The organism is Agrobacterium sp. ST15.13.013 (assembly GCF_027956525.1).
In the GTDB taxonomy this organism is placed as follows: domain Bacteria; phylum Pseudomonadota; class Alphaproteobacteria; order Rhizobiales; family Rhizobiaceae; genus Agrobacterium; species Agrobacterium salinitolerans.
The window spans coordinates 1-115,343 of sequence record NZ_JAQKGP010000014.1 but is presented as its reverse complement, the minus strand read 5'-3'; the positions used below and the strand labels follow the sequence as shown (position 1 = coordinate 115,343).

Below are 115,343 nucleotides of genomic sequence, written 5' to 3'. Positions count from 1 at the left end.
CGCGCTGGCAGGAACTGGGCAACCAGTGGGGCATCATGCTCGAAGAGCTGATCACTGGCAGCCGCACCGACATCAAGGCAACGCTGAACGAACTCGAAGCCTTCGCCGCCAAACTCTAACGCCTCCCAGGCCGTCTGACGGGCGCGTCCAGTGACGCGCCCCCTTTTCCCCACCCGAGGATCTGCTATGCGCCGAGGCCGCTCGCTGCCTTACGTCTTTCTTGGACCCACTCTGGCCATCCTGATCGTTCTGGCGCTCGTGCCGACGGTCTACGCAATCAATATCTCCTTGCAAAACCGCACCCTTTCGGCGCCCGACGCGGACTATGTCTGGTTTGCCAATTATCTCGCGCTGTTTTCAGATGCACGTTTTGTGAACGCGCTCTGGGTGTCCTTCAAGTGGGAGGTCATCAGCGTCTCGATGACCATGGTGACAGGTCTTGCTCTCGGGATCGCGATGTTCGAAGCCGCTAGCCCTCGCCTGCGAAACGTGCTCTGCGTGCTTTTCATCATTCCGGTTCTTTTGCCTCGCGTTTGCGCCGCTTTCGTCTGGAAGTTCGCCTTTCATCCGCTCTACGGCGCCTTGACCTGGCCGGTCAGGGAACTCACGGGCATCACGCCCGATATTCTGTCGACGCCCCTCGGAGCCCTTCTTGCCGTTGCCTTCGTTGATGTCTGGCAATGGGGCCTGTTCTTTGCAGTAATCATCCTGAAGCTTCTTGAATCTTTGCCGCCGCAGCCGCTGGAAGCCGCACGTATCGATCGCGCGAGCCGCTTCGAAATCCATCGTTTCGTGACCTTGCCGATGCTGAAGGCACCGTTGATCAGCCTGCTGCTCGTCAAGGCGATCGAGAGCCTGCGCTCCTTCGACCTCGTCTACGTCATGACGCGCGGTGGTCCCGGCATCTCCACCGAGACGCTGGACATGTACGCCTATTCCCAGGGTTTCATCGAAGCCGGCAAGATTTCCTACGCCTCCTCCATGGCCGTCATCATGATGGTCCTGACCATCGTCACCTTTACCTTCACCTGGAAGAGGCTCAACCGATGAAAGTCTCTACCTTTCTGCTCAGGCTGTTGCTGGTTCTGGCCGCCGCGCTCGTGGTGCTGCCGCTGCTATGGACCCTGCTAAACGCCTTCAAAACCAATGCCGACCTGCTGGTCTCGACGCCGAAGCTAGTCTTCCAGCCTGTCCTCGACAATATGAGCTATGTGCTTAACCGCCGTTCGGTCGCGCGTGCGCTTACCAACTCTTTGATCATCTGCTCGAGTGCGGTCGTCCTCGGATCGGTGCTTGGTGTGCCGGCGGCCTATGTGATTGCCCGGTTTAAGAACAGGATCACAGCGGAGGCGCAGTTCTTTGTCTTGTCGCTTCGCTTCCTGCCGCCCGTCGCTATCGCCATTCCGATGCTTGTCATCTGGCTCGGCCTTGATCTGTACGACACAAGACTGTCCCTGATCGTGACCTATCTCATTGTGACGGCGTCGATCACCATATGGCTTTCCGTCCCGGCTTTCGAGCGCGTCAGCCTGCACGTAGAAGAAGCTGCGAGGGTGGACGGACTTGGCCCTTATGCGACCTTTTTCCGCATCGCCCTGCCGATTGCCCGTTTCCAGGTATTTGGCGCGATCGCCTTCTCCTTCGTCCTTGTCTGGAACGAGTTCCTGCTTGCGATGATGCTGACGACCTCTAAGGCGAAGACCCTACCCATCATCGCGTCCGAAATGTCGCAGCTCGGTATGAACGTGCCCTGGGGCATCCTCAACGCCGCCGTCGTGCTTTTGTCGCTGCCACCACTGATCCTGCTCGGCGTGCTTGCCGGTGGCCTCAATGCTGCATTTTCCAAAAAAATTGATCAAGGTTGACTGAACCATGAAAGCACTTGTCCTCGAACGTGTCGGCGAACTTTCCCTGCGCGACATCGAAATTTCTCAGGAAATGGGGCCGGATGACGTTCGTATTCGTCTCCATACCGTCGGCGTCTGCGGTAGCGACGTGCATTATTACACTCATGGCCGCATCGGTGATTTCGTTGTCAACGCGCCCATGGTTCTCGGCCACGAGGCAGCCGGAACCGTTATCGAAACCGGCGCCAATGTCACCCATTTGAAGGTCGGCGACCGTGTCTGCATGGAGCCTGGCATTCCCGATCCGAAATCACGCGCATCCCGGCTCGGCCTCTACAACGTCGATCCCGCCGTCACCTTCTGGGCGACGCCGCCGGTGCACGGCGTGTTGTGCCCCGAAACGGTTCATCCGGCGAGTTTCACCTACAGGCTGCCGGACAACGTCTCATTCGCTGAAGGTGCGATGGTCGAACCATTTGCCGTCGGCATGCAGGCTGCCGCCCGGGCCAACATCACTCCCGGCGATACCGCGGTTGTGACCGGCTGCGGCACGATCGGCATCATGGTGGCATTGGCCGCTCTTGCCGGCGGCTGCTCGCGAGTTCTGATTTCGGACATTTCCGCCACGAAGCTGAAGCTTGCCGAAAGCTATGGCGGCATCACGGGTGTCAATCTGAAAGAGGTGGATCTCGTTCAGACCGTTAATGAGGCAACGCAAGGATGGGGAGCGGACATCGTTTTTGAATGCTCCGGTGCGCCGTCCGCCGTCCGCGATCTCTTCAAGATTGTGCGTCCGGGCGGAACGGTTGTCATCGTCGGCCTTCCACCGGAACCGGTGGTCGTGGACCTTTCAGCGGCCTGCTTTCGCGAATGCCGTATCGAAACGGTCTTCCGATACGCCAACGTGTTCGATCGCGCACTGGCGCTGATTGCCGCCGGCAAGGTTGATCTGAAGCCGTTGGTTTCTAGCACTTATGCCTTCGATCAATCGATAGCTGCCTTTGAAAGGGCCGCCGAAGGCCGGCCAGAGGATGTGAAGCTGCAGATTGTCGTGAACGGGGAGACGCATTGATGGCTACCGTCGAGTGCCGGGGAATCCGGAAAGTCTATGGTTCGCTCGAGGTCATGCGGGATTTTGACCTCAAGATCGACGACCACGAATTCGTCGTTTTTCTCGGTCCGTCAGGTTGCGGAAAATCCACCATGCTGCGCATGATTGCCGGGCTAGAGGAAATTTCCGGCGGAGATCTTTTCATCGGCGGCGAGCGGATGAACGAACGCGATCCAGGCGACCGGGGCATCGCCATGGTGTTTCAGAACTACGCGCTCTATCCCCATATGAGTGTCCGGGACAACATCACCTTCGGTCTTGAGAGGGCCGGTATTGCCAAGGCTGTAATCGAGCAGCGTTTGGCGCCTGTGGTCGATGCGTTGGGACTCGGCGTCTATCTCGCGCGCAAGCCCACCGAGCTCTCCGGTGGACAGCAGCAGCGTGTGGCGATTGCCCGCGCCATGATCAAGACGCCGGAAGTCTTCCTTTTCGATGAACCGCTTTCGAACCTTGATGCCAAGCTGCGCGGCAGCCTTAGGGTTGAGATCGCTCGGCTTCACAAAGACCTCAGAACGACAAGCATCTACGTGACCCATGACCAGCTCGAAGCCATGACGCTTGCAGACCGAATTGTGCTCATGAAAGACGGCCGAATCGAGCAGATGGGCACGCCCGAGGAGATTTATCAGGCGCCCGGGACGGTGTTTGCCGCCGGCTTCATCGGCACGCCGAACATGAACTTCCTGCAGTTGCAGATGACGCGGGATTGGCTCGGCGACGACCTCGTCCGATTTATGGCTCCAGCAGGCCTGCGCTCCGGTGAAGTCACAGTCGGAATCCGGCCGGGATCCTTCCGACTGAGCCAAGATGCCCAGTCATTCCGAGGCAGAGTGGAGCGCAATGAGTTCCACGGTGAGACCCGTCTTATCTGCCTCAAGAATGATCGACACGAAATCAACATTTCCGTGCCTGCCGAAGTAAGGCCGGCGATTGGTGAGATGGTTGGTGTCGAAGTCGCCCCATCGGATATCCACGTTTTTGATCCTGGATCAGGCCTCAGGTTGAATTGACCGTGGTGAGATTGGACATTGATGGCGTCGTACAATGCGACGGAACGCTTGGACCCGATCGGGGCGCCCTCGCCCCCTCTTGCGTCTGCCATCCACCGTCTCCATCGGCCCCAAACACGTTTTGATATCAAAACGGTTACGCGGGTAGGTAAAGATGCGGAAACGTCATCGGAATCCCCTCAGTGAAAAACGGCGCGTAGAACCCTTGCGCCGTGCAGATACTGGAAGCCGGAACGCCTTGCGGTTTTCTCTGCCCACGTTATCAAATATCGACGAGCCTCCCGGACATGGTGGAAAGTCAACGGCATACTTGCCAACTTAAGGCGAAGGATGTGCCGATGGGGTTGGAGGATTTTTGATGGACGGCAGCAATCCACGTCGCTGGGGACGTTCAGTGTAAAATCGGAGTTTGGCCGGCTTGCCAGGCGCCAGAATCGCATTTGCTCAAGTTGGAATTGGTTTTTACGGTTTTAACTTTCCTATCACGTTGGAAAAATGTCTTCGGGCGACGTCACAGGCGATCTTTGACCTGTTCGCCGACTATGGTACTCGGCTGATCGGTTCGATGAGATGTTACTGCCCAAGCTGTGAGACTAGCGCATTCATGGTGACGCGCACTCCATCAGTGTCGTAATGGATTTCAACACCGCCATTTCCCATCAGGCCGAGGCGGATAAGCTTGGACCCAAACCCTTTTCCGGAAGGAGGCGCTACCGCAGGACCGCCCTTTTCACTCCACTTGAGAATGAGTGTGCTTTCATCACCGACAAGTTTGATTTTCCAGGAAACATCGACGCGACCTGCATCAGTGGACCACGCCCCGTATTTCAGCGCATTTGTGCCCAGTTCATGCATTAGGAGCGCAAGGCTCAAGGCGGTCTTGGGGCCAATTTCCAGATCCACCCCTGACAAGTGGTAGCGATCAGGGAGGGATAGCTGTCGCAGCACGGGATCGATTACAGTTACCATGCGTGTAAAGGACAAATCCTGATTGAGCAGGACTTCATGTGCCTTGGAAAGGGCATGCAACCTATTGGTAAAGGCTTCAACAGGCGCTCTGTCCGTAACCGGCCGAAGGGTCTGGGTGGCGATCACCTGAACCATCGCTAGTGTGTTTTTGAGACGGTGGCTAATTTCGTGATTGAGAACCTGCTGCTCCTGCTCTGCGCGGATCCTGGCAATCGCCTCGCGTGTCCGGTCCGCAATCGTACGCACGAAGTCACGTTCTTCAGGCGAAAATTCATGCGGCTTGTCGTAATGTACAAACATGACGCCGACGAAAGCGCCCCGCTCAAGAATCGGAACGTTGACCAGCACGGAAATACCCAGCGAGTTCAGAAGTTCCGCAGAATCCATGGTCCTCGGATCGGCAGCGACATCCGTTATGATGATCAGCTCGCCGCGTTTCAGGTCCTCAATATATGATCCGTAGTCGCGAAATTGATGACTGCCAGCCACGGTGAACATTCCGGCCGCACACCAGTCAGGCAGCATCTCGACGATCTCGGCGATGGGGTCAACGATACCGTAGCCCGCCCTCGTTGCTCCTTGCAGGTTTCGAGCCATGATTTCCGCAGCTGCGAAGGCGACATCGGCAACGGAGTCGAGTTCGCGGATTTTTTCTCCGAGTTCCAGGAAGGCGAGTTGCCTGTCTTCGGACAGTTTCTGTACTGTTGCGTTTCTTGCAACCTTGATGAAACCCGAGAGATGGGATGAGGAATGGTTGGGCAGTGGTCGTATCGTCCCGTCGAGAAAGATCCTCGTACCATCGGCTGCAACGTGCCATCGACGGGCGGGCGCAACACCGTCGCGAGCGGCTGTTTCAATCTCAAGTTGTGGAGCATATTCCGCCCGATCGTCCGCCGAAAATATCGCCTCAAATGGTTGGCCGAGCATCTGCGCTTCCGACCAGCCGAATGTTTCCTCGGCGCCGCCAAACCAACTGGTGATACGCTGTTTGTCATCAAGCGTCAGGATAATGTAATCCTTGGCGCCTTCAACAATCAGTCGTAACTTCGTTTCGCTGTTGCGCAATGCCTCGACCGCCTGCATGCGATCGGTGACATCTACGAAGATTATCACGAATGTGTCTTATCCGGTCGCCTGCACATACCCGTCAAACCAACGCTCCAGCGAGCGGACCTTGCGCGTGAAACGTTTGCTTTGTCTGGTCTCCATGACTTCGGCGACATCAGAAACCCATTCTTCTTCGAAGTCGGGGAAGACATCGCGCATTGTTTGACCTGGAACATTGTTCCCGGGCATGCCAAGCAGAACACTCCATGCCGGATTGATCGTCTCAAACCGCCAATCGATAATCGAACCGTCCAGATCTCGGAGCACAGAGCCGACAACGATGCCTTCCTCCAGTTGCTGAAAAAGTGCACCCCAGCGACGCTCAGAGATGAAGGTGGCAATCTGATTGGATGCGACCCGCCCGATCCGGCTAAGCAGTTCCAGTTCGCTTTCGGTCCAGCTTCGCGGCTCTCCGTCAATCGCTGCAATCGCTCCTATTACCATGCCATCTGGCATCGTCACCGGGACGCCCATATAAGAAATCACGCCCAGGTCGATGATGGCCAGATTGTCTCTGACAAGGTGGTGAAGTGTAGCGTCCCCAATGATCAGGGGTATTTTGTCGCGAACCACGTGCTGGCAAAAAGAATGGGTGAGCGGCGTTTCTGCGGCTTCGGCCCATTTTTCCGGAAGCCCCAGATGAGCGATAAACACTTGCCGATGCTCGTCGAGAATGGAAATCAGAGCCACGGGGCATTTCAGGCCAGCTTTGACAACCTCGATAATATCCTGGAATTCGGATTGGCCCTGAACGTCAAGCAATCCAGAATTGCGAACGGCTTCAATGCGTCCAGATGGTGAGTTCAAGGTCAACCCCTAATCACGGAGGTATCTCACGTCGACAATGCGGCGAGCAAATCGGGTGACAAAACTAGGCTTGGCGGCACGGCGACGGACCGGTGATCACCACTGACGACGGTTTCGATGAACTCAAGCGCGTTTTGCAGTCCGTTCATCGTGTATGGTTTTTCAATCGCCCCAAGCGCGCCCGCAAAATCCTCCGGTATTCGCTTCAGGTTTCCGGAAACGAAAACATATGGAATTGAGCGGGACGCGAGATGTCGGCCGACGTCTATACCCGTGGATCCATCCAGCAACTGAATGTCCACAAAGGCAAACTGTGGCGACGCCTTTTCTATTAGCGAAAATGCATGCTTGCTGTCGGCTGCCACGCCCACAATCTCGTGCCCGGCCTCCTCAACTTCACTCTCAAGCTCCATAGCCAGCAAAGCCTCATCTTCGACAATCAAAATTTTCACAAGATTTCCTCTTAGTCTTTTATAGAAAGTGTGACCCGGACATCAGTCCGGCGATCATCGACGGTTCTCACGATCGTTGCACGCAGCTGCCTCAATGACGCCTCCAACATCTTCTTGCTGAAGGCGGCCTGTTCGCTATCCACCTCCACGGGCGCGACTGTGTCCATGACACGTACGAGGAAGTGGCCATTGAGCCGTTTCACCTCGAGATGTAAATCGCCGCCGCCTTCTCTCAGGCCCCGGCCGATGGCATCTCCAATGAGTTCGTTGATGATCAAGGCTAAAGGTGATGCCTTGGTGGCGGGAACCACAACCTCATGAAGGTCTGACGTGAGATTGATATCTTTCCTTTTGAGGGCGCCGACCTTGTCCAGCATCAAGGTATTGGCGAAATCCGCAACGTCGAAATGGCCCACATCCTCATCGTTCAAAAGCTTGCGCTGAACGGTGCTAAGCGCTTCAACACGGTTCAGTACGGACATCAATGTCCGCTCAACAACCTCGTTATCGGTCATTCGCGCCTGCAGCTTGACGATGGACGCGATCGTCAGGAGGTTGTTTTTCACGCGGTGATCGACTTCATGGACCAGCGCCGTTTTAGTGCGCAGAGCCTCGGTCAGATCGGCCGTTCTTAGCGCCACTTCCTCCTCGGCAATATGTCGGGCGCGGGCGAGCTCAGCTTCCTTACTCTTGATATTGGTGAAGTCGAGTTGCGAGGCGAAGAAGTAGATCACGGTTCCGGAAGCGTTGCGCACGGGACTGACAAAAAGCGCGTTCCAAAACTTCGAGCCATCCTTTCTGTAATTCAGAATATCGATAGATATGTCTCTTTCCGATGTAACGGCGTCACGCAGTTTGCTGATTGCGGCCTGATCGGTCTCTGGGCCCTGCAGGAGACGGCAGTTCCGTCCGACCAATTCCTCTACGGCGTAGCCCGTGAGGGTGCAGAAGGCACTATTACAGAAAATGATGGGATTGTCGGGCTGTCGAGGATCTGTAATCAGCATTGGCATGCGGGTGGCCTTGAATGCCGCCGCAAATGGATCTTCCGATGCATGTCCTGAGACGAGACGCTCTCCGGCGTCTTTAGCGTCCTGCCGAGAGTGGGAGTCGTCTTCCATTCAGCGTCCTGAAAATTGCACGCCCATGAAATGTTTCATTTCGAATTTTGTTCCACTGTCTGCAAAAAAATGGCGGGTGATGGCAGGGATGGAAAGCGACCTCTTCATGGCCGTCGTTATCAGCCGCTGGGGACGTTGGTCAAAGATGACGATGCGCTTCTCGCTCATGGCGGGAAGCGACCACCCTCCCCTCCCCTACATTGATATTCGCGCCTCGCGTCTCCCATATGCCTCGTTAAGATTGGGCTGGTTGTCACGCTTCAGTGCGTAATAACATTTGCATCTGTTCTGTTTCGTGCTTGGCCACGCTCCGTGCCCCAACGAATGCGCGGAATTCAGCTGGTTTCCACGACATTGGAATCACTTCATCGACACTCCCGAGGATAGTCCGTCGGCGTTGTGCTACATGCCCCTCACCTGGTCGAGCCCTCCCCCTTGACGGTAAGCAAACGGCTTTATGTTGAATAAGTCACCCAGATGCATTTGTTTCATGGATCACCTGACGGGACACATTTTCTGAAAACCTTGTCAGCTGACAAGGTTTTGACGCTGGGTTTCGTAGTCTCAGTGCGCGGATAACTCTCCGCGCGACCACACTGGCGCCGGGCGCCGGTACGGATTGGCGCAAAAGTTTTTCAACCTTGTCAGCTGACAAGGTTTGCAAATGTAAGTGTGGAGATACGAATGGGCCGCAGGGTGATGCGTATAGATTTTCGGCCGTGCTGCGCACCGATGGCCGCTGTTCCGGATCCCATAGATGATGGTCAACGAATTGCGCAATAGTATTTAAAGTGCTGGTTAGGCGCGCACTGTCCGCTCACAGCCGGCGGCCCGCAACTCGTCGATCTGCGCGTTGCGCGCTCGGGCTCGCGGAACGGCGCGCACGGCCAGACGAATGGCGGATTTACCGCGAGCCATAATATGGCGGCGTTATTCTCCTATCCTTCGACTGATCAGCCAGTTAGGGGTGCTGTGCTTTTGATATCGAGAGTAATTACCATCGCGACGAGGAATGCGGCGACCGTAGCAAGGAGAAATGCGCCGACGAATATGGTGAGCGCTCTTGCCGCGCCGATGCGCAGATCATGCATGAACCAGCGCACCTGCGCTTGTGCATACCATGTCAGGGCCATTCCCGTTGCGACTATACCTGCGAGCGTACCTTGGCCTTGAGGTATGCTGAGAAAATCCAGACCTAGAACGAGCACGAAGGCAAAGGGCGCTGCGACGTAACACTGGCTGAAAAAAGGCGGGCGGAGCGAATTGCGCGTGATGCTGAGCGTCTTCGATCGCAGAAGAGTTACGGCCATGCAAAGGGGAAAAATACCAAAGATTACACCTCGTGCGATCAGAAGGTTCGATACGGACCCTAGTTCCCGGACGGCTTCGTTCGGATCGTAAACCGACGGCAATAAAGCGGACAGTCCCTGCGAAAGAAGCAACGTGATCAGCAGGAACAGCGGCGGGCTGAGAGTATCCTGATACTGGTCTTCCGGCTTGTCAGTGAGTTCGATGTCAGCGTAGCGCATCATGCCGAGCGGCCGCACGACCGAGCGCCACATCGTGACAGGATAGAAGACCAGCCATGAGACGAGTTCGTAGAGCAGCTCTTCGAGCGACTTGAGCAGCTTCATGAAGTCCAAATGCCGATCCTTCTCACCTAATTCCTGTATACGCAGCCTCTCTCATACCAGCGAGAATGTCCTACGTCACTGCTGCATTGGCAAGTCCGTGGTTGCAGACATCTAACTCCCTGGCCGCCTGGACCGGCGACTGAAACTTTAGGAGAGGAGAGGGCCGGCGAAAGCCCTGAAGCTTTCGTCAAGTTTACGCGGACACGGTCGCGACGCCGTTGATACCGCCTTGCCATCTCAGCAGTGACGTGCGCAAATGTTTCTGGACACAACATTCATCGGCTTCGGTGGACGAAGCTAGACCAGCGCGAAGGGTATGACCGGAGAATCTGTAGGCGCGCTCGATCTTGCTGCGATCGCCGCGAACGCCTGCGTCTATTGCGGCCCTTTTCGTAAGCCGAGCGACCTCCTTGTCGTTCAGCCGCTCTGAGCCGACAACTTTCCCTTGCCCGGTCACCCGGCAAAACAGGGGGCCATGAGGCAGCTTGGCGAACTTGATCCAGGTCTTGACTGCGGCGACCGGGAATGGCCGTTGCGGATGCCGGCTGTGGCTTTTACTTCCCGATTTAAATTGAAGCGCTAAGCGGAAAATTCTTTGAGATTTTGAGGTGCGGCTTCAACATCCAGCGGGGGGAGGGGCCTATCCTGTTGAGATCTTTCTCTGGGTGGATGCGATCTACCACCGAGGATCCGGCCATTCGGCATTATCCCATGCCGCGAACTCTGCCGGAGAGATCAGGTTCCGTTCGCCGTTCTTCAATCGCATAGCGTAGAAGCGGTCATACATCGGATCGAAACTCGAAAGCAGCTGCGCAAACCCGGACTTCCGTTGCGCCTTCGTCCATGAACAAAAGATACCTCCACGACTATTCATCATATTGAACACTTGAGATTGTGCCGGGTTGAGGCGCTGCCAAAGTGCGATGATATTCTCTGCCTGTGCACCAAAATCCTCGCGCAGTGCATCTTCGATGACTGCTTCCAGGGCGTAGGTAATGGCTTGGGTCTTGGCTGTATGATTGAGGAATGCGAGAGATTGCCTGAGCAGCCTCTGCTGCAGCATAAGAACAGGCCAGAGGATCTGGACGCCGTATCGAACGCCGATTTCTTCAAAATGCTTTGGCGGCTGAATAACTTCACGTTGGCGCTCAAACGCTTTGCGCACATCGTAGGCCAAGCCCAAAAACGAGCCTTCCTTGTCGACGACAAGCGGCGAGCGGTCATTCACATCATGGACGACCTCATGAAGCCAAGTCAGCGACATGTAGTCTCCGACGAGCAAAATGCCAGCGTGGTTTTTGAGCAAAGTGTAGGAGAGCATCCAGACTAATCCTTTCCATCGACGAAGAGGGGGCTGATCAAGCAGTCCAGGGGGCGATGATATTTATTCCGAAGCCTTCGAAATCCTTGGTGTTGCGCGTCGCAAGCGTCAACTGGTGAGCAACGGCAGTGGCTGCAATCAGCCCGTCCATCGAGGCGAGCCCACGACCGCTTCGCTTGGCAAGCGCCATGTGGTCGCCCCAGGCCAAGGCGACAGGCCCTTCCACCGGAATAATCCTGTTTTCGAAGCGTTGAGGCAGATCATATGAGAGCCATGTGTCCAGGGCGTCGCGCTTTCGCCCAGCATCCATCAGCGACACCGCGGCGAATTTCAGCGATCGACACGATGCTGATGAACGTACGGTCTTCGTCCAGGCCGTGAACCCACTTGAGAACAGCTTCATCCGGGCGAGGTTTCGTAACTTCCGACAGAACGTTCGTGACGAGGAGCAGCCTCATAACGACAAGTCACCTGGCTCGTCGTGCTGCCGTTCAAGATCCAGATCCGCGCCGCGCAGAGGCGATGCCAACAGAAATTCCGCGAGCGATCCCCTCCGCCCAGTTTTCCGGTGCCACTCTTCTGTGGAAACGACGACCACGCTCGGCTTTCCGTTGCGGGTAATTGTCTGAGGCGCCAATTGCGCACGTTCCAGCGCTGGGGTCTTCTCGACGTGAATTTTGCTGTTATGCTCGATGATTTGGGCCATTTCTCTACAATGACAAGAACGTCCGATAAGTCAACGTTATCGAACGTTTAGGGAAAAATGCGTCGAGGAGTTACGCTGGCCCGCAGGCTATCCCCATCAATGAGGATTTGGCTATCGGTCAAGCAATAGGCGACCGGCCGCAGAAAGGGACACTACCGTCACACCGTTTGGAAGAGGGAAGGCCTCTTGGCCGGGGTAGACAACGACCCGTTTTTGCGGCTGCAAATCCTCGCAGGCAAGGTAGAACCCTTTTTCGAGTTTAGGCGTAAGGCTTCGCTTGATCTCTATCGCCCAAGGCTTTTCGCCTGGAGGAGTCAGCAGGAGATCGATTTCGGCTCCCGCCGCTGTGCGGTAGAAGTTGGCTGCAGTGCCGTCAGGCGAGGACGCGATCAGTGTTTCGATCACGAAGCCTTCCCAACTGGAGCCGGCAATTGGATGACCAAGTAATTGTTCAGCGCTTCCAAGCCCAAGCAGCGCATGGGCAATGCCGCTGTCCCTGACATAGACTTTTGGTGATTTGACCAACCGCTTGCCGACATTGGCATGCCAGGGTTCGAGACGACGCACCAGTAGCAGGTCGACAAGAAGATCGAGGTAAGACGCGACGGTTTTGCCATCTACCCCCAGCGAACGGGCGAGTTCGGCTGCGTTGAGAAGACCAGACTGGTGGTGTGCCAGCATGGTCCAGAACCGCCTCAGCGTCTCGGCAGGAATGCGTGGCCCCAAAAGCGGAATATCGCGTTCGAGATAGGTGCGAATGAAATCCTGTCGCCAGCGCATGCTTCCACGGTCGCTGGAAGCAAGGAAACTGTCGGGAAAACCACCCCGTAGCCAAAGTCTCTCGAGTGCATCTACCGGCACTTCCAATCCGTCGACAGGCTGCATTTCAAGATACGCTATGCGGCCAGCCAGCGTTTCTCCGGATTGTTTGAGGAGATCGATAGAAGCTGAGCCAAGTAGCAGGAACTGGCCGGTGCGCCGTCCGGCGCGGCGGTTGCGATCGATCAAGCCCCGCAGGATCTGGAATACGTTTGGCAGGCGATGAACTTCGTCAAGGATAACCAACTTGTCGTCATGGCTTGCAAGATAAAGCTCCGGTTCCGACAGTTTGGCTCGATCTGCTTCCGATTCGAGGTCGAGATAGATGGATGGTCGGGTTTCGCCAATATTGAGTGCTAATGTCGTTTTACCGACCTGACGAGGGCCCAATAGCGCTACCGCAGGGCTTTCGTTCACCAGATGCAGGAGTTCGGCTTCAATTCTTCGCTCAATCATCCTTGCATTTATGGAGTACTGTTCCGGAATTGCAAGGAGAGTTTTATCTATGCAATGAGGCGCGCGGCCCGACCGCTACGCCGCGTCGTATTATTGTAGTAGCTCGAAGCCTGCTGAACAGACCGATGCTTTGACTGCTCCATAGCTTCGGGCAGTGGGATACCACGATTGGCGGCCTCGGTCAGATATCCTGCCCGCAGACCGTGCGCAGAAAATTCCCCACTGTCCAATCCCGCCATCTCGGCGCGCTGCTTGAGGATGGCATTGACAGACTGCGGATCGAGTGCCCGCTTCGAAACCGTACCCCAGCGCCCGATCCCGCGAAACACACTACCCTTGTCGATCTTTGCCGCCGCCATCCATGCATAGAGAGCCTCGACCGGCCGGCCTGTGAGATAGACGGTATCGTCCTGATCACCGGACGTCGTCTTGGTGCGGCCGAGATGAATGGCAAGAGAGGGGAGGGGAGGGCCGTCTTCCACCTCGATCGGCTGCTCAATTGTCAATTGCTCGACACGAAGGCCTGCGATCTCGCTGCGCCGCCGGCCACCCGACGCAAAGGCGACCATCAGGATCGCCCTGTCACGCAGATCGCGCAAGCTCTCCGTTGCGCAGGTCGCCAGCATTTTTGCCAGCACGTCTGATGTCACCGCCTTGGCGCTCTTTCGACGGCGCTGCCTCGGGACGGCCCGCACGGCCAGACGAATGGCGGATTTAAGGGAAGGAGAGGCGAAGGCGCCTGGAAGCCCACGCCATTTCGTGAGGGTCGACCAGCTGGCCAACCGGCGGCGCACAGTATCCGGTGCATGCGGGCCGGTGGATTTCAAAAAGCCCTGGCGCCGGAGGTTGTCGTCGACGTCTACAGGCATGCCGTGATCCGGATCGGCCGCACGTTTCTCCGGATCCCACAGATGGTGCGCGACAAATTTCAGCAGCAGCGCCTCGGGCGCCGGCCAGGGCAGGGATTGTCCGGTCGCGGCCAGTGCCCAGGCTTCGAGATAGGCGAGGTCTGATGTCAGGGCGCGAAGCGTGTTGGCCCCCATGCCGGCATTGACCAGATGGCGCAGTGTCTCGACGTCGTGGTCGGTGAGCAATTCCGCAAGCTCGTCGCGGCGCTCCATCGGCAGAACGGACGCGATCGTGTCGAGTTCTTCGGCGCGGCGCTCGACAGCACTCAGGGATGTTTTGGTTTTGGCCACGATCGCTCCAAAATCATTGGATTCAGAGGCCTTCGTGGCCGTGATTTGCACCGATTCTGCGTGATTTGCGCCCTGAAATCAACTACCATCGATAAGGGGTACTTATCGATGGTTAGGCGTGGCCTAGGGCATCATAGGGAGTGAGGAATAATAATATTACGCTAGAGTTCGTTTAGCAAATCATTTACCATGATTTCAATGGCTTACGATCTCGCGAAAATCAGCATGACAGCCCTGATGCGGCCGGCTTTCGACGCCGGCATCGCCCTCGCGCGTCTCGACGAGCGCATCGCCCGCTCTCCCGTCGGCGCGGGCTTCCTCGAGCGCATGCAATTCGCCGATGCCTGTGCATCGCTGTGGATCGACGGCGAGCTCGTTCATCTCGAAGACCTCGTCCTCCACGACGCCCTTCGCGATACCCGCACCCCTACCCATGAACTCACCATCGCCCGCGACGTGTTGCGCACCCGCCGGCGGATTGCTGGCCAGTCACCGAACTGGGCCTTGTCCGCAGAGGGTATCCGAACCTTGCGACAGACCCAAGCATGGCCTGGACCATCAGACGGTTCTGAAAACACCGCGGACCGCAGCAGCGTCGAACCTGCGAAAATGATCGAGCGGGAAGGGGAGGGGGACGATAGTGAAGAGGCGGAAAATCTTCCCGGCGTCGATTATGCCGCCATCGATGCGGTGCTGGCACGGTCGGACGCGGCAATCGAGAGCGTCAGACGGCCCGGCCGTGTCGGCGCTAGCGCCGCGGCCGAAAAAGACCCGCTCGTTTACGATCTCGACTGGGACGAGGATGCCCGGCTCGACGAATGGCGCGGCGTGTTGCGCCAGGCCGAAGATCTGCCGGCAGCGCTACAGGCGATCGTTGTCCTCGATGCCTGGAACGAACTCTCTGTTCTGCAGCATGCGCCCTGGCTCGGCCGGCTGTTTTGCGCGTCCATCGTGCGCCAGGCGGGCATCACGTCAGGTGCGCATCTGGTCGCCATCAACCTCGGCCTCAAAACCATTCCCGTCGATCGGCGCCGGCATCCTGACCGGGAAACCCGGCTGCTCGCCATCGCCCAGGGTCTTCTGTTGGCCGCTGAGATCGGCATGAAAGAACATGACCGGCTGATGCTGGCGAAAACGATGATGGATCGGAAGCTGGAGGGGCGGCGAGCGTCGTCGAAATTGCCAGAGCTGGTCGAACTGGTGATAGAAAAACCGTTGGTGTCGGCCGGCATGGTGGCGAAAACGCTCGACGTCACCCCGCAGGCGGCGCGGCGGATCGTTTTGGAACTCGGCTTGAGGGAGATGACGGGGAGGGGGAGGTTTCGGGCGTGGGGAGTCTTGTAGTTTGGCATTTGAGGTTCGTTGCGGACCGCCCAATCGTCATATTGCGGGAGGTCGTTCGCCGGCTATGGGAGCTTGGCTTTCATCGAAAAGAATCCTGTCTAAACGTTCGAAATATAAGCTATGAGAATCACCAAAGCTTCTTTAGGTTGCAAGAAATGACTCTGTCGGCCGTTGTCTAATCTTGGAAAGCCTGACGGGCGATCGACGTGTACGAGGGCAGAGTGGAATCTAAGCTTGTGGCGCATCTGGCGCGTTGCGATTCAACCGCGCTGATGGCGCTGCTCGGTGACGCGACGATGGCGTTGTTGACGCGGGTTGGCAGCGAAGCCATCGTTCCTTCGGGCCTGGCGGAGCTCGTTGTTCATATACTTGGCGAGAGTGGGGCCCTCGATGACTCGGTCGTTAGGAGCCTTCTTTTTGAGAAGTTGACTCCTGAGGAAGGGCAGCATCTCTGCGAGCTTTTGATGGTGGCCACCTACGCGCCTGCGACGACGCTCGCCGGGGTCGACTTCGACAATGATCGGGTCAACGCTGACCTGTTACGGCGCTATTTCAATGTTGCGGCGGAAGGTGGTGACGCTTTTGCCGAGCCTACTCAAAATGCGACGGCAGACCACCAGCTCCGCGCACACCAGGTCAATGCCTATCGCAAGCTACGCCGTTTAATCAATGATCCGACGGCTTCCGCACTCGTCCACATGCCCTTCGGGGCTGGTAAACTTCGTACGGTGGCGACGGCAGTGCTGGATCTTTACAGAGGCGAGGCGGATGGGCGTCTGATAGTTTGGATGTCGGCAGGAGGGGCCTTGTGCGACGAAGTGTTCGACGAATTGCATGCCGTGTGGCAGCAACTTGGCTCGCGCAATGTTACGGCGTTTCGGGTCTATGGTCGTCACCCAACGCCGGATCTCGATAAGATCGACAACGGGATCGTGGTGGCGGATGTCGAGAAGCTGTTCGATAGCGAGGCCGGCTTAATGAGCCTCGGACAGCGAACACGCGCTCTTGTGCTTGGCGATGCTGAGCTACTCAGCAATCCTAGGGCAGCTGGCATTGTCGATTCGATGTCGCGGGAAGGCGAGTTTTCAGTCATTGGCATCTCGGCGTCTCCGGCGAGTGTGATTAAAGCGCGGCCAACGCTCCAGGCGTTGGCGGGCAAATTCTCCGGTGCTTGTGTTTCGATAGAAGCCGATGATCCGGTGGCGTTGTTGCGCGCGGCGGGCGACGCGGACCCGATAGTTGTTGAAGTAATGAAAATTCCGTCGGCAGGTCCAGACCCGCTGACGGCGACGGGCGTCGACCTCAGCACCGAAGAGATGAACGAGATAAGTCGGGATGTAGAACGCAATCATGCTCTCCTGGAAGTCGTGCTGGCTGAAGCCAGGTCATCGGCAACGCGGATTGTTTTCTACGCTACGACAGCAGAGCATGCCCGGTTGTTCGCCGGGTTGCTTCGCCTTCGCGGTGCGCGCGCAGCGGCTATTACCGGTGAGATGTCCCCGCAGCAAAGGTCACTCGCATTGCAGAAGTTTGTCGCGCGTTCAGACAAGGTCTTGTGTCTGCATGAATGTTTTGTCTCAGGTGCCGAGATTCCCGACGTCTCGACAGCGATTCTTGCGCGCCCTACCACGTCGAGCGCCTTGATCAACGAAATGGTCGGGCGGCTCGCGAGTGGTAGGGGCCACCCCGAAAATCCCTTAAGGATTGTCGTGGTCGGTGATCCTCTTCCCGATTATCTGGTTCTGGCGCAAGGACTAGGCACCTGGGACGCCCTCAACATCTAGGAGCAACTATGCCGTTTCCTATCATTCCACAAAATCTGTCAATCACGGCGATGCGAAGCTCCGGTTATCGGGATAGCGCGCACGCCTTGGCCGAGTTGATCGACAACGCCATCCAGGCCGGGCAGGAATCGGGAGGCCAGACGCAGGTGGAACTGATCTGCGTCGATGAGGCACCGTCGGATGGTATGCGCAAGCGCATTTCTCGCATCGCGGTCTACGACAACGCTGCGGGCATGGATACCGAAACGCTGAGAAAGGCGCTCCAGTTTGGCAATGGCTCCAGACTCGACCCGAAGAACCAGAAAGGTATCGGTAAATTCGGAATGGGCCTGCCGAACTCTTCAATTTCCCAGTGCAAGCGCGTTGATGTGTGGAGCTGGCAGCACGGAAAGGTCTTCCATTCGTTTCTCGACATCGACATGATCCAGAAGGGACGGATGATCGAGGTTCCAGATCCTACGGCATCTGCCATTCCTTCTGAATGGTTGACACTGATTGCCGGGGAGATCGCGCCGCACGGCACTTTGGTGGTCTGGAGTGACTTAGATCGGATTACCTGGAAGCAGAGCTCGACGCTGCTCCGCAATACCGAATTTATTGCCGGTCGGGTCTATCGACGTTTCATCACAAGGAAGTCCGTGAGAATTCGGTTGGCGGCCTATGAACTTTCCGCTGGCAAATATCAGCCCAGTTACGAGAGCTTCGTGCGGCCAAACGATCCTCTATATCTGACCACAGGCACCAATACGCCGGCGCCGTTTGATCAGCTGGCTGCGTTCGAACTCTTTGGTGAGCCGGTGCCTTTGACAGTAGGATATAATGGCCAAGAGCATCTGGTTACCATTCGCGCTTCCATTTCTAAGAAAGAGGCGCGGAAGGAGGGCGGGAACCGTCCGATCGGACGCCATACAAAGAAGAACCAAGGCATTTCGGTCGTCCGTGCTGACCGCGAACTTGAACTCAATCGAAGCTTCGAGAATTCGTATGATCCGCGTGAACGTTGGTGGGGCATTGAAGTTGAGTTCGAGCCTGCGCTCGACGATGTATTCGGTGTGACGAACAATAAGCAGGCCGCGACCGGCTTCTATAAAATGGATCTGGGCGACGATGCCTTGGCCGAGGGTATGGACGAAAGCGAATATCGTGACATGCTGAGAGCCGACCGCGATCCTAGACTTCCTATGTACCGGATTAGCCGCGAAATTGATAAGCTTCTGGACGCAATGCGCGCCCGCATCGCCAAGATGAAGGAAGGTGAACGGACAGCCAAGCGGCGTGAATCCGATGAAACAAAGGCCGAAAAAGCAGCCACCGAAGCTGTCAATCGCCGGCGCGAGCGCATCGGTGACTCTGGCCGAAGCGACCGCGGTGAAAAAGAGTCACCGGAGGCCCGCACTCAGGCTCTAATGCTGGAAATCGTCAACGACGGTGTCGAGGAAACCGTCGCACAGCAGATCGCGGTTGACTATGTCGGCAAGAAAATCAAATTCCGCTTCCGTCATGCCGAAGTTTCCGGTCAGACAATATTCGACATCTCGACAACCGGAGGGATCATTCTCGTAACGCTCAATACGCGCCATCCGGTTCATGAAAAGCTCTTTGAAGCTCTAAGAGACGAGGAAGCTCCGAGCAACGCATATGCTAAAGAGGTTTTATCGCTGATCGCTGCGTGGGCACGACTTGAAGATGAAGCGCCAACGGAAAAGGCCCGAATTGCGATTGAAGACATACGGCTGCAATGGGGCCGTATGGCCATGGATTTTTTCGAACTCGAGGAAGATTGACGGTTTCTAAGCCGAGGGAGCGTGCCAATGAGCGGTCAAGACGCTGTCCGAGGGTTTGCAGTGCAGACGCTTATTTGCTTGCTGAATGCGCTTGAGACGGGCGCAACGCAATGGCGGTTTGTCACCATCGAGCCTGATATTGCCGGAGATAAGGTAGACATTCTGTGGGCCTTTGAGAACGACAGCCTTGCCCAACAGGTGAAGTCTTCGAAGAACCAAATCGGTCGTGCGGCCGTCGAAGCGTGGTGTCTCGAACTAAGCCAATCCAAATCCGCCAACCGATATCAGTTGATGCTTGCAGGGCCAATAGCCGCCGCGGTCCTCGACGACGCTCCCTTCCATGGGGTCGAGGTTCCTACACCGACATCGATGGACACTCTGGCGCTGATAGATCAAGCCGTTACCAAGCTCGATCGCTATCTTCTAGCGAAAGCGTTCCCTCCAATACCTCTTCCAATGCGCGAGGCAATGGTCAGCTTGGTGTCGGCGCGGCTTATCGACGGGTCAATAAGGGCGGAAAAAGTCTCCAGGGAGGTTTTTGACGGTTGGCTGCAAGAGTGGATATTGATGGCCTATCCTTCCGCCGTCGAACAGAAACTGTCGGCCAATTGCGATATCTTATGGAGCAGCCTGCAACTTGCGGGTCCTATGAGTCTCGGGAACCAGGCCTATGAGATCGTCCTGCCGCTGCAAGTTATCAATGGCGGGCTTACCGTTGCTGTTGTCGAATGGTTCTTGTTGCGGGTGCACCACAAGGATCGCCAGATGCTTTACCGGCCAGAAATGAGACTGCCCGCTGACGGTGGCTCAGTCGATGATCTGCGCCTTGGGGCGGTCCCATTTGCTGAGTTCGCGGTGAACCCCGGGACGGGCGAGGCAGTCCGCGTTTTGTTTACATCGATCGAGAGGACTGGGTTTGATACCGGCCTTTGGCCCGACGGTACGCATGAACTGGAACTTTGGGTCAAATACGCAGCCGTTCCAGATCCGCGGAAGGTTAAGACGGTGTCCGCTCATATTTCGGTCGACCATCGAGTAGTGCTCGGATCGAGACAAACGCGGACAATTCGCCTCTCGTCGCTCGATAGCTTCCTTGAAACACTCTGATTTGTTTCAATTCGACTAGCCGCTTGCATTTTAGTGGTGCCGAAATCGAGGGCGGCGTTATGTAAGAGGAGAATGCGGGAGAGCTGTTTGCGGGGGTAACGCTTTATGCATGCAGTTTAAAGAGTTGTGCTGTGACGGCATTTTGGACATTGATCGAATCAATACCTCGTCTACAACTTTACAGAGTCACGGGGGGCGGAGCGTGTCAGAAACAGCATCTAGACATACCTGGGTCAGGTTTCTTAGGAATTACGGGCCGATCCCCACCAATGACAACATGTACGACGAGACGATCCAGCGCGCGCTCCGGCGCCATAAGATCCGACCGATAGCGCTTCCCGCGCCACTTCGCGACGAGCTTGTTGAAAACTTTCGCGGCCGTTCCCCCGTATCATACATCATCACCGGCACAGCCGGGGATGGAAAAACATATCACTGTCGAGAGGTCTGGATCCAGCTTGGCGGCGACGGGAACCTCTGGAACCAGGGCGACAAGGTTCAGCGAATGGCTCTGGGTGACGGCCGCTCACTGGTCGTCGTCAAAGATTTGAGCGAGTTGCGCGACGATGAAAGTGCATCCCTTATAGCCGATTTCTCGGCCGACACAGCGAACCCGGCCGCCGCGACATCATATCTCCTTGCCGCCAATCACGGGCAGCTCCTCGAGAAATTCAAATCTGCGCCGAAAACACCTGAGATCGAACGGGCCAGGCAGGTTGTCGAAGATCTCTTGGTGACGGGCGGGACGAACGACGCGGGAATTTGTCTCCATCTGAGAGACCTCAGTCGATCTCCGGCGGCTCAGATGATAACGGCGATCATCGAGGCGATAACCGAACACGAAGGTTGGCGGGGGTGCGATGGATGCTCCGCGCGCAGCGACGGCGCTATTTGTCCCATCTTCGAAAATCGCCGACGGCTCATGGGTGCCGGCGAAGAGGATCCGTTCAAGAAGCGGCTCGCGGCGGTCATTGAACTCAGCGAGCGGAACGGAAACCATTTTCCGGTGCGTCAGCTCTTGGCATTGATCGCCAACAGTCTGCTCGGTCATCCCGACGCCCGGGATGGATTGATGACATGCGCCGACGTGCCTGGTTTGCAGGACGCCGGACATCTCGATCTGGCGAGCATCTATCGCAACATTTTTGGCGAGAACTTGAAACCGAGCAGGGCCGAGAAGACGGAGCTTTTCCGTAAGCTCAACGCATTCGGCATCGGCGCGGAGACAAGCAACCGGGTTGATAATTTGCTCGTCTATGGCGCTGACGATCCGGCCTACAAGGCCGACTACGATGAACTTGTCGTTTCGGATCCTGTCTATGGAGCGACAGCCGCGTTTACCAGTGCTCAACGCACCTACCTTGAGGGCGCTGATACTAACGAGCGCGCCGTATTTCTTGGAGCGCTTCGCGCCCAACGGCAGCGCCTGTTCTTTACGATGCCGGAGTCCAAGATCGATGAATACGATCTCTGGGACCTCAGTGTATTCCGTTACGCGGGCCTGTACCTTGAAACGGCACAGAAAATCTCAGCCGGACAAACGGCGCCTCGGCAGGCGGTCAGCATGATCGTTCGTGGGCTCAATCGTATCTTCACGGGGATGTTGGTTCAGAACCAGGATGAGCTTGTGCTCGCGACGTCCGGCAGCTTTTCGCAGTCGAAGCGCAGTCCGCTGCTCGATGAAATCATCTCCGTGCCTCGCGCGAGCGGCGAAGAGGTCAGCCTCGTCCCGGACAAAGCTGGCCGAAACTTCGGAGTTTCGGTCAAGCTGGTGCGCGGTGGCGAAATTCCTCCTGTGTTCCTGGCATTGTCACCGACTAGGTTCGAGTTCCTAGGGCGCGTCGCAGAAGGTGCCCTGCCCAGCAGTTTTTCGCTCGAGTGCCACGAAGATCTCCTGGCCTTCAAAGCACGGCTGCTGCGGGAGACCGAAAACCGCCGAAAGCTCGATGGCGACGACGTGACGGCAGATGGAGAACTCGTTCTCCGGTTTATCGATATCAATTCCGACGGCCGCGCTCAGCCGCGACGCGTGATCGTGCGAGTATGACAATGGAATTTCTCAATCGCCCTACACAATTCGAAGAACGCACCGGGCCTGCCTATTGGATCGACGAAGCGATCTGGGGGCACCGCCTTCATGATGAGCAGTCACCATGGCTGACATTTCTCGAATTTCTGACGGTGCTCCTGTCGGAGCACCGCGAAGGCCGAGCACTGAGCGAAGAAACCTATAACAGCCTCTCATATAGGCCGCAGCTCCAGCTACGCCTGCGAAACTTGGTGTTCAACAATCCGCACCTGATGACAGTTCGTGCCGACGCAGGTTCAGATGACGCGGCTTGGACGCTTTGGCTTGGTAAGATGGCAGAAACGGCGGGCGGGATCGACAAGCCCGATTTCAGTTATCTCCGCGATCGCTTCGAAACGTTCGAGGACTTCGCGGCTGTTTTGGGCTTCCTACAAGGCTCAGCCATTGAAGGGTCGAGCAACAAGCGGTGGAGCTCCAAATTCGTCTTCCCGTTTGGGCCATATTCTTTGTTTGAAGATGTCAACGTCAAGCCCAATGGAAGCGTGTCGAACGATCGACGGTTCTTCGCCCGTACAGGCGAGATCCTCTACCTCATGTTAAGCAGGAGCAAGCACGCTAACGAGCTTCGCGACTTGCTGACGTCTCGTTTTCTGGATCAACCAGCACCCTATGATGCAATGGCGCGAGCGCTCCAAGGGGATACTCAGCTCGCCAAGGCGGAACGTGGGGGCGCCTATCTGCCGTGTTCGCGGCATGCTGTTTTCGATCGGATGGCGGAAGATTGGCTTTCGATCCTGAAATTACCCATACCCGGCCACGACGCAATTCCGCACCTTGTGACCACTGCTGGTCTCAATCTGCTTCTCTATCAACTTGATCGGGCAAGAGAGCTGCTCGATCGTTCTCCTGTCGAATTGGTTTGCGAAATCGTCTCGCCTAGAAAGTCCGTTGTGCGGGATCTGTCGGCCGACTCTTATCAGCACAACAACATGCTGCCGCAGCTGGCCATCGAACGATTTATCATGCGCATTGCCGAGACGCCGGCCTGGACGGCCGCCGTTGCATCTGACGAGCCCGTGTTGAGAGCCAGTGACCTGATGCAGCGCGAGTTTGGATGGCCGGACGGCGAAGAGGACGAGACTGTCGGTGATCCAAAGCAACTGCTTGACGAGCTGCTAGGGAAGGCCACCACGCGTCACAAACAGCACGTGGGCAAAATTCACGCGACATGGTCGAGGGCGATCGGATTGTCGTCGCGTCGGTCGAGCCGGCGTGTCCGCTATGCGCCAACGGACCGGTTGTTGAAGACCCTAGTCGTCGCGTGTGTGGATAACAGGCTTGAGTTCAAAGATTTCCTCGCGCGATTACATCAGCGCTACGGGATCGTCATCGGGGATGCTCAGGCCCGGTCATTTGTCGATGCCGGAACCGCGGATCAGGAAGACTTTTCGGACAATGCGCATCGCCTCGAAGAGCGATTGGCAAGCCTCGGTCTTCTTAGACGCCTGTCCGACAGCTGCGCGTATGTCGAAAACCCATTCCAGAGAGCGAGAGCCGAGTGAACCCCTCTGATCTCATTGGCGCCGCTGGCGCGACATCGATCCGTTTGCGTCTGGACGCGCTCTCGCCCGAAGATGGCATGGCGCGCTACCTTCTCGATCGTCTGACCGGCGAGCAGGTTGCCGCGATCACCCAGGCCTTGCTCACCGATGCGAAAGCCACCGAGCTTTTGAACATCGCGCTGCCGCGCAGTCTCGTTTCGCCCTTCGGACTTCCGGATAGCGTGATGACGGACGAGCGGATGGTGGCAATCCGGCACGCCGACTACGACCGTCCCGCACTTCTTTTCGCCAATACAGATGAAGACCAAGGTGCCTCGCTTGGGGATGTGACCATGATCGGCGCGAAGCAGCTGACGGAAGAGGCGGGCCCGTGGGTCGAGGCCGCCGCCATCGGGCTCGGTCTAAGCGAGAGCCAGATCGCAACCTGGATGGCTGCGTTGAAGGGGCTGACCTCGGCCGATGACTGGACGCTCCACCAGATTGCGTCCTACGTCGCCATGACGCGTAGCCGGATCGAAACTGACGCGGTACCGGTCACGGATGCGCTAGGATGGGCATTGCCGGCGTTGCGCCTGCCGCGCGACAGCGGTTACTTCCTGGGGCTTGGCGAACGTGATCGCGAAGTCCCGCGCCGATGGAAGAAGCTGTTCGAGAAGCTCGTCGGCGAGCGCAAACCCTTGATGGTCAAGCAGCGCCCCAATCGCCAGATCATCGAAAATGAAGAATTGAAAGAGCAGTTCGCGGAGGTGCGGGAGGATATCCCGGCCGAGGTGCATCCTGCCATCGAGGCCTTCATCGAGGCCGCGCCAGGTTGGGGCCCAGAAGCAGAGGCGCTCAGCCTCTTCGAATGGGAGGCTGAGAGCGTTCTTCAGCTGTTTTCCGGAATCAAGCTGAAGAAAACCTCGTTCGCCCAGGAGACGATCAATTTCTTCGAGTTCACGTTTCCCGACCGACTGAGTCCAGCCGACAACCAATATCTCCGCGTTCTCAAGGGCCGATCGCTGAAGGAAACACGTGAGGACGATCGCGAATTTTTCGAGTCGCACAGAGATGATCTCGCGCAGGACAAAGCTTTACGGGTCAAGTGGGAGCGCTTCGTCTTCGGTCGCCCGATCGAATGCACCGATTTCCTTGAAGGCCTGCTGCGCGTCATCGAACGTCTCTTTGGCCAGGTGAACCTCGGAGGTGGCTCCAGGAAACTGAGCATCAAGTCGGCCAGGCGATCGCGGAACCAGTGGCTCGACCTTAATGCCGACGTTGGCCTATATTTTGGCCTGCGCTACAGAGGCTTGCCCGCGCTTCTCGGCGCAGCCGTAGAATGGGACGTGCCCCATCTCTTTGGCTACGAAGAACTGCTCGATCGCGCAAAAGCGCGGCAAAAAAAATACCGGCGAAACGAGTCGACGGCACGAAGTGCCTTGCAGATCAAATTCGATGTGGCGCTGACAGCCGGACGGGAGCGGGCAACCGTTCAGCTCGTGTGGACCGGCCAGCCATCCGCCATCGGTCTGGAACTGCCGAAAGACCTCGGCCGCCTCATCAAGCGCCCGTTTGGACGCAGCAGCGTCGCGCGCCTCTCCGTCAGTCGAAAGGGCGCCCTCCAATCGGTATCTCTCAGTGACACAGGAACGCTGCAACCGGCCTTCGGACAGGATGCTGGAACGCTTATTCCGCGCACGAGCACCGGCATCGACCTTGCCAAGCTCTTCCCAAAACTCTTGAAGGAGGCGAAGGACGCGGGCCGGATCACACAGGCGGGCGCTGACGATATTGCGGCCGCGTGGAAGCACTTCGCCGCCTTGTACGCGGACGCCCTTACATCCCTGCAGTCGTCTGGATACGCCTCGGCCACCCTCGTCGCGCAGGCTGATGCCTACGGCGCCCTGCTGAACAGCTTGGCCAAGACTGCTATCGGCGATCTCAACCGCCGCGATATCTGGGAGCCGGTGCTAAGGATCGGGACGATCGAGGTACTTGGCAGCGCGCCGTCCGCGATTGTCGCGCCGTGGCATCCCCTGCGTTTGGCTGGCGTCGCGGCCAAAATGCGATCGGTGGCAGGCTTGGCCGACTATCTATTGTCGGATGTCGATGTGAACTTCGGCGACTCGCGTCTGTTTTTCAGTGATCTCCGCGACGAACTCAGCCATCCGCTCTATCCCGAGGTGGCCGTCGGCTATGACGGCAGTGAGCCTGTGCTGCTCACGGAAACAAGCACCGTCAACGACTACAGTCTGGTCGAGCGGCCGGTCCGTGCTCCGTCTGAGGTAACCACGGACGTCGATCCCTCCGAGGCCGCAAGAGAGATCCGCGCTCTGCTTGAACGCTATCTCGACCTGCAGCCGCATGAGCGGTCGAATCTCAGCATCATGCTCTACAATTGCGATGCGGCCGGCTTGCCGCTCGCAACTGTGAGCGCGCTGAGTTCCGTGCAGGACCAGGAAGAAGTTCATTGCAATGTGCTCGTCCGCCATCGCGACCGGGCACGCTTGTCCGGAGTCTACACTGAACTGCTTGAACGATCGGAAAACGATCCCGATGCGGTTGTGGTCAGCGAGACATCGCGGAATTTTATGTCGAAGCTGCGTATCGGCGTCATGCTCGACGTCGCGGGCGGATCAAAGCCGGGCGGAGCACGCGAGATAGACGTGGCGTTCCTGCACGACGTTGTGTCCCGTCAAGCACGTGAACAGTGGTTTCCGGTTCCGGCTCTGCCGGACAATCCATCCTTGCTGGAGCACGTGCCGGCCCGCTGGTCGTACCGGCGCGTCACCGCCGAAGACGAACTCAAGGCGACGAGCTACCTAACGTGCCCGCGTCAGCCAGATGCTGGCTGGGCCTATATCGACGCCGTTGCAAACGTCGTGCGGCGCCAGTCGCACGGTCCGGACGAACACTATCTGCCGGCCCGCCAGATCTCGTTCCAGGATGGCGGCCTGAAAGGGATGTTCGACGAGGTGCATAAATTGGCGGAGTGGGTCGCGACCTACGACGATCTTCTCGACAAGCGGCAGCTTGCTGCTCAAGGGATCAACGTCATCCGGTATCGTCGCCAGCGGACGCATGGCCGCAACATGGTCGTGTCGTCAACGTCGGAGCTGCGAATACTTCACGTGCTGGTCAAGCGGCGGCTTGCGGAACTCTCCTTGGGTCTCGACGATGACCGCCTTGCAGGTCTCGCGCGGAGAATGATCGAAGACGCCAATGCCATATCGGGCGACATCGTTCTGCGCGCGGCCAAACGGGGCGTCTCGGCCGGCGAACTGATCGGTTTGGTACTGAGCCGGGCGCTGGTCGAAGAGGAGCTTGGTGAGCGCGCAGCCGTTGCTTGGTTCCTCCTTGATGACTACGCGGAATGGCTCGGGCAAAAGGAAGAGGGGATCGCCGATATCCTCGGCATCAGCCTCTCGACTGGCGAGGATGGTCTTCCGAAGCTCAGGGCGATCGTGACCGAAGCGAAATACGTCGACCAGTCCGGTTTGGCCGAGGCGAGCCGCAAGTCACGCAGCCAGCTGCGACAGACCGTTGCCCGTATCGATGACGCTTTGTTTGGCGATCCCGGACGCCTCGATCGCGACCTCTGGCTATCCCGGATTTCCGATCTTCTGCTGGACGGCACGGCGGCACTGGGCCATGCAAGTCTTCTCGAACGGGTTCGTGACGGCATTCGTCGGGGTGCGGTTCCGATTGATTTGCGCGGTTACTCGCACATTTTCGTTTCCGGCCCAGCGACTGACGGCAGTTCGCCGGGAGAGCAGGACGAGTTGCCGGAAATCCAGATGGGCCTTCAGGAAACCTTTACGCGCGAGGGGCTTCGCAAACTGATCAAGGCTTACGAGGCCAAACAAAGCCTAACCGAACTTCGGACCCAGCTTGGCGAAAAGCACACATGGAAATCGGTCAGTTATCGCCATCCGGCCCCGCGGGTTGACTGGACGAAGACCATCAAAGATGAACATTCGATTGCGGGAATGGAAAAACCGATCAGCCATGACTATGATCAGGATGACGACGAGGGCGATCCCGAAGGTGGAATCGTTATTGAGGCCGTAGAACCCGGCACAAACGGAAATGGTTCGGTCGCCACGAGCGGCGATAGCGGCGGCCTGTCGAGCGGGGAAACCACCCCGGTCCCAGTCTCGACCCAAGGCAACGGCGAAGCTGAAGCGACGATTTCAGTATCGTCTTCGACAAATACGCAACCGGGTGCCCAAACGTCGCCTAGCGACGATGCGATTGCTTCGACTCCGGACAAGTTTTCCAGCACCCGCGTTGACATTGGCATTGCCGCCCTCATCGAGGCTCGAGCACAGAAGGCGCGCGAAAACTCGGCCGACGAGCGGGAATGGTTGGACCACACGGCACAAAAGCTGCGCTCAGCACTGCTCGGTTACAATCTCCAGGCCAAGATCGTGGGGACTCGCCTGACCCCAAACGCCGCACTCATCCGATTCATGGGGTCGGATCGTCTGCGCGTGGAAGACATCGAAGCGAAACAATCGTCTCTTCTGACGACGCACGGGCTCAGGCTGATCTCGATTTCGCCATTGCCGGGCGAGATCGTCGTCGGCGTCGCGCGGCCGCAGCGACAGGTTGTGTCGCTTTGGGATGTTTGGGGCCGACGAGAAATCAATCGCAATGCCGCAGGCGTGAACACGTCCTTCGTGCTCGGCCTGAAGGAACTCGATGGCGATATCCTCTATCTCAACCTTGGTGGCCCATTCGCTGGCGGCCAACAGCATGAGCCGCACACGCTCGTCGCCGGCGCGACCGGGTCGGGGAAATCCGTGCTGATCCAAGCGCTCCTCCTCGATATCGCCGCGACGAACTCAAGCGATCTAGCGCACATTCACCTCATAGACCCGAAGATGGGTGTCGACTACGCGGCAATCGAAAGACTGCCGCATCTGCAGGGCGGGGTGATTGTCGACCAGACGCGGGCGGTTGAGGTTATGGAGAGCCTCGTCACAGAAATGGAGCGCCGCTATGAGCTGTTCCGCTCCAAAGGGGCTCGAGACATCCGAGCATTCAATTCAAAAGTCGAGCTTTCCGAGCGGCTGCCCTACGTCTTCCTAGTTCATGACGAGTTTGCGGAATGGATGCTCACCGAAGACTACAAATCTGCCGTGACAGCCAACGTTTCGCGCTTGGGCGTTAAGGCGCGCGCGGCGGGCATGCATCTGATCTTCGCGGCGCAGCGACCCGATGCTAATGTCATGCCAATGCAGCTGCGCGACAATCTCGGCAACAGATTAATTTTGAAGGTTGCGAGCGTTGGAACATCCGAAATAGCCCTTGGCGTGAAGGGAGCGGAACAGCTCTTGGGGCTCGGTCACCTTGCGGCAAGGCTGAGCGGTGAGCCAGCAATCATATATGCCCAAGCGCCCTTCCTGTCCGATGACGATATCGACGCCGCGGTGGATGCAATCCGGGCCAGTGACACCGGTTGTGGTCCGGCTCACTAAGCCGGCCGGGGGATTACTTATGGCAGACGATGCAGCTAGCGGCTGCTTCATCAAGCCCGTAGACGTCGTCGATCGTCTCAGAGGTTTTACCGGATAGCGGATTGATCCGCCGGCCGCGCCGCAGTCGTTCCCGGCGTTTCTCGTAGTCTGACTTGATCTGTTCGACCCGTTCGGGCGAGATCAGATCTGTCAGGCTCTCGCCTTGGCTCCACGTGAACGGCGAGCCGTCTCGTAACGCGGTCTTTTCGTAATCGACGGCCTCGGCAAAGCGATCTGGATGATGTTCGGCGAGCCGAACCCACTCGATCTTTTGCTGGTAGAAGCAGAATGTGCAGCCGGACCGCGACCGCCATTGATAGTAGGCCGGCTCACCAACGTCTGACTGCTCGAGTATCTCGATCACGCCGGTACGGTCGACGCCTGCTTCACGAAGCGGAAGATGGACTAGCATATTGGGGTGTGTGGCTTGATAGCCCTCGCGGCTTGGCTCATCGGCTCGGATGGCAACGTAGGAGTGGACAATTGTGCCGCTTTCCAGATCCTTTTGCAGCCAATGCTCCAAGGGCCGGAGCTTCAGCTGTCGGGTGCACCAGCGGGTGCGGGGCGAGGGCAGAAAATTGCCGTACTCGTCCAACCAGAAATCAAAATCGCGATCGGGGTTAAGCCGCCGGATCGGCCGGCCAAGAAAGCCTTCGAGCTTATCCAGGAAGGTATAAACCTCAGGCAGCTCCTTACCGGTGTCTGTGAAGAAATACTCGATCGGCAGCTCTGGATGATGCTGCCGCATGTAAACAGCGAGCGCGGCGCTATCGCGCCCGCCCGAGAGACCGAGGATATGACGTTCCCCACTCATTGCCTACCAACCTCATCTTCGCCATCGGCTGCCATCATCGCGACAGCACGCGCCAGTGCAGCAAGCTGCAGTCGTCCACTATTGTTTTCTGACCTGAGCGAAGCCACCAAGCGATCAGCGATCCCCGCGGCGGCCACCTTTTCGCTTTCGCTGAGTTCGAAGCTGCGCATCAACGGCGGCGTTTTGGGGTCGAGGCCGACGACGAGTGCAAGGGCCTCGGTCTGGGAGCGTCGGTCTCGCACGATCGCCAGAGCCTCAAGCTCCCGAAAACGGCGCCCGTATCGCGCAATTTCCGTCAGCGCTTCCTGCCGGTCTCGGTCCGACCAATTCCGAGCGGGGCGGTGCAACAAAACGCTAACTGTGCTCTCGATGTCGCCTTTCCCAAGCTCCATCGCTGCGACGCGATCTGCAAAGGCGTCGAAATTGTAATCGTTCGTCAGGCCTTTAAGCACCGATGCGCGCTCCGCAATTCCAGCGAAACTCGTGGCATCGATACCAAGCGCCTTTGCAAGTGCCAGACGCAACTCCTCGAGAAGCGCCGGATAGCTCGCTTCAGCCGCTTGAAGGGCATGGTAGACGGTCTCCGGAGCAAGCTTTTCACCGAGAGCAGCCGGAAAATCGTCAAACAAGAGACGCTCGGGATCGTCTGCTTTCATCACGATCCCGCGGATTTTCACGGCCAAAGGATCAAGGTTGGTTGTGCGCTTTGCAAACTGTGACAGCTCTTCAAAACGCTGGAAGAGAGCGGCGGCGACGGGCAATGACGCCCCGTGATGGTCGACGCCTAGCAGCTGCGCGAGCCCACTGAGGAACGCAGTTTCGCGCACGGACCGGTCGATCCGCCGCAAACGGAAGAGGCCAGGCTTCTGCAAAAGCTTGTCGACGACGACGTCATCGATTGCTGTTTGATAGACTCCGTCGATATAGACGGCGACGCTCTCGCGCTTGGCAAGCATGTAGGCAAGCGCCAACACCGGCATGACACCGGCTTTGATGCCATAGGGCGGCCGCGCCCACTCCGCATAGACAGCATCGAGAGGCTTTTCGCCCGCAAGGTCGATTACCTCCCACGCAGGCCGAAGCGATGCTCCCTCTTGGCTATCGTCCGGCTCTGAAAAACCGAACACGCCGGCCCTGATCTCTTTGTGCAGTCCGAAGGGTCGAAGCAGGGTAAGATAGAGGCCGAGTTCCGCGGGATACTGGGTCATTCCCAGCTGCTCATCTGCATAGGAGTTAACCATCGCATGAGCCAGCTCGCGCAAAGCCGCCATCGAATTCGATGATGGTTTGTCTCGCTGGAGCAACTCGCTCTTGATAATCGGCGCCTTGGAGAAACCAGCGTCGGCCAGCGCACTGGCAACGACGGTTAGCGGTGCGCGAATGGCTTGGTTCGGCTGTGGCGCCAGATACCAACTTGCGTTCTCAAACGCCGTCTCGAGCGCTCGATGAAGCTGATCAATGCAGTGGGATTGTCTCGCGGCAATTTCCCGCCTCGCTATCCGGTCGCCCTCCAACTGCGGGTGCTCTCGGAAAACGCGTTCGACCGCCAACAACTCAGCGGCCGTTGACCGAAGGGCAAAGCTGTCATTTGCCCCGCCTACGGCGGTCACTCGCTCCCCAGTCGCTAGCGCTTTGGCGGCTTTCTGCGCCAGTTGGTTCACTGATTTCGTCGTCAACGAACCGTCGCCGAGCAGCAATAGCAAAAGGCCGCTGCCATGAACCGGACGGGCTAAAATACCGCCCGTCAAAGATTCGATCGTATCGTTCGGGCCAACGACCTGCAGCGCTATCTCAAAAGTCCTGAGCGCTCCTTTCTGGAAGTAATGCCGCTTGGCCGTGGCGAAGCCCAAGCCGGCCCGGCGCGGAATGTCCGCGAGCTCAACTAAATCCGCCGGTTGAATGGCGCGGCCAATGGCTTCCTCAAGATCGAAGTCACTGCCGGCAAACAGCGCATATCCACCAAGGCGTGGTTGCCGGATCAGAATAGCCCAATCGACGAGATCCTTGATCGCTCCGCTGATCGCCTTTGTCGCGAAACCGGGTGCCGACGCGTGCAAAAAGTCATCTGCGAGCACGACGCCAGACCCGTTGCGGAAAAACTCTATGATCGCGGCCGCTTTCGTCAGGGCGACGTGCAGACCAGTTCCTTTGACACCGGCCCGCTCGATCGCTTCGAATGCGAGGCTGAAGCGGTTTCCGTCCACCCCCGCAGTAAGGGCCATTCCGAAGTTGGCGGCGAGATAATCCCAAAGCATCGCGGGGTCGTAGGTCCCGCCTTCAAGATCGGTTGTCTCCAGAAATTGCTTGAAGCCGGCAGGTTCAGCCGAACTCAAAAAGCCGAATACGCTTCGCTCGTTTTGGGCAAACCGCGCTCTCGAAATCGGCCCAAGCAGAAGCGCGCTCACCGGGTTAAGAGGCCATGTCTCGGCAAGCGCTTGCGCCAAAATGCCAACGTCCGTCGGACGGCGTTTGGCGACCGCCTCAGCAACAGTGCGGGCGCTGGACGCATCGTGATCGGGGCGCTCAGCGGCGATGGCCCGGCCGAGCAGTGCAACCGTTTCATCTGCGCCCGAAAGAAACGCGATGTCCTGATAGCGGCCTTGAACCTTACGCCATTCCTGGCGTGCGTCGCGCGCGGCACGCGCCGTGTACTGGTCGAACGACTGGTGGAGAATGCCAATGACGACCAAACGGCCGTTGCTGCGCGATGCGTGCTCGGCGAGATCCTGAAGCAGATGCACATCACCGCCCTCGAGTGCCTCATGCTCAAGAAGCTTCCCGAGTTCGTCGAGAATGAGGAGGGTTCCGCTAGATGCGCTTTCGCTGCCAGCGATCAGAGCCTTGATGAGGTGATCATCGCTTGCTGCCAACTGGGACGCGATATCCTCAGGCCAACCGAGGGTATTGCGTGCGGCTTCAACGATAGCGTCGCGAAGGCGTGTTCGGCTTCCGGTTACGGCGACGACTTTCCAGGCGCCGCTGGTTTCCGGGAACGCCTGGTTGAACAGGGTCGAAAGTGGATCCCCCGCGATATCGCGAGCAATTTTGCGATTCTTCTTCGTCCCGGCCACGAGGTTTGCAAGCAGCAAGGCAGCACTCGACTTGCCGCCGCCATAAGGACCGGTCCAAGTGTACGCGCCTTGATGATGGTCCCGCTGGCTCTCACCAAGAGTACGCAGGGCTTTCGCTACGCTTGCCTGCAAAACGTATCCAACCAATGGCGGCGTGCCGTTCAGGTCCGCATCGAGCCTGGCCGATCGCGCAAAACGGCGATCAATGGAAACTATACTGGAAAGCTTGCTCATGCTGCGATCTGACGGTCGGGTGATCGTGGGTAGGCGAGAGAAAGAACTGTCGTCGGATCGAACTCGGACGTGCGCTGGACCTGGCGAAGACCGGCTGTATCGACCCATTGCCAAGCACCTGCGGTCAAATCATCGAGCCGCATCAGCCGGGAAACCACGCTATCTTCATCGAGTTTGAAAACGCGGCCTGGCGCGCCTGCTCCATAACAAATCTGTTCGACCGTCAATGTAGTCGAACCGCCGGAGCGTTCCCAGAACTGACCAAGGGCGTAAGCGAATACGGCGTCATGGAGGCCTGGCTTGGGGCCGCGAACGAACTCGTACCAGCCGCCAAGCCGAGCTTCCCGGATCAATGCAAGCTCGGCTAACAAAGGCTCAGCTGCATCTTCATTGAGAGTATCCGCGCGTCGCACATAGCTGCGCAGGAGAACCTCAATATCGCGTTTGAGTGTTCCGCGCGTTGCCCGCCATCCGTTGCTCTCGACCAAAGCCATGAGCTGGTCGAGCAACATGGCCGGATCGAACTCGATCGCGTTGAGCAAATTGAACGCGTAGTAGGCAGTCGTCGTCATCGCCGGGGTGCTGGCAATATTCCAATGTGCGAGCCAAATCGTCGATGATTGCTCAAGGTAGGGATCGAGACCGTCGTCGGCGAGAATGGCGTGGCCAAGCGCGGTTGGTGCAATCATGCGATCAGCCTCGGCGAAAAAGCCCGAAGCGAGCGCCCAATAGCGCATCGACACAGCCATATTGCGCCCCACGCCAAAACGGGTTATTGCATCTTGTTCCTGAAATGTTCTCGAATCGGCTCCGCCCCCGATTGCATCGAATGCTTTCTTCAACCATAGCAGTCGGAGCGGGAACGTTTCGTGCCCTGCAAACTGCCCTCTCGAATCGATCTTTATCGTAGCGCGTCCCATAAGGGCACTCTACTGGTGAACCTCTCCAGTTGCAAGGCGAGACATCGCGGCAGCATCAACAATGTGGCCGGCAGCGGTTATTATCTCATCAAAATTCTGGTAGCGATTACAGAAAATGCGAATGACTCCCCGAGCCTCCTTGTCCGAAAGACCAATAGATTCAAGGACATGAGAAGTCTTGATCTGTCCCGAGGTGCATGCGGACCCGGTTGAAATTGAGACGTGCCGCGCGATACGGGCGCAGAGTTCGTCCGCATCTATCCCGTAGAGCTGGAGGGACGCCGTGCCGGGCACTGTTGGTGCATCGCCGCTAACCCGCCGGAAGCGAAGTTGCCGTTGTTCGAGAGTCTCAATTAACTGATCGATCAGCCCCGAGCAGTGCTTTTGATCAGATGAAAGTCTCTGTTTCGCGACCTGAGCTGCCGCACCAAAAGCAGCAATCAATGCGACCGGTTCGGTTCCCGGCCTCAGTCCGCTCTGCTGGCCCCCTCCAAAGGTCAGGGGGAGGGGTTTCGGGGCCGACGCAGCAATATACAAGGCGCCTATGCCCATCGGACCGTAAGATTTGTGAGCCGAAAGGGTGAGGTAGTCAACGTCAAGGTCAACGACGTCGACATCGATCTTGCCTACCGCCTGCGCAGCATCGCTATGGAAGAGCGCTCCGCTCGCACGTGCCAAGGCAGCAGCTTCTTTGACCGGTTGGATAACTCCCGTCTCATTGTTGACCATCATCACGGATGCAAGGAGGAGGTCTTTGTCGACGAGTTGAGCAAATGCTGTGAGATCAAGCTGACCTCGATGATCGACGGGAGCAATGCTGATTTCAAATCCTTCGGATTTTAGGGCCTGTGCAGGTTCCAAGACAGCCTTGTGTTCGATCGCTGAAACAATGATGCGTTTCCGGTTAGGCTCGAGTCCGCGAGCTGCGCGTGCTACGCCCACGATCGCGAGGTTGTTGGCTTCGGTCGCACCCGACGTGAAGGTGATCTCGTTCGCCGCCGCGCCGATCAGATCAGCAACCGATGCGCGGCCGTCGGCGATCGTGCGTGCTGCAATCTCGCCTGAAACATTGGGCGATCCGGCATTGCCCGGTTGCGCCCAAACGGCAAGCATTGCATCGCGAGCTTCAGGCGCAAGCGGTAGAGTGGCAAAACCATCGAGATAGATTGGGTGCCCCATTTCCGTACCCGCACAGTCACAATAACGCTAAGGAATCAAATAGCCAATACGCTTTTCCTTGATATAGCCCCGAGCCACTTCAATGTACACTTGCGGAATTGGTGGACTTGCACCAACTTCTGCCCATCAGCCATTCAAAGGATGCGCCATGCGAGAAAATGAGGATGATCAACCCGTTACCGGACGTGTTCTCCTGTCTGACATCTATCGGGAGCAATATGCGCATTTCCGTTCTATGAACGACATATTGTACAAAATCCCTCCGCTTTTTACTGTTGCTTTGGGCGGTTTATGGTATTTCGCGGCAACTCAGTTCCGGACTGATCGAGTTATTGCCGCCGGCATCTTCCTATTCTGCGTAATTCTCAGTATATCATTTGTTCACATTATGGAGCGTTTCGGGAATGCGCTCAACGGTTACTTGGATAACCTAAATAAACTCGACGGCGAGTATAAAGTGACGTTAAAGCCATCGAGATTGCCCTCAACTGTCAAAACGATTCAGCTTCTCTTGTATGTTTCCGCGCTCATTTCATTTATTGGCGCAGCGTACGTCGTCGCAGCCAAGCCAACCCCAACGAACGCTATCGAAACGCCGAAGCAAGTCACTGTGCCGGCGGCGCCCTGACGTCGAGCAGATTCCGGGAAACTTGTAAAGTTTTCAATACATTCAATGCCGGCAACCGACCGGCACGAAGGTTCACATCCGTTCAAGAGCGGGTATCGAGTCTTAGATATTTGCCCACGATAATTGAGGTTGCCAAGATCCCAATCCGCGCCATAGTCCCGAGAAAAGGCAGAACTCGCCAAGACTATCACCGACACACTTGAAAGGATGAGGAATCAAGCCGGAGGCGAGAGCCGTGTGGTTCGGTGATCGTGCGCTGGGTCGTTGCTGATGCGCCATCGGCGGGCAGTGGATTTGTTTCAAATAGCTGATGCTGGCAAATCCTTTCCGTCCCGATAGGATTTTACATTCTCTGGTTGGCAGACTCAGAGTCCACTCACCACGCCTGCCATTACGCGGGCGGTTGCGAAGGGAACAGGCTTCACTGTCTCGCAAAAAAGACCGTTTCAGCCAATGTCGCAATCTCTTACGATAGTGAAGTCATTTGGATCACCGGAGAACTTTATTCGCGCTAGCCAAGAACGGAAATATAATGCATCATATATCATGCATTATTATGCGCTCGATATTTGGCGGACGTCAAGCCGCGAAGCTACCACAGGAATACTGGAGATCAGTCCAATGGAACTAAAAGACCTGACATTGTTTCGGCAGGCGGCATATGTGGCCGGCGAATGGATCGAGGCGAATGCGACGGCCATCGCCGTGACGAACCCCGCGACGGGTGAGGTGATCGGCAACGTGCCGAAGCTTGGCGCAGCCGAGACGAAGACGGCGATTTCTGCGGCGGAGGATGCCCAAAGGGAATGGGCTGCCCGCACCGCAAAGGAACGCGCCGGTATCCTGCGGAAGTGGTTTGAACTGATGATGGCGAACCAGGACGATCTGGGCCGGATACTCACTGCGGAGCAGGGCAAGCCGCTTGCGGAAGCCAAGGGAGAAATAGCATACGGCGCGAGTTTCATCGAATGGTTCGCCGAAGAAGCCCGCCGCATCTATGGCGACCTCGTTCCGGGGCACCAGAAAGACAAGCGCATCCTGGTCCTGAAGCAGCCGATTGGAGTCGTTGCGGCGGTCACGCCGTGGAACTTCCCGAATGCGATGATTACCCGCAAGGCAGGCCCAGCGTTTGCGGCCGGTTGCGCCATGGTGCTGAAGCCGGCAAGCCAGACCCCTTTCTCGGCGATTGCGCTGGCGGTTCTCGGCGAACGCGCCGGTCTGCCCCCGGGTCTCTTTTCGGTCGTGACCGGCTCGGCACGCGAGATCGGGGCGGAGATGACGGCTAACCCGATCGTGCGGAAGCTGACTTTTACCGGTTCGACCGAGGTGGGTGCGGAGCTTTACCGGCAGTCGGCCCCGACCATCAAGAAGCTCGGTCTGGAACTCGGCGGCAATGCGCCCTTCATCGTCTTTGATGATGCCGATCTTGATGAGGCGGTGGAGGGCGCGTTGATTGCCAAATTCCGGAACAATGGCCAGACCTGCGTCTGCGCAAACCGGCTTTACGTCCAGGATGGCGTTTACGATGCCTTTGCGGAAAAGCTCGCAAAAGCGGTTGGCGGCCTCAAGACCGGTAATGGTTTCGACGAGGGCGTTGTGCTCGGGCCGCTCATCGACGACGCGGCGCTGAAGAAGGTCGAGGAGCATGTCAGCGATGCGCTCTCTAAGGGGGCCAGAGTCCTTCAGGGCGGCAAGCAGCATCGGCTGGGCGGAACGTTCTATGAAGCGACCGTGCTTGCCGACGTCACGAAGGACATGGCGGTGGCCACCGAGGAGACTTTCGGCCCGGTTGCGCCGCTTTTCCGTTTCGCGCACGAAGCCGATGTTATCGCCCAGGCGAACGACACGGAGTTTGGTCTCGCATCCTATTTCTATGCGAAGGATCTCGCTCGTGTGTTCCGGGTAGCAGAGGCGCTGGAATATGGGATGGTGGGTGTCAATACGGGACTCATCTCGACGGCGGAAGCACCCTTCGGAGGCGTAAAATCGTCGGGTCTGGGCCGCGAAGGTTCGAAATACGGTATCGATGACTTCGTCGAGATCAAATATGTCTGCCTCGGTGGCGTCGCCTGAGCGACGCCAGAGTGGGCCTTTCCCGATGCCGGGAGTTCGCTCTTCCGGTTCTGCATGGCTGCCTGATCTCACGGTCAGGTGGCCATTTTCCTATCGGGGCAAGAGGTTGCCGATTGCCGTGCAACTGGGCGTGAAACGCTCGAAGCGGCGATTGTCGTACGCCGCTTCGATAATGTCGTGGGTGCAGGCGCCCTCCGCTAGAGGACGACCACCCGGTTGCCCGGGTTCGGCCCCGCTTTCAGGCGTGAAAGTGCAGCGGGCAATTCCTCAAAACTCGCTGTTTCGATAAGCTGAGGATCGAAGGTTCCTTCGCAGATTTGACTTGCCATTGAGGCACCGGCTGCGATCAGTCGTCCCCATTGATGATCGCATGCATGGGCGTGCATCGCGTTGAGGCCGACTTCATGCAATGAGATCGTCGTGGAGAAAGCGGGAAGCGGCGCTGCTTCCTGCCGGTCTTGAATGCAGACGAGATGACCATTCGCCGTCAAAAGAGGCGCAAGGCTGGTGGCGTGAGCGCCGCTCACCATATCGAATACCGCATGGATTGGCTGATGCAGCACCCGCTCCCTGAAGTCGCTCTTCCAATGTTCGTTGTGATAGTTTGTGACGGTCGCCGCGCCGAGCTTCAGTAGGCGGTTTGCCTGTGCAGCAGAGGCGACCGCATGGACGACCCAGCCTTTGTCGCGCGCGAGCTGGAGCAAAGTGCCACCCACAGCTCCGGAAGCGCCGGTGACGAGCACATGGGCTCCGGGCCAGAGCGGCACCTTGTCGATGGCCTGCTGCGCGGTGAGACCAGGGCAGGGAATCGCGGCGGCTGCGGCGAAGGGCAGACTTGCCGGCAGAGGAATGGCCGCACGCGCGGGGATAACCGTGTATTCAGCAAACGAACCGGGACGTATCAGGTCGTTGTGATAAGCGACGCGTGCGCCGGCCGCGATATGACTGACATCTTGCCCGACTTCTTCTACTTCGCCGGCCCCGTCGACACCGGGAATGTGCGGCCACGTCCAAGCGTCATGGCCCCAGAGTATGAATTTCCAGTCGACGGGGTTGAGACCGATCGCCCGGTTACGGACGAGCAGTTCACCGCGCCCGGGTCGCGGTTTTGGCATTTCGCGCAATTGCAGGACGTTCAGGTCGCCGGTTATGTCGTGAACCCAAGCTTTCATTTTTTATCCCTCAGCAGATTGAATAGCCGCCGTCGATCGGAATCATCGCGCCGGTCACATAACCCGCGTCGGGCGACAGAAGAAAACGGACGACAGATGCGACTTCGGCCGGTTTTGCCCAGCGCCCCATCGGAATGCGGGCGCCGATACGTTCGGCGCGTGCCGCGTCGGTCCGCGCATTTTCCGAGATACGGGTCTCCACCCATCCCGGCGCGATTGAATTCACCCGAATGCCGCGTCCGGCCCAGGCGACCGCCTGTGACCGGGTCATCGCGGCGACGGCGCCCTTGCTGGCCGTGTAGGCCGGGGCGCCCGGGGAGCCGAATATCGCCCACATCGAGGCAACATTGACGACGGCGCCACCGGCGGCCTGCAACCTGTCGAGCAGGGCGGCGGAAAATGCAAAGCCGGCGGTGACATTGACGCGCATGACCTGTTCGAAGGCGTCGGTCTCCCATTCCTGCTGGTGGCGCAGCATGCCAGCGCAGTTTACGAGGCCAGCGACGGGCTGTCCCTGCGGCAGTGCCGCGATACTTGCCTTGGTGTCGGTCAGGTCCACCTTGTGAAAGGCGATTGCGGCGATCAGATCCGCATCTCGATCCAGCCCCAGCGCAATGACCTGATAGCCGCTATCGGCAAGAAGTTCCGCCACGGCCCGGCCAATGCCGGTTCCGCCGCCGGTCACCACTGCAAGGGGTTTTGCCTGGTCTTCATTGGGCATTATGTGCTCCTGCCTGTTCTGTTTGATATAACGTCATGCGTCCTCGACCGAGTGCATTGCCTCCACGAGGTCCTCGACCGTGAGCGGGCGGGGGAAATTCAGAATGTGAGGTACGGTGATGGATGCCTGAGCGATGGCGAGAAACTGGTCCCGGGTGATCGGTTGTCCGGCAAGCGCACGCAGGCTGAGAGGAAGTCCCGTATGCCGGTAAAGGGCGGCAATAGCCGGTGGCAATGCCTCACCCAGAAGCTGATGGTGAACCAGAAGCCCATAGGCGACCTGAAATCCATGCGGTTTCGCATTGACGCCTGGGACATGCGGCAGGCCGCGGGTGAGCGCGTGGGGAACGGAGAGACCACCGCTTTCAAAACCGAGTCCCGCCATCAGTATCATCGCCTCGACGGCCGCGTCGAAAGCCTCTGTCGGCACACCAGAACCCGCCGCATCGAAGGCGGCGATGCCTTGCGTTACGAGTGTGTCGTAACAATGGGTGGCGATCACGCCCGAAAGACGGGTCGGCCGGGCGCGGAACATGGTGGTGCCGCAACCGCCAGCGCAGGCGAGCGCCTCGGCCTTCTTCGACAGGGCGTCGCCCAATCCGGCCGCGAACATGGGCTTCGGCGCTCCCGCTAGCAACGCGGTATCGACAATGACAAAATCCGGATTACGTTTCAGGTGCCTCACTTCAAGGAGGAGGTCTTTCGTGTCATAGAGCACGTAGTTCTTGCTTGTCGGTGCATCATTGGAGGCAACGGTCGGAACGGTGATCAGCTTGATGTCGCGCACGCCCGCCAGTGCCTTGCCAGCATCGATGGCGCGGCCGCCACCCGCGGCGATAACGATTTCAGGTGCGTTTTTCCCGAGTGCTGCGGAAAGCCGTTGCGCGGTCTCTATACCGATCTGACCTTCGAACGGCAGGATTACCAAGGAAACGGCGGCTTTTTCCAGAGATTGACGAAAGGTGTCTTCAATGAGAGGCAGCACGTGAACGTCTGCCACAAGGACGGCGCTTTTTCCGATCTGCGCGGCAAAGCTGCCGATCCGGTCGAGGATCTTTCGGCCCTGGACATAACGCGACGGCGCGCCGAAGACTTTGAGTTGGTTGTCGAAAATAGTTAAAGGATCAGGCATTCTTGCTCTCGAACGGTTTTCATATATGATATATGATTGTTTTGAAGGCGCAAGCGTCTTGTCGCCGTTTTAGGAAGAACCGCATGATTTCCGGAAAAACCCGTTTCGTCCCGTTGCTCGCCCACCCTGCCCAACATGTACGCACGCCCTCACGTTTTAATGCTGAATGCGAGCGGCAGGGGCTGGATATGATCATGGTGCCGCTTGATGTGCGGCCCGACATGCTGGACCAGACGGTCGCCAGCTTCCGGGCAATTGCGAATATTGCCGGTATGGTGATCACCATTCCACACAAGGCTTCCGCCGCGAGGCTCTGCGACCGGAGGGTTGGAGCTGCCACACTTGTCGACGCCTGCAACATCATCCGCCGCGAAGTGGACGGCAGCCTTACGGGCGGTATGTTCGATGGTGAGGGTTTCGTCGCCGGGCTTCGCCATCAGGGGCATGATCCGGCTGGTTTTCGAACGCTGCTCATCGGTGCCGGCGGAGCGGCGAGCGGTGTGGGACATGCTCTTCTCGGGGCTGGCGTAAGGGACCTTACAATCGCAAACCGCTCGCTTCACAAGGCCGAACACCTGGCAAGACAGCTTGCCGGCGCCTTCCCGGATGCCAGCGTGGTGGCGGCTGCGGCGAATCCGGCGGGGTATGATCTTGTAGTCAACGGCACGGCGCTGGGCATGCATGAGAACGACGCCCTGCCCATCGATGTCGACAAGCTCGATAAAGGCACTGTCGTCGCTGAAGTGGTAATGCAGCCCGACATGACGCCTCTGTTGATCGCGGCTGAAAAGCTGGGATGCCATATACATAAGGGTATCCACATGATCGAGCAGCAGGTGCGCCTGCTTGTTGATTTCCTCAAGTGACGCAAAAAAGGTCCGCATCGATTCGCGATGCGGACCAGATGCGGCGCCTAGGAGGTCAAACACGTCTTTTTGCGTGGGCGCCAATGCCTTGCATAAGAACCGCCAGAATGATGATGACACCCTTGATGATCTGCTGCGGATAGGCTGGAACGCTCATCAGGTTCATGATGTTGCCGATCAGTCCCAGAATGAGGACGCCAATCATCGTGTTGATCACCGTACCCCTGCCGCCGGACAGAAGGGCTCCGCCAATAACGCAGGCGGCAATGGCGTCGAGTTCGAGGCCGATACCGGTCACCGGTGTTCCGACGGCGGTGCGGGCTGCCACGAATATGCCGGCAAGGGCGCAAAGCGCGCCGCAAAGCATGAAGGCGAGGAACTTGTAACGCCAGACGGGAAGGCCAGCGAGGCGCACCGCACTCTCATTGCTGCCGGTTGCGACGGTGAGGCGGCCCCAGTTGGTCCGGCGCAACAGGAAAATGAACAGGGCAATGAAGAGGAGGACGGCCAGGACCGGCCAGGGAAGGCCGAGACCGGGGACGCCCTTGCTGCCGAATGCCGTCAGAATCTGAGCCGTAGACAAGTCACGGGGAAAGCGTACGGGCTGGCCATTGGAGAGCATATAGGCAAGGCCGCGGGCCATGGTCATCATGGCGAGCGTCGCGACGAAGGAGGCCATGCCGAAGCCGGCGACAAGAACGCCATTGATCGCGCCGAGCAAAGCGCCGAACAGCACGCCACCCAAGATGCACAGGACAAGCGCGGTGCCGCCATCGAAGGGCAGCGCAGGCATGACCATCGCCACGCTCATGCCACCGATCGCCGCGACTGAACCGACCGAGAGATCGATTCCTCCCGTCAGGATCACCAGCAGCATGCCAATGGCAACCAGGGCAAGCGGTGCAAGTTGACGCAGGAGATTATATATGTTTTGAAGTGTCAGGAAGTGTTCTGACAACAGCGCGGAAACGACGAGTAGCGTCATCAGCATGATATAGACGTTATAGGTGACCAGGTTGGAAACAAGGCCGGAAGCCTTTGAATTAGTGGACATTCTCGCGCCCCATTGCCAGTTCGATAATACCTTCCTCGGAAATGTCTGTGCCGGTCAGTTCACCGGCGACCCGGCCGGCGCGCATGACAAGCACGCGATCGCACATGCCGATCAGTTCCAGCATTTCGGAGGAGACCATGATTATGGCGGTGCCATTGGCCGCCAGTTCGTTGATGACGCGGTAAATCTCGACCTTCGCGCCGACGTCGACGCCGCGGGTGGGTTCGTCGAGCAGCAACACCTCGCAACCGGAGACAAGCCATTTCATCAACGCGACTTTCTGCTGGTTGCCGCCAGAAAGCGTTCCAGCCTCAGCGTCTATGCTTTCGGCCTTGAGGTTGAGCTGTCTGCCCAGGCTTTCGGTCGCACCGCGTTCCCGGCGATCGCGCAACAGGCCCAAAGGCCCCAGATGCGGATTGACCGGCGTCATCATTGCATTGGCAAGAATGGGCATGTCGAGAAGACATCCCTGATGTTTGCGATCTTCGGGCACCAGGCCGATGCCGGCGCGCACGGCTTCCCCGGGTCTGCTGATGCTCAGCACTTTGCCATCGAGGCGCACTTCACCCCGCGTAAGGGAATCGGCGCCGAAAATTGCACGCAATACCTCGGTTCGTCCCGCACCGATGAGACCACCGATGCCGAGTACTTCACCCCGTCTAACTTCGAAGGTGACGCCGGAGACGAGCGGTCCCGTCGCCAGGTTTTCCACGGCAAGAGCAACCTGGCCGGGTTTAACGTCCCGTTCGGGAAAGAAGTCCTTCAGTTCACGACCGATCATCAGGTTGACGAGGCGCTTGTGGTCAAGTGTGGCGATTTCCCACGTACCCACGATTGCACCGTCCTTTAGAACGGTGGCGCGGTCACACAGGCTGAATATCTCGTCCAGCCGATGGGAGATGTAGATGATGCAGACACCGTTCTCCCGCAACTGCCGTATGAGCTTGAACAGTTTTTCCGTCTCGTGGTTGGTGAGGACGGCGGTGGGTTCGTCAAGGACGAGGATCGAACACTCCCGGGACAGCGCCTTGCATATTTCGATGACCTGTTGGTGCGCGACCGTAAGGTTGCCGGCAAGCTCATCGGGATCGATATCGTCAAAGCCCATGCCGGCCAGCAGTTCAGCGGCGCGCGCCCGCATTGCTCGCTTGTTCAGAAGGAAGCCGTGGCCGAGCTTTTCGATGAGAATGTTTTCGGCGACCGTGAGGTGGTGGGCGAGCGAGAATTCCTGGTAAATGATCGAGATTCCCCTGCGCATCGCGTCCTGGGGACTAGTGATGGTCACGGGCGTACCGTCGATGTGTATCTCGCCTTTGTCATGGGTATAGGCACCCGCAAGGATTTTCATCAGCGTCGATTTGCCAGCGCCGTTCTCGCCCATCAGAGCGTGAACTTCTCCGGCACGCGCGGAAAACCGTGCGCCGCTGAGCGCTGTGACACCTCCGAATTCCTTTGAGATGTTGAGCATTTCTAGACGGTCCATCTTATCTTCCTCTCAAATGGGCGGGCCTTGAAAAGGCCCGCCATGTTTGCCGGCCGTCGGTCAGCCCTTGAGTTCGCTGATCGTCTTGAAAGGCGGAACGGTGTAGCGGAAGAAGGGGTTTGCCGTGTCCGGATCGATGAACTCATCGACGTTCTTTTCCGTCACGATCTGCGAGGGGTAATATGAGCCGAGCGGCAGATTGCTGGCATCGAGGCCCTTGTCGAATATCTGGTTGATGAGTGCCAGGACGCCTTCGCCGGTATGCGAGCCGGAGCAAAGGCCGGTGACCAGCATGTCGCCGGATTTCACGAGATCGAGGGCGGTACGGAAGCCATCCGCCGCATTGGCAACGGCTATCTTGCCCTTAAGGCCCTGATTCTCGAGAGCGCGCAGGGCGCCCATGCCCATGAAGTCGTTTTCGGCAAGGATGATGTCGAGCTTGGAGGAGTAAGCGGTGAGGATGTCTTCAGCCGCATCGAGGCCGCCTTCTTCTGTCCAGAGACCGACGCCCATCGAAACCACACCGAATTTGGCTTCCGGATAATCGAACGAACCGCTCGTCTTCAATTGCTGGAACTTCTTGAAGCCGGCAAGCATGGCATCTTCCCTGGAGAGATCGAGGCCAAGCTGTTGTGAACGCTCATAAATGATGCCGGTGATCATGCCGTTGACGCGGCTTTCAGACGTGGAATTGCCAACGGTGCCGAGGATAGCCGCTGCGGTGATCGGTTTGTTGGCACCATAGTGCTGCGCGACGTAACGGCCGGCTTCAAAACCGTTGCCATAAGGGTTGAACAAAACGGTTGTGACGATCGGGCTTTCATCCGGCACGGTGCCAAGGGCAATGACGGGAATGCCGGCATCGACGGCACGCTGCGCGTCGGCAGCCGCTGCGGCGAGATCGGTCGGGTCCATGACGATGACGTCGACTTTCTTGGCGATGAAGGCATCGATATGGGCCGAGGTCTTGGCCGGATCGCCATCCGCGACCTGGACATCCAGTTCGTAGCCATATTCCTTCGCCTTGGCCTTGGCGGTGTCGATGACACTGACGAACCAGGGATTGCCGAGCGTGATTTCCGTCCAGCCGATCACCAGGCTTTTGCCGGGCTCGCGGGCGGTTTTAGGCAGCGCCTTCTCCACATCGGTACGATCCGCCATGTCGGGGTCGATAACGCCTGAAAGCGCCGAGTTCGGCAGGAGCGTGTAGATCTCGTGTTTTTCGGCAGCGTTTGTCGTTGTGGCGGCAAGGGTCAACGCTGCGGTGCATAGCATGGGCAATGCGGATTTCAGGAACCTCATGGTCTCACTCCCTCTGTTGAAGTTCTATGCATTTGTCGCTCCTGCGACCGGAAGTCGTGCGCCTCCCTGCGCACGACGGGGCCTGTCAGCGAATGATTTCGCGGACAACTGTTTCGATACCGGCCTGGTCAAGCCGATAGTGGGCGTAGAGATGCGTCGGCGGTGCAATCAGCGCGTATTCATCGCGGATCCCGTGACGCACAAGCCTTGCGGGGCTGCCGTCTTCGGCAAGAACCTCGGCAACGGCGGCACCGAGGCCGCCGAGGATGTTGTGCTCCTCGATCGTCAGAATGACCTTCGAACGGGCAGCAGCGGCAAGGATTGCATCGCGATCGATCGGCTTGACCGTCGCCATGTCGATGACGCCGATACTACGGCCTTCGGCCTTGAGTTTCCGGGCGACTTGCACCGATGGATGGACGGGAAGGCCGCAGGCAATGATCGTTAGTTCTTCCCCGGCAGCATGTTCAATCGCCTTGCCGAAAATGAAATGGCTCTTCGGATCGTAGAGATCGGGCTCGCGTCCACGTCCCGTGCGGAAGTAGATCGGGCGATCATGGTCGGCCGAAGCGCGAATTGCCGCTTCAAACTGCGGGCCGTCGGCCGGCGAAACGATCGTCAGATCGGCGATCGAACGCATGGTGCCAATATCCTCCGTCGCGTGATGTGACGTGCCGTAGAAACCCATGGAGATGCCGGTATGGTGTCCGATCAGCCGAACGGGCAGGGCGCAATAGGCGACATCCATGCGGATCTGCTCGCAGGTTAGCAGGCCGAGGAAGGAAGCAAACGTTGCCACATAGGGCATCGTGCCCGTTGTCGCGATGCCAGCGGCCGCCGATACCATGTTTTGTTCGGAAATACCGAAGCTGAAGTAACGGTCCGGGAAGCGGGCGGCGAAGCGGTTGAGCCCGTTGGAGTATTGAAGGTCCGCGGAGCCCGCGACGATGTCGTGGCCTGTCTCGACAAGCGAGATCAGCCCGTTGGACAGGTGGTCCAGGCCGGGGTTCTTCATGTTCAGCTCGCGGTAGTGCCACGAATTCGGCGAATTTGGCCGCAGATTGACAGTGCTCATCTCAAATTACCTTGGAAAGAATTTCTTGACGTGCGGCTTCGGCGTCGGATGGATCGAGGTAGCCGAGGTGCCAGCCGGGTTCGGTCTCCATGTAGGAGACGCCCTTGCCCTTGAGCGTGCGCGCGATGATGCAGCATGGCTTTTCGCGGGTGTTGTCGGCTTTGACGCGACGCAGGAGCGCGGTCAGCTCCGCAACGTCATGGCCGTCGACGATATGCACTTCCCAGCCGAAGGCGCGCCATTTCTCATCCAGCGGCTCGATACCCATGACGTCATCGACGGCGCCATCGAGCTGGTAGCCGTTGCGGTCAACGATTGCGACCAGCCGCGACAGCTTGTGATGGGCCGCGCCGATGGCTGCTTCCCAAACCTGGCCTTCCTGCATCTCGCCATCGCCGAGCATGACAAACGTGGTGAAGTCACGGCCCTGGCGGCGTCCGTTCAGCGCCATGCCGAGACCGTTGGACAGTGCGTGTCCGATGGATCCGGAGGAAAAATCGACGCCCGGCACCTTGCGCATATCGGGATGGTCACCGAGCGGATTGCCGAGGCGGGTGTAGCCGTTCAGCACCTCCGTCGGAATGTAGCCAAGCTCGGCAAGAATGGGAAACAGCCCCACCGCCGCATGGCCTTTGCCCATGAGGAAGCGGTCGCGATCGGGCCATTTGGGATCGGACGACAGCCGCATCACGTCATAGTAGAGCGCTGCGAAAATCTCGGCTGCGGAAAATACCGAGGTGTAGTGGCCCACCTTGGCAATTTCGATGAGCCGTATGGTCTCCAGCCGCACGAACTGCGCGCGGTCTCTCAGACGCGCTAACTCGGTTTCGGTAGGACGAAAATCGTTTCTGATGGGCTGCGCCACGCGCTCCTCCTCCAATTTGCCAACGGGTCGGCAACAACTGCTTGCGATGATGCGAGATAACATGATATATGATATATGTCACGGACAAAATGGAGGATAACGTGAATCTTGCACTGACGCAGTCGGACGTGGCTGCCATCCGCAACCGGATCACCATCAGGGGGCAGGCCTTCATAGATGGTCGTTTTACCGACGCCGCCTCTGGAGAAACGTTCAACGATATCTCGCCGCGCGACGGCACGGTCATCGCGCGCGTTGCAGCCTGCGATAGGGAAGATGTCGACCGCGCAGTTGCTGCTGCGCGCCGGGCTTTCGAGGCAGGCGTCTGGCGCGACCGGTCACCAAAGGAGCGCAAGAAAGTGCTTCAGCTCTTTGCGGCGCTGTTGGAAAAGCACATGGATGAGCTTGCGGTCCTTGAAACGCTCGACATGGGAAAGCCGATTTCCGAGAGCCGCAATATCGATGTCAACGTCGTGCTTGATACGTTGCAATGGTATGCGGAGTGCCCGGACAAGCTCTATGACGAGATAGCGCCCACCGGTCCCGGCCAGCTTGCCATGATCACACGCGAACCGATCGGCGTCGTCGGGGCGGTCGTGCCCTGGAACTTCCCCATGCTGATGGCGACATGGAAATTCGCGCCGGCGCTCGCCATGGGCAACTCTGTCGTCCTGAAGCCTGCGGAACAATCTCCGTTGACAGCGCTACGGCTGGCGGAACTTGCGGCGGAAGCCGGTATTCCGGATGGCGTCTTTAATGTCGTGCCTGGTTTCGGCCCGACAGCTGGCAAGGCGCTCGGCCTGCATTTGGATGTTGACTGCCTTGCCTTCACCGGCTCCGGCGAAGTGGGAAAACTGTTCCTGCAATATGCCGGTCAGTCCAACATGAAGCGTGTTTTCCTCGAATGCGGCGGAAAGTCGCCCAACATCATTCTCGACGATGTGCCCGAATTGCGTGTTGCGGCCGAGCGGGCGGCGACGGCGATCTGCTTCAACCAGGGCGAAGTCTGCGTTGCGCCGTCACGGCTGATCCTTTCCAGACGTATCCAGGAGCAATTTCTCGACATCGTCGTCAATACCGCGCGGTCCATCCGGCCGGGCGATCCGCTCGATCCGGCGACCAAGCTTGGCGCCCTTGTCGAAAGCAGTCATCGCGACCGTGTTGAAAGCTACATCGAAAAGGGCAAGGCGGAAGGCGCGCGGCTGGTGCTCGGAGGTGACCGTCCGACGGACAAGCCGGAGGGCTATTACGTCAATCCGACGATCTTTGCGGATGTTCGCAATGACATGACAATCGCGCGGGAAGAGATTTTCGGGCCCGTATTGTCGACCATTACGGTTGAGGATGACGAGGAGGCCGTACGCGTCGCCAATGACAGTCCCTATGGGCTAGCCGCAGCCGTCTGGACGCGCGATCTTTCCCGCGCTCATCGCATGGCCCGCAAGCTTCGGGCAGGCACCGTCTGGGTCAATTGCTATGATCACGGTGATACGACGGTGCCGTTTGGTGGGTTCAAGCAATCGGGCAATGGCCGCGACAAGTCGCTGCACGCAATCGACAAATATACTGAGCTGAAGACGACGTGGATAGAGCTTTGAAAGGTCAGTGGGCGGCTTCGGCCGCCCCCTTTGCTTCCAGCCATTCGACCATTACGACGCCAACGCCGATATCGGCCTGGATCGCTTTTCGGCATCCTTCGGGGTCGCGGAGGGTAAGGGCACGCAGTACATCATAGTGGCCGTGGTCGCCACTCGACAGGATACGGGTTGGCGTGTTGAGATGGTATAGGTGGATGAGCGGTCCCATCTGCGCCCACATGCCCTCGATCGTTGCATAAAGCATCGGCATTTGTGCTGCTTCAGCAAGCTTGAAATGGAATTCGCGGTTGACGCGGGAGGCTTCCAGCGGGTCGCTGGCTGCAGCCCTGGTAAAGTCCCCCTGCAGAGCTTCGAGAGCCGCCAGTTCTTTTTTTGAAATCTTGACGGCCGCCTGGGCGGCCGCCTCACCTTCAAGATGATGGCGTATGAGTTGTATCTCACGCAATTCCGAGGGCGTCAGACTTCTCACCTGGATCGAGGTGGCCGCCCTCATTTCCAGCGCGCGCTCCGTCACGAGCCGGAAGATCGCCTCGCGGACCGGCGTTATCGATACACCGAGCTGCTCGGCCAGGCTTGCGATTGTCAGCCGTTCACCCGGCTCATAGCGCCCATCCATCAGAGAGGAACGGATCATGCCGTAAACCTGCTCGGAAAGATTGCCTTTGTTGATTTTTTGCAGCTGGTTCATCTAAGGGCCCGTGGCGTTTCTTTGATCGTGAGATTCGACAAGTCAACGCATAATGCGCATTACGCGTTTGAGGGTGCAAGTGGTGTGAGACCGCGTATCATATCTGACGCTTTCTCGCCGATCATTATGGCCGTTGCGTTGGTATTGCCCGAAATGAGTGTCGGCATGACGGAATTGTCCACAATGCGCAGGTTGCGAAAGCCGTGAACGCGTAACTGCGGATCGACCACAGCCATCTCGTCATTGCCCATGCGGCAGGTGCCGACGGGGTGGTAAACCGTCTTGCCTTTCGAGCGGATATAGGTTTCAAGGGCCGCTTCGTCCGCGACAACCTCGCCGGGATAGGCCTCTGTTTTCTCGACATAACCTGCAAAGGAAGGCTGCGCCAGGATTTCCCGAGCGAGCTTCAGCGCTCTGAGGGAGAGACGCATATCCTCCGGGGCTGTCAGGTAACGCGGGTCGACGATGGGATGGTCCGTCGGGCGGGTGGATTTAAGGCGGATTTCACCGCGGCTTTCAGGACGCAGCACGCAGGGGTTCACGGTTGCACCGGCGCGCTTGATCGGTTGCTGGTCGCTGTCCATAAAGACGATCGGTACGAAATGCATCTGGACATTCGGCTCGGCCTCCATGTCGTCCACATTAACGAAGGCGCAGGCCTCCGTAACGTTCGACATGACCGGGCCGGACTTGAAGAGTAAATATTGCAAACCGTTGCGAATGGAGCGCAGGAAGCTATCCTCCCCGTAGTAGCCATAGCGGCCGGTACAAAAGCGGATGGCGGGGAATTCGAGATGATCCTGAAGGTTCTGACCGACCCCTTCTAGCCGGTGCCGGACGGTGATGCCGTGCTGGCGAAGCTCCGCCTCGGGGCCGATCCCTGACAACATCAGAAGCTTTGGCGTCTGCACTGCGCCACCCGACAGGATGATTTCCTTGTCGGCGTGGATAGTTTCCAACTTGCCGTTGCGAACATATTCGACGCCCGTTGCGCGGTCGCCCTCAAAGAGAATGCGCGTCACAAGGCAACCGGTGCGGATCTCCAGATTACCGGATTTCATGGCGGGACGAAGATAGCCGACAGCCGCGCTGCAGCGTCGTCCGTTGCGCGTCGTGGTCTGGTTGAAACCGACACCACGCTGCCGCACGCCGTTGAAATCCGGTGTGAAGGGAATGCCGGCCTCTTGTGCGCTGCGCACGAAGGCACGCGTTAAGTCATTCACCTGCCTGAGATCGGAGACGCCAAGCGGGCCGCCGGTTCCGTGATAGGCATCAGAGAGCCTGTCATTGTCTTCGGCGCGGCGGAAATAGGGAAGCACGTCACTATAGCTCCAGCCATCAGCACCAAGCCGTGCCCAGTCGTCATAGTCCCGGCGTTGGCCGCGGACATAGATGGCAGCGTTTACCGATCCGCCGCCACCGAGGACAGCACCCTGCGGCATGACCGGCGCCCGGCCGTTTAATGCTGCCTGCTGCACTGTTCTGTAGTGGTAGAGGAGATCGCTATCCAGGAGCTTCACAAAGCCCGCGGGGATGTGAATGAGCGGATTGACGTCGCGCGGACCGGCCTCGATTACAAGTACCTTTCCGGCATCGGCCATAGCCAGTCGGCCTGCCAGTGCACTACCTGCGGACCCACCTCCGACAACAATATAATCGACCATTCGCTTCCTCCTCCAAAATAATATATCATATATCTTATTTTGGACGTGCGCATGCGTCAATCGGTAGAATCGGTGATCGGATAAGGAAAATTATTGTTAACCGGGTAGCGTGCCGGGGGATAGTCGCCTCTATCAGTTGCATCATTTCAAGGTGCTCGATCATTGTTCCCGACAACCGCATGTCGCCAAGCAGCCATCCTCTTCTCGCCTCGCGCCGATGTCGAAAATATGCTGTCGCGTGTAGCGTTCCGTTGGCTTCGGGTGAGGTTCTTTGCTGGACGGCGCGGAGATCGACCAATGGGCATAAACTTCCTAGGACAGCTTCTTGGGCACCATCCTCTTTATATCCAGACAATGCTCCGTAATTGCCTGCGGCAAACAAATTAAGTGGTCGCCAAAAATCCAAAGGATGTTCAGGAGGCCAAGTGCGGCTCGTAAACCCCATCGCGCGCTCTTTTTGATCATTGCGGGTGCCGCGTCCTGAGGAAGGCATAACGCTCATGAGTTTCACCCGGAGGCCGGCGCGGATCGCTGACTGCGGTTGGGGGCTAAATTTATAGCGTGCATCATTGCATCGGAAATTGATATGCGGGTCGATCATTTACAGTAACTACAACGACTATTGTTGTGAAAATAGATTGAAGTTCTCAAAGATGTAATCTTCAAAGCGAAAGACAACGCCGTGGACGCCAACCTTTTTTCTCCCATAAACATAGCGAGCTTAACCTTACGCAATCGTATTGCGATGGCACCCTTGACCCGTTCTCGCGCCGGGCAACCAGGTAACGTGCCGACCACGCTGAATGTGGAATATTATCGGCAGCGCGCGGGCGCCGGTCTGATCATTACGGAGGCGACGCAGATCTCGCAGCAAGCACAGGGTTACGCCTGGACTCCCGGTATCTATACGCCCGAGCAAATCGCGGGCTGGCTTGAGGTCAGCAAAGCCGTTCACGAAGAGGGGGGTGTGATATTCCAACAGCTCTGGCACGTCGGACGTGTCTCCCATCCTAGCTTCCAACCGAATGGCGGGCTGCCGGTGGCTCCGACCGCAATGCCGGTGCCCGGAAAGACGTTCATTGTTGATGAAACCGGCAAAGGCGTATGGGGCGAAATCCCGGAGCCGCAGGAACTAACCACGCATGGCATCGAGGCGATCATCGCTGACTATGTCACAGCTTCCCGCAATGCAATTGCTGCCGGTATGGACGGTGTGGAGATCCACGCTGGAAACGGTTATCTCCTCGATCAGTTCATCAACAGCAACAGCAATCATCGCACGGATAAATATGGCGGCTCGACAGAAAACCGCGCGCGGCTGCTTCTGGAAGTCACCGACGCGATTTCCAAAGAGATTGGCGCAAAACGCGTGGGTGTTCGCCTGACGCCGATGGGCCGTTTCATGGGGATGGGAGACGATACCCCGGAAGAAACATTCGGCTACATCGCCGAGGAGCTCAGCAAACGCAGCCTTGCATATCTTCATCTGGTAGAGCCGGAAATTATTGGAACCGTTCTCGATGAGCAACACGACCCCCGGTGGGACAACATCATGAAGCTTCTTCGCAAGCGGTTCAAAGGCCCATTGATTTTGGCGGGCGGCTTCACCTACGAGAAAGCGCAGGCGGCGATTGCCGAAGGACGCGGCGATGTTGTCGCATTCGGACGACTGTTCATCGCAAATCCTGACCTTCCGGATCGTTTCCGCACGGGAGCTGCCTTGAACGAGCCTGACACTTCAACGTTTTTCGGCGGAGACAGTCGCGGATATGTGGACTATCCAGCACTCTTCAAGGCTGCAGAAACGCGTGCAGGAAACGGCTGACTGAATAAGCGCGTCGGCCCTACACTGAGGTATAGGTCGATAAAAACCAAAGTGTGATTTCGACGTCAGCCCACGCTGTTAAACCCTAACAACCGATTTCTGGATGACGGCATGGGTGCTGAGGCAACGGTGCACTCAGCTCTCGTTCCCTAGCACCAGCCATAGCGGTGCTGTCGGACAGATCGTCGTCTGCATTCGTAATACAGAGGCACATCCAAATGCATTACAGTAAACGCACACTGCAAATGGGGGCCTCAATCCTCGGTCTTACGATCACAGCGGGTCTTGGTGTCTTCGCGTGGATCGCCTATGAACCGGAACTGCCGAGGGTCCCGCCGCCTGATCGAGCTTTGCTTTCGCCGGCTCTGATCCGCAAGGGTGAGCAATTGGCGACCGTTGGTGACTGTATCGTCTGCCACACCGCCGATAACGGACCGGCGCTTGCCGGTTCTCGGCCGTTGGCTACGCCATTTGGAACTCTTTATTCCAACAACATTACGCCGGATCCTGAAACCGGGATAGGCAACTGGTCGGCGGATGCGTTTCGCCGCGCGATGAAGGATGGTGTTGCCCGCGATGGCAGCCACCTTTATCCGGCGCTTCCCTATGAACATTTCACGCGCGTCACAGACCAAGATCTCGATGCCATCTACGCGTTTCTGATGAGCCGGGAGCCCATAAAGGAGGTTGCGCCCCCAAACGACCTCCTCCCTGGTCTGGGCTTTCGTCCACTTCTCGCCGGCTGGAAACTGCTGTTTCTGCGACACGAAGCAACGGTCTCCGAGCCGATGGAAAGCAGCGAATGGAACCGCGGTAAATACCTGGTTGACGGGCTCGCCCACTGCGGGGGGTGCCACACGCCCCGAAACATTCTGGGCGGGGAAAAGTGGGCGGAAGAGTTTGCCGGTGGTATTGCGGAAGGTTGGAACGCGCCACCTCTGGACGCTTCTAACCCGTCAGCTGACCGCTGGAACGTCGATACGCTTCAGGCCTATCTGAAAACCGGGACTGCAAACGGCCACAGCACGGCAGCTGGCCCGATGGGGCCGGTGACAGAGGGCCTGTCGAGGCTTAACGACGCTGACGTACGGGCGATTGCCGTTTACATCAACACTTCAATCCATTCCGGTACCACCCATTCGTCGCCGGTACCGCCGCTCGCCGTCGCTCACGGGCCGGACGCACGCACAAATCTGTTCGATGGTGCCTGTGGCGGATGTCACGAGCCATCCGCGCCGATGGGCAGACAAGGGCGTCCGCTACTTTCAGATACGTCGGACATGAATGCGAAAGACCCTCGCAATGCGATTCAGGCGGTTCTGCAGGGCATAAGGGACCCGTCAAGCGACGCTCCTTTCATGCCCTCTTTTGCCGACAATCTCACCGATAAACAAATCGCGGACCTCCTCGCATACAGTCGATCGCGGTTCACAACGCAACCGCCCTGGCCGGGCCTTGAAGACACCGTTCGTGATATTCGCAAGGAGAACGCACAATGACGACGTCGATCATGGTCAATGGAAAAAGACATCAGGTCGATAGCGACACTGATACACCGCTTCTTTATGTGCTGCGGAACGATCTGGAACTCAACGGCGCCAAATACGGTTGCGGGCTTGGGCAATGCGGCGCCTGCACCGTACATATCGACGACAAGGCAGTCTTTTCCTGTCTCACTCCGCTGGGAGCGATTGGCGAAAGGTCGGTTCGAACGATTGAAGGCCTTGGCTCTATCGACGCTCCTGGCGTTTTGCAAAAGGCGTTTCAGGATGAGCAGGCCGCGCAGTGTGGTTACTGCATCGCTGGCATGATCATGCGTGCGCAAACCCTTTTTGGACAAGATCCCCAATCCGAGCGATGGCGAAATCCGCGACCATCTGCAGCCCAATCTCTGCCGTTGCGGCACTCATGCGAGAATCCTCCGCGCCGTCCGGCGCGCAAGCGACGTTATGACAGGAGTGGTCAGATGAACCTGATGTCCAGGCGCTCTTTTCTGGCGGCCAGCGGTATCGCGGTGGCATTCGCTCTCACACGACCTGCACGAGCGCAGTTAGCCGGAGGTGGGGAAGGGGGCGCCGGCCCGGCTATTTTGAACCCCGACCTACCAGGCAGCCTGAAATCATGGCCCTATCTCGATGCCTGGATACAGCTCGATCAAAACGGAAAAGCCACAGTGTTCACGGGTAAGGCCGAGCTCGGACAGGGGATACGCACGGCGTTGACACAGGTAGCTGCGGAAGAACTCGATCTTCCGCCTGCCGACGTCACCCTCGTTACGGTCGATACACTGCGCACACCGGATGAAGGGCTGACTGCAGGCAGCCATTCCATGCAGGACAGTGGCACCGCGATCCGCAATGCGGCAGCAAACGTGCGCATGCTCCTGCTCGTGAAAGCCGCTGCAACGCTCGGGGTCGCAGAGGCCGACGTTGCTACCAGGGGAAATGGAACCATTGTCGCAACCGATGGCCGCAGCCTCGGGTATGGCGAGATTGCCGCGGCAGTATCGCTGCATGTGGAGGCTTTGCCCAATGCACCTCTTCGCCAGAAGAGCCAGTTTCGGACGATGGGTTTCAACTTGCCGCGCTTGGATATCCCGGCAAAGACGACCGGGGGCAAAGCGTTCATACAGGACATGCGCCTGCCGGGAATGCTGCATGCCCGGGTCATTCGCGGTCCAAGCATAGGCACACAGCTGAAGCTTCCGCCAGATACCGAAATCGAAGCCATGGAAGGCGTCATCAAGTTCGTCCGCAACGGCGATTTTGCGGCAGTCGTCTCCCGGCGCGAGTGGGATGCTGTCAAGCTGATGCGCAGACTGCAAGCCTCACCGTACACGGCTGCCCAACAGCCTTTCCCCTCGGGCGAGGTCGCGGAAACATTGAAGGCGCTGCCAGCGCGCGACATCGTCATACAGGATACGAGTAGACCGACTGCGGACCCCAAGCATTCTGTCAGCCAGAGTTTTACGAGGAACTGGATCAGCCACGGTTCGATCGGACCCTCCTGCGCGTTGGCATGGCTGCAAGACGATCTGCTGACTATCTGGACACATAGTCAGGGGACTTTCGACGTCAGGCGTGTGGCGGCGGAGCTCCTCGATCGCCCTATAGAAACCATCCGCGCCATCCACGTCGAAGGCGCCGGTTGTTATGGACAGAACGGCGCGGACGATGTGGCTGCGGAAGCCGCCCTGATTGCCGCATCGATGCCGGGCAAGCCTATCCGGTTACAATGGATGCGCGAGCAAGAGTTCGGCTGGGAACCTCTTGGTCCGGGAATGGTGACGGAAGTCGAGGCCGCCGTCGATGCCGGCAACCGGATTGTCAAATGGAACTACGATGTTTGGAGTAATCCTCACAACAACCGTCCGGTCGGGGCGGGCGGAGTGCTTGTTGGAAACGAGGTGTCGCAATCATTCCCTATTCCGGAGGGCAAGCCGATCCCCATGCCGGAAGGCGACGGCAGCCGCAACTCCAACCCTCTCTACGATTTGCCAAACACGAATGTCATCTATCACTTCATCAAGGACATGCCGATAAGGGTTTCCGCGCTGAGGTCGCTCGGGGCGCACCTGAACGTGTTTTCTATCGAGAGCATGTTTGATGAACTTGCCTTGAAGGCCGGAGTGGACCCGCTGGATATACGGTTGGCTCACATGGCCGACGACCGCGCACGAAACGTCATGCTGACCGCCTCGGAAGCCTTCGGCTGGAAAATTCGCAAGAAGACTTCGCCACTGCAAGGGTTCGGTATGGCCTTCGCGCGTTACAAGAACCTGGGTGCCTATTGCGCGGTCTTCATGGAAATCAAGGTCGAGCGCGACACGGGGCGTCTGAAAGTCCGAAGGGTTCAGGCCGATGTAGACTGCGGCGAGGTCGTTTCTCCGGACGGTATCCAAAATCAGGTTGAGGGGGCGATTATTCAATCCTTGAGCTGGTGCACCCGTGAAGCATCGGGAAATGACGGCACTCTGCGCACAGCCTTCGATTGGAGCACCTATCCAATTCTACGCTTCCGCGACGTCCCTGAAGAAATAACTGTCACCGTCCAACAGCAGCCGGGAAAGCCTTTCCTCGGCGTGGCCGAGTGTGGGCAAGGCCCGGCATCCGCAGCACTCGCAAATGCACTGGCGGATGCCACCGGTGTCAGGTTCACTCACATGCCGATCACCGCCGAGAAAATCAGAGCCGCGATTGTAACCCTTTAGGGATGGAGATCGGTTGGTACTTCACGGCCTTGACCAGCGTAGGCGGCGAAGGCTTCCTGAAGTGCCAGGACGAATACGCGGACTTTGGGCAAGACCAGCCGTGTAGTGGGGTACACTGCCCAGATCGGCATGTTCTCGGGCGCGCCGTCGGCGAGAGTGACAGCTACAAGCCGGCCCGCCCGCAGGTCATCGCGGACGGCCCAGTGCGACAACAACGCAATGCCGCCGCCCGCCAGGCAGGCTGCATGGCAGATGGCAATACTGCTCGACGAAAAACGCGAATGAACGCGGATATGTTTCTCCCGCTCACTTTCAGGCGCCGTCTCGTTCCGCATCGTCCAATGACTGACGCCGTTAAGCGGAAGGCAATCGTGCAAAGCCAGATCACCCACGAAGGCCGGCTGGCCACGCCGCTGAAGATAATCGGGCGCTGCTACCAGAAGCCGCGGATTGTCGGCCAGTTTTTGAGCGATCAAGCTGTTGTCGCGCAGATGAGCAATGCGGATGGCGAGGTCGATACCAGTCGCGACGAGATCAGGAAGTGTGTCGGTAACCTCGAGCGAGATGCGCAGTTCAGGATTAGCCATCAGCAGACGGGGCACAAGTGGGGCCACAAATGTAAGGCCGAAGGCAGCGGAGACCGAAACGCGCAGCAATCCCGCCGCGCCCCGGCCATCGGATCTCAACCTCGATGTGGCCTCCTGCTCGTTGTCGATGATCGAACGGGCATAGGGCAGAAACGTCTCGCCTTCTGGTGTCAGCGACAACGCGCGGGTGGTGCGGTGCATCAGCCGAATGCCGAGCGATGTTTCGAGCGCAGCCAGCCGACGGCTTGCAGCCATGGCCGGTATGCCCAGGCGACGGGCTGCTTCTGCAAGGCTGCCACCATCGACGGCAGAGGTGAAAACGCGCAGATCATCTGTGTTCATTATAACGATTCTCGATATTCGGCCCAAACATTGAGACGCACTAAAACTGATTGAGATTAAATTATAGAAAAGTGGCTGACGAAAATACACTGGAGCGACATGAAAATGGAAATTTCGCAAAACTCGAAAGCATCGGCATTACCCGGTGACGTAACTGCCAAACGGACCCATAAGCTCGGTTTGCTGGCCATGGCCGCAGCCAGCGGCATCGCTGTAGCCAATATCTACTACAACCAGCCGATGCTGGGTATAATCGAGGCGGAGTTTCCCGGGCAGTCGGCGGCGACGTTGATCCCGACCGCAACCCAGCTCGGTTATGCGCTTGGTCTTTTTCTGTTGCTACCGCTGGGCGATATCCTTCATCGAAAGCCGCTGATCGTCGGTCAGTTTGTGGTGCTGGCTGTCGCCTTGGCTCTGGCTGCTATCGCACCCACGGCCTGGACGCTGGTCATGGCCTCTCTTGTGGTTGGCGCCAGCGCGACGGTGGCGCAGCAGATCGTGCCGTTTGCGGCATCACTCGCAACACCGGAAAAGCGCGGTGCTACGATTGGCACTGTCATGGCAGGGGTGCTGTCAGGTATCCTTTTCAGCCGCACGTTGTCCGGCTTTGTCGGAGAGCACGGCGGCTGGCGTGAAATGTTCTGGCTTGGTGTACCGATGGCTCTGGTCGCCGCCGTTTTGATGTTCGTGACTCTGCCCCATCACCGGGCAACCTCTAGCATGCCCTATGGCAAGGCGCTCCGCTCGCTGGCACATCTCTGGACACGCTTGCCAACGCTGCGCACGGCGACATTCGTTCAAGCTGCCCTGTTTGCCTCGTTCACGGCGTTCTGGACTATCCTCGCACTCTACCTCCAGGGACCGCGTTTCAATCTTGGAGCCGATGTGGCCGGTCTGTTCGGCATCGTTGGCGCGGTGGGCGTCTTTGCAGCACCGCTCGCCGGTCGCGTCGCCGACAAGCATGGCCCGTCCTTCGTGGTCTTGGGCGGTGCTATCCTGACGCTGGTAGCATGGCTCGTGTTTGGTCTTTGGGGCGCGATCGCCGGTCTAATCATCGGCGTCATTGTGTTGGATTTCGGTATCCAGAGCGCGCTGGTCTCGAACCAGCACCTGATTTATGCGCTCGACCAGCAAGCCCGTAGCCGTCTGAATACGATCTTCATGACCGGCATGTTCCTTGGTGGCTCATTTGGTTCGGCAGTCGCTACCGTCGCGTGGAGCCAGGGAGAATGGACCGGCGTCAGCATCCTGGGTGGAACGCTCGCCATCATCGCGCTTTTGGTTCTGGTCCTCGGCCGCAATCGCTCAGGCGCCGCCTCCAGCAAACACGAAGGACGATAATCATGAAACCATTGCGTATCCGTGTTGTCGGCGGCTCGCTTGCAGGCCTATTCACCGCAATTTTGTTGCAGAATGACGGCCACGACGTGGTTGTTTACGAACGCTCCCATTCCGGATTGGCCGGGCGGGGAGCGGGACTGGTACCTCAAGAGGAAGTGTTTCACATACTGCGCATGATTGGCGCAGATCATGCCGCCAATGTCGGCGTGATGGCCCGCGAACGGATCTATTTTAATGCTGACGGCTCGGTCGCCCAGAATCTGTCGATGCCCCAGATGCAGATTTCGTGGGACTTTCTCTACTCGGAAGTCTTGGCACGCCTGGAAAAAGGACGGTACCAGACCGGACGTGCCGCTGAGGCCGTTATCGACGCTGACGATGGTGCTACCATCATCTTTGCCGATGGCTCATCCGAAAAGGCCGATTTGGTGATCGGTGCGGACGGGCTTGGCTCAGTCGTCCGCGCGACTCTCAACGAGGACTGGCATAACCGGTATGCGGGATATGTTGCCTGGCGTGGACTGCTGCCTGAAAACAAACTTCCTCCGGGAGCATCAATCCTGCTCGATCGGTTCGCCTTTTATGTCAAATCCGGTGTTCACATTCTTGGCTACCTGGTACCTGGCCCTAAAGGCGAAACGACGCCGGGACAACGGCGCTACAACTGGGTTTGGTACCGCCCCATCAATGAAGCCGGGTTGGCAAGCACCCTGACCGATCGTGACGGAACAGCCTATGCTTATTCCCTTCCCCGCGGCGCTTTGGCAACAAGCAGGGTCGAAGCGTTGCATGCGGATGCTGCGGCGGTGTTGCCCACACCGTTCGCGCTCGCCGTTCAGGCAGAGAATACGCCGTCGATCCAGGCAATCTTTGATTACGCGGCTGATCGCATGGTGGGCCAATCCGTAGCACTGGTCGGAGATGCGGCCTTTGTTGCTCGACCCCATACCGCGATGGGAGTTTCCAAGGCGGCCGCAGATGCAGTTTCCCTGCAACGAAACGTGGTGCGGGCGGGCTCACTTCGCGAGGGGTTAGCAGCCTATCAGTCGGAGCGGATGTTAATCGACGGGCAAACCGTTGCTTATGGGAAACGACTTGGTGACTCGGCTCTTTAGAAACCGGGCACTTGCCCCTTACGAAATCAACCTGGTCACTTTTCCGTGTCCATTTAGCGAGGATAGGTCGTTATGACGGAAATACCCTTCCCGTTCAGGGTAAGCAGTACCGATAATCCTGTCGATATCCTCACTTTTGCGGCCTCCGCTATGCGACGCGGCGGAGCAGCGCTTGCAACATTGGTCGAAATAAGAGGAGGCGCCGCACGTGCCCTCGGAGCGCAAGTTGCAGTCGCCGCCGACGGCGGGTTTGTTGGCTATGTGTCGGGTGGGTGTGTCGAGGGCGCCGTCGCTGCCGAGGCTCTTCATGCGATTGCGGAAGGTAGAGACCGATTTGTGAAGTTCGGGGAAGGGTCACCGTTCTTTGATATTATACTTCCTTGCGGAGGTGGAATAACAGTCTCTATCCATGTTTTACGTGGAGACGAAGTCCTGCACACCGTGTTGGGAGATCTCAACGAACGCCGTTCGGTCGCTCTCGCGTATTCATCTCGACTGCATAGTTTTGAGCGCTGCAACACTCACATGCCGACATCTGGCTGGCAGGGCGAGGAGTTCGTATCCGTCTATCATCCCCAGACGCGCTTGGTAATCTCGGGTCAGATGGGAGAAGCAGAGGCGGTCCGCCGTCTTGGAGAAGCGGCTGGTTACGCCGTGTCACTTTCTGATCCGCAAAAGTTGGCAAGGGCGCAGAGCTCGGTTTTAATAGACCCATTCACAGCAGTTGTGCTCTTGCATCATGACCTCGACCTTGAAGCCGACCTATTGAACGAAGCTCTCGCCTCATCGGCTTTCTATATTGGCGCTTTAGGAAGCATACGCACGCACCGGCGTCGGGTAGATAGACTGGTGAAAACTGGCGTTTCGTTAGAAAATTGTAATCGGATAAAGGCGCCTATTGGATTGTTTGGCCCTACACGGGACGCAACAACCCTGGCGTTGTCCGTTCTGGCCGAAATCGCTGTTGCTCGCTCAACTGCTACGTCGGGACTGTATGTGCGCGAACGAAAGAGCTAGTCGTAATGAAGGCAATAACTTTTTGTCTCGGCCAAAACGACGCTGCCGATCTGCGTGAAGTCGTGCGCGATAATATCGACCCGGCGCATCGGATGGCAGCGATAGACGGGGCACTGGCTCGCAATCCGAAAGGCCATGATTTCATTACGATCGCAACAACTGGCCAGCCGTGTCACGGCATAAGAGCGTGACACGCGGCCAAGGAGGATCCTGCGTGAAGACCGTTGGAGGTTTGCTCTTGGCGGCGGGCCAATCGAGCCGGATGGCCGCAGGGCACCACAAACTTCTAGCCGAGTTCCATGGGGTTCCGCTGGTACGAAGATCTGCGGAAGCAATGCTCCGCTCAAACTTGGAATCTGTAACGGTTGTAACTGGACACCGATCTTCAGAAATCGAAGCGGCACTATGCGGGCTGCCGTTCTTCTCGGTATTCAACAAGGAGTTCGCCCAAGGTATGGGCACTTCACTCGCTTGTGGTTTTCGGCACAAATCCCTCGCAAACTTTGATGGCCTTCTTGTCATGCTCGCTGACATGCCTGACATCACCGCGGATCACATCAATGAACTCCTGGTGGCATTTGCATCTGGCGATTCTACAGTGGTGCGAGGCTCGGATGGGGAAAAGCCCGGGCATCCGGTCATCATGCCAGCCGCTTTGTTTTCCCATTTGCGCGATTTGGGTGGTGACCAAGGTGCCAAGGACGTGCTTCGACAGCGATTAGTTCCGGTTCAATTGATCGATATCGGGTTCGCTGCGCTGAAAGACATTGATACTGTCGACGAACTCGTGTCTGCAGGCGGCAGGACCGGGGCGGACGAGATATCTTTATAGAGCAGGCAACCGAAAACTCGGTTTTCCGAACTAAGACATCCGCAGGAAACGGGTTCATATCCAACCAAGCGGAAGACCGTCATCTCTCACTGTAGCTCGAGGCTGGGGTCCTGGAACCCCAAGCGGTATACCCACATGTCCAACTGATGTCGCGGCCGGCGCAGCCTACTATTTCAGAATAAGCAATAAACTCGAAATTATTCCCGCAATTGTGAGCGGACGCATCTGACGGCAATATCAACCCGTCAGACGAACACAGCGTCGCCTGAAGTTTTCAATCACGAAATCGCAGGACGCGAGATGACCGAAACCATTTCTTCCATGACACGCAGAGGCGTGCTGCTTTCCGCAGGCGCGGCCGCCGCGGCCGTCGCAATCTCTCCCACATTCAGCTTTGCAGCCGATGCTGCTCCCTCCACAACCTCAATCGAAGGAAACATGACAATGGCATATGTAACCACCAAGGACGGCGTCGAAATCTTCTACAAGGACTGGGGTCCAAAGGATGCTCAGCCGATCGTTTTCCACCATGGCTGGCCGCTCTCGTCCGATGACTGGGATGCACAGATGCTGTTCTTCGTTTCCAAGGGCTTTCGCGTCGTCGCCCATGACCGCCGTGGTCATGGCCGCTCCGCCCAGGTATCCGAGGGGCACGACATGGACCATTACGCCGCCGACACCTTCGCGGTCGTCGAAGCGCTGGACCTCAAGAATGCCGTTCACATCGGCCACTCCACCGGCGGCGGCGAAGTTGCCCGTTATGTTGCAAAGCATGGCGAACCCGCTGGCCGCGTCGCCAAGGCGGTTCTCGTCTCCGCCGTGCCGCCGATCATGGTTAAGACGGCTGCCAATCCGGAAGGTCTGCCGATTGAAGTCTTCGATGGCTTCCGCTCCGCCCTTGCCGCCAACCGCGCCCAGTTCTTCCGCGATGTCCCGGCCGGCCCGTTCTACGGTTTCAACCGTGATGGCGCGACCGTGCATGAAGGCGTCATCCAGAACTGGTGGCGTCAGGGCATGATGGGCGGCGCGAAGGCTCATTATGACGGCATCAAGGCATTCTCGGAAACCGACCAGACCGAAGACCTGAAGAATATCAGCGTTCCGACACTGGTTCTGCACGGTGAAGACGACCAGATCGTTCCGATTGCCGACTCGGCTCACAAGTCGGTCAAGCTGCTGAAGAACGGCACGTTGAAGACCTATCCCGGCTTTTCGCACGGCATGCTGACCGTCAACGCCGATGTGCTGAACGCCGATTTGCTGGCATTCGTCCAGGGTTGATCGACACTGGCGGCGGGTGCGGCCTCCCACGCGTCCGCCGTCTTTCAAGTTGCTAATCCACACGCGCGGATCGCGCTGCCTCATACTAGGAAACCATCATGACGAACACGAAGAAGATCGCAAACCTCGGCGTCGCCTGGGAGCAAGCTTTTGGCTACGCACAGGCCGTTCAGGTCAAGGATACAATCTATATTTCGGGACAGTTGAGCCACGATCCCGATGGCAAGCTCATCGCCCCGGCGACACTCGACGAAAATGGTCGACCAGCCGATTTCTCGCAAATGGAAGAGCAGATCCGTCAGACATACGTTAACGCCAAGAAGCTGCTCGCTGAGTTCGGTGCCACTCTTGAGGACGTCGTCGAAGAGACGCTCTTTGTTCTCGACATCCCAAGTGCATTCGCAGCCGGCTCAAAGGTTCGCAAGGAGATGTACGGCACAGACACGCCGCCGGTTGCAAGCAACCTGATCGGAGTGAGCGCGCTGGCCTTTCCCGAACAGATCGTTGAGATCACGTTCCGGGCAGTGATCGACGTCCCGGCCGCCTCGTAAAAAATGTCTGCCTCAAGAACCGCCGGTGCCAGAGCGCTCCGGCGGCTATTCAACAAAACGGGTTCCCCGATGCCGAGAACGTCCTCCTACAAAACGAGATTGCCAGCGACTTTGCATCTGACGTCAGAACTCGTTGCCAAAACGCTGAGGGTGGTCGAAGAGGAAGGCCCGGAACCGAATTGGACGCCCATCTCGCCCAGGCATCTGGACGAACTTGTCCGTCGAGTCGAGGAGGGGGCTGGCGACGAGGAGATCTGGATATTCGCCTATGGATCCCTGATGTGGAACCCCGAATTTGAGGTGGAGGCAACAGAAAATGCGCTCGCCTATGGATGGCATCGTGCTTTCTCGCTGAGGATCGAGCGATTTCGTGCGACATCCGAGGCGCCCGGTCTGATGCTTGCGCTTCAGCCAGGCGGAAGCTGTTCCGGTCTGATACTCAAACTTCCCTGCAATACGAAGAGGCAAGATCTTCGCAAGCTTCTGGCGCGCGAAATCCGCTATGCGGAAGTCTGTGACATGGTGCGTTGGATAACAGTCAAGACACCATCGGGAACCCGAAGAGCGTTGACATTCTGGGCAAGCCCCAAGAAGTCTCTCCTTACAGAAAAAGTGCCCCTCGATACGGCCGCCGGACTTATTGCGCAGGCATGCGGACCGGCCGGATCCTGCGCGGAATATCTGCATCGCACGGTCCTTGATTTGGCGGAACGCCAGATCTTCGACCGAAACGTTTGGCAGTTGCAAAAACTTGTGGCGGAAAGGCTTGAATCTCTCCCGCCACCCGTCAATCCAGCATGACCATATGTGCCGCCACCTGTTCTTCGAAGAATTTCGAGAAGGAGGCGATGCGCGGCGGCAGAGCCTGGTAAGGCGGGTAGTAGAGGGTCAGCCACAGATCTGGGGGCGCCCATCCGTTGAAGACATGCACGAGTCGTCCGCTGCGGATGTGGTCGGCGATGTTGAACCCCGGAAGCAGGGCGACACCTGCCCCATCTGCTGCCATATCGGCAAGAACCTCGCCGCTGTTGGCGCTGAACGCACGGCCAGCCGAGATCGTGATGCTAGACCCGCCATCCGACAGGACCCAGTTCTCCCGCCGGCTCTCCCCGCTATAGGCCAGGCAGTCGTCTGGCGACAGCTCGTTCGGGTGCGACATGTCGGCGAAGCGGCTGCCGGGCGCAGCAACGAGAATGCGCGGCACGACGCGGATCTTCCTCCAGATCGTGAACTTGTCGGATGGCTGCGACGAAATTCGGATCGCCAGGTCGTAGTCGTCGTCGACAATGTTGACCAGGCCGTCAGATAAGGAGATTTCGAAGCTCATCTTCGGATATTTTTCCTTGAAGCCTGACAGGATCGGCGGTAGCACGGCCTTGCCGAACCATGTGGGAGCGCTGATGCGCAGCCTTCCCTGGTCCGCCTTATGGGCATTCATCACATCGCGGCGCGCATCTTCCAGCGTCTTCACCGCGGGCTGAATCTGCGCAGCAAAGATTGCACCGTCAGTCGTCAAGGACACCTGCCGCGTGGTGCGCACGAAAAGCTGGACGCCGAGCTCTGCTTCGAGGGCGGCGATGGCTCGCGTTACGGCCGCGGGCGTCATATCAAGTTCGCGTGCTACCTGGGCGAAATTCCTCTTCTCGGCGGCGAGGAGGAACGTGCGAAGGGCCTTGTAGTCGTTCATATCATTGTTTCACTTTGTGCAATTCTGTCGGGAGAAGTATTGCAATTCTCCTCGGCGATCAACGGGCCTACGTTCAGTCCACACAACAAACCTGTGCTGACGGAAAGGCATCGACATGATCAAGGACATCAAGGGACTGCACCACGTGACGTCGATGGCGTCTGACGCGCGGCAGAACAACCGCTTCTTCACGGAAACCCTCGGCCTACGCCGCGTCAAGCAGACGGTGAACTTCGACGATCCCAGCGTCTATCACCTCTATTACGGCGACGAGACAGGAACTGCGGGAACGGTAATGACCTACTTCCCCTTCCAGAACATGATGCTTGGACGTCCCGGCGTCGGCGAGGTCGGCGAAACGCAATTCTCCGTGCCGAAGGGTTCGCTCAAATTCTGGCGGGACCGCCTCTCTTCGCAGGGCGTCGACGGACTGGAAACGGCCTCTGTATTCGGAGCCGGTCGTCTTCGGTTCATGGGTCCAGATGGCGACAGCCTCGCGCTGATCGAAGCCTCTGATGACGCCCGTGCTCCCTGGCTGGCTAGTGGCATCCCGGACGACGCGGCAATCCGCGGTTTCGCAGGAGCCCGCTTCAGCCTGCATGATACGGCCGCGACCGAGGAACTGCTGAGCTTCATGGGCTACCAGCGCGCCGAGAAGGAGGGCGACGTGACGCGCTTCATCATTCCGGATGGGAACGGCGCCGACACAATCGACTTGCAGTTTCTCCCGAAAACGCCTTTCGCCCGGCAGGGCGCGGGATCGGTCCACCACATTGCCTTTGCCGTAGACAACCGCGAAAAGCAGCTTGAGGTTCGCAAGGCGCTGATGGATACCGGCTATCAGGTGACGCCGGTGATCGACCGCGATTATTTCTGGGCAATTTACTTCCGCACACCTGGTGGCGTGCTGTTCGAGATCGCCACCAACGAGCCGGGCTTCAATCGCGACGAAGACACGGCTCACCTTGGGCAAGCGCTCAAGCTACCGGATCGATATGAAGCGTTTCGAGATCAGATACAGGCAAACCTCGAACCGCTCGCGGCCTGACCACGGCATTGAAATCAGGCGTCTAATTCCGGGACGCTGCATGTCGACTCAGGCGATCGAATGTGGCGTTTGCGAGGGCGATTCTCAGGCGTTGGAATACGACTGACATGCTGTGCAGCAATCGATTGCTACGCCCCTGGAACGTTTGCGCACATATCTTCGAAGGAGAGACGGCAATGGATCAATTGGGAGCGATCAGAGCCTTTGTTCGGGTCGTAGAGGCCGGATCGTTTGCAAAGGCGGCAGACACGATGGGTGCGCCACGATCGACCGTAAGCAAGCTTGTTCAGGATCTTGAGACAAGCCTGAGCATCAAGCTGCTGGAACGAACGACGCGCTCGGTCACAGTCACAACTGAGGGCGTTGGTTATTACGAGCGCGCCATCCGGCTGATTGCCGACTTCGATGACATGAACAGCGAGGCGACCGGCGGGCGCCTCGCTACCAAGGGAAAACTTCGGGTTGACGTAGGAGGCAGTTTCGCAAACGCGATTCTGATTCCGCGGTTGCCAGAGTTTTACGCGCTCTATCCAGAGATCGAGTTGCATCTTGGCGTAACGGAACGTCAGGCCGATATCGTCGAAGAGGGTATCGATTGCGTCATTCGCGCCGGGGATTTGCCCAGTGCATCTCTCGTTGCGAAGAGACTCTGTAGCGTCGAGATCGTCACCTGCGCCACGCCGCCGTACCTCGAAAAGCATGGCATCCCAGTTTCGCCGTCTGATTTGGAGCGCGATCATTTTTTCGTTCAATACTTCTTCGCACGCAGCCTGAAACCCGCACCCGTCCGACTGATTAAGGATGACAAGAAAATAGAAATTTTTAGCCCGATCAAGCTTTCCACCAGCGATGCGACCGCGCATTTACATGGAATATTGGCTGGACTGGGTATCGGGCAGACATTTGAATTCATGGCACGGCCCCATATCGCTCGTGGCGATTTGGTCCCGATCATGAAGGATTGGGCGCCGCCACGTTATCCTGTTCACATTGCAAGACCAGCGGGCCGGTTTCCGAGCGTGAAGTATCAGGTCTTTGCAGATTGGGTTGCGGCTGTCTTTTCTGCCTATGACAATGGCACCGACCCGTCCTGATCGCTTTATCCATATCCATGGATAGTCACTCCACAACCGCGAGCTTCTCTACATTTTCGTTTGAAGATATTTTCCGCGGCTGATTTGAACCGTCGTTGGACAGCCCGCAGCGGGCCGGCCCTATCCTGTATGGGAGGTGCCCCGATATGCCACTCGTCTCCTCCTTCGGCACAAATCGATCGCTGAATTTGGAGCAGTGCCTGTTGAGAGTAAGTAGAAGCCAAAGTAATCGCGATATGAACCCTGGGCGTACAGCGCACTCACTATCCAGTAGCGTGAATGCTCAGTGGCAGAGTGGCAAGCATTTCGCGGCTCACACACTGCTCTCCTGTTGCCCACGAGCTCTCTCCCCAAGCCAATTCAGCCAAATCGCTCCCCGTCGATTAGCATGAACAGCAACACTGCAGACGACCTGAGGGACGCAAGTCCAGATGGAATTTTCTTGAGGAAATCCTGGACCGAATGGTCGCATAGCGCAGCCTCGCGCGACATCTCCAGATCAGCGGAGCTCCGAGATAATTATTGCGGCAATGGCAACTCATTCGCAACGAATATTGCAATTCTTCGCGAGCGAAAATCGCAATACGTTGCCTTTCAGAAGCCGAGCCAACGCCTGAAGGGAAGCATCGGTATCGACCTAACTGGGGCCTTACGGGCCGTGTTCCAGAACATGGTGTCCGACCAACGGGCCCTGCCCAGTTCATAACCCGCCGCATTTGCGGTCCAGACCACCGAAGAGGAAAATCTCATGTCCAAGCTCGAAGTCCTTACTCCCGCCAACAGCCAGATCATCTTCATCGACCAGCAGCCGCAGATGGCTTTCGGTGTGCAGTCGATCGACCGCCAGACCTTGAAGAACAATGTTGTCGGCCTCGCCAAGGCGGCAAAGATTTTCAACATCCCGACGACTATCACCACGGTTGAAACGGAAAGCTTCTCCGGCAACACCTTCCCGGAACTGCTGGCAGTATTCCCGGAAAACGACATTCTCGAGCGTACCTCGATGAATTCCTGGGATGACCAGAATGTCCGCGATGCCCTGGCGAAGAATGCCGCCAACGGTCGCAAGAAGATCGTTGTTTCCGGCCTCTGGACGGAAGTGTGCAACACCACCTTCGCTCTTTCGGCGTTGCATGATGTCGCCGATTACGAAATCTACATGGTGGCGGATGCATCTGGCGGCACCTCTGTCGATGCGCATAAATATGCGATGGACCGCATGGTGCAGGCAGGCGTCATCCCCGTCACCTGGCAGCAGGTGCTGCTGGAATGGCAGCGCGACTGGGCGCGCAAGGAAACCTATGACGCCGTCACCTCGCTGGTGAAGGAACATTCGGGCGCTTACGGCATGGGCATCGATTATGCCGTCACCCACGTCCACGGCGGCGCTGAGCGCGTCAAGCACGGCAAGCGCATCGGACCGAACCCCGCCAAGTAATATTCGTTCTAGACCGCTTCGAATTCATCGGAGCGGTCTTTCCGATTTTGGAGAGCAATCCCGTGAAAATCTATCTTCTGTCTCTCGGTGCAGGTCTGCTGGTTGGCATCGTCTACAGCCTCCTGAACGTTCGCTCGCCGGCTCCGCCTGTCATCGCGCTCGTTGGCCTTCTCGGCATTCTCGTCGGTGAACAGATCATCCCTTTCGCAAAGACCTTGTGGAGTAGGGAGCCAGCAGCCGTTTCATGGCTTCATCAGATCAAGCCGCACATGTTCGGCCACCTGCCTAAGGGCGGCGATCGGATCGACGTCGCCCGTCACGTGAAGACGCAAGCGGAGGAGCGGATCTGATGACGACTCGTCGATCCTTTCTTGGGGGCGCGTCGAGCCTGGCCTTCTCGAACCTCTTCTCCCCGGCGAAAGCCGCCCACTCCAACCAGCCCGGAGTAGACACCATGCATCCTGACCTGATCCTCCACAACGGCCGCGTGACGACCCTTGACCGGACCAATCCGAACGCTACGGCGATCGCCATCAAGGACGGGAAGTTTCTGGCCGTTGGCAGTGACGAAGATGTCATGACGCATGCCGGGCCAGATACCAGGATCATCGACCTCAGGGGCAAGCGGGTTCTGCCCGGCCTGATCGACAACCATACGCACGTCGTGCGCGGTGGCCTGAACTTCAACATGGAACTGCGCTGGGATGGCGTTCGCTCGCTTGCTGATGCGATGGACATGCTGAAACGCCAGGTGGCGATTACACCAGCGCCGCAATGGGTCCGCGTCGTTGGCGGCTTTACCGAGCATCAGTTCGTCGAAAAGCGTTTGCCGACCATCGAGGAGATCAATGCAATAGCGCCGGATACCCCGGTCTTCCTGTTGCATCTTTATGATCGAGCACTTCTGAACGGCGCTGCGTTGCGCGCTGTCGGCTACACCCGCGATACGCCGAACCCGCCGGGCGGCGAGATTACCCGTGATGCCCACGGCAATCCGACCGGCATGCTGCTCGCCAAGCCGAATGCGGGCATTCTTTACTCCACGCTTGCGAAGGGACCGAAGCTGCCCTTTGACTATCAGGTCAATTCCACCCGCCATTTCATGCGCGAACTGAACCGGCTTGGTGTGACCGGCGTCATTGATGCTGGCGGTGGTTTCCAGAACTATCCGGATGACTACGAGGTCATTCAGAAACTATCGGACGAGAACCAGCTGACGGTTCGTCTTGCCTACAACCTGTTCACCCAGAAGCCGAAGCAGGAAAAGGAAGATTTCCTCAACTGGACGGCTAATGTCAAATACAAGCAGGGCAACGACTACTTCCGGCACAATGGCGCTGGCGAGATGTTGGTGTTTTCGGCCGCCGACTTCGAGGATTTCCGTCAGCCGCGCCCGGAAATGGGGCCGGAAATGGAAGGCGAGCTGGAAGAGGTGGTGCGCGTTCTTGCCGAGAACCGCTGGCCCTGGCGGATGCACGCCACCTATGACGAAACCATCTCGCGCTCGCTCGACGTTTTCGAAAAGGTCAACCGGGACATTCCGCTGGAAGGTCTCAACTGGTTCTTCGATCACGCGGAAACCATCTCTGAGCGCTCCATCGACCGCATTGCCGCGCTTGGCGGTGGTATCGCGACCCAGCACCGGATGGCGTATCAGGGCGAATATTTCGTCGAGCAGTATGGTCACGGTGTCGCTGAAGCCACACCACCGATCCGCCGCATGCTCGACAAGGGCGTCAATGTTTCGGCCGGTACGGATGCGACCCGTGTTGCCTCCTACAATCCTTGGGTCTCGCTGTTCTGGATGGTGACCGGCAAGACGGTCGGCGGCATGCAGCTTTACCCGCGTGCCAATTGCCTCGACCGCGAAACGGCGCTGCGCATGTGGACAGAGAAGGTCACATGGTTCTCCAACGAAGAAGGCAAGAAGGGCCGCATCGAAAAGGGCCAGTTCGCGGATCTCGTCGTGCCGGACAAGGACTACTTTGCCTGCGCAGAGGACGAAATTTCCTTCCTGACCTCCGATCTGACCATGGTTGGCGGCAAGATCGTCTACGGTGCCGGTGACTTCAAAGCGCTTGATGAGAGCAACGTTCCTCCGGCCATGCCGGACTGGTCGCCTGTCCGCAGGTTTGGTGGTTATGCTGCCTGGGGTGAGCCGGAAGGTGCCGGTGCCCGCTCGTTGCGCCGCACCGCCATCACCTCCTGCGGCTGCGCCAGCGATTGCGGCGTTCACGGACATGACCATGCTGGCGCCTGGACATCGAAACTGCCGATCGCCGACCTCAAGGGCTTTTTCGGCGCTCTCGGCTGCTCCTGCTGGGCCGTCTGACCAAGCTGAAGCTCGGGTGACCAGATCATCCGAGTTTCTCTCCATAATTGCTGATTTTGCAATTAAATCGAAACTATTGCTGCAATTGTTGGTGCCGCTGCAACCCGCGAATATCGCTCCATCAAAAGCAGCCGCTCGCGGCGAACATGCAGGAGCAGATTATGACCCGCCTATCCCCCACATCAAACCCGATCCTACGCGGCCTGACGCGCATCATGGCCTCCCCGATCACGCGAACCGTTTCACTGCTCGCACTCTGCGCCGCTTACATACAAGGTCCGCTTACCAAGATCTTCGACTTCAACGGCGCACTGGCTGAGATGGATCATTTCGGTCTTCATCCTGCCGCGTTCTTTGCCGTCGCCGTCATCGTGTTCGAGCTGACAGCTTCAGCGATGGTGGTGTCGGGCTTGTTTCGCTGGATCGGAGCGCTGGCGCTGGCGGTTTTCACCCTCATGGCCACCTTCATCGCCCTGCGGTTCTGGGAGATGGCGCCAGGCATGGACCGCATGATGGCGACCAACGCCTTCTTTGAACATGTGGGCCTCGCAGGCGCATTCGTCATCGTCGCCGCATTCGACCTCACCGAGGGAGCGGGCAAATGAGCGCTGCAAAAGCATCCGGTGGAACCTTCGCGCCACTCGCACAGCCTGTGTTTGCGGTTCTGTGGATCGCCACCGTCCTTGGCAATACCGGAAGCTTCATGCGCGACGTCGCAAGCTCCTGGCTGATGACGGATCTTTCGGCATCGCCTGCCGCGGTCGCCATGGTTCAGGCGGCCGGCACCCTGCCGATCTTCCTCCTCGCCATTCCGGCCGGCGTGTTGACCGACATTCTCGACCGCCGCAAGTTTCTCATTGCAGTCCAGCTTCTGCTCGCCTCCGTCAGCATCTCGTTGATGGTCCTTTCCCAGACAGGCATGCTCTCCGTCAGCGCATTGATTGGGCTCACCTTCCTTGGGGGAATTGGCGCGGCCCTGATGGGACCGACCTGGCAGGCGATCGTGCCTGAACTGGTCAAGCGCGAGGATGTCAAAAGCGCCGTCGCTCTCAACTCGCTCGGCATCAACATCGCCCGGTCGATCGGACCGGCCGCCGGCGGCTTGCTGCTCGCAGCCTTTGGGGCGGGCATCACCTACGGTGCAGATGTCGCAAGTTACATCTTTGTCATTGCAGCGCTGGTCTGGTGGCCCCGGGCAAAGAATGCCAACGATGCCCTGCAAGAAAACTTCTTCGGCGCGTTCCGGGCAGGCCTTCGTTACACCCGTTCGAGCAGGCCTCTTCATGTGGTTCTTCTGCGTGCCGCCATCTTCTTCGCCTTCGCCAGTGCGGTCTGGGCGCTACTGCCGCTGGTTGCTCGCCAGCTGCTTGGAGGCGATGCCAGCTTCTACGGCATCCTGCTTGGTGCGGTGGGCGCGGGCGCAATCGGCGGCGCACTGGTCATGCCGAGACTACGTGATCGCCTGAGTGCTGATGGTCTGCTTCTCGGCGCTGCACTCATCACCGCAGCGGTCATGGGCATACTGTCCCTTGCTCCGCCGAAAGCTGTCGCCCTTATCGCGCTCCTTTTCCTCGGCGGCGCATGGATTACGGCTCTGACCACGCTCAATGGTGCAGCGCAGGCCGTTCTTCCCAACTGGGTGCGTGGTCGTGGTCTTGCTGTCTATCTGACCGTGTTCAACGGCGCGATGACGGCAGGCAGCCTGGGATGGGGTGCTGTTGGTTCGGCAGTCGGTATCCAGGCCACGCTGATCATCGGAGCCGCCGGCCTTCTCGTTGCAGGTGTCATCATGCACCGCATCAAGCTTCCTGCCGGCGATGCCGATCTCGTTCCGTCGAGCCACTGGCCGGAACCGCTTGTCGCCGAGCCTGTCGCCCACGATCGCGGACCGGTCCTGATCCTGATCGAGTATAATGTCGAAAAGCATAACCGTCGTGCCTTCCTGCATGCGCTTGATACCCTCTCCCAGGAACGTCGCCGTGACGGTGCCTATGGCTGGGGTGTGACCGAAGACTCCGCGGATCCGCAGAAGATCGTCGAATGGTTCATGGTGGAATCCTGGGCCGAGCATCTCCGCCAGCACAAGCGCGTCTCCAATGCCGACGCCGACTTGCAGGGCAAGGTTCTCGCCTACCACACAGGCGCTGAAAAGCCCGTTGTCCGTCACTTCCTGACAATCAACCGGCCGGGAAAAGCCTGACCACTGAACACAACGAGGGGCGTCTTTGATGCCCCTCTATTGTTTCGACTAGCGCAATTAAATCGAAATAATTGATGCAATTGTTGACGTAGAGCTCTTGCGGCAATCTTCAACTCACATGATGGAATGATCTGCCAATGCCGGACCATCCCCTCACGTTCTCATTCATCGCCACCCAGCCAAAATCGAGACAGCCATGAAGTTACCTGCCCTCCCGACCCTCCTCAGCTTCAACGGCGGCTATGTCGATACGCTCGGCTTCCTGGCCTTCTCTGGCCTGTTTACGGCTCATGTTACGGGCAACTTCGTCAGCCTGGGCGCCACAGCAGCGCTCGGGATCGGCGGCGCGCTGTCCAAATTGCTTGCGCTCCCGGTCTTCTGCATCGTTGTTTTCGTATCGCGTCTCGTATGCCTGCGACTTCAGGGCAGCGGACGCTCGCCGATCCGGCCCATGCTCGTGGTGAAGCTTGCCTTGTTCACCGGTGTGGCCGCCTACGCCCTCTATCACGGTCCGTTCCATGCCGAGGAAACGATCGTAACGCTCGTAGTGGGGATGGCCTTGGTTGGGGCGATGGCGATCCAGAATGGCCTGCACCGCGCTCACCTGCCAAAGGCACCGCCCTCGACGCTGATGACCGGCACCACGACGCAGATCATGCTCGATCTGGCCGACGTTCTCGCCGATCCGAAGGCCGAAGACGTTGCCGCGGCGAAAGCCCGGATCAAGAAAATGGCCTTTGCCGTGGTCACCTTCGCGCTCGGTTGTGGGTTTGGTGCACTGGGCTTCATGTATGCTCCTGCAGCCGCCTTCTGCCTCCCCGCAATTCTCGCCGCAGTCACGCTCTTTGCTAGCACCGCCGGTGCAGAAGCAAACTGAGCGGCACCAAACCCGTCAACCCGACCAAACAGAAGGAACTGCACCATGGATATCGCGAGCGAAGCCGGTGGTCTGGCAAGCCTCATTGCCCCAATCCTGAGGCCACTGGCAACTGGGCTCGAGTTCTTCGGCGTAGGTGTCATCCTGATCGGCGTGGCAGTCGCCACCATCGGATATGCGCGCGACCTGACCTCTTCGGCGCGGCATGAGGCTTATGACCGCTACCGTGCCAATCTCGGACGCGGCATCCTTCTCGGCCTCGAAATCCTGATCGGGGCGGATATCATTGCCACGATCATCGCGCCGCTCACCTGGGAGAGTGTCGGCCTTCTCGGATTGATCGTTCTAATCCGCACCTTCCTCAGCTTCTCGCTGGAAGTGGAGATCGACGGTCAGTGGCCGTGGTCGCGCAACGCTCAGAAAAGCGCGAAAGCCGGCTGACAGGTCAGCGTCTAACCCCACCAATTTTCCTGAACCCGAAAACAAAGCAGATCCTGAAATGACAAACACCCTCGAATTCGGCCTCGACACGTTCGGGGATGTCACCACTGCCCGGGACGGGCAGCTCCTCGCCCAACCACAGGTCATTCGAAACGTGGTCGAAGAGGCCGTCATCGCAGACCGCAATGGCATCGACTTCTTTGGCATCGGCGAGCACCACCGCAAGGACTTCGCCGTGTCGGCTCCTGAAGTCGTCCTATCGGCGATCGCCGCACGCACTGACCGCATCAGGCTCGGCTCGGCGGTAACGGTTCTCAGTTCCGACGATCCGATCCGGGTCTTCCAGCGCTTCTCGACGCTTGACGCGCTTTCGAACGGCCGCGCAGAGGTCATCCTCGGACGTGGCTCGTTTATCGAATCCTTCCCGCTTTTCGGCTACGACCTGTCGAAATACGAGGAACTGTTCGAGGAAAAGCTGGACCTCTTCTCCCAGCTCGTCACCAAGGACGTGATCAACTACAAGAGCGACTGGCGGACGCCGCTCGAGGCTCAGATCGTCTATCCTCCGATCGCCGAAGGTCAATTGAAGACATGGATCGGTGTTGGCGGCAGCCCCGAATCCGTCATCCGCGCGGTGCGGCATGACATGCGCTTGATGCTCGCCATCATCGGCGGGGATCCGCGCCGGTTCGTGCCCTATGTAGATCTCTACCAAAAGGCTTCGGAACAGGCTGGACGACCCTTCCGCGAGATCGGCGTGCACTCGCCCGGCTATATTGCCGAAAGCGATGAGCAGGCTCGCCGCGACCTGTTTCCACATTTCAAGAAGATCCGCGATCGTCTGGGTCGGGAACGAGGCTGGCCACCGGTCACGGAGAAGGATTTCGAAAACGAGATCGAGCACGGCTCGCTCTATGCAGGATCACCCGAAACCGTTGCGATGAAAATTACAACGCTTGTGAAGACCCTCGGGATTTCCCGCTTCCAGATGAAATATTCGGCGGGGCCGATGGAGCATGAGAAACTGATGAACAGTATCGAGCTTTATGGAAGTAAGGTCATCCCGATGGTCCGTTCGCTACTGTCGCAGCCCGACGCACAGGCATAGGCGGGAGAACGAATATATCCGAGGAATTTTCGCGTAAAATCCAGACATCGGTTGAGCTTCTAAAGCCTGACGGCGCGGTGCCGCCTCGCTCAAGCGAACGGACAGCCATAGTTTTCTTTCAGCAACTTCGGACCAAGTGGCCCTACGGCTATTCTCGAGATCGATGACAAGGTTGCTCACATCAAGTTCGATCGACAAGGCTGGGCTTCGGCTTATCTTTCCTGGAACGATACAGGTCGATCGGGCGTAGCGTTCTACGATGCAGAAACCAGTTCGCCAGACTTCGATACGATTGACGATCCATAGGGCTCACGCGACAAAATGATCAGCGCATCGTCCGGAAGCGGGCGGGCGAGATTTTTTGCTTCCTCCCAAGGTGCGCGCATCCAGACGTCGGTTTCCTCTTTCGTCTGCAACAGGACAGGCATGGCCTTCTCATGAATGGGCCTAACGAGATCATTGGGATCCGTGGTGAGGAAGCCATAGAGATCGTCTGTCGTCATCCCATCCTTTACCTTGCGGACGCTTTTCCATTGCGGCACGTGGATGCCTGCAAAGAAGATGAGTGATTTTGCCTCGTCTCGGGCAAACCAGGCATTAGGCACATTGCCACCGTCCTCTTTGCTTGCTGGATCGGGCTCGGCAAAGCTTGTGACCGGGACGAGACACCTGTGCTCGACGCCGAACCAGCGCGTCCAGTGAGGAAGGTTGAGCTTGCGGACATTCGTCACGCCGCGGTCCGGCTCCATGCGGATGAGCTCATCCAAATCGACAGTCTGACCCTTGGTCTTCAGTTTCTCCGCCCGAGCTTCCGCAGCTTTCTTCTGCACGAAAATCGGCGAGGGCAGCCCCCAGCGCGCATGCACGAGCTTCTTCTTTCCCTCCGCCGCGTTGCGGACGATCGGCCCCATCTGATCGGGGTTCATTTGATAGGCCGGCATCAGGTTGATCAGGCTTTCGGCGTCCTGAGCCCATTTGGCGACCCAGTCCTTGTCTTCCATCCGATAAAGATTGCACATGGCAGCAATTCCTCCGCTGCGACCGAATGCAGTTTGTCAGGTTCCGCCTGCGTCGTTAGTTGAGCCTGTAAACGTCGGCATTGTCCTGCCGGTCCCGCAGGCCCTTGTAGGAAGCATGTCGCAATTTGCCGTCGCCCGTCCACGCCCGGAACTCGATCTCTGCAATCAGGGTCGGCTCGACCCAGACGATATCTGATTTCCCAGCAAATGCGACAGGTGGCTGCTTTCGCTTCCAGCGGAGTTTGTCGAGTATCTTGCACAGCCTGGTCATCTCGGCTTGGCTGAAGCCCGTGCCGACGTTGCCGACATAGACGAGTTCATCATCCCGATAGGCGGCAAGCGCCAGCGATGCGAACCCCGTTGGCGATGCCGTCGATGGTTCGTATCCGACGACCATGAACGCTTCGCTCTCAACGCATTTGATCTCCACCCAGTCGCCGGTTCGGCCGGAGCGATAGGGTTGATCAAGGTGCTTGCCGACGATGCCTTCAAGACCAAGGCTGCGGACATGCTCCAACAGGACGTTGGGGTCAGCGTCGAGTGTTTCCGATAGACGGATGGCGCCGTCATTTGCCTGATATGGACAATCCTACAGAGAAGGTCGCGAACGAGACGAACTTCTCGGGGCCGGTGCTCCCAAAACACGAAATGTCGGATTATGCTTTCAAGGAAAAGTGAGAGGCTGATCCACCACGCGGCCTTTGCAGCGCCAGTTGCTATTCCGGCTGGCATATCGTCGTTGTGACCAACTGCGTAAGCCTCATTACGCGAGAAAAAAAACAAAAGTGACAGTGCAAAAAAAGACCAGCGCGTCGAATACGAGCTTTGTACGGGTCATCCGCCCCACAGCGGATCTGATAGGGATCGTCAAAGCCGTAACGATCCTACCTGAACAAATAACTGATCGAAAAAGGCCTCTCCCATCATCGGAAACATTTACTGACGTGGAGGCTGACGCGTCACTATACGATAGTTTACTGATTTGGGAGCGAGGGGTGGGTTGGCCACCCCTCGTCTTGAGGATTTTATTTGTGAGGTAACGCTCCTGCCTCACCATGACCTTCCGGCCCGTGCGGATGATCAGGGTCGAAGGAGTGAGTGGTTTTGGAAGCGTCGTCGACGGCAATGTATCCATCAGCTCCATAGAATGCCGTGTGCAGTCCCCAATAGGCCGTACAGAACACCACAAGTACCACCGCCAGCCCGACTGGAATGTTGGTGAGCTTGCGTTTGAACACTGTGAAGAGATCAACGCCGCTCCGCTGATCAGCAGCGACCGCGAACAGGATTGCCATGATTAGGCCATGCCCGATGAGGTCCACGCGTCCGAATGGCCAGACGGCCGCCGTGAAGATGATGAGAAGCGCAATCGCCGACAGTCTGCGGATCAGAGGTGTCCAAAGCAGCCCGAAGCCCAGGGTGAACTCGGTGACGCCAGCCATAGGAATGAACACGTCGCGAGGCATCCCGAACGTCAGAAATGGCTTCTCTACGACGAGTGGGTAAAACCAACTCGGAAAAGCAAATTTCTCAAGGCTCGACCACATCAATGCAATGGCCAAGCCCCAGCGCAGTGCCTCGAATCGACGGGCACGCAAATTCTCATTTTTAAGCGGTTCAAGTAGCAGATAACCGGCGACGCCTAATCCAAGCGCAAGATAGTCGAAAGATGAAACAGATCGTAATCGCGTAGGGCGAGAACCCACAGGGCAATAATTCCGACCCCTGCAATCGGCATCGTGCGTCGCGAGAATATGCAGCACGCGATCAGGAGCTGCATCCACGACACCCATTCTGCCGGTGTCTTGAGGTCCGGTGTAAGATAGACGCCACCGACGGCGAAAATGGCGACGAAAAACGCCGCAATAATTGCCCTGATGTATTCGTCCTGCCTGTTCCACAGCGGCGCGGTTGCTGTGTTCAGGCCAGCGATTGCGATCTCGCCGAATTTGCTCTTTTCGACCAACCTTGTAGCGATGAAGAAGACCAGAACAAGTCCAATACCGACCCAGAACCACGGATCTTTCGTTGTGTCAGAAATAGGCTCAGGCCGAGCGCCAACGATGTAGGGCGCAAACCACTTCACATGTGCAAATGCGGTTACGGGTAAGAGGCATGTGATCGACAGGGCGAGAAGAATTGTCTCGCGTGAATTTCGAAGCGTGCTCATGATTGTCACTTCGTTTGAGAGAGAAAGGCCAAGCGAGGCTCGGCCCGGTTTTTTACGCTGCAATCAGTTCATCAGCCGGACCGAAGAACTCGTAATGGATACGATCACTTGCGACTCCGGCTTGAAGCAATCCGTTGACCAGAGACCTCAGGAATGGCTTCGGTCCACAGAGATAAAAATCCGAGGTGAAGAGCGACGTATTTTTGCGCAGCCAGTCGATATTGATAAAACCATCATGGTCGTGAGACAGACCTGCTGCGTCTGAGGCCGAGGGCTCACTGTAGAAGGTTGTCACTGCAACCCGTCCATGCCCGGTTGCAAGTGAACGTACATGCCGGTCCATTGCGTGGGTGGTGCTGTTGAGAGCACCGTGAACGAAATGCGCGCTCAGTTCCGGATAGTCCCTGGCGATTGCTTCGAGCATGCTCACCATCGGTGTAAGGCCAACGCCACCCGACAGAAGCACGACGGGCCGGGCTGGTTCATCCGGCAAGAAGAAGTCGCCGGCAGGAGGTGTCGCCTCCAGAGTGGTGCCAACATGCGCTTCGTCGTGCAGGTATTTTGATCCACCATCGCCGTTTGCCTCGCGCTTGACCGAAATCCGATAAAATTCGTCGTTTGGCCCACAGGAGATCGAATAGTTGCGTTTTACCTGGTTGCCATTCACCGTCAGTCTGAATGTCAGGTACTGACCAGGGCGATGCCTTATCACCTTGCCGCCATCGGTCGGCCGAAGAATGAAAGACGTGACGACCTCACTCTCGGGCAGCTTCTCAACGATCGTGAATTTGCGCCAACCATTCCAACCACCGCTCTGGCTCTCTATGGTATCGCGCAGGTTGGCTTCGCGACCCTTGAGGATGTCGGCCAGAAACCAATAGGCTTCGCCCCAGGCATCAAGAATCTCCGGTGTCGCCGCCTCACCGAGAACATCGCTGATCGCAGCCAGAAGTGCCCGTGCGACATAGGGGTAATGTTCCGGGAGGATGTGATAGCCGATATGCTTATGGGCAATCCGCTCAACAACCGGGGTCAAGACCGCGAGGTTTTCGATGTTCTGCGCGTATCCGAGGATTGCAGCGGCAAGCGCGTGTACCTGCGAGCCACCCTCACCCTGGTTGGCGTGGTTGAACAGGTTTTTGATGTGCTCGTCTTCAAACAGCCTGGCATACATGCGCTTGGTGATTTCGCTGCCATGCGCAGCCAAGGCTGGAACACTGGCTTTCACCAGTTCGATAGTCTGAGGAGAAAGCTGGCGGGACATTCTGTTTCCTTTCTGATTATGCGTTGTGGACCGGAGGCCTGTCGTAGAACTCGATCCTGAGTTTGACCGGGCCTGTCAGAGCGAGGTGGTGTGCTGAGATGGGTGGGATGACTGCGGGTATCCCGGGTTCGATGATTTTCGAGAGGTCCCCTTCGTGATATTGGATGCTGCCTTCCTCGACGCGAATGAGTCCCCATGATCCAGCTTTCAGCGAATGGTCTCGCAACAATGCCGTAGGGAGCGACACTTCATCGAAAAAAGCGGTGGTCCTATAGGGTACTGGCTTGGCGAGCGAGAGAGCCTTGTCCCTAGTCCCTGTCGTCGATGTGCCGAACAGAGCGAAAGAAAACCTGGCTGCGATACGAAACGCCTTGGCCTGCATCTCCTGTGCGACTTCCGGCGCGAGAAGATCGTTTGTCGTTTCTCCCCATAACTCCAGCCAACGGTCAAACATGTCAGGACGGATGAGGTGGGAGTGGATAACGTGCATCGAGAGCGGATTGCCTTTGTAGCGACCGCTTGTCAGCATCAGGGAGGACCAGAAATCCGTCAGCCGGACCATGTGCTCCTCCCAGTCCTGCACGACCGAGAACGGCACCGAAAGGACCGGGTCGGTTCGGACTTTTGTATAAAATGCGTGCAGGACCTCGTTGATTTTGGCTTCCGTCAAACCGCTGGTCATGACCAACCCCTAAAATATGCAACTGAGATACATCTATTCCGTTTTACGAAAACATGCTAACAAAATGCATGTTATTGGCTTAGTCATTTTGACGCAGGCGCCGCCCATGAGACTGACACGCTACACCGACTACGCCATTCGCGTATTGATATACCTTGGTTCACGGGACACAGGCCTGGGTTCGATACGTGACGTCTCGAAAACGTTCGACATTTCCCAAAACCACCTGATGAAAGTCGTGCAGGACTTGGCGGCCAATGGCTTTATAGAAGCTGTTCGCGGTCGTAACGGTGGTATCCGCCTCGCCCGTCCAGCAACCGACATCAATCTCGGAGAGGTTCTAAGGCATACAGAAGGGCTTGATGATCTCTTGGAATGCTCGACCTGCATGATCGCGCCAGCATGCGGCTTGCCGCCCATTCTGTCGGAGGCGATGCAGGCGTTTGTCAGCGTGTTCGATAAATATACGGTCGCTGATCTCGTGCGAAACAAGCAGCACCTGCGAACGCTGCTTGCCGTCGCCTAAAGTATTGAATTGGGCGCGCGAGCCGCCTCACACCTATGTATATCTCGTTTAAAAGCTGTTTTGTCATTAAAATACTCGCATTCGAAAGAGTCGAGGGCAATAAAATGCGAAACTGGAAGTCAAAACACGAAGAGACTGAGGATTCGGCTTATGGATTTGCATTAAATATCGTCGTATTTCTTATATTTTCACTTGCGTCTCTTCTGGCTATTCACGTATCTTCGGCAAAAGACCCGGCAATACGGGTTTACGTTCCTGCAAATAGCGCTATTGCTCTCTCCGAAAAAGCTTCCATCGGAGAGGAGAAAAAATAATGCGCAACACGAGGGCGATCCATCGATTGCCCTACAGTTGCCGTCAGAGGACATACAAACGGGCTGCAAGGATGATGACAGCGCGTTTGCATGTCCAACAGATATCAGGCAGCTGTCTTGATCCAGGCGTCAAAGGTTGTCTCGCCAATTCTATGCGAGTTTACAGGTACCAACGAGGTTGCCTGCAGTTTTGCGCCAAAGTATGCAGCCTCCGGGTCGCCGACAACGGTACGCGTATCTCCCTTGGAAGAAAGATAGGTGCCAATAAGCTTGTTGGTCGGAAATGCTTCAGGCCCCGCCACTTCAACAACGCCATTTGCCGGAGCGTCCACAGCGGCGGCAGCGATAAATCCTGCGACATCGGCGCTGGCAATAGGTTGGATGTAGGCTGTTGAGACCCTGACAACATCACCGGAGGTGGAACTGTAAGCAATCGCATCCAGGAATTCGAGGAACTGCGTCGCTCTTACGATTGTATACGGGACACCCGCGTTTTTGATGATTTCTTCCTGAGCCACCTTCGCACGGAAGGGGCTTGTCGCAAATTCTCCAGTTAACTGGAGAATTTGCGACAAGCCCCTTTAGACCTACCTTACCCACTGCATGCCATCGATCTGGATGTCCTGACCGGTGATGAAATTGGGCTCCGCAGTGGCCAAGAACGTCACGACGCTTGCAACATCCTGAGGGGTTCCCACGCGTCCGAGAGAGATTCCGGCAGCGAGGCTCGTCTCTCGGGCGTCAATCATTGCGTTCGAGCGTTCGGTCTTGATGACACCGGGGCAGACGGCGTTGACGACGATCTCCGGTGCAAGTTCCTTCGCCAGCGCCTTCGTCATGCCGATAATCCCCGCCTTGGCCGCGGTGTAGGAGAACTTGCTGACGGCGCTGGTGACACCGCCGGTATGGGCATTCATCGAAGACATGTTAATGATACGCCCGCCGCCGTTGCGGCGCATGACCGGCACGGTCGGCTGGATGTAGTTGAATGCGCCCTTGAGGTTGATGGCGATCGTATCGTCGAATTCCTGCTCGGAAATTTCCTCGATCCCCTTCGACATCGAGCGGCCGGCATTGTTGAAGAGGACGTCGATACGGCCCCATTGGCGATCGACTTCGGCCGCGATTTCAGCGGCGCGGGCGTGATCGCTGACATCGGCGATGAAGGTCAGCGCCTTTCGGCCGAGTTCGCGAATTTCCGCAGCCGTTCGGGCAAGGTCGTCCTCGATCAGATCGACGGGGGCGATATCGAAGCCGTGGCGGGCAAGATCGAGAGCGCAGGCCCGCCCGATGCCGCGACCGCTCCCGGTGACGATCGCGACTTTTGCTTGTCCGTCAGACACCGGATGCCTCCTTCACGAAGCGGGCGATATCCGCATGGGTGGCGAACCAGACATCGTCATGCGCCTGGATATGCCGGATCAGCTCTTCGAGAATGAATATGCGGGAGCGATAGCCTGTTACATGCGGGTGCATGGTGAGCAGGAAAAGCCCCTTTTCCTGATAGGCGCGGTCGAACTCGCGCTTGAAGATATCGAGAACGGCGGTTGGCGGGGTGTAAGGCCTGAGCGCGGTGAAGCGGTTCATGTTGAAATAGACCGCGTCGTCGCGGATCCATTCGACCGGCAATTCGACCATTCCTGTCGCTTCGCCTTCCTCGATCAGTTCGTAAGGGTCGTCATCCGCCATCAGCGAGGAATCGTAGATCAGACCCAGTTCGCGCTCGATCTCCAGAGTGACCGAGGAGAAATCCCAGGATGGCGTGCGCATGCCGACGGGGCGGATGCCGGTGATCTTTTCCAATGTATCGGCGGCGCGGAAATGCAGTTCGCGCTCCTTTTCCGGCGGAACCTTGGTATTCACCTCATGGATCCAGCCATGCAGGCCGATCTCGTGGCCTTCGGCAATCACGCGCCGCTGTTCGTCGGGATAGAGCAGGGCGGTGACGGCAGGTACGAAGAAGGTCGCTGGCACCGAGGCGGTCGATAGCGTTTCCAGAATACGCGGCACGCCCTTGCGATTGCCATACTGGCCCTGCGACATACGGCCGATGGATTCGCCGCCGTCGCGCAATTCGTTCGTCTCGTGGTCGCTGTCGAAGGAAAGCGCCACTGCGCAGCGGGCACCGCCTTTCCAAGCTTTTGGCTTCAGCGACCGGCCGGCGCGGACCTTTTCGACCTTGCCGCGCCAGATCTGCTCATCCCATTCCCACGGTTCCATATGTCTGATCCTCCAATGATGATTATGCCGCTGTCGGCAAAACGGGGACGGCTGCCAGCAGCCGCTTGGTGTAGTCGTGTTGCGGGTCGTCGTAGATGGCGGCCGCACCGCCTTCTTCGACGATGCGGCCGCGATACATGATCGCTACCCGATCGCAGAGATGACGCACGACCGAGAGATCGTGGCTGATGAAAATCAGCGACAGGTCGAGTTCGGAGCGCAGGCGGATCAGCAGGTTGATGATCTGGGCCTGGATGGACACATCGAGCGAGGCGACCGGCTCGTCGCAGACGACGACATCCGGCTGCATGGCGAGTGCCCGCGCGATCGCGATACGCTGCCGCTGCCCGCCGGAAAACTGGTGCGGGAAACGGTTGGCGAAGGACGGATCGAGCCCGACCGCCGACAGCCATTGCCCGACATAGGCCGGTGCTTCCGCACGCGAGACGAGCTTGTGCGCCAGCGGGCCTTCCGCAACGATGTCGCCCACACGCATGCGGCTGTTGAGAGAGGCGAACGGGTCCTGAAAGATGGTCTGAACGCGGGTGGTGACCTTGCGCGGACTGCGGCCACCGCTCATCACCGGCTTGCCAGCCAGACGAATCGTACCGGACGTCGGCACGGTAATTCCTGCCGCCATGCGCCCGAGCGTCGACTTGCCGGAGCCGGATTCACCAACAAGGCCAAGCACCTCGCCGCGTTGCAGCGTGATCGACACGCCATCCACAGCCTGCACGACTGCCTGAGGCTGGGCGAGGCCGGAGCGGATCGCCAGGTTCTTGAACAAGCCGGCCGGTTTTTCGAAGCGTTTGACTGCAGTATCGATCACCAGATACGGGCTGCCGAGTGGAGGCAACTCGCCTGTTGCGGTCTTCCGGGACGGCGGGGTGGCATCCGCAATACCACTGCCGCGCAACAGAAGTTCACCCGGTTTTGCCCGTGAGGGCAGGGCATCGAGCAACGCCTTGGTGTAATCGTGCTGTGGTCTGGTCAGCACGCCGAGCGCAGGCCCGATCTCGACAATCTTGCCGAAACGCATGACGGCCACCCGGTCGGCAATCGAGGAGACGGTTGCCAGATCATGGCTGATCCAGATCAGCGCCGTACCGAGTTCGGCGACGAGCTCCTTCATCTCCGTCAGGATTTCCGCCTGGATCGAGACATCCAGTGCGGTCGTGGGTTCATCGCAGATAATGAGCTTGGGGTGATGGAGAAGAGCGATCGCAATCGCCACACGCTGGCGCATGCCGCCGGAAAACTGGTGTGGGAAAAAATCGACCTTGCGCTCGGGCTCTGTGATGCGAACCTGCGCCAGCGCCTTGATGGCCCTTTCACGTGCTTCCGCCGCCCCGATCTTTTCATGGGCTTCGAGCGCGAGCTTGATCTGGGTGCCGATGCTGAGTACCGGGTTCAGCGTCATCATCGGATCCTGGAAAACCATGGAAATGGTCTTGCCGCGGATCTTGCGCAATTCATGCGGTTGAAGCCCGATCAGTTCACGGCCTTCAAGCTTGATCTCGCCCTCGACGATCCGGCCGGGTTCATCGATCAGGCCGATGATGGAAAAGCCGGTGATAGACTTTCCCGAGCCGGATTCACCGACGAGGCCGAGAACTTCGCCGGGAGCCAATGAGAAGGAGACGCCATCGACGGCCTTGACCTCGCCCCTTCCACTTGGGAACCAGGTGCGAAGGTTGGAAACTTTGAGGAGCGGTGCGGTGGTTTCTGCGGTCATCGGCGAAGCCTCGGGTTAAGCTGGTCGCGGATCTGGTCGCCAACGAGATTGAGCGAAACGATGAACAGGATCAGCGCCACGCCGGGATAGATCGAGATCCAGTAACGGCCGGAAAGCAGATACTGAAAACCGTTGGCAATCAGCATGCCGAGCGACGGTTCGGTGGGCGGCAGACCGACGCCAAGGAAGGACAAGGTCGCCTCCAGCGAAATGGCGCTGGCCACCTGCACCGTCGCAACCACGATCAGCGGCGGCAGGGAGTTTGGCAGGATGTGGCGCAGCACCACCCTGAACGGAGACAGCGGAATGGAGAGGGCGGCCTCGACATAATCCTTTTGCCGTTCGGCGGATGCGGCACCGTGCGCGGTGCGGGCGAAATAGGCATATTGGGCGAAGATCAGCGCGAGAATAAGCTGATAACGGCCTTGCCCGAGAATGGCGGCAATGACGAAGGCGAGCAGGATCGCCGGAAACGAAAGCTGAAGATCGACAATACGCATGACGAGGCTTTCGAAGCGTCCGCCGATATAGGCGGCAGCGCAGCCGACCACTGCGCCGATGACGAGCGCGATACCGCCGGCTATCACGCCCATCTGCAGCGAGATGCGCAGCCCGTAGATAATGGCCGACAAGAGGTCGCGCCCTTGCGAATCCGTGCCGAGCCAATGGGTGTATCCGCCCGTGCCGACATAACCCGGCGGCCTCCGTGCATCACGCAGCACGAGATGGGCGAGGTCGTAAGGGTCTTGAGGGGTTATCAGCGGAGCGATGAGCGCGATGAAGACGATCAGGCTGACAATGACGGCTGCGACGGCCGCGACCTTGTTGCGTCTGAATTCTTCAAGGAACCGGGAAAATGGTGTGTCGCGCATCAGGCTCTTCCCTTCCGCAGGCGCGGGTCGAGCAGCGCATAGGTGAGGTCGACCACGAGATTGATGACGATGAACAGCATGGCGACCAGCATCAGGTATGCGACCATGACGGGTCGATCGAGCGAGGTGATACTGTCGATGATGAGCTTGCCGAGGCCGGGCCAGGAAAAGATCGTTTCCGTGACGACCGCGAAGGCAAGTGTGGAACCGAGTTCGAGGCCGAAAACGGTGACCAGCGGAATGGAAATCAGCCTCAGCACATGGCGGCTGAGAATAGTGAATTCTGAAATGCCGGCCGCACGGGCAAATTTGACCGTGTCGCTCAGCATCAGTTCGCGCGTGCCGGCGCGTGCCAGGCGGATCATCAGCGAAAACTTGAAAAGCGCGAGGTTGAGCGCCGGCAGGATCATGTGCGACAGGCCGTCTGCCGTCAGGAAGCTGAAATCGACGCCGAACAGGTTTACAGTGTCGCCGCGGCCACCGGCCGGCATGCAGCCGCATTGCACGGCAAACAGCATGATCAGCATCAGGCCGAACCAGAAGGTGGGTACGGAAAAGCCGAGAATGGACAGCGCCATGATGGCACGCGAGACCGGGCTGTGCGGCCGATAGCCGGCATACATGCCGATCGGAATACCGACGAGGCTGGCGAAGAGGACGGCGGCCAGCGTCAGTTCCAGCGTCGCCGGCAGGCGCGACAGGATCAGTTCGCTGACCGGCATGTTATAAACGAAGGACCGGCCGAAATCGCCTTCAAACACGCGGCCGAGAAAGCCGAAATATTGCTGCCAGAGCGGCAGGTCCAATCCGTACTGCGCGATAACGGCGGCGCGGATGTCCTGTGTCGCATCCGGCGAGATCAATACGTCGATCGGATTGCCGACGGCATAAACGCCGCAGAAAACCAGCGCCGACATGGCCAGCACGACGACTGCCGCCTGCCAGAGCCTTTGCAAGATGAAGCCCAACATGTGTTCCCGTTCTCCCGTCTTCTGCGGGTTCAAAATGCGGCGCGCATTCGCGCGCCGTTGATGGTGGCGTTCAGTGCCAGTCGTTTTCCAGAAGCTCGCGGGTCTCTTCGACCGCGACTTCCCAGATCGCCAGCATGTCCTCGTCCAGGCGCTGGTAGAGGCCGTGATAGTTGCCATCTCCGAGAAGCGTGCGCTTGCGGGCGGTGTCGACCCGCGCAAGCGCTGCAAAATCGACCCGCGGTTTCTGTGTCGATGGCTGGCGCGGATCGTCGGTGCGCGTCCATGGGAAATTTTCCATCCAGGATGCGTGCGAGGCGGCCGGATCGGTTTCGAGGACTTTCGCCATCGTTTTCGGCGCGCGCCACCAGTCGTGGAATTTCACCGATGCGTCCGGATGGTCGTTCAGCCATTCGGAAATCACCGTCGTTGCCGGCGTGTTGCCGCCGTGGCCGTTGACCACGAGGATCCGGCGGAAGCCGGAACGATACATGCTGTCGAGAAGATCGCGGATGACGCCGATATAGGTCGCAAGCGACAGGGTCAGCGTGCCGGGGAAGCTCGCGAAGGAGGAGGCAAGACCGTAAGGTATTGCCGGAAAGACCGGAACACCCAGCGGTTCGGCCGCGTCGACGGAGACTTTTTCCGCCAGGATCGTGTCGGTCGCGAGGCTCAAATAAGCATGTTGCTCGACGCTTCCGATAGGCAGGATGCAGCGATCGTCACCGGCAGCTCGCGCCTCCACTTGCATCCAGTTCATGTCCGCGATCTTCACTTCAACAATCTCCATTCCTAGGTTCGGTCCATATGCGCAAAGAAGTTGCGGAAAACGGCCGAGGCGCACAAATTTTGTGCTTTGCATCCCTTTGTTCAGGGAAGTGCAAAGTTCCATACGGTACTAAAAAAAGAAATTGACAGCCAATTAATGCGGTGTCAAGTTCCACATGGGACTAATTTGAAATTGAGCGGGAAGTCGAAGCGTGGGCGAAACAGACGAAAAGGCGCTGGATAATCTGTTGCGGGAAGGTGGGCTGGCGGCTGCCGGAAATCGACGGGTTGAAGACATCGTCTCCGTCAAGCTCTGGCAAAATCCCTGCTGGCTTTCGTTCCGCATCAATTTTCTGGCGCTGCAATTCAATGAGCCGATCTATCGCCGGATCGAGAAGGAGCACGGGCTGCCACGTCCCGAATTCGTCGTGCTCTATTCGCTTGGCCTGTCTGACGGGCTGACGGCAAGCGCCATCTGCAGTTCCTCGGGCTTCCCCAAGAATACGATCAGCCGGGCGATCCAGAAGCTGATCGACAAGAACATCATCCGCCGCGAGATCGACCAGGCGGACTTGAGAAGCTTCGTCCTCTACATCACGGACGAAGGCAAACGCATCGTCGATCAGGCCATGCAGCCGATGGTGGAGCGGGAAAAGGTCATGACCTCCGCGCTGACGCCAGCCGAACAGCTGATGCTGTCGGAACTGCTCGCCAAGATTGTCGTGGATTCCCCCAATTGGCCATCAATAACAAATATAGAGGAGAACGGAGAATGATTATTTCCAAGACATTTCGCACTCTTACGCTGGCGGCAGTGCTGCTCGGCGGTGTTTCCGGCGCAGCTATCGCGGCCGATCTGACAATCGGCGTGCGGGCAGGCCCGTTGTCCATCGATCCAGACTTCACCGCAGCCGGAACTCATGCCGAAGCGATGAAGCATATCTACGATTCTTTGATCAAGTCGGGCAACAATCTTGAACTGGAACCGGGCCTTGCCACGTCCTGGACGGCGATCGACGACACTACCTGGGAATTCAAGCTGCGCCAGGGCGTGAAATTCCATGACGGTTCCGATTTCACCGCGGAAGACGTCAAGTTCTCGATCGAGCGCATTCCGAAGGTCGCCGGTCCCAACCCGACCACCATCTATGTCCGCCGCGTTGCCGGCACCGAGATCGTCGATCCCTACACGATCCGGGTAAAGACCGATGGCCCGGCGCCGAACCTGCCGAACGATTTCATTCGTCTCTTCGTCGTGTCGCATGTCGCTGCCAAGGATTATTCCGACAGCGCTGAAAAAGCGGCTGAAGGCTTCAACTCGGGCAAGGCGGCGATCGGCACCGGTCCCTACAAGTTCGTCTCATGGACGCCGAAGGAACAGCTCGTGCTGGAAAGCTTCGAGGGCTACTGGGGCGGCAAGGAGCCATGGGATAAGGTCATCCGCAAGGAAATCCCGAATGATGCCGCCCGCGTTGCACAGTTGAAGGCCGGGCAGGTAGATCTGATCGCCCGCATTCCCGCGTCGGACGTGCCGACGCTAGAGACCGATAGCAAGCTCAGCATCGTTCGCCAGGATAGCGTCTACCTGTTCAATATCGCCTTCGACTTCCGCGAAAAGCCGCCGCAGGTCACGGCCAAGGACGGTTCGCCGCTGCCGAAAAACCCCTTCCTCGACCCGAAGGTTCGTGAGGCTTTCGATCTCGCCATCGATCGCGAAACGATCACCGAGATCGCCATGGAAGGCATGGGGACCGTGCAGTCGCAGCTCGTGACGCCCAATATCTTCGGTTACAATCCGGATGTGAAGGCGCCGGCGTCGGATGTTGAGAAGGCCAAGAAGCTGCTGGCCGAAGCCGGTTATCCGGACGGGTTCAAAGTCGTGTTCAGCTTCACCAACGACCGCTTGCCCGGTGACAGGGATACCGGCACGACGATTGCCCAAATGCTGACCGCGATCGGCATTCAGGTCGAAGCCAATGCACAGCCGGGCGCGGTCTATTTCCCTGCAAACACCCGCGGCGATTATTCGCTGACCATGTCAGGCTGGGGCACGCTGACGGGTGAAGCGAACTACACGCTGTCCTCGCTCGTCCACACCAACGATCCGGCAACGAAGTTCGGCGCCTTCAACATCCGCGGTTACTCCAATCCCGCGATGGACAAGCTGATCGAGGACGCTGCCGTAGAGATGGATGCCAAGAAGCGTGAGCAGCTGCTCAAGGATGCCAACGCGCTCGTATCGACGGATCGGCCCAACCTCTCGATTGCCTCGATCATCTCTGCCTGGGGAATGAAAAAAGCGATCACGATCACACCACGTTCGGATGAAGACACGCTCGCAATGAACATCCGCCCGGCAAAATAGGAACCGGAAACGAGAACTAAAGGCCGGGCATTTTGCAGGTCGCAGACAGGGACAGACGATGAACAGGATTGCACTCGCCATTCACGGTGGCTGCGGGGTTATGGCGAAGCTCGATCTGAGTGAGGAGGAATGGGCGGCTGCCCGTGCAGACCTTCATCGCTCGTTGCAGGCTGGTTGGGCAGTGCTGGATACCGGCGGTTCTGCGCTTGACGCGGTTCAGGCCGCCGTTGTCGTTATGGAAAACAGCCCGCATTTCAATGCCGGTTACGGGGCGGCGCTAAATACCGATGGCGAGCATGAGCTCGATGCATCGATCATGGATGGAAGAACATTGGAGGCGGGCGCCGTAACACTCGCCAAACGCATCCGCAATCCGATCAAGGCGGCGCGGCGTGTTATGGAAAAGGGCGAGGCTGTTCTTCTTGGAGGCGCAAGCGCGGACGCATTCGCACAGGCCGAAGGCCTCGATATCGTTGATCCCGACTATTTCACCACCGAGCGCCGCGTGAAGGCACTGGCAGCAATGAAGGCGCATGCTGCAGCCGGGACGGCGGTCAAAGCGAGCGAGGCAGAAAAACACGGTACGGTCGGGGCGGTGGCGCTGGACCGCGATGGCCATCTGGCTGCTGCAACATCCACCGGGGGCTACAACAACAAGCCGGTCGGCCGCATCGGAGACACGCCGATCGTTGGAGCGGGAACCTATGCGCGCGATGGTGTCTGCGCGGTTTCCGGCACAGGCAAAGGCGAGTTTTTCATCCGTTATGCAGTCGGACATGAGATCGCGAGCCGAATGAACTATCTCGGCGAAAACCTGAAGAAGGCTGCGAGTAAGGTTATTATGGAGGATCTCAAGCCTCACAACATCGGTGCCGGACTGGTTGCTGTCGCCGCCGATGGTTCGATCGCCGCCCCTTACAATACTGACGGAATGTTTCGTGGCTGGGTTACCCCGGACGGCCAGTTTTTTGTTGCCACGCATCGCGCAGTTTTCGCGCTCGCGAGCCCTTAAGCTCCGTCGCCTTCCGCGACAGAAGCTGAAGGTCTTTTTGCAATTGGCTTCAGCAGGCATATTGCCCGGCATTTCCTTTTCCTGGTGAATTGTGGCAAGGCTACCAGACCCGCGATCATGAGGACCTGGAGTTCTGCATACTTTCCGAGGATATCGATCTTTTTCGCGCCCAGTTACCCGAGCTAGATTTGTTCGAGGTCCATAACGGCATTTTTGCTTACCTCGCACCTGAAATGAGGCCTCGACCAGAGACCTACCAATTGTGGGGAGCCGACACGACCAACGCTTGCTGGCGAATAGACATGATGATCGAACATGGCACCCCGGAAATCTGGATTTATAAGCGCGCCCCGTCGTTCCGTTTGCCTAGATCGACTGTCGTTCGAAAAACACCATCGGGAATTCCTTATCTCGCTCGTGCTCTCGTCCTTTTGTTTAAGGCAAAACACATTCGGCCTAAAGATGCTGCAGACTTCCAGGCTGCGTTGCCGAAGCTCCTCGTTCAGGAAAAAGCCGACCTGCGATGTTGGCTGGAGGCGATGTATCCCGGACATGAATGGATCACACAGCTTTAAAGAAAGGCAGGATGACCGCTTCTATTCGGTTTGCCGTTCGTGCAATGACCGCAATTGGCGCTTCGCGGCCTAAGCTTCCGCCTTAAAAACGGTTCGGACCTATTACCCCCTCAGGCGGGGCCACTCGTTTAAAAATAGCGAAACGGCCGATCGCCTTGGAGCGACCGGCCTACTACGGGTCGGAGAATTACTGCGCCGCTTCCTCGATGAGGTCTGCCACGGCCTGTGGCTGCGAGACCATGACGACGTGCGAGGCGGCCTCCACAACGACGGTGTTCTTCGATCCGGCTCGCTCGGCCATGAAGCCAAGTGCCTGAGCCGGGATGTTCTTGTCGCCATCGCCGTAGATGAAGTAGGAGGGCAGCGCCTTCCAAGCTGGCTTGCCGGATTTTTCCGTCAGAGCAGCCTCAGTGATGGGTCGCTGACCGGCTGCCATGAGTGCGGCGTTATCCACGCTGACGTCATGGGCAAACTGCTCATGGAACTTCGCCTGATCAATGGAGAGGTCGGTGTTGCCATCGGCAAGCTTTACCGGCGCCGCAAGGGCTTGGCCGAGTGTGCCGCCGGGGAACTTGCCGGCCAGATCAGCGGCGGCCTCACCTTCATCCGGGGCGAAAGCGGCTACATAGACCAGCGACTTGACGTTATCGCGGCCGTTCGCCGCCGTGGTGATCACCTGCCCACCATAGGAATGGCCGACAAGCACGACCTGGCCTTCGATGCTTGCGACGATATCGGAGACGTAGGCAGCATCGGTTGACACGCTGCGCAGTGGATTGGCGGCGGCAACGACGCGGTAGCCGTCCTTCTGCAGGATCTTGGTGACACCATTCCAGCTCGAGGAGTCGGCAAAGGCTCCATGCACGAGAACGATGGTGGGCTTGGCAGGTTGAGCCGATGCGGTACCAGAGACCAGAGCGCCGGCGACGGCAAGGCTTGCAACAAACTTGGACATGATTTTTCCTTCTCTCAGTGTGAGGGTTTTGAAGATAGGTGGTGAGTGGTGGGGTTGGTGAAGTGTGGATGGTCAGCTACGGATGAAGGCGAGAACGTCAGCGTTGAAGCGATCGGCCTCAGTCTCTGCCAGTCCATGAGAACCGCCTGCATAGATCTTGAGGGTGGCGTCAGCGACGATTTCAGCAGCCAGGTGGGCCGAAGCCTCGATTGGCACGATCTGGTCGTCATCGCCATGGATGATCAGCGTCGGGCGGTCGATGCTCTTCAGGTCCTGCGTATAATCAACCTCTGAAAACTCCCGGATGCAGTCATACTGACCTTTGATCCCGCCCTGCAGACCCATGTGGCGGAAGTTCTCCCGCAGACCTTCATTGGTAGCGACGCCTTCCCGGTTGAAGCCGTAGAAGGGGATGGTCAGATCGAAGAAGAACTGGGAACGGTTCTTCGCGGTGTTCTCGCGGATGTTGTCGAACACTTCCATGGGCGTGCCGTGGGGATTGTCTGCCGTCTTTAGCATCAGCGGCGGAACCGCGCCGACGAGAACCACTTTGGCAACGCGTGCGGTGCCATGGCGGCCGATGCAATGGGAGACTTCACCGCCGCCGGTAGAATGGCCAACCAGGATCAGGTCGGAGAGGTCAAGTGCCTCGATCAGTTCGGCCAGATCGTCAGCATACTGGTCCATGTTGTTGCCATCGAAGGTCTGGTCGGACCGACCATGGCTGCGACGGTCATGGGCGATAGCCCGGAAGCCATTCTGGCTGAAGAACAGCATCTGCTGGTCCCAGGCGTCCGACGACAGCGGCCAGCCATGGGCGAAGAGGATCGGTTGGCCAGTTCCCCAGTCCTTGTAGAAGAGGTTGGTCCCGTCGGTAGTGGTGAAGGTAGACATCTTAATCCTCTGATAATAATTTGTACGCAATTCGTTTGTACACGATTTATATACCCGCTGCCTTTGCGCCTGTCAACAGCTTGCAATTAAATCGTACACAAATTATTTTAAGCCAAAGGAGATTGCTATGAATACGAAACCGTTTGACGCCTCCGACAAAAGCCCCGAAGTCACCGAATTGCTGTGCTTCTCACTGTATTCGGCGAGCCATGCCTTCACCCAGCTCTACAGGCCACTGCTGGACAAGTTGGGGCTGACCTATCCCCAGTATCTAGTAATGATGGCGCTCTGGCATCGAGACGGCCAAACCGTGAAGGAGCTAGGGAAGACACTATTTCTTGACTCCAGCACCCTCACGCCGTTGCTCAAGCGCCTGGAAGCGGCGGGCCTGATCACCAGAACCCGCAACCCGAGGGATGAACGCGAGGTTCTGATTCACCTGACGCAAGAAGCAAATGAGCTGAGAACGAACGCTGCAGACGTTGGGCGCTGCATTGAGGAAACTGTGGGAATGGATGCCGAGACTGTGCGAGCAATCAAAGATTCAGTCGAGACCATACGTGATAAGATCAAACCGTAGAGCCGGCTGGACGCGAAGGCGATGCAATCCGAAAACGCGATGACCACCTCCTATCACGTCAACCTGATACGGTGGTTCCTAATACGGCCACGTCAGGGTGATCCGGAGACTGTTCTTCACGAGTGCCCTCACCTCGCTCCCACCACTCGCCCAATGCACCGATGAGCGACACCAGTCGCTCTCCAGCGGGAGTTACCTCATACTCGACGGGGAGAGGATAGCCGTCGAATTAGGTCCGGCGACGACCGGCCATTGACCTCATAACAAAACAGCCATGACCGCTATTGGCGCAAAGCAGTCGCTGCGACTGGGGTCAGAACAAGAGCAGTCCGAAATCGTACGCTAGGGCCGAACGAAACCGGAACGATGTTGTAGATCGGATGTGCAGCATCCGGATCTCTGTGGATTGCCGTCGACATGCGCCAGTTTTGATTTCCCTGTCCGGTCCGACTCGACAACGCTTCACACAGGTTGGTCGTTAATGGAGTCGGGCGATGGCAAAGCGCAAACTTCTCAAAGATCAAGATCGCCGGAAGCTTTTCGATATCCTAGTCGACGAGGACAGCTTCATCCGCCACTATTTGTTGTCATCGGCGGATCGCCTGGAGATTGAACTGCGGAGACGTAATCACAATCGTCTCGGCTTTGCCATCCAGCTATGTCTGATGCGATACCCGGGTCGAGTGCTTGGAGCAGAAGAAACTCCGCCTCGCGCCATGCTGAAGTATGTTGCTGATCAGATCGGCGCCGCTCCAGGCGAATTTGCCCTCTATGCACGTCGTGAAGAAACCCGTCGGGATCATATGGCGCGGCTAATGGTCTATCTGAATACGAGAAGCGCGACTCTGCAAGATCGCCGCGTCGCGCTATTGGCGGCAGTTCAAGCGGCGACCATGTCCGGCGACGGTGCTGCGATAGCCAGTTCGATTGTCGCCGCGCTTCGCGAACGCGGAGCTCTTCTGCCGGCGATCGATACGATCGAACGCATCGGCCTTGCCGGCCGTGCCATTGCTCGCCGCCGGGCAGAAAAAACTCTGATTGAAAACATCCCGCTCGATAGGCTTCAATCACTGGATAGGCTGTTAGAGGTTGACCCGTCGATCGGCCAGACGCGCTTTCATTGGCTGCGCTCGGCGCCAGAAGCGCCGGCTGCGTCGAACCTCGTCGGGCTGACCGAGCGGATAACTTTTCTACGGCGGCTGGAGATCGATTCGGAACTGCAGGCGTGCGTATCATCTGGACGGTGGGACCAGATGATCCGGGAGGGCAACGCAACGCCAGCCTGGCTTGCCAACGACTTCAACACCAGCCGTCGCCACGCTCTGATCGTGGCTCAAGTCATCAAGCTTGGCCAGAAGCTCACGGACGATGCTGTGACGATGTTCATCAAACTGATGGGCAAGTTGTTCTCGCAAGCCAACAATCGGAAGAAGCAGCGGCAGATGGACTGCAGAGCGAACACCGCCAAAGCGCTGCGCATGTTTCTGGATACGATCACCGCCCTACAGTCTGCCAACGACCATGGTCGGAATGCGTTAGATGTTCTCGACCAAAGGGTCGGCTGGGACCGGCTGCTTCGGATGAAGCCTGAGCTCGAGTCGATGGTCGACGACAACGAGGCGCCATCGCTGATCGTAGCGGCCGAGCAATATGCGACCGTCCACAAATATGCTGGTGCGTTCCTTCTAGCCTTCACGTTCCGCTCAGCGCGTCGCCACGATCCACTTCTAGCGGCAGTTGCGCTGCTGAAACGGCTTTATGCCGAGATGCGGCGGACACTCCCGGATCGCGTGCCGCTCACTCACCTCAGCCAAACTGATCGACGGCTTATCTTCGAACAAGGAAAACCCGATCGCCGTCTGTACGAAATCGCGACGCTCGCTGCTTTACGAGACCGGCTTAGATCTGCGGAGATCTGGGTCGCTGGCAGCCGATCTTTCCGGCCCATCGATGAGCATCTGATGCCGCGGTCGACATTCATCACGATGAAGGACGAAGATCGTCTCGGTTTGGGGGTCCAGAGCGACGGCGCGCAGTGGCTTGCCGAAGCGCGTCAGATGCTCGACTTCAACCTGACGCGTTTGGCGCACAGAGCACGATCCGGAAAGCTCGAGGGCGTTCGTCTCGAGGCAGGAACCTTGATTGTCACGCCAACCGCCAGCGAAGTCCCCCCGGCCGCCGAGGAACTGAATGCCGAGGTCAGCGACATGTATCCGTTGGTGGAGGTTCCCGACTTGCTAAGGGAGGTGCATGAATGGACCGGGTTTGCAGATTCATTCACGCATGTTCGCACCGGCGACGTCCCGAAAAATGTCTCTGCCATGCTGGCGGGAGTCCTGGCCGATGCTACGAACCTCGGCCCAAAGCGAATGGCGGGCGCATCCAAGGGGATCAGCGCTCATCAGATTGGTTGGATGCGCGCATTCCATGCTCGATCGGAGACTTACCGCGCGGCGCAAGCGTGCATCACCGAGTCCCACACCCAGCATCCGCATTCCCGCCTTTGGGGCAATGGCACAACGTCATCGTCCGATGGCCAATTCTTCCGTGCGAGCGATCGTGCTGCAAAGCGCGGTGACATCAACTTGCATTACGGCAGCGTGCCAGGATCGAAATTCTATAGCCATCTGTCAGATCAGTACGGCTACTTCAGTATTTTGCCCATCAGTCCAACCGAAAGCGAGGCGGTCTATGTGCTCGATGGGCTCTTCGATCAGGACACGGTCCTCGACATCCAAGAACACTTTACCGACACGGGCGGTGCCAGTGATCATATCTTCGGGCTGTTCGCCCTGATCGGAAAGCGGTTCTCACCGCGACTACGCAATCTCAAAGACCGGAAGTTCCATACGTTTGAAAAGAGCGGCGCATATCCGGCGCTGTCGAACCATATCGGGACGCCGATTAATGCCAATCTGATCCTCGATCATTGGGACGACCTGCTCCATCTCGCGGCGTCGATCACGACACGGTCCGTGGTGCCGTCTACGATCCTCAAGAAACTGTCCGCGTCTTCAAGGCAGAGCCATCTCGCGAGGGCGCTCCGCGAACTCGGCCGTATCGAAAGGTCGCTCTGAACCGCACCGGCTTTGCCGGAGACCGTTTGGTTTAAGTTATGCGGCCAATGCTGGTGCGTCCAGCATGGCGTAGTATCGTTCCTCGGCCTCTGCAGGCGGAATGTTTCCAATGGGCTCCAGTAGACGCCGGTTGTTGAACCAATCGACCCATTCCAGCGTGGCGAACTCCATAGCTTCGAAGTTGCGCCATGGTCCTCGGCGATGGATGACCTCAGCCTTGTAAAGGCCGTTGATCGTTTCGGCGAGAGCGTTGTCGTAGCTATCGCCGACGCTTCCGACGGAAGGTTCGATACCTGCCTCTGCCAACCGTTCGGAATACTTGATCGACACGTATTGCACGCCCCTGTCGGAGTGGTGGATGAGCCCGCCGCGATGGACGGGCCGCCGATCATGAAGTGCCTGGTCGAGAGCATCGAGGACGAAACCCGCTTGCGCCGTCCGGCTTGCCCGCCAGCCTACGATACGCCGGGCGAAGGCATCGATCACGAAGGCCACGTAGACGAAGCCCTGCCAGGTCGCGACATAGGTGAAATCGGAGAGCCACAGCATGTTCGGTGCGGGAGCACGGAACTGCCGGTTCACGCGGTCGAGCGGGCATGGAGCGGCCTTGTCCGGCACGGTGGTTTTGACGGGCTTGCCGCGAATGATGCCTTGAAGACCCATCATTCTCATGAGCCGAGCGACGGTGCAGCGGGCGATGTCGTGACCCTCTCGCTGCAACTGTCGCCAGACCTTCCGCACGCCATAGACCTGGAAGTTCTCGTTGAACACCCGGCGTATCTCGACCTTCATCGCCATGTCGCGACGGGCGCGGGCCGACAGGCGGTCCACGTCCGTGCGCTTGGCAACGACCTCATAGTAGGTGGACGGGGCAATCGGCAGCAGCCTGCAGATCGGCTCGACCCCGAGCACCGTGCGGTGTTCGTCGATGAAGGAAATCATCGCTTCAGTGGGCGGTCGAGTATCTGTCTTGGTCAAGGGCGGTCAGGCAGCCAATCCCGGCTTTCGCGCAGCAAGGTGTTTGCAAGAATGATGATGCGCCGCATGATGGCGGTAATGGCAACTTTCTTGGCTTTTCCGACCTTAAGTAGCTGCTGATACTTGTCGTGAAGGTCCCGGTTGAAGCGGATGGCGACAAGTGCGGGCATGTAGATCGCGCGCCGAATTGATGACCGCCCCCGGCGATCCGCTCTTTGCCTTGCCACTTTCCAGATTGCTGCGTCATTGGCGCAAGTCCTGCTAAAGCAGTGATCTTCTTGCCGTCGAGGTACCCAAGCTCTGGCATGTCGATCAGCATGGTGGTCGCGGTCAGTCGACCGATCCCCGGGATGGTCATCAAACGGCGGATGCGCTCTTCAAGGGTACCCCGCTGCTTGGCGATCTGGGCGATGACCTCGTCAAGCGCTTGAATATCGGCACTGATATCTTCAATGCGGCGACCAAGTTGCTCTCGTACGAGCGGGTTCAGCGCAGTAGCAAGCCGCGTCTTTGCGGTTACCTGATCTTTGACCAAAGCGCGGCGGGCAGTCAGCAACTCTCTGAGATCATGAACATCTTCGCCCTCGACGACTTGAGGCGTCAGGTCAAGCACAACGCCCATGCGCGCCAACATTTTGGCGTCGACACTATCAGTCTTTGCCAGTCGCCCGATGGCCTGCGCAAAACGCCGCGCCTGCTTTGGATTGACTTTTATGAAGGGGAGCTCTGCCAGGCTGAGATGTCGCTCAAGTCCCCGGTGATAGGCACCGGTTGCTTCGAAGACGATGAGAACGTCTTCCTCTTTTGCCAGCCAGTCGCACAATTGCCCAAAACCTTCGGGCGTATTGGGTAAGCAGCACGCCTCCGTCCGGGAGTGCCAGAATGCGTCAAGACGGTCTTTCGACACGTCAATACCAATGGTATCCTTAGCCATCTTTTCTTCCTACCTATGCTTGTCGTTCGGGCCCGCAGCCCACGTATCTGTTCAGGTCGTTAGAAAAGACGGGGGCTCGTCAAACTCGACCGCGGTCCTGCAAGACCAAGCTCCGCACGACGCCACCCCCGCCGCTGCCCCGCAATTTGCGGTGCTGGGCAGCGGCTCCTTTTTGCATCAAGAGCCAAGAATTCCATAAGACAAGCTCCGCCTGGGCAAAATATGCCGAGGCTTTGCGCAAAATCTCGTTCGCCTGACGAAGCTCCCGGTTCTCCCGCTCCAGTGCCTTCATCTTCTCGGCCACGTCGCTCGGCAGGCCAGCCCGCTTGCCGCTGTCGACCTCGGCCTTCTTCACCCATTCATGGAGGGTATGCGCCGAGCAGCCGATCTTGGCCGCTATCGATGATACCGCTGCCCAGCGGGAGGGATGTTCGGCTTCATGCTCCGTCACCATACGCACGGCACGGGCGCGGACTTCAGGGGAGAATTTGTTCGTCGTCTTGCTTGTCATAGACCCTACTTCTCACGAGTTGGGGTCTCCGGTAAATCCGGTGCGGTTCACTCTTTATGATCGAATGGTACTCAAGTCCGGCACTACGGCGGAGATGCCAAGCCGGTCTAAACAAGGGCGAGGCCGCCCATAAGCTGAAACGCGCTGTGTTCTTCCACGAGCGGGGCGAAATCCGCGACCGGTCGTTCGAGAGCCAGGCGTTCCGCGCCTCTGGTCTTAACCTCGTCGTCAGTGCGATCGTCCACTGGAATACAGTCTACCTCGACCGTGCAATCACACAGCTGAAGCGAGCGGGTCGAGATATTCCTGATACTCTGTCGAAGCACATCTCGCCGCTCAGCTGGGAACATATCAACCTTACCGGCATCTACACCTGGGATGCTGAACATCAAATGCCGAACGGATTTCGATCGCTGCGTCTGCCAGCCGGGCTACGGCGGGTCGCATAAGTTCTCTTTCCGTTCGCCCTTAGCGTACGATTTCGCACTCCTCTTGTTCTGGCCCCAAATCCATTTCATTTTGCATAAGCTTTAAGCTGTCACCCGGTCGCTCGCCTGCTATTCAAGCAAAAATCGAACAGATGGAGATTGAGATTTGGCGCATTTGGACGAGAAGCTTGAACCGATCCTGGCTGAAGTGCTGCAGCGTAATGCCGGCGAACTGGAATTTCATCAGGCAGTCCGTGAAGTTCTTGAAAGCCTAGGTCGCGTCATCGCGAAACACCCCAATTATGCCGATAATGCTCTCATCGAGCGCATTTGCGAGCCCGAACGCCAGATCATCTTTCGTGTGCCCTGGGTCGATGACACGGGTCAAGTACAGATCAACCGCGGCTTCCGCGTGCAGTTCAACTCTGCCCTTGGCCCCTATAAAGGGGGCATTCGTTTCCACCCTTCCGTGAATGTGGGCATCGTCAAATTCCTTGGCTTTGAACAAACTTTCAAGAACGCATTGACGGGTATGCCGATCGGCGGCGGCAAGGGCGGGTCGGATTTCAATCCGCGAGGTCGCTCGGACAGCGAAATCATGCGGTTTTGCCAGTCCTTCATGACTGAACTGCATCGCCATATCGGCGAGTATACGGATGTGCCCGCCGGCGACATCGGCGTCGGCGGTCGGGAGATCGGCTATATGTTTGGCCAGTACAAGCGCCTCACCAACCGTTACGAAGCGGGAGTATTAACCGGCAAGGCGTTGTTCCATGGCGGCTCAAAAGCGCGGAGGGAAGCGACGGGATATGGTGCGACCTATTTTGTCGAGCGGATGCTTTCGACGAAAGGCCACAACTTCGAAGGCAAACGCGTGGTGGTCTCGGGCTCCGGCAACGTTGCCATCTATACAATGGAAAAGGTCATCGAATTCGGGGGCAAGATTGTCGCATGCTCGGATTCCAGCGGCTACGTCATGGATGAAAACGGAATCGATCTCGACCTCGTAAAAGAGATCAAGGAAGAGCGCCGCGGTCGAATATCAGAATATGTTGGTATAAAGACCGCTGGCAGCCGTTTCGTCGAGGGAGGTTCCATCTGGAACGTGGCTTGCGATGTCGCAATGCCGTCCGCGACCCAGAATGAATTGACCGGACGTGATGCCAAGGCACTCATCCGGAACAAGGTCATTGCGGTCGGCGAAGGCGCCAACATGCCAACCACGCCGGAAGCGGTGCGACTTTTTCAGGAAGCAGGTGTATTGTTTGCCCCGGGCAAGCTGCCAATGCAGGTGGCGTCGCAACGTCGGCGTTGGAAATGCAGCAAAATGCGTCACGGGATAGCTGGACTTTCGAGCAGACAGAAAATCGCCTAGCGACGATCATGCACAATATCCATGATACATGCGCTACGACGGCCGAAGAATACGGCGCGCCCGGCGACTATGTCCTCGGCGCCAACATTGGCGGCTTTGTGTAGAAAAGTAGGGACCTTCGAGACATCCTTGTTTTTGACTTTCGATCACAAGGATAATCGCGATGATGACATTCCGACGGGAAGTTTCACATAAGATGCGCGTTCTTCAACACGCCGAGCGCCACGGTGATGTTTCGCAAACATGCCGCTATTTCGGTATCGGCAGAGCCAGCTTCTATCGGTGGAAATCGGCTTTCGAGCGCTATGGCGAAGCCGGGCTGGAGAACAGATCCTGCGCACCCAAAAATCCAGCCAACCAGAAGCCTGCAGAAGTCATCGAGAAAGTCTTGCATTTGCGCACCAGATATCATCTCGGTCCGATGCGCATTTCTTGGTATATGAGCAGGTACCATGCCGTCACCATCTCCGATGCCTGCATCTATCGAATCCTGAAACGAAATGGCCTCAGTCGGCTTCCCGGCGGTACGCGTGTTAGGAAAATCCATACTCAGAGATACGAGCAGCGGGTGCCGGGGCATCAGATACAGGTCGACGTGAAATTCCTTAAATTCGAAGACGTTAGCGGTAAGATCGTCAAGCGTTTCCAATACACGGCAATCGACGATGCCACCCGCATCCGAGCCTTGAAGGTCTATGATCGCCACACCCAGGCCAACGCTATAGACTTCATCGACACCGTAGTCGCCAAATTCCCGTTCCGCATTCGCGAAATTCGAACCGATAATGGGCACGAGTTTCAGGCCAAGTTCCACTGGCACGTCGAAGACCAGGGCATTCGGCACGCCTATATCAAACCAGCGTCTCCTCAACTAAACGGGAAAGTCGAACGGTCACACCGTACCGATGATCAAGAGTTCTATCAGCTTTTGTCCTATACAGATGACATCGACCTCATTCAAAAACTCAGCGAGTGGGAGAGGTTCTACAATCTTGCAAGGCCGCATGGCGCTTTCAATGGAAAGGCACCTTACGAAATCCTCCGAGAACGCTTATAATCCAGATAAGGATGTCTCATCGCCCTTCAGAAGATTACAGGCGGCTTTGTTCGGGTGGCCGAGGCGATGGACGCGCTCGGTATCATCTGACGACAGAGTGGTGACACCTGCCGACGTTGATGCCGCGCCGACAGGTTCGACTTTTACAATCCACCGGTGCAGAGACCTCCTATGGCAACGCTTTTGATCCACACCTTTAGAGAGCCTCCGCGATCGAAAAACGGCTCCCGGCCCGAACGCAGGTAAATCCTGGTTTGCGCTCGGGGGACCAGGATCATGTAGTTCCCTAAACGATAGCGGTGGCTGACGCCTCTCGCTAAATCTTCCGGCTTTAATATCTTGACCATGAAAACCACAGCACCCCGCGGTATGCGGGTGACGCTTCCGCGCGCGCTATCCAAACTTGGCCACTGTTCGCGAACGCAGGCCGAACGGTTGATTGCCGAGGGCCGGGTGGCGCTTAATGGCCGTCGTGCCATGGATCCCTCGGTGTGGGTGGATCTGATGTCGGATCAAATGGCAGTGGACGGACAAACTGTTTCGGAACCGGCCAAGCTTTACATCATGATGAACAAACCTCGCGGTGTGATTACCACGCGAGATGATCCCGCCGGCCGTGCGACGGTATTCGACTGCCTCAAGCTTCAGGGCACGCCATTCGTTTCACCCGTAGGCCGGCTGGACAAGGCGAGCGAGGGCTTGCTGTTGTCTACCAATGACACGGTGCTCGCCCAGCGGCTTCTCGATCCTGCTACAAATGTTTCCAAAATCTACCACGTACAAGTTGGGGGCGAAATTGGCGCATCGGTGCTGCAACAGATGATCACTGGCATTCCCAGCGACGGCGAACTGCTCCGAGCCACCTCCGTCGGCCTTTTGCGTCGCGGCAGCAAGAACGCCTGGATCGAGGTCGAACTGCGCGAGGGTCGATATCGGCAAATCCGCAGAATGCTGGAAGGTGTTGGACTGGACTGTCTGCGACTGGTCAGGATAGCGGTCGACACGCTGCTATTGGGTGATTTACAAAAAGGAGACAGCAGGCCTCTCACCTCCTCCGAAATCGCCTCACTGCGCAAGCGCGTAGCATCGAATAATCGATTTGGCATGTCACATCATGACGCCAAGCCGGTGTTTGCCGCTAACTTAATATCCGGCAACTCGAATTTTGACTGAAGATGATCCAGGCGCTGCGAGTTCTGGAAACGTGACGGTTGATGTAACTGCACAGGAAAAGCAATCGGCGTCTATTCTCGGAGCCTGAACGAGAACGGGAAATTTGCCGAAAAAAGCACCGTTTCGCCGATGAAATCGCCATGCTGTCCGCAATGCCTACCGTGGTGGCATTATTTGCAGGACTTTAGGATGGCATGAGGTTTGCAGGGGGATGGAAACTTTTGAATCTCTCGGCGGCACCAACCATGTTCCAACCTTTGATGGCTTGTTTCCTACTGAGTGCCGCTACCGGCTTGAGCCTGCGGCGGTTTCTCCTGCCGTACTTTCCCGGCGGCGACGCTGCAGAAAAACGAGCACCGGTGACAATGGTGGCAAGTGCTATCTTTTTGGCAGCGGTTGCTTTCACGGTCTCGGACCAGAAACTCTGGGCAATACCGATCGTTCTGACCTTCAGCCTCTGGCTTGCGTTGGTATTCGACGACTCCAAGCCCGCCACGACGATCGCCATCTCGGTCGTCAGCTTCGCGATGTATCTTTGCCTCCGGTCAATCCATTGATCCTCAGCGCTCCGCATTCATCGATAGGCGTGCGTCTTGGTCTCTCTCGACACGCTTCGACGCCATTTCGAGCGCTTCGAAATCGCTGTGGTCAAAGGTTAATTCGCCGCTGTCTGATGAGGCCCTTTTGGAAGCGACCGCGCGACGGCACTCAAAAGGTCAGTCTGGGAAATCAGCCCGATAATGTGGCTTTGCTCATCGACGACGATCACCGCATGTGTTTTGCCGTCCGTCAGGATGGGAAGCAGGCTCAGGGCCCGATCGGCAGCCGAAGCGGTCGTTGGCGGAGAGATCAGTTCCTTCAAGAGACCTTCTCCCATCGCCAATTCTCTCAAACCCACAGTACCGAGCAGTTGTCCGTTTCGATCCTTGACCGGCAATGTTCGGATATTGTGCTTGAGAAGCAGCTCCCGCGCCTGTTCGACGTCGGCATCGATTTCGGCCACAACGACGTCGCGCGACATGATGTCCGCACATTTGATCCCGTCATTGGAGCGGGCGACAGCCTCGTACTCCACACGGCGAAGCAATACTCCAAGGTCAGTGCGGTCGATGTCGAATGTCTCGTGCAGCGCCTCAAGGGCGGCGTCAATATCCTCGTCACGAAACCCCACTCGCTCGGCTGGTGGAAGGTCTGCAGTCAGATGTCCGTTCACCGTAGGCGAGGCGACATGCGGATAGTTATGCTTGGATAGTTTGTGGAACAGCAGGCCCACTGCGACAAGGATGCAGGAATTCAGAGCAACTGGAATGAACGGAAACAGCAGGCCCCAGCTTGCGACCGCAGGTCCACCAAGGACGGCTGTCAGGGCTGCCGCCCCGCCAGGCGGATGGAGACACCGGGTAAAGGACATCGCCGCGATCGCCAGTGAGACGCCCACACCAGTAGCTATGATCGGGTCGCTGATCAGGCTGGCGGCAAGCACCCCCATGAAGGCCGAAATCGTATTGCCACCGATGATCGACCACGGCTGGGCGAGCGGGCTTGCCGGAACGGCAAACAGCAGCACAGCCGAGGCGCCCATCGGCGCGACAATCAACGGTAAATGTGCCCCCTTTCCGAGCAGGTAGCTGGAAATCAGGCCTGTCAGCGCGATTGCCGCCAGAGCGCCAAGGCATGCAAGCAGCCGATCGCGCAACGTTGCGCCGGCAAGAATGGGTCGAAACAGCCATAGTGACAGAAGCGCACGCTTCTGGGCCGCTCCTTTGGGGTCGGAAGGGGACATGGGAAAACCTGACGAAAGACTGTGTTGGTGGGTTCAGGAAAGAGAAAGGGAGAGCGGAGGCGTTGACGTCAGAAGCATATTCTCAAATCCGCGAAGCGGATCAGACCTCCGATCATTCCGGGAAATGAGGAGTGTGTCGACCGCACCAAGGGAATGCACAACGATATCGGCAGCCCAGTGCATGCCATCAAGGACAGAGCGCGGTATGACACCCACTGCGTTGCCCGCAACAACGTGGGCGAGAATGGAGTGATAGGAGGTCAATTCCACGGTTGGAACGTCGGCTCCCAACTTCAGCCAATGCTCGGCAATACGGCGATAGGTACAACCCGGTTCAAGAGCTGCAAGAGTGGTCGGCCGAATGTCGGCGGCGTCGCGGAGCGGAGGATGGTTGGAAGGCAGGATCAGAAGCAACTCTTCCTGAAAGACCTTGGTCGCGTGAAGCGGATGCTGCTCACGCCCAAGCATCCCTGCCCATTCTTTCTGATCAGGCAGTTGGGCGATGAGAGCGCAATCGAGTTCGTCGGCAATCACCGCCTTTGCCAATTCCTGCGTTGCGCCAAGAGTCAAACGCAATGACACCTGTGGCCAGGCCTCATTAAAGGCTGCAAGCACCGGCGGCAGGCGGCTTGCCGCGGTGCTTTCCATCGTGCCCACCCGCAATGCCTCCCCCTGGTTTTCTTTCCTGAGCGCAAGACGAGCCTCAGTGGCAAGAGCAACCATTTTTTTCGCGTAGCCCAAGAAAATTTGGCCTTCCCGGGTCAGGGTCATCTTCTTTCCCTCCCGGCTGAACAGCAAGGCGCCAACTTGCTCCTCAAGAAGCTGGATACGTGTTGTTATATTCGAGGGTGCCCGACCAAGCTGCTTCGCCGCGCGCGTCACGCTCGTCTCGTCGGCGACGATCAGAAAAATATGCAAAGAAGTCGGATCCAAAAAAGTCTCCACTGAAGAATGGTATTGCCTTATTATTCTCCATGAGCGAACATCACGCAAGCCGAAGGTGATCGCCTGAAGCCAGCAGATAGAAAAGAAATGTCAGATGAGCGACGAGAATCAGAATGACAATCCTGATGGCTTCTCTTCTCCGGCCTGTTTTATGCACGAAGTCGATCCTGCCTATATGGGATTGGAGGGCACGGGTGAAACAGTCAAAGAATGGCGCAAAGGTGAGCGGCGCCGTCTGATCGATCATCGTGCCAGCCTCAATGCGGACGATCGCGAGCAGAGATCCTTGCTTATCCGGCAAAATCTCGATCGACTTTTGCCTGAAGTCACCGGGCGAACCATCAGTCTCTACTGGCCATTTCTTGGAGAACCCGACCTTCGCGGCTGGTTGACAGCGGCGTCAGCCCAAGGCGCCACATGCCTGTTGCCGGTGGTGTCTGAAAAGAGCAAGCCTCTCACGTTCCGAACCTGGCGGATTGGCGAAAAATTGACGCGCGGTGTCCTGAATATCCCTGTTCCGCTGCACGGTGATGAACGCCAACCGGATATCGTCATTGCCCCGGTTGTCGGGTTTGACGCGCAATGTTACCGGCTCGGGTTCGGAGGTGGGTATTTTGATCGAACGCTCGCTGTGCTTCATCCAAAGCCCGTCGTGATCGGCGTCGGGTTTGACTTCCAGGAAATTGAGACGATCCGTCCTCAAGGTCATGACATTCCCATGGATGCGGTCGTCACCGATACAGACATCCGGTTTCGTCAAGGTTGTGATGCTCTTTTTGCATGGAAATTTGAGGCCTAGGCGATGGGTTCGCTGAGCGTCACCTCCCTCATTCCAATGTGTCTAACAGCGGCCATTGCGCTCAGTTGGAACCCGTTTCTGATCCTATACAGAAACAATGCCCTTGCTGTGCAGGCCCCTGTCATGACGACCATCGCTGCCAGCCTGGCTCTGACGGCAGTGACCTTCGCCTATTCCAACCTGGGAGCAATTGCCGGGAGCCTCGTATTTGCGACCGGCCTGATGCTCTCGATACCGTTGCGGGACCATCTACGAGATGAGATCAGCATTGCCCTCTCAGCCGTGTGTCTTTTCGTTTGTTTTTCCATGCCGAATGGCATTCAAGCATAGGAGCGAACAATGCTTATGGACAGCAGGCCATCAAGAAGAAATTGGTTGCACTGGTAAGCCTGGTACCCGGTCTTGCCGGCGAACGATACACTATGTTGGCTGGAGATCGTGTTCCGGCGAAAGGCGGCCACCGGTAGGTGGGAGTATAGATCAACGCGGTCTGATCGAGAACGGCTTTTGGCTCAAGCTTGCATTCCTGTCTCTCCTGGTGCGTGAGAAAAAATCAGCCTGACGATCTCCAAGCCAGGCATTTATCCGATCTTATCGATTCCAGGAGTACGCCGGCAAAATGGCAAGAGCTCGGCGACCGAGGCGCGAGCAGCCGCGAAATTCTTTTCCAGTTATGACTGCCGGTTAGGATCATCCAGCGCTGGATTGTAAAATAACGAAACTGTCAGGCTTCGGGCGATACGCTGCGCCGTCGCCATGAACCATGCCTTGGCTTCCTCATTCGTGACGACGTCGTCCAGCGTTGTGGCAAACAGTTCCAGCCATTTCGGAAAGAGATCTGGCGTCAGATTAGCCACGCCCAGATGGGCCTGAACAGGTTTCCCTCCATAGGAGCCATCGTGGAACGCGACCGCTAACCAGAAGCCTTTCATTTTCAGGGTGTGCTCCGACCAGCGTCCCGAAAGCCGTGCGTCGAAAACGGGACCGAGCTCCGGATGCTCCAGCACACGCGCGTAAAACGTATCGACCAAGGTGCTGATCAAGGCGCGATCAATGCCGAGAGCCTGCATTTCCACATCGGCCCGATTGCGGATTGCGGCGTTGTGAGCGGCCCGTGCTTGCAATTCATTTTCCATTCAACCACCAAAGCGCTGCGTTGTTTGCAGCATATGCCTGCTCCCTGTCATCGACAAACGCAGCGCAGATTTCCTTTTGAAGATGGCAGTCATTGACGCGGTGACCGTTTCGACGATCTACCCTTAAGGAACGTCAACTCCTCGTGCTGAACCTCATTTTCGATATCCAAGATTGCGCGCCATTGACGATTGCCGAAGCGTAGCGACAGTCGCTTTGTCCCTGCATGCTCATCCGAACCTATCTCCACAGAGCTCGCGACAAGACCACGCTGGATGTAGCTGCGGAATTCCGATTGCGACACCCCAAACCGGGAAGCGATCTCGCTCGAATCCAGGGTGAAATCTCCGTTTGGGCTGCACTCGACAAACAAATTCGTGTCCTCAAAAAGCGCCAGTGGCGCAACAAAAAATCTCCAGGAGAGAACGATTGCTTATTGTCATTCCTATATCAAGAATTAATATCGGCCATTCGGAGATTTGTAGTAGTTGGCCTCTCGCGAACACAGTCAGCTTCCAAATTAGGCAAACAGAAATCACGGACCCATTCGTGGCACCGACATCATGAATAATACGGATCGGAAAGTCGCAGATGACAGATATCAGAACGATCGCAGCCTCGAACGGCATTGCTGACGACACCACTTTCGGTGCTGTGACGCCTCCCATCTACCTATCCAGCAACTTCGCGTTCCAAAAATTCGAACACGCCCAGGCGTACGAATATTCCCGCACCTCCAACCCGACACGGGACCTGCTCGCCGATACGCTGGCCAAGCTTGAAGGCGGAGCAGGAGCCGTCGTGACTTCGTCGGGGATGGCGGCTGTGAATCTCATCCTCAGCCTTTTGAAACCCGGCGATCGCGTCATTGCGCCTCACGACTGTTACGGCGGAACATACCGACTGCTCCGGGCTCTGTGCGACCGGGGCCATTTCGAGATAGAGTTCGTCGACCAGCAGGACACGACCATGTTTGATGCAGCCCTGCAACGGCGTGCTTCACTGGTGATGGTTGAAACTCCAAGCAATCCGCTCATGCGGGTGGTCGATATCAAAGCTATTGCGCAGCGCGCCAAGTCCGCCAACGCCCGTCTTGTCGTTGACAACACCTTCCTGTCGCCTGCGCTACAACAGCCCATTGCGCTGGGAGCCGATTTCGTTGTTCACTCGACAACAAAGTATCTGAATGGTCACTCCGACGTCGTTGGCGGCGCGGTTATAGCCGCCAACTCCCGCGATGTAGAAGAACTTAAAGACTGGGCGAACCTCATCGGCGTCACAGGATCGCCCTTTGATTCCTACCTGACACTACGCGGCATCAGAACCCTCTTCCCGCGGATCGAACAACAGCAAAAGACCGCCGCTGCCGTGGCAGAATTCCTTGATCGACGGCCTGAGGTCCGTGTGGTCCACTACCCAAGCTTGGCTACCCATCCAGGCAGAGAACTTGCACTGCGCCAGCAAAAAGGTTTCGGTGCCATGCTGAGTTTTGAACTGGAGGGAGGCTTGGAGGCGGTGCGCAGCTTCGTCACTGCATTAAGAGTCTTCACTCTCGCCGAGTCGCTCGGCGGCGTGGAAAGTCTGATCGCCCATCCAACGACCATGACCCACGCCGGAATGGGTGAGGAAGCCCGTCTGGCTGCAGGGATCAATGACAGCCTGCTGCGGGTTTCGATTGGCCTGGAAGCAGAGCAGGACCTAATATCCGATCTTGCGTGCAGTCTGGCCGCCACAGGGACCAGCTCTCGGAAACAAACCTGAATTTGAAAAGTAATTGTCGGCGCTTCTGACAATCAGAAAGTGGCGTTGGCGACAGATCGAATTTCCACCTCAACGGCATTCTGCCACGTGCTGCCCCATCCCAAATTATGGTCGGCGCAACGTTGGGTTTCCGCACCACGCCCGTTGGGACCTCATTTAAAGTCGTTTTGCAGACGCTGAAGGATCGTTATGAGTTCAGGGGCCATATCGCGCACTTCCTTGAGATGAGCTGCACTTAACCGCAGCAGCACCGCGTCGGCCTTTTCAGTTAACTCCAATGTCTGTCGTCGCTTGTCCGTGGGGTCGGACTTTCGGGTCACCAGACCGGCGGCGCTCAGGCGACCTACAAGCTCAGTTGCCGAGTGCGGCGCAATCAGTAGCCGGCTCGCCAGCACTCCAATCGTCATAGGGTCATCTAAAGTATGTCCCTTGATTACAAGCAATGCCTGGTGCTGCTGGCCTGGGAGGCCTTCATCCTGGGCAGCGCATGTGCTGAAATTCATAAACTTTCGCAGTGTGAAACGCAGGTTGGCGAGTGCCTCATAGTCACTATCGCTCAGGGTATCTTTATTCACTTCTCACCATCTCTCCGTTTCGTTGAACTCATCCGGCACCCTCTATGCCGTCCCATGATCTGCTCTAGTCCGTCTCGGGTAAAGGCTCGGACACCAATGGCTCCCGGCGACAAGGTTTCCCATTCTTTTTTAGTCATGACGACGAAAATCCCAGCTCGACAAAATCATTGATTTATATCGTATCACGATATATTTGCGCATCGATGACATAATGTAACCGCGCTGAAGTGCAGCCGGGGCCGGAGAATTCGCGTTGATAAATCCTGAAACAAGACCGCCGCATCGCCAACATGATTTCACCGGTGGGCTTGCCCGGCGGGAAGCCGGTGACTTCACAACGGACAAGCGCGTTCTTCTGTTGATCGGCATGGCGATCATCGTCGGTACAGGAGGAGCGTTGGCTGCGTGGGTACTCGTCAATCTGATAGCACTTGTGACAAACATCGTCTGGTTCGGGCACTTCAGCACCGAGCCATCATCCCTGGCAAATGCCCCCCGATCTCTCTGGATGGTGGCAACGCCTGTGGTCGGTGGGCTGATCATCGGTTTGATGGCGCGCTTTGGTTCCGAGAAAATCCGCGGTCACGGTATTCCCGAAGCGATCGAGGCCATCCTGATCGGAGGCAGCCGCATGTCGCCCAAGGTTGCGGTGTTAAAGCCGCTCTCCTCAGCGATTTCGATCGGAACTGGCGGACCGTTCGGCGCTGAGGGCCCAATCATCATGACGGGTGGCGCTATCGGTTCTTTATTTGCCCAATTCTTCCATATGAGTGCGGCTGAACGTAAAACGCTGCTGGTCGCTGGTGCCGCAGCGGGCATGACGGCAATTTTCGGCTCGCCTATTACGGCGGTGATGCTCGCAGTCGAATTGCTGTTGTTCGAATGGAAACCGCGAAGCTTCATTCCGGTGGCAGTGGCGGCATGCGTGTCGATCTGCTGGCGGCCATTCCTTTTTGATCAAGGTCCGCTCTTTCCGACCAATTTCCAGGTCCATCTTCCTTGGTGGGGTATAATCCTGTGTGCGGCGATGGGCATCATATCAGGCCTTCAGTCCGGCGTCCTGACGACTCTGCTCTATAAAATCGAAGATGCCTTCGAACGGCTCCCGATTCATTGGATGTGGTGGCCAGCCCTCGGGGGCTTGATTGTCGGACTAGGGGGCCTGATCGAACCACGCGCGCTCGGCGTCGGTTACGACATAATCTCGGATTTGCTCTCAAGCCACATCATCGCGAAGGCAGTCCTTGCGATCCTTCTCGTCAAGGCTGGCATATGGCTTGTCGCGTTGTCGTCGGGAACCTCTGGCGGCGTGCTTGCTCCCCTCCTCATTCTCGGAGGTACGTTGGGCTGGCTCGTCGGTCTTTTTTTCCCCGGGGACCCCGGGTTTTGGGCGCTCCTCGGCATGGCTGCGATGATGGGTGGGACAATGCGGGCGCCTTTGACTGGAACGTTCTTCGCCGTCGAGATCACGGGCGACATCAGCACTCTTGTGCCTCTGCTTGCAGCTACTGTTACCGCATATGCGGTGACAGTACTATTGCTGCGCCGCTCGATTCTGACCGAAAAGATCGCACGTCGTGGCCAGCACATCACGCGCGAATATGGGATCGACCCCTTTGAATTCACCCGCGCTGCTGACATCATGGTTCGTAAGGTCGATACCTTGCCTGCCTCCATGACCATCAGAGCAGCCTGCGACTTCCTGTCCTCCGGCGAGAAGACGCATCGGATCTATCCGGTCGTTGAAGCTGATGGCGCATTGGTCGGCGTCGTGTCTCGTGCCGACGCACTTCGCTGGCAGGGAGACGAGGAGCTTGCGGATCAAACTCTGGCAGACCGGGTTTCCGACGGGTCAATTCCAGTGGGCCACACCGATGATACGGTTGCCTTCATCGCAGACCTTATGCTCGCCGCGGAAACTGGTCGTATTCCGATCGTCGATCGGGCTTCTGGCGAGCTAGTGGGCCTGATCGCGCGTAAAGATCTGTTGCGTCTGAGAAGCGCGCTTCAATCCTCGGAACTGGAGCGCCGTCCTTATTTTGGATCCGTGCCGCAAGCGCAGGATCCCACTTAGGATGCTGGTCGGTGTTGAAATCTTGACTGACTGGAGATTTCTCGATGCGCTCGGAAGCAAGTAAGCTCACATCCGGCCGTGACGAAGGCATGACTCTATCGACGAGCATCTCTTTGCTGCTTGCTCGGCTCTCCGGGAGAGGAAATGTGTTGGTTTCCACGCAGAACTGAGCCGGTTAGGCGCATAAGGGGGTGCGGACGAAAACTTGGACCACCAAGGAGGTAGTTCATGTATTCCTACGCAGACAGACTTCGAGCGGTTGAGCTCTATATCCGGCTTGGCAAGC

At 57.7% G+C, this 115,343-nt stretch carries 96 protein-coding genes, 8 pseudogenes and 1 other annotated feature (1 of these 105 running past the window's edge); of the genes and pseudogenes, 52 read left to right on the top strand and 52 right to left on the bottom strand.

Annotated features, from left to right (window positions below; genetic code table 11):
* The 5 genes from PL597_RS15705 to PL597_RS15685 form a co-directional block, all read left to right on the top strand.
* On the top strand, positions 1–119 hold the end of the coding sequence (locus PL597_RS15705) for an ABC transporter substrate-binding protein (protein ID WP_271365677.1). Its footprint begins 1,132 nt before the window's first position; only the last 119 of its 1,251 coding nucleotides appear in the window; its start codon lies beyond the left edge, outside the window; the stop codon is at positions 117–119.
* 67 nt (positions 120–186) lie between these two features.
* Positions 187–1,050, top strand: coding sequence for a carbohydrate ABC transporter permease (locus tag PL597_RS15700; RefSeq protein WP_191218483.1), 864 nt, complete (start codon positions 187–189; stop codon positions 1,048–1,050).
* A complete protein-coding gene (locus tag PL597_RS15695) occupies positions 1,047–1,865 on the top strand; it encodes a carbohydrate ABC transporter permease (protein WP_271365675.1) in 819 nt (272 codons plus the stop codon). The genes PL597_RS15700 and PL597_RS15695 overlap by 4 nt, the downstream gene beginning before the upstream one ends.
* Positions 1,866–1,872: 7 nt before the next feature.
* Positions 1,873–2,919: an NAD(P)-dependent alcohol dehydrogenase gene (locus PL597_RS15690; protein WP_271365674.1), complete on the top strand. Its 1,047-nt coding sequence runs from the start codon at positions 1,873–1,875 to the stop codon at positions 2,917–2,919.
* Complete coding sequence (locus PL597_RS15685) at positions 2,919–3,968, top strand: ABC transporter ATP-binding protein (protein WP_191218480.1); 1,050 nt, start codon at positions 2,919–2,921, stop codon at positions 3,966–3,968. Before PL597_RS15690 ends, PL597_RS15685 begins: the two co-directional genes overlap by 1 nt.
* 573 nt (positions 3,969–4,541) lie before the next feature.
* On the opposite strand, the gene PL597_RS15680 is transcribed toward PL597_RS15685, so the two are convergent.
* From PL597_RS15680 to PL597_RS15625, 12 genes and pseudogenes are all read right to left on the bottom strand, one after another.
* Positions 4,542–6,050, bottom strand: coding sequence for a sensor histidine kinase (locus PL597_RS15680; protein WP_271365673.1), 1,509 nt, complete (start codon positions 6,048–6,050; stop codon positions 4,542–4,544).
* A 9-nt stretch (positions 6,051–6,059) separates the two neighbouring features.
* Entirely contained in the window at positions 6,060–6,851 is a 792-nt protein-coding gene (locus PL597_RS15675; RefSeq protein WP_271365672.1) for a GAF domain-containing protein, read from the bottom strand.
* Between the two features lie 26 nt (positions 6,852–6,877).
* The gene (locus tag PL597_RS15670; protein WP_271365670.1) at positions 6,878–7,303 is read right to left on the bottom strand and encodes a response regulator; all 426 of its coding nucleotides are present in this window, start codon (positions 7,301–7,303) and stop codon (positions 6,878–6,880) included.
* An 11-nt stretch (positions 7,304–7,314) separates the two neighbouring features.
* A complete protein-coding gene (locus PL597_RS15665; RefSeq protein ID WP_271365669.1) occupies positions 7,315–8,424 on the bottom strand; it encodes a PAS domain-containing protein in 1,110 nt (369 codons plus the stop codon).
* Positions 8,425–8,592 carry a hypothetical protein gene (locus PL597_RS15660; protein ID WP_217005717.1) on the bottom strand — a complete coding sequence of 56 codons (168 nt, stop codon included), beginning with the start codon at positions 8,590–8,592 and terminating at the stop codon, positions 8,425–8,427.
* Positions 8,593–9,377: 785 nt separating this feature from the next.
* On the bottom strand, positions 9,378–10,058 hold the full coding sequence (locus PL597_RS15655) for a permease (protein WP_254229252.1): 681 nt from the start codon (positions 10,056–10,058) through the stop codon (positions 9,378–9,380).
* Positions 10,059–10,228: 170 nt separating this feature from the next.
* Positions 10,229–10,581: pseudogene (locus PL597_RS15650) on the bottom strand (integrase); the annotation flags it as partial.
* 153 nt (positions 10,582–10,734) lie between these two features.
* The gene (locus PL597_RS15645; RefSeq protein ID WP_271365668.1) at positions 10,735–11,379 is read right to left on the bottom strand and encodes a DUF6904 family protein; all 645 of its coding nucleotides are present in this window, start codon (positions 11,377–11,379) and stop codon (positions 10,735–10,737) included.
* A gap of 37 nt (positions 11,380–11,416) precedes the next feature.
* Positions 11,417–11,837 (bottom strand): annotated as a pseudogene (locus PL597_RS15640) (type II toxin-antitoxin system VapC family toxin).
* A complete protein-coding gene (locus tag PL597_RS15635) occupies positions 11,834–12,085 on the bottom strand; it encodes a type II toxin-antitoxin system prevent-host-death family antitoxin (protein WP_271365666.1) in 252 nt (83 codons plus the stop codon). The pseudogene PL597_RS15640 and the gene PL597_RS15635 overlap by 4 nt, the downstream one beginning before the upstream one ends.
* A 111-nt stretch (positions 12,086–12,196) precedes the next feature.
* The gene (locus PL597_RS15630; protein WP_271365665.1) at positions 12,197–13,360 is read right to left on the bottom strand and encodes an ATP-binding protein; all 1,164 of its coding nucleotides are present in this window, start codon (positions 13,358–13,360) and stop codon (positions 12,197–12,199) included.
* A gap of 47 nt (positions 13,361–13,407) precedes the next feature.
* The gene (locus PL597_RS15625; RefSeq protein ID WP_271365663.1) at positions 13,408–14,559 is read right to left on the bottom strand and encodes a site-specific integrase; all 1,152 of its coding nucleotides are present in this window, start codon (positions 14,557–14,559) and stop codon (positions 13,408–13,410) included.
* A 189-nt stretch (positions 14,560–14,748) separates the two neighbouring features.
* On the opposite strand from PL597_RS15625, the gene PL597_RS15620 reads away from it, so the two are divergent.
* From PL597_RS15620 to PL597_RS15590, 7 genes are all read left to right on the top strand, one after another.
* The gene (locus PL597_RS15620) at positions 14,749–15,903 is read left to right on the top strand and encodes an RHE_PE00001 family protein (protein WP_271365661.1); all 1,155 of its coding nucleotides are present in this window, start codon (positions 14,749–14,751) and stop codon (positions 15,901–15,903) included.
* 221 nt (positions 15,904–16,124) lie between these two features.
* Positions 16,125–17,687, top strand: a complete 1,563-nt coding sequence (locus PL597_RS15615) for a DEAD/DEAH box helicase (protein ID WP_271365660.1) — start codon at positions 16,125–16,127, stop codon at positions 17,685–17,687.
* Between the two features lie 8 nt (positions 17,688–17,695).
* Positions 17,696–19,471, top strand: coding sequence for an ATP-binding protein (locus PL597_RS15610; RefSeq protein ID WP_271365658.1), 1,776 nt, complete (start codon positions 17,696–17,698; stop codon positions 19,469–19,471).
* Positions 19,472–19,498: 27 nt separating this feature from the next.
* Complete coding sequence (locus PL597_RS15605; RefSeq protein ID WP_271365657.1) at positions 19,499–20,578, top strand: hypothetical protein; 1,080 nt, start codon at positions 19,499–19,501, stop codon at positions 20,576–20,578.
* A 277-nt stretch (positions 20,579–20,855) separates the two neighbouring features.
* Positions 20,856–22,625, top strand: a complete 1,770-nt coding sequence (locus PL597_RS15600; protein WP_271365655.1) for a hypothetical protein — start codon at positions 20,856–20,858, stop codon at positions 22,623–22,625.
* 2 nt (positions 22,626–22,627) lie between these two features.
* Positions 22,628–24,169, top strand: coding sequence for a hypothetical protein (locus tag PL597_RS15595; RefSeq protein WP_271365653.1), 1,542 nt, complete (start codon positions 22,628–22,630; stop codon positions 24,167–24,169).
* Between the two features lie 77 nt (positions 24,170–24,246).
* On the top strand, positions 24,247–29,631 hold the full coding sequence (locus PL597_RS15590) for an FtsK/SpoIIIE domain-containing protein (RefSeq protein ID WP_271365652.1): 5,385 nt from the start codon (positions 24,247–24,249) through the stop codon (positions 29,629–29,631).
* Positions 29,632–29,644: 13 nt separating this feature from the next.
* Here PL597_RS15590 and PL597_RS15585 read toward each other — a convergent pair whose 3' ends face one another.
* From PL597_RS15585 to PL597_RS15570, 4 genes are read right to left on the bottom strand one after another with little or no spacing between them, the layout of a single operon-like run.
* A complete protein-coding gene (locus tag PL597_RS15585; protein ID WP_271365650.1) occupies positions 29,645–30,484 on the bottom strand; it encodes a phosphoadenosine phosphosulfate reductase family protein in 840 nt (279 codons plus the stop codon).
* Positions 30,481–33,789, bottom strand: a complete 3,309-nt coding sequence (locus PL597_RS15580; protein ID WP_271365649.1) for a hypothetical protein — start codon at positions 33,787–33,789, stop codon at positions 30,481–30,483. Before PL597_RS15580 ends, PL597_RS15585 begins: the two co-directional genes overlap by 4 nt.
* On the bottom strand, positions 33,786–34,709 hold the full coding sequence (locus PL597_RS15575) for a DUF4007 family protein (protein WP_271365647.1): 924 nt from the start codon (positions 34,707–34,709) through the stop codon (positions 33,786–33,788). Before PL597_RS15575 ends, PL597_RS15580 begins: the two co-directional genes overlap by 4 nt.
* Before the next feature lie 9 nt (positions 34,710–34,718).
* Entirely contained in the window at positions 34,719–35,888 is a 1,170-nt protein-coding gene (locus tag PL597_RS15570; RefSeq protein WP_271365646.1) for a cysteine desulfurase family protein, read from the bottom strand.
* A 148-nt stretch (positions 35,889–36,036) separates the two neighbouring features.
* Between PL597_RS15570 and PL597_RS15565 the strand changes: the two genes are divergently transcribed.
* Both PL597_RS15565 and gabD read left to right on the top strand, forming a co-directional pair.
* Positions 36,037–36,516, top strand: coding sequence for a hypothetical protein (locus PL597_RS15565; protein WP_271365645.1), 480 nt, complete (start codon positions 36,037–36,039; stop codon positions 36,514–36,516).
* A 621-nt stretch (positions 36,517–37,137) separates the two neighbouring features.
* Positions 37,138–38,589: an NADP-dependent succinate-semialdehyde dehydrogenase gene (gene gabD / locus PL597_RS15560; RefSeq protein WP_271365644.1), complete on the top strand. Its 1,452-nt coding sequence runs from the start codon at positions 37,138–37,140 to the stop codon at positions 38,587–38,589.
* 197 nt (positions 38,590–38,786) lie between these two features.
* Here gabD and PL597_RS15555 read toward each other — a convergent pair whose 3' ends face one another.
* Genes PL597_RS15555 through PL597_RS15545 form a run of 3 tightly spaced genes read right to left on the bottom strand, consistent with a single transcriptional unit; the run spans position 38,787 to position 41,613 of the window.
* A complete protein-coding gene (locus PL597_RS15555; RefSeq protein ID WP_271365643.1) occupies positions 38,787–39,761 on the bottom strand; it encodes a zinc-binding dehydrogenase in 975 nt (324 codons plus the stop codon).
* A gap of 10 nt (positions 39,762–39,771) precedes the next feature.
* Complete coding sequence (locus PL597_RS15550) at positions 39,772–40,482, bottom strand: SDR family NAD(P)-dependent oxidoreductase (protein WP_271365642.1); 711 nt, start codon at positions 40,480–40,482, stop codon at positions 39,772–39,774.
* Positions 40,483–40,515: 33 nt separating this feature from the next.
* On the bottom strand, positions 40,516–41,613 hold the full coding sequence (locus PL597_RS15545; RefSeq protein WP_271365641.1) for a glycerol dehydrogenase: 1,098 nt from the start codon (positions 41,611–41,613) through the stop codon (positions 40,516–40,518).
* Positions 41,614–41,696: 83 nt separating this feature from the next.
* Here PL597_RS15545 and PL597_RS15540 point away from each other — a divergent pair, with 83 nt between their 5' ends.
* The gene (locus tag PL597_RS15540; protein WP_271365640.1) at positions 41,697–42,479 is read left to right on the top strand and encodes a shikimate dehydrogenase family protein; all 783 of its coding nucleotides are present in this window, start codon (positions 41,697–41,699) and stop codon (positions 42,477–42,479) included.
* Positions 42,480–42,534: 55 nt separating this feature from the next.
* Here the strand turns inward: PL597_RS15540 and PL597_RS15535 are convergent, their stop codons facing one another.
* The 5 genes from PL597_RS15535 to PL597_RS15515 form a co-directional block, all read right to left on the bottom strand.
* Positions 42,535–43,533, bottom strand: a complete 999-nt coding sequence (locus PL597_RS15535; protein WP_271365639.1) for an ABC transporter permease — start codon at positions 43,531–43,533, stop codon at positions 42,535–42,537.
* Positions 43,523–45,016 carry a sugar ABC transporter ATP-binding protein gene (locus PL597_RS15530; protein WP_271365638.1) on the bottom strand — a complete coding sequence of 498 codons (1,494 nt, stop codon included), beginning with the start codon at positions 45,014–45,016 and terminating at the stop codon, positions 43,523–43,525. The genes PL597_RS15535 and PL597_RS15530 overlap by 11 nt, the downstream gene beginning before the upstream one ends.
* 60 nt (positions 45,017–45,076) lie before the next feature.
* A complete protein-coding gene (locus PL597_RS15525; protein ID WP_271365636.1) occupies positions 45,077–46,318 on the bottom strand; it encodes a sugar ABC transporter substrate-binding protein in 1,242 nt (413 codons plus the stop codon).
* Between the two features lie 85 nt (positions 46,319–46,403).
* The gene (locus PL597_RS15520) at positions 46,404–47,393 is read right to left on the bottom strand and encodes a transketolase family protein (RefSeq protein ID WP_271365635.1); all 990 of its coding nucleotides are present in this window, start codon (positions 47,391–47,393) and stop codon (positions 46,404–46,406) included.
* Position 47,394: 1 nt separating this feature from the next.
* A complete protein-coding gene (locus PL597_RS15515) occupies positions 47,395–48,258 on the bottom strand; it encodes a transketolase (RefSeq protein ID WP_271365633.1) in 864 nt (287 codons plus the stop codon).
* A 68-nt stretch (positions 48,259–48,326) separates the two neighbouring features.
* Here PL597_RS15515 and PL597_RS15510 point away from each other — a divergent pair, with 68 nt between their 5' ends.
* Positions 48,327–49,856: an aldehyde dehydrogenase gene (locus PL597_RS15510; protein ID WP_271365632.1), complete on the top strand. Its 1,530-nt coding sequence runs from the start codon at positions 48,327–48,329 to the stop codon at positions 49,854–49,856.
* Between the two features lie 4 nt (positions 49,857–49,860).
* Here PL597_RS15510 and PL597_RS15505 read toward each other — a convergent pair whose 3' ends face one another.
* Positions 49,861–50,544 (bottom strand): GntR family transcriptional regulator, encoded by a 684-nt coding sequence (locus PL597_RS15505; protein WP_271365631.1) that lies wholly within the window; start codon positions 50,542–50,544, stop codon positions 49,861–49,863.
* A 59-nt stretch (positions 50,545–50,603) separates the two neighbouring features.
* Positions 50,604–52,208: a GMC family oxidoreductase gene (locus PL597_RS15500; RefSeq protein ID WP_271365630.1), complete on the bottom strand. Its 1,605-nt coding sequence runs from the start codon at positions 52,206–52,208 to the stop codon at positions 50,604–50,606.
* Between the two features lie 682 nt (positions 52,209–52,890).
* On the opposite strand from PL597_RS15500, the gene PL597_RS15495 reads away from it, so the two are divergent.
* The 3 genes from PL597_RS15495 (at position 52,891) to PL597_RS15475 (ending at position 58,243) form a co-directional block, all read left to right on the top strand.
* Positions 52,891–54,033 (top strand): alkene reductase, encoded by a 1,143-nt coding sequence (locus tag PL597_RS15495; protein ID WP_271365629.1) that lies wholly within the window; start codon positions 52,891–52,893, stop codon positions 54,031–54,033.
* A 218-nt stretch (positions 54,034–54,251) separates the two neighbouring features.
* Positions 54,252–55,532, top strand: a complete 1,281-nt coding sequence (locus tag PL597_RS15490; RefSeq protein WP_271365628.1) for a cytochrome c — start codon at positions 54,252–54,254, stop codon at positions 55,530–55,532.
* On the top strand, positions 55,529–58,243 hold the full coding sequence (locus tag PL597_RS15475) for a molybdopterin cofactor-binding domain-containing protein (RefSeq protein WP_442866799.1): 2,715 nt from the start codon (positions 55,529–55,531) through the stop codon (positions 58,241–58,243). Before PL597_RS15490 ends, PL597_RS15475 begins: the two co-directional genes overlap by 4 nt.
* Here the strand turns inward: PL597_RS15475 and PL597_RS15470 are convergent.
* Complete coding sequence (locus tag PL597_RS15470; RefSeq protein WP_271365627.1) at positions 58,240–59,172, bottom strand: LysR family transcriptional regulator; 933 nt, start codon at positions 59,170–59,172, stop codon at positions 58,240–58,242. The genes PL597_RS15475 and PL597_RS15470 overlap by 4 nt on opposite strands.
* Positions 59,173–59,277: 105 nt before the next feature.
* On the opposite strand from PL597_RS15470, the gene PL597_RS15465 reads away from it, so the two are divergent.
* The 4 genes from PL597_RS15465 to PL597_RS15445 all read left to right on the top strand — a co-directional run bounded on the left by PL597_RS15465 (position 59,278) and on the right by PL597_RS15445 (position 63,477).
* Positions 59,278–60,513, top strand: coding sequence for an MFS transporter (locus PL597_RS15465; RefSeq protein ID WP_271365626.1), 1,236 nt, complete (start codon positions 59,278–59,280; stop codon positions 60,511–60,513).
* Positions 60,514–60,515: 2 nt separating this feature from the next.
* The gene (locus PL597_RS15460; protein WP_271365625.1) at positions 60,516–61,628 is read left to right on the top strand and encodes an FAD binding domain-containing protein; all 1,113 of its coding nucleotides are present in this window, start codon (positions 60,516–60,518) and stop codon (positions 61,626–61,628) included.
* Between the two features lie 72 nt (positions 61,629–61,700).
* Complete coding sequence (locus tag PL597_RS15455; protein ID WP_271365624.1) at positions 61,701–62,645, top strand: XdhC family protein; 945 nt, start codon at positions 61,701–61,703, stop codon at positions 62,643–62,645.
* A 214-nt stretch (positions 62,646–62,859) separates the two neighbouring features.
* Positions 62,860–63,477 carry a nucleotidyltransferase family protein gene (locus PL597_RS15445; protein ID WP_271365698.1) on the top strand — a complete coding sequence of 206 codons (618 nt, stop codon included), beginning with the start codon at positions 62,860–62,862 and terminating at the stop codon, positions 63,475–63,477.
* A 278-nt stretch (positions 63,478–63,755) separates the two neighbouring features.
* Here PL597_RS15445 and PL597_RS15440 read toward each other — a convergent pair whose 3' ends face one another.
* Positions 63,756–63,917, bottom strand: coding sequence for a hypothetical protein (locus tag PL597_RS15440; RefSeq protein WP_271365623.1), 162 nt, complete (start codon positions 63,915–63,917; stop codon positions 63,756–63,758).
* Between the two features lie 4 nt (positions 63,918–63,921).
* On the opposite strand from PL597_RS15440, the gene PL597_RS15435 reads away from it, so the two are divergent.
* The 3 genes from PL597_RS15435 to PL597_RS15425 all read left to right on the top strand — a co-directional run bounded on the left by PL597_RS15435 (position 63,922) and on the right by PL597_RS15425 (position 66,110).
* On the top strand, positions 63,922–64,758 hold the full coding sequence (locus tag PL597_RS15435; protein WP_271365622.1) for an alpha/beta fold hydrolase: 837 nt from the start codon (positions 63,922–63,924) through the stop codon (positions 64,756–64,758).
* Between the two features lie 98 nt (positions 64,759–64,856).
* Entirely contained in the window at positions 64,857–65,309 is a 453-nt protein-coding gene (locus tag PL597_RS15430; RefSeq protein ID WP_271365621.1) for a Rid family hydrolase, read from the top strand.
* A gap of 69 nt (positions 65,310–65,378) precedes the next feature.
* Positions 65,379–66,110, top strand: a complete 732-nt coding sequence (locus PL597_RS15425) for a gamma-glutamylcyclotransferase (RefSeq protein WP_271365620.1) — start codon at positions 65,379–65,381, stop codon at positions 66,108–66,110.
* Here the strand turns inward: PL597_RS15425 and PL597_RS15420 are convergent.
* Positions 66,097–66,996, bottom strand: coding sequence for a LysR family transcriptional regulator (locus tag PL597_RS15420; RefSeq protein ID WP_271365619.1), 900 nt, complete (start codon positions 66,994–66,996; stop codon positions 66,097–66,099). The two genes, PL597_RS15425 and PL597_RS15420, sit on opposite strands and share 14 nt — an antisense overlap.
* Before the next feature lie 115 nt (positions 66,997–67,111).
* Between PL597_RS15420 and PL597_RS15415 the strand changes: the two genes are divergently transcribed.
* The 10 genes from PL597_RS15415 to PL597_RS15370 all read left to right on the top strand — a co-directional run bounded on the left by PL597_RS15415 (position 67,112) and on the right by PL597_RS15370 (position 77,534).
* Positions 67,112–68,044 carry a VOC family protein gene (locus PL597_RS15415; RefSeq protein WP_271365617.1) on the top strand — a complete coding sequence of 311 codons (933 nt, stop codon included), beginning with the start codon at positions 67,112–67,114 and terminating at the stop codon, positions 68,042–68,044.
* Positions 68,045–68,220: 176 nt separating this feature from the next.
* Complete coding sequence (locus PL597_RS15410; RefSeq protein ID WP_271365616.1) at positions 68,221–69,138, top strand: LysR family transcriptional regulator; 918 nt, start codon at positions 68,221–68,223, stop codon at positions 69,136–69,138.
* 748 nt (positions 69,139–69,886) lie between these two features.
* Positions 69,887–70,576, top strand: coding sequence for a hydrolase (locus tag PL597_RS15405; protein WP_004437494.1), 690 nt, complete (start codon positions 69,887–69,889; stop codon positions 70,574–70,576).
* A gap of 62 nt (positions 70,577–70,638) precedes the next feature.
* Positions 70,639–70,926 carry a XapX domain-containing protein gene (locus tag PL597_RS15400; protein ID WP_271365614.1) on the top strand — a complete coding sequence of 96 codons (288 nt, stop codon included), beginning with the start codon at positions 70,639–70,641 and terminating at the stop codon, positions 70,924–70,926.
* The gene (locus tag PL597_RS15395; protein ID WP_271365613.1) at positions 70,926–72,908 is read left to right on the top strand and encodes an amidohydrolase; all 1,983 of its coding nucleotides are present in this window, start codon (positions 70,926–70,928) and stop codon (positions 72,906–72,908) included. The genes PL597_RS15400 and PL597_RS15395 overlap by 1 nt, the downstream gene beginning before the upstream one ends.
* Positions 72,909–73,069: 161 nt before the next feature.
* Positions 73,070–73,513, top strand: coding sequence for a DoxX family protein (locus tag PL597_RS15390; protein ID WP_271365612.1), 444 nt, complete (start codon positions 73,070–73,072; stop codon positions 73,511–73,513).
* A complete protein-coding gene (locus tag PL597_RS15385; RefSeq protein ID WP_271365611.1) occupies positions 73,510–75,108 on the top strand; it encodes an MFS transporter in 1,599 nt (532 codons plus the stop codon). The genes PL597_RS15390 and PL597_RS15385 overlap by 4 nt, the downstream gene beginning before the upstream one ends.
* Positions 75,109–75,304: 196 nt before the next feature.
* The gene (locus PL597_RS15380) at positions 75,305–75,985 is read left to right on the top strand and encodes a YoaK family protein (RefSeq protein ID WP_271365610.1); all 681 of its coding nucleotides are present in this window, start codon (positions 75,305–75,307) and stop codon (positions 75,983–75,985) included.
* Between the two features lie 45 nt (positions 75,986–76,030).
* Positions 76,031–76,426: a DUF1622 domain-containing protein gene (locus tag PL597_RS15375; RefSeq protein ID WP_271365609.1), complete on the top strand. Its 396-nt coding sequence runs from the start codon at positions 76,031–76,033 to the stop codon at positions 76,424–76,426.
* A 58-nt stretch (positions 76,427–76,484) separates the two neighbouring features.
* Positions 76,485–77,534 carry an LLM class flavin-dependent oxidoreductase gene (locus PL597_RS15370; RefSeq protein ID WP_271365608.1) on the top strand — a complete coding sequence of 350 codons (1,050 nt, stop codon included), beginning with the start codon at positions 76,485–76,487 and terminating at the stop codon, positions 77,532–77,534.
* Between the two features lie 254 nt (positions 77,535–77,788).
* On the opposite strand, the gene PL597_RS15365 is transcribed toward PL597_RS15370, so the two are convergent.
* The 6 genes and pseudogenes from PL597_RS15365 to PL597_RS15340 form a co-directional block, all read right to left on the bottom strand.
* Entirely contained in the window at positions 77,789–78,553 is a 765-nt protein-coding gene (locus PL597_RS15365; protein ID WP_271365606.1) for an SOS response-associated peptidase family protein, read from the bottom strand.
* Between the two features lie 55 nt (positions 78,554–78,608).
* A pseudogene (locus PL597_RS15360) lies at positions 78,609–79,121 on the bottom strand (ATP dependent DNA ligase); the annotation flags it as partial.
* A 457-nt stretch (positions 79,122–79,578) separates the two neighbouring features.
* Entirely contained in the window at positions 79,579–80,115 is a 537-nt protein-coding gene (locus PL597_RS15355; RefSeq protein ID WP_271365605.1) for a hypothetical protein, read from the bottom strand.
* An 80-nt stretch (positions 80,116–80,195) separates the two neighbouring features.
* Positions 80,196–80,786 carry a hypothetical protein gene (locus tag PL597_RS15350; protein ID WP_271365604.1) on the bottom strand — a complete coding sequence of 197 codons (591 nt, stop codon included), beginning with the start codon at positions 80,784–80,786 and terminating at the stop codon, positions 80,196–80,198.
* Positions 80,776–81,987, bottom strand: a complete 1,212-nt coding sequence (gene hmpA, locus PL597_RS15345; protein ID WP_271365602.1) for an NO-inducible flavohemoprotein — start codon at positions 81,985–81,987, stop codon at positions 80,776–80,778. The genes PL597_RS15350 and hmpA overlap by 11 nt, the downstream gene beginning before the upstream one ends.
* Positions 81,988–82,003: 16 nt before the next feature.
* The gene (locus PL597_RS15340; RefSeq protein WP_271365600.1) at positions 82,004–82,669 is read right to left on the bottom strand and encodes a DUF1971 domain-containing protein; all 666 of its coding nucleotides are present in this window, start codon (positions 82,667–82,669) and stop codon (positions 82,004–82,006) included.
* 106 nt (positions 82,670–82,775) lie between these two features.
* Between PL597_RS15340 and PL597_RS15335 the strand changes: the two genes are divergently transcribed.
* On the top strand, positions 82,776–83,195 hold the full coding sequence (locus PL597_RS15335) for an Rrf2 family transcriptional regulator (RefSeq protein WP_271365599.1): 420 nt from the start codon (positions 82,776–82,778) through the stop codon (positions 83,193–83,195).
* 418 nt (positions 83,196–83,613) lie between these two features.
* Here PL597_RS15335 and PL597_RS15330 read toward each other — a convergent pair whose 3' ends face one another.
* The 7 genes from PL597_RS15330 to PL597_RS15300 all read right to left on the bottom strand — a co-directional run bounded on the left by PL597_RS15330 (position 83,614) and on the right by PL597_RS15300 (position 90,094).
* Positions 83,614–84,084 (bottom strand): hypothetical protein, encoded by a 471-nt coding sequence (locus PL597_RS15330; protein ID WP_271365598.1) that lies wholly within the window; start codon positions 84,082–84,084, stop codon positions 83,614–83,616.
* Positions 84,085–84,096: 12 nt separating this feature from the next.
* On the bottom strand, positions 84,097–84,852 hold the full coding sequence (locus tag PL597_RS15325; RefSeq protein ID WP_037094428.1) for an SDR family NAD(P)-dependent oxidoreductase: 756 nt from the start codon (positions 84,850–84,852) through the stop codon (positions 84,097–84,099).
* Positions 84,845–85,729 (bottom strand): polysaccharide deacetylase family protein, encoded by an 885-nt coding sequence (locus PL597_RS15320; RefSeq protein WP_107341819.1) that lies wholly within the window; start codon positions 85,727–85,729, stop codon positions 84,845–84,847. Before PL597_RS15320 ends, PL597_RS15325 begins: the two co-directional genes overlap by 8 nt.
* A 22-nt stretch (positions 85,730–85,751) precedes the next feature.
* Positions 85,752–87,464, bottom strand: a complete 1,713-nt coding sequence (locus PL597_RS15315; RefSeq protein ID WP_271365597.1) for a dipeptide ABC transporter ATP-binding protein — start codon at positions 87,462–87,464, stop codon at positions 85,752–85,754.
* The gene (locus PL597_RS15310; protein WP_107341817.1) at positions 87,461–88,336 is read right to left on the bottom strand and encodes an ABC transporter permease; all 876 of its coding nucleotides are present in this window, start codon (positions 88,334–88,336) and stop codon (positions 87,461–87,463) included. The genes PL597_RS15315 and PL597_RS15310 overlap by 4 nt, the downstream gene beginning before the upstream one ends.
* Positions 88,336–89,307, bottom strand: coding sequence for an ABC transporter permease (locus tag PL597_RS15305; RefSeq protein ID WP_172873230.1), 972 nt, complete (start codon positions 89,305–89,307; stop codon positions 88,336–88,338). Before PL597_RS15305 ends, PL597_RS15310 begins: the two co-directional genes overlap by 1 nt.
* Positions 89,308–89,377: 70 nt before the next feature.
* The gene (locus PL597_RS15300) at positions 89,378–90,094 is read right to left on the bottom strand and encodes a creatininase family protein (protein ID WP_333781947.1); all 717 of its coding nucleotides are present in this window, start codon (positions 90,092–90,094) and stop codon (positions 89,378–89,380) included.
* 190 nt (positions 90,095–90,284) lie between these two features.
* On the opposite strand from PL597_RS15300, the gene PL597_RS15295 reads away from it, so the two are divergent.
* The 4 genes from PL597_RS15295 to PL597_RS15280 all read left to right on the top strand — a co-directional run bounded on the left by PL597_RS15295 (position 90,285) and on the right by PL597_RS15280 (position 94,024).
* The gene (locus PL597_RS15295) at positions 90,285–90,848 is read left to right on the top strand and encodes a MarR family winged helix-turn-helix transcriptional regulator (protein WP_234823842.1); all 564 of its coding nucleotides are present in this window, start codon (positions 90,285–90,287) and stop codon (positions 90,846–90,848) included.
* Positions 90,845–92,437 carry an ABC transporter substrate-binding protein gene (locus tag PL597_RS15290; protein ID WP_107341815.1) on the top strand — a complete coding sequence of 531 codons (1,593 nt, stop codon included), beginning with the start codon at positions 90,845–90,847 and terminating at the stop codon, positions 92,435–92,437. Before PL597_RS15295 ends, PL597_RS15290 begins: the two co-directional genes overlap by 4 nt.
* Positions 92,438–92,495: 58 nt before the next feature.
* Positions 92,496–93,449, top strand: a complete 954-nt coding sequence (locus tag PL597_RS15285) for an isoaspartyl peptidase/L-asparaginase family protein (RefSeq protein ID WP_271365594.1) — start codon at positions 92,496–92,498, stop codon at positions 93,447–93,449.
* Between the two features lie 302 nt (positions 93,450–93,751).
* Positions 93,752–94,024 (top strand): hypothetical protein, encoded by a 273-nt coding sequence (locus tag PL597_RS15280; protein ID WP_197496965.1) that lies wholly within the window; start codon positions 93,752–93,754, stop codon positions 94,022–94,024.
* Positions 94,025–94,211: 187 nt separating this feature from the next.
* On the opposite strand, the gene PL597_RS15275 is transcribed toward PL597_RS15280, so the two are convergent.
* Both PL597_RS15275 and PL597_RS15270 read right to left on the bottom strand, forming a co-directional pair.
* Complete coding sequence (locus PL597_RS15275; RefSeq protein WP_271365592.1) at positions 94,212–94,979, bottom strand: alpha/beta fold hydrolase; 768 nt, start codon at positions 94,977–94,979, stop codon at positions 94,212–94,214.
* Positions 94,980–95,051: 72 nt separating this feature from the next.
* On the bottom strand, positions 95,052–95,873 hold the full coding sequence (locus PL597_RS15270) for an alpha/beta fold hydrolase (RefSeq protein ID WP_271365591.1): 822 nt from the start codon (positions 95,871–95,873) through the stop codon (positions 95,052–95,054).
* A gap of 127 nt (positions 95,874–96,000) precedes the next feature.
* Here PL597_RS15270 and PL597_RS15265 point away from each other — a divergent pair, with 127 nt between their 5' ends.
* Together PL597_RS15265 and PL597_RS15255 are read left to right on the top strand one after the other, a co-directional pair.
* Positions 96,001–96,453, top strand: a complete 453-nt coding sequence (locus PL597_RS15265; RefSeq protein ID WP_037094454.1) for a MarR family winged helix-turn-helix transcriptional regulator — start codon at positions 96,001–96,003, stop codon at positions 96,451–96,453.
* Between the two features lie 494 nt (positions 96,454–96,947).
* Positions 96,948–99,527, top strand: a pseudogene (locus PL597_RS15255) (Tn3 family transposase); the annotation flags it as partial.
* Positions 99,528–99,566: 39 nt separating this feature from the next.
* Here PL597_RS15255 and PL597_RS15250 read toward each other — a convergent pair.
* The 3 genes and pseudogenes from PL597_RS15250 to PL597_RS15240 form a co-directional block, all read right to left on the bottom strand.
* A pseudogene (locus PL597_RS15250) lies at positions 99,567–100,490 on the bottom strand (IS3 family transposase); the annotation flags it as partial.
* Positions 100,398–100,513, bottom strand: a sequence feature (AL1L pseudoknot). (Overlaps the previous pseudogene by 93 nt.)
* Positions 100,477–101,442, bottom strand: a complete 966-nt coding sequence (locus PL597_RS15245; protein ID WP_271365587.1) for an IS110 family transposase — start codon at positions 101,440–101,442, stop codon at positions 100,477–100,479. Its footprint overlaps the feature before it by 37 nt. The gene PL597_RS15245 and the pseudogene PL597_RS15250, both read right to left, overlap by 14 nt.
* Positions 101,443–101,645: 203 nt before the next feature.
* A pseudogene (locus tag PL597_RS15240) lies at positions 101,646–101,953 on the bottom strand (transposase); the annotation flags it as partial.
* A gap of 47 nt (positions 101,954–102,000) precedes the next feature.
* Between PL597_RS15240 and PL597_RS15235 the strand changes: the two are divergent.
* The 5 genes and pseudogenes from PL597_RS15235 to PL597_RS15215 form a co-directional block, all read left to right on the top strand.
* A pseudogene (locus PL597_RS15235) lies at positions 102,001–102,402 on the top strand (Tn3 family transposase); the annotation flags it as partial.
* A 145-nt stretch (positions 102,403–102,547) separates the two neighbouring features.
* A pseudogene (gdhA, locus tag PL597_RS15230) lies at positions 102,548–103,860 on the top strand (NADP-specific glutamate dehydrogenase).
* Positions 103,861–103,919: 59 nt separating this feature from the next.
* Complete coding sequence (locus tag PL597_RS15225; RefSeq protein ID WP_271365586.1) at positions 103,920–104,813, top strand: IS481 family transposase; 894 nt, start codon at positions 103,920–103,922, stop codon at positions 104,811–104,813.
* A 345-nt stretch (positions 104,814–105,158) separates the two neighbouring features.
* On the top strand, positions 105,159–105,986 hold the full coding sequence (locus PL597_RS15220) for a pseudouridine synthase (protein ID WP_271365697.1): 828 nt from the start codon (positions 105,159–105,161) through the stop codon (positions 105,984–105,986).
* 245 nt (positions 105,987–106,231) lie between these two features.
* Positions 106,232–106,543: a hypothetical protein gene (locus PL597_RS15215; RefSeq protein WP_271365696.1), complete on the top strand. Its 312-nt coding sequence runs from the start codon at positions 106,232–106,234 to the stop codon at positions 106,541–106,543.
* A gap of 98 nt (positions 106,544–106,641) precedes the next feature.
* Here the strand turns inward: PL597_RS15215 and PL597_RS15210 are convergent, their stop codons facing one another.
* Together PL597_RS15210 and PL597_RS15205 are read right to left on the bottom strand one after the other, a co-directional pair.
* Positions 106,642–107,769 (bottom strand): HPP family protein, encoded by a 1,128-nt coding sequence (locus tag PL597_RS15210; protein WP_271365584.1) that lies wholly within the window; start codon positions 107,767–107,769, stop codon positions 106,642–106,644.
* A gap of 33 nt (positions 107,770–107,802) precedes the next feature.
* Positions 107,803–108,702, bottom strand: a complete 900-nt coding sequence (locus PL597_RS15205) for a LysR substrate-binding domain-containing protein (protein ID WP_271365583.1) — start codon at positions 108,700–108,702, stop codon at positions 107,803–107,805.
* A 106-nt stretch (positions 108,703–108,808) separates the two neighbouring features.
* On the opposite strand from PL597_RS15205, the gene PL597_RS15200 reads away from it, so the two are divergent.
* Both PL597_RS15200 and PL597_RS15195 read left to right on the top strand, forming a co-directional pair.
* Complete coding sequence (locus PL597_RS15200) at positions 108,809–109,513, top strand: 5-formyltetrahydrofolate cyclo-ligase (RefSeq protein ID WP_271365582.1); 705 nt, start codon at positions 108,809–108,811, stop codon at positions 109,511–109,513.
* A gap of 3 nt (positions 109,514–109,516) precedes the next feature.
* Positions 109,517–109,843, top strand: a complete 327-nt coding sequence (locus tag PL597_RS15195) for a hypothetical protein (protein WP_271365581.1) — start codon at positions 109,517–109,519, stop codon at positions 109,841–109,843.
* Between the two features lie 341 nt (positions 109,844–110,184).
* On the opposite strand, the gene PL597_RS15190 is transcribed toward PL597_RS15195, so the two are convergent.
* Positions 110,185–110,649, bottom strand: coding sequence for a group III truncated hemoglobin (locus PL597_RS15190; RefSeq protein WP_271365580.1), 465 nt, complete (start codon positions 110,647–110,649; stop codon positions 110,185–110,187).
* Between the two features lie 89 nt (positions 110,650–110,738).
* A complete protein-coding gene (locus PL597_RS15185; protein ID WP_244635064.1) occupies positions 110,739–111,020 on the bottom strand; it encodes a DUF6522 family protein in 282 nt (93 codons plus the stop codon).
* Positions 111,021–111,238: 218 nt separating this feature from the next.
* Here PL597_RS15185 and metB point away from each other — a divergent pair, with 218 nt between their 5' ends.
* Positions 111,239–112,408 carry a cystathionine gamma-synthase gene (metB, locus tag PL597_RS15180; RefSeq protein ID WP_271365578.1) on the top strand — a complete coding sequence of 390 codons (1,170 nt, stop codon included), beginning with the start codon at positions 111,239–111,241 and terminating at the stop codon, positions 112,406–112,408.
* Positions 112,409–112,560: 152 nt separating this feature from the next.
* Here metB and PL597_RS15175 read toward each other — a convergent pair whose 3' ends face one another.
* Positions 112,561–112,911: a MarR family winged helix-turn-helix transcriptional regulator gene (locus PL597_RS15175; protein ID WP_271365695.1), complete on the bottom strand. Its 351-nt coding sequence runs from the start codon at positions 112,909–112,911 to the stop codon at positions 112,561–112,563.
* A gap of 325 nt (positions 112,912–113,236) precedes the next feature.
* Between PL597_RS15175 and PL597_RS15170 the strand changes: the two genes are divergently transcribed.
* Positions 113,237–115,057, top strand: a complete 1,821-nt coding sequence (locus PL597_RS15170) for a chloride channel protein (RefSeq protein WP_416372235.1) — start codon at positions 113,237–113,239, stop codon at positions 115,055–115,057.
* Positions 115,058–115,343: the final 286 nt, after the last annotated feature.

Coding starts and splice junctions, on each gene's coding strand:
- PL597_RS15700 (WP_191218483.1), top strand. CDS start 187: ATGCGCCGAGGCCGCTCGCTGCCTTACGTCTTTCTTGGACCCACTCTG.
- PL597_RS15695 (WP_271365675.1), top strand. CDS start 1,047: ATGAAAGTCTCTACCTTTCTGCTCAGGCTGTTGCTGGTTCTGGCCGCC.
- PL597_RS15690 (WP_271365674.1), top strand. CDS start 1,873: ATGAAAGCACTTGTCCTCGAACGTGTCGGCGAACTTTCCCTGCGCGAC.
- PL597_RS15685 (WP_191218480.1), top strand. CDS start 2,919: ATGGCTACCGTCGAGTGCCGGGGAATCCGGAAAGTCTATGGTTCGCTC.
- PL597_RS15665 (WP_271365669.1), bottom strand. CDS start 8,424: ATGGAAGACGACTCCCACTCTCGGCAGGACGCTAAAGACGCCGGAGAG.
- PL597_RS15660 (WP_217005717.1), bottom strand. CDS start 8,592: ATGAGCGAGAAGCGCATCGTCATCTTTGACCAACGTCCCCAGCGGCTG.
- PL597_RS15655 (WP_254229252.1), bottom strand. CDS start 10,058: ATGAAGCTGCTCAAGTCGCTCGAAGAGCTGCTCTACGAACTCGTCTCA.
- PL597_RS15645 (WP_271365668.1), bottom strand. CDS start 11,379: ATGCTCTCCTACACTTTGCTCAAAAACCACGCTGGCATTTTGCTCGTC.
- PL597_RS15635 (WP_271365666.1), bottom strand. CDS start 12,085: ATGGCCCAAATCATCGAGCATAACAGCAAAATTCACGTCGAGAAGACC.
- PL597_RS15630 (WP_271365665.1), bottom strand. CDS start 13,360: ATGATTGAGCGAAGAATTGAAGCCGAACTCCTGCATCTGGTGAACGAA.
- PL597_RS15620 (WP_271365661.1), top strand. CDS start 14,749: ATGATTTCAATGGCTTACGATCTCGCGAAAATCAGCATGACAGCCCTG.
- PL597_RS15610 (WP_271365658.1), top strand. CDS start 17,696: ATGCCGTTTCCTATCATTCCACAAAATCTGTCAATCACGGCGATGCGA.
- PL597_RS15605 (WP_271365657.1), top strand. CDS start 19,499: ATGAGCGGTCAAGACGCTGTCCGAGGGTTTGCAGTGCAGACGCTTATT.
- PL597_RS15600 (WP_271365655.1), top strand. CDS start 20,856: ATGTACGACGAGACGATCCAGCGCGCGCTCCGGCGCCATAAGATCCGA.
- PL597_RS15595 (WP_271365653.1), top strand. CDS start 22,628: ATGGAATTTCTCAATCGCCCTACACAATTCGAAGAACGCACCGGGCCT.
- PL597_RS15590 (WP_271365652.1), top strand. CDS start 24,247: ATGGCGCGCTACCTTCTCGATCGTCTGACCGGCGAGCAGGTTGCCGCG.
- PL597_RS15585 (WP_271365650.1), bottom strand. CDS start 30,484: ATGAGTGGGGAACGTCATATCCTCGGTCTCTCGGGCGGGCGCGATAGC.
- PL597_RS15580 (WP_271365649.1), bottom strand. CDS start 33,789: ATGAGCAAGCTTTCCAGTATAGTTTCCATTGATCGCCGTTTTGCGCGA.
- PL597_RS15575 (WP_271365647.1), bottom strand. CDS start 34,709: ATGGGACGCGCTACGATAAAGATCGATTCGAGAGGGCAGTTTGCAGGG.
- PL597_RS15570 (WP_271365646.1), bottom strand. CDS start 35,888: ATGGGGCACCCAATCTATCTCGATGGTTTTGCCACTCTACCGCTTGCG.
- PL597_RS15565 (WP_271365645.1), top strand. CDS start 36,037: ATGCGAGAAAATGAGGATGATCAACCCGTTACCGGACGTGTTCTCCTG.
- gabD (WP_271365644.1), top strand. CDS start 37,138: ATGGAACTAAAAGACCTGACATTGTTTCGGCAGGCGGCATATGTGGCC.
- PL597_RS15555 (WP_271365643.1), bottom strand. CDS start 39,761: ATGAAAGCTTGGGTTCACGACATAACCGGCGACCTGAACGTCCTGCAA.
- PL597_RS15550 (WP_271365642.1), bottom strand. CDS start 40,482: ATGCCCAATGAAGACCAGGCAAAACCCCTTGCAGTGGTGACCGGCGGC.
- PL597_RS15545 (WP_271365641.1), bottom strand. CDS start 41,613: ATGCCTGATCCTTTAACTATTTTCGACAACCAACTCAAAGTCTTCGGC.
- PL597_RS15540 (WP_271365640.1), top strand. CDS start 41,697: ATGATTTCCGGAAAAACCCGTTTCGTCCCGTTGCTCGCCCACCCTGCC.
- PL597_RS15535 (WP_271365639.1), bottom strand. CDS start 43,533: ATGTCCACTAATTCAAAGGCTTCCGGCCTTGTTTCCAACCTGGTCACC.
- PL597_RS15530 (WP_271365638.1), bottom strand. CDS start 45,016: ATGGACCGTCTAGAAATGCTCAACATCTCAAAGGAATTCGGAGGTGTC.
- PL597_RS15525 (WP_271365636.1), bottom strand. CDS start 46,318: ATGAGGTTCCTGAAATCCGCATTGCCCATGCTATGCACCGCAGCGTTG.
- PL597_RS15520 (WP_271365635.1), bottom strand. CDS start 47,393: ATGAGCACTGTCAATCTGCGGCCAAATTCGCCGAATTCGTGGCACTAC.
- PL597_RS15510 (WP_271365632.1), top strand. CDS start 48,327: ATGATATATGTCACGGACAAAATGGAGGATAACGTGAATCTTGCACTG.
- PL597_RS15505 (WP_271365631.1), bottom strand. CDS start 50,544: ATGAACCAGCTGCAAAAAATCAACAAAGGCAATCTTTCCGAGCAGGTT.
- PL597_RS15500 (WP_271365630.1), bottom strand. CDS start 52,208: ATGGTCGATTATATTGTTGTCGGAGGTGGGTCCGCAGGTAGTGCACTG.
- PL597_RS15490 (WP_271365628.1), top strand. CDS start 54,252: ATGCATTACAGTAAACGCACACTGCAAATGGGGGCCTCAATCCTCGGT.
- PL597_RS15475 (WP_442866799.1), top strand. CDS start 55,529: ATGACGACGTCGATCATGGTCAATGGAAAAAGACATCAGGTCGATAGC.
- PL597_RS15470 (WP_271365627.1), bottom strand. CDS start 59,172: ATGAACACAGATGATCTGCGCGTTTTCACCTCTGCCGTCGATGGTGGC.
- PL597_RS15465 (WP_271365626.1), top strand. CDS start 59,278: ATGGAAATTTCGCAAAACTCGAAAGCATCGGCATTACCCGGTGACGTA.
- PL597_RS15460 (WP_271365625.1), top strand. CDS start 60,516: ATGAAACCATTGCGTATCCGTGTTGTCGGCGGCTCGCTTGCAGGCCTA.
- PL597_RS15455 (WP_271365624.1), top strand. CDS start 61,701: ATGACGGAAATACCCTTCCCGTTCAGGGTAAGCAGTACCGATAATCCT.
- PL597_RS15440 (WP_271365623.1), bottom strand. CDS start 63,917: ATGTTTCCTTCGATTGAGGTTGTGGAGGGAGCAGCATCGGCTGCAAAG.
- PL597_RS15435 (WP_271365622.1), top strand. CDS start 63,922: ATGGCATATGTAACCACCAAGGACGGCGTCGAAATCTTCTACAAGGAC.
- PL597_RS15430 (WP_271365621.1), top strand. CDS start 64,857: ATGACGAACACGAAGAAGATCGCAAACCTCGGCGTCGCCTGGGAGCAA.
- PL597_RS15425 (WP_271365620.1), top strand. CDS start 65,379: ATGCCGAGAACGTCCTCCTACAAAACGAGATTGCCAGCGACTTTGCAT.
- PL597_RS15420 (WP_271365619.1), bottom strand. CDS start 66,996: ATGAACGACTACAAGGCCCTTCGCACGTTCCTCCTCGCCGCCGAGAAG.
- PL597_RS15415 (WP_271365617.1), top strand. CDS start 67,112: ATGATCAAGGACATCAAGGGACTGCACCACGTGACGTCGATGGCGTCT.
- PL597_RS15410 (WP_271365616.1), top strand. CDS start 68,221: ATGGATCAATTGGGAGCGATCAGAGCCTTTGTTCGGGTCGTAGAGGCC.
- PL597_RS15405 (WP_004437494.1), top strand. CDS start 69,887: ATGTCCAAGCTCGAAGTCCTTACTCCCGCCAACAGCCAGATCATCTTC.
- PL597_RS15395 (WP_271365613.1), top strand. CDS start 70,926: ATGACGACTCGTCGATCCTTTCTTGGGGGCGCGTCGAGCCTGGCCTTC.
- PL597_RS15390 (WP_271365612.1), top strand. CDS start 73,070: ATGACCCGCCTATCCCCCACATCAAACCCGATCCTACGCGGCCTGACG.
- PL597_RS15385 (WP_271365611.1), top strand. CDS start 73,510: ATGAGCGCTGCAAAAGCATCCGGTGGAACCTTCGCGCCACTCGCACAG.
- PL597_RS15380 (WP_271365610.1), top strand. CDS start 75,305: ATGAAGTTACCTGCCCTCCCGACCCTCCTCAGCTTCAACGGCGGCTAT.
- PL597_RS15375 (WP_271365609.1), top strand. CDS start 76,031: ATGGATATCGCGAGCGAAGCCGGTGGTCTGGCAAGCCTCATTGCCCCA.
- PL597_RS15370 (WP_271365608.1), top strand. CDS start 76,485: ATGACAAACACCCTCGAATTCGGCCTCGACACGTTCGGGGATGTCACC.
- PL597_RS15365 (WP_271365606.1), bottom strand. CDS start 78,553: ATGTGCAATCTTTATCGGATGGAAGACAAGGACTGGGTCGCCAAATGG.
- hmpA (WP_271365602.1), bottom strand. CDS start 81,987: ATGTCCCGCCAGCTTTCTCCTCAGACTATCGAACTGGTGAAAGCCAGT.
- PL597_RS15340 (WP_271365600.1), bottom strand. CDS start 82,669: ATGACCAGCGGTTTGACGGAAGCCAAAATCAACGAGGTCCTGCACGCA.
- PL597_RS15335 (WP_271365599.1), top strand. CDS start 82,776: ATGAGACTGACACGCTACACCGACTACGCCATTCGCGTATTGATATAC.
- PL597_RS15320 (WP_107341819.1), bottom strand. CDS start 85,729: ATGGAACCGTGGGAATGGGATGAGCAGATCTGGCGCGGCAAGGTCGAA.
- PL597_RS15315 (WP_271365597.1), bottom strand. CDS start 87,464: ATGACCGCAGAAACCACCGCACCGCTCCTCAAAGTTTCCAACCTTCGC.
- PL597_RS15310 (WP_107341817.1), bottom strand. CDS start 88,336: ATGCGCGACACACCATTTTCCCGGTTCCTTGAAGAATTCAGACGCAAC.
- PL597_RS15305 (WP_172873230.1), bottom strand. CDS start 89,307: ATGTTGGGCTTCATCTTGCAAAGGCTCTGGCAGGCGGCAGTCGTCGTG.
- PL597_RS15300 (WP_333781947.1), bottom strand. CDS start 90,094: ATGGAGATTGTTGAAGTGAAGATCGCGGACATGAACTGGATGCAAGTG.
- PL597_RS15290 (WP_107341815.1), top strand. CDS start 90,845: ATGATTATTTCCAAGACATTTCGCACTCTTACGCTGGCGGCAGTGCTG.
- PL597_RS15285 (WP_271365594.1), top strand. CDS start 92,496: ATGAACAGGATTGCACTCGCCATTCACGGTGGCTGCGGGGTTATGGCG.
- PL597_RS15280 (WP_197496965.1), top strand. CDS start 93,752: ATGATGATCGAACATGGCACCCCGGAAATCTGGATTTATAAGCGCGCC.
- PL597_RS15275 (WP_271365592.1), bottom strand. CDS start 94,979: ATGTCCAAGTTTGTTGCAAGCCTTGCCGTCGCCGGCGCTCTGGTCTCT.
- PL597_RS15270 (WP_271365591.1), bottom strand. CDS start 95,873: ATGTCTACCTTCACCACTACCGACGGGACCAACCTCTTCTACAAGGAC.
- PL597_RS15265 (WP_037094454.1), top strand. CDS start 96,001: ATGAATACGAAACCGTTTGACGCCTCCGACAAAAGCCCCGAAGTCACC.
- PL597_RS15245 (WP_271365587.1), bottom strand. CDS start 101,442: ATGGCTAAGGATACCATTGGTATTGACGTGTCGAAAGACCGTCTTGAC.
- PL597_RS15225 (WP_271365586.1), top strand. CDS start 103,920: ATGATGACATTCCGACGGGAAGTTTCACATAAGATGCGCGTTCTTCAA.
- PL597_RS15220 (WP_271365697.1), top strand. CDS start 105,159: ATGAAAACCACAGCACCCCGCGGTATGCGGGTGACGCTTCCGCGCGCG.
- PL597_RS15215 (WP_271365696.1), top strand. CDS start 106,232: ATGTTCCAACCTTTGATGGCTTGTTTCCTACTGAGTGCCGCTACCGGC.
- PL597_RS15210 (WP_271365584.1), bottom strand. CDS start 107,769: ATGTCCCCTTCCGACCCCAAAGGAGCGGCCCAGAAGCGTGCGCTTCTG.
- PL597_RS15200 (WP_271365582.1), top strand. CDS start 108,809: ATGAGCGACGAGAATCAGAATGACAATCCTGATGGCTTCTCTTCTCCG.
- PL597_RS15195 (WP_271365581.1), top strand. CDS start 109,517: ATGGGTTCGCTGAGCGTCACCTCCCTCATTCCAATGTGTCTAACAGCG.
- PL597_RS15190 (WP_271365580.1), bottom strand. CDS start 110,649: ATGGAAAATGAATTGCAAGCACGGGCCGCTCACAACGCCGCAATCCGC.
- metB (WP_271365578.1), top strand. CDS start 111,239: ATGACAGATATCAGAACGATCGCAGCCTCGAACGGCATTGCTGACGAC.
- PL597_RS15175 (WP_271365695.1), bottom strand. CDS start 112,911: ATGAATTTCAGCACATGCGCTGCCCAGGATGAAGGCCTCCCAGGCCAG.